Genomic DNA, 114,261 nt, shown 5'->3' on the forward strand with positions numbered 1-114,261 from the left:
AAGGACGTCGCCCAGGGCAATGCCGAGATCGTCGAGCTGACGCCGGTCGCCGGCTCCGCTGAAGGCGGCAACGCCACCTCGGGCGGCGGCGCTTCGTTCTCGGCCGAGCCGCGGCGCTGGTCGGGAGAGCTCGAATGAGCATTCTCGCCGTTCGCGTCCAGCTCGCGGGCTTCGAGACGATCGAAGCCGTTCTTGCGCGCCTCAATCCCTTTCAGGGCGAGCAGCTCCTCGAGGCGCTCGCCCGGCTTATCCAGCAGTCGGTCCGCGAACGCCTGATCGCCGGCGGTCCGGCGCCGGACGGTTCGGCCTGGGCTCCGAACCTCGAAAACCGTCGCCCGGTTCTGCACCGCTCCGGAGCGCTGGCCCGTTCGATCGACTATGCCGTCTCCGGCATGCAGGCCGTGATCGGATCCGGCCTGATCTACGCAGCGATCCACCAGTTCGGCGGCACCATCCTGCCGAAGAAGGGCGACCGTCTCTCCTTCCGGATCGGGAACCGCCAGATCTTCGCGCGCAAGGTCACGATGCCGGCGCGGCCCTATATCGGGCTCTCGGGTGAGGATCGCGCCGAGCTCGTCCAGGCTGCGGCCGCCTATCTGCGGAGCCTGTTCCCATGAACCGGCTCGCCGAACTGCTCTTGGCCGTCGCCGGCGTCATGCGCGCCGCCGAGACCGCGCCCTCGCGCAAGATGTTCGCCGATGTCCGCGTCGAACTCGACCGCTATGACCTGGCCGACCTGCTCGCCGAGAGCACGCAGACGCCCGGCTGCCGCGTCTGCTTCCTCGCGGGCAAGCCGGTGCCGCGTGCCGATGGCGGCGACGACATGGACGTCTCGGTCGCGATCGTCGTCATCGCCGGTCCGGAAGGCCGCGCCAACCCGGACTTCGCCTCTGCCGACATGGCGGCGCTCGATCTCATCACCGGCGTCAGCCAGGTGCTGAAGGCGCGGCCGTCGGTCGGCCTTGGCAAGATCGCGGATGCCAGTGTCGGCCAGAGCCTGGTCGCGGTCTCGCAGGCGACGAGCAAGAAGAAAGTCGCGATCGCCCTGGTCGAGGCGAAGTGGCGACTGCTCGAAGTCGCGACCGCACGGCCCGCAGTCCAGGGCACTCTGGAGACGGACGGCCGGCCGTGGGGGCCGACGAGCTTCTCCGTCAATGGCGGCCAGCCGCAGCCGATCCCGGGCCTGGCGGGCGAGCCATGAACCTCCGCGAGCTCGCCAAACGCTTGGCCGCCCTGGAGCGCCGCGTCGCCACCGTCATCCTGCCGGGCACCGCCCAGCGCAGCGAGGGCAGCAAGACGGTTGTGCGGTTCGACGAGAAGGGGGCGGACGGCCAACCCTTCGAGTCGCCGCTGCTCTCCCATGTCGCAAGCTCGGGCAAGAAGGGCTCGGGTGTCTCGCGCTTCTCCCGTATCGGCGACGGCGAGCCAGTCTTCGTGATCTCGCCGGGGGGAGAGCTTGGAAAGCACTCCCGCATCATGCCGGCCGGGCCGGTCGAGGATCACCCATCGCCCGGCACCGCCGAGCAGGATGGCGAGGTCCTGGAATTCGGCGACGCCAGGATCTCGGTCCGGACGGACGGGACGCTGATCCAAAAGGGCGATCAGAGCGTGCTGCTGAAGAACGACGGCAGCATGTCGCTGACCTCGAAGGGCTCGATCACGGTCTCGGGCAAGGACATCACGCTCGATGGCCCGGTTTCGATGCCGAAGGGCTTCTCGGCCCGATCGGCACAGGGCTCGGACGTCGCCGGCGTCATCGAGGGCGAGCTGCACACCACCCACGACATCACCTCTCAAACCAAGATCGCCGCGCCGGTGCTTCAAGGCGCGTTGCAAGGAGCCTGACCATGGACATCGAGAAGAAGCCCTATGCCATCACCGAATATGCCGGCTGGTATGTCGCCGGCCGGAAAGTCCCGTCGCGCCGCGACGAAGACGGAAACCTCGTTCCGCTCGTCGGGCATGTGCTTTACCTGACCGACGCCGAGGCGAAGTACGAGGAGCTTCATCGCTCGATTGTGCCGGCTGAACCCACGCCAGCCGCTCCGGTCGAGCCGACCGCTCCGGCTCCTTCAGCTGACGTTGCCGACGAGGCCGGCGGCGGCAAGCGCAGGCGGGCCTGATCGATGCGCGTCGGGCTCAACAGGCGCACAGGCGAGGTGCTGATGGGTTGGGACCATTGCGTCCAGTCTATGGCCTTCATCATCCGCACGCGCCTGGCGAGCCTGATCATGCTGCGCGAGTTCGGGTCGCTCGTGCCGGAGCTGCAGGACCGGAACGCTACGCCGCGCCGGATCATGCAGGTCTATGCCGCAATCGCCGCCGCGCTGAAGGCCTGGGAACCGGGCTTTCGCCTGCGTCAGATCCGGCTCACCCGCTTCGGGCCGGATGGGGCCTTCGGCTTCCTGATCGAAGGGATCTTCTACCCCAACGGCCATGTCGGCGATTATTCAGTATCCGAGACGAAGGAGGCGATGCTCGCGGTCAACGACAACGGCATCGTGGCGGTGGCGGCATGAAAGCCTCCTCTCCCGTCGCCATCGATCTATCCCGGCTGCCGGCGCCGAACGCGATCGCGCCGCTCGATCACCCAACCGTGCTCGCCGGCTTCGTCGAGTCCTTCCTGCGCTTCTGGGACGAGCTTCGCCTGACCCGCCCCGAATTGCCGGCCTTTACGGCCGAGCGGCTGGCGACCGACCCGGCGATCGTCCTCGGCCGTGTCCACTCCTTTCTGCGCTTGCTCGATCGCGCGGCGGTCAACGACGCCGTCCGCGCGGTGCTGGCGCCACTCGCGAAGCGCGCGGATCTCGACAACGTTGTTGCGCGCCAGGGTGTCGTTCGTCTCGAGACGGCGCCGGGCGTGATGGAGACCGACGAGCAGCTCCTTAAGCGCTACCTCCTCAGCTTCGGGCGCTCCTCCGCCGGTAGCATCGACCGCATCCTGTTCGATGCGTACACCGCCTGGCCGGCGATGTGGGACGCCAGCGTGAACGGCTGGGCGGTGCATGGTCGTCGGGGCGAAACCGATCTGGTCATCTCCGGGCCCGGAGGCGTGACGCCAACAGACAAACTCACGGCGGTGAGTGCCGCGGTGACCGCGCCAGGTTCGAAGGTCGAGGCCATCGGCATATTCGTCCTGGCTGCCGTGCCGCTTCACTACGCCGTGGCTCAAGCCATCCGGGTTCCGGTCGGCCCGGATGCCGAACTCGTGCGCCTCGAGGCCGTTGCCCGCGTCTCAGCCGCCACCGATGAGCGCCATCTGATCGGCGGCACCATCCAGCGCGATTTGATCGCCGGCGCGGCCTATGGACCCTCGATCGCCAGTGTCGCCCATACGGCGCCGCCGGCCGACGTGGTGGCGACGCGCTACCAGATCCCAGTGAGGACCGGCATCGCGATCGCTGTTGAGGTGGCGCCATGACGTTGCGCTGGTCGGAGCTGCTGCCTGATACGGTTGATCTTTACGAGCGCACCGTCATGGACGCTGCCCAGGACACGGTGCCAATCCCGATCCGGCAGATCGTGGATCCTGCCCAAACACCCGTTGCCTTCATCCCCTTTCTGGCCGTGCATAACGGCGTCAAGCTCTGGTTCGATGACTGGAGCGAGGCGCGCAAGCGCCAGATGATCGCGGATTGGGAGCTGCCTGATCTGATCGGCACCCGGCTCGGTCTGCGCCGCTATCTCGCCTATGTCGACGCCGAACTGATCTCGGCCGTGGCCCATCCCCGCCGTTTCGTCCTCGGCCGGTCGGCAGTTGGCGTTCAGCCGCTCCAGTTTCCGCCTTTCACCGCTCGCTACCTGATCAAGGTCAAGCTGAAGCGTCACATCCGCAGCGTTGTCGCTGGCCGGAGTGCCGCAGGCATTCACGCCGCCGTGCCGGTCGATCGCGAGTCGATCCGCCGCGCCAAGATCGCGGCGACCGTCGCGAAGGTTCCGGGCACCCAATACACGGCGACCTTTGCGCACCGCCGGCGGGCCACCTTCGGCGACGGCATCAGCTTCGACGCCGGCCATCATTTCGGGGACTTCGTGCCCCGCATCAGCCTCTAGGGAACCGACATGACACAGCGCGTGCTCTTCAACGATGCCGAGGTGGTCGAGGCTACTGATCTGACGGAGATCGGCGCGACGCAGATGGCGGCCGTCGACCAGCTGATCCGGGACGCGATCGGATATCCCGCTCATTGGGCGGCCTTCACCGTCAGCCAGGTCTCGGCGCAGATCGTCCGCATCAGCGCGGGTCGCTATCACACGGCTGAGAAGGTTTTCGCTTCCTCCGCCGATACCGATCTCAACCTGCAGATCCACATCCCTGTAGCCGCTTCAGACCAGCGCTGGGTTGCGCTGATCCTGCGCGGTACCGAGAAGGAACGCACGGCTCAGAGGATCTTCGAAACCTCGGCCGATGTCGAAACCTCCCAGCCGGTCGAGCAGACCGCGCCGAAGCTGCTGGAGCGCGTCGTCTCCTTCACGGTCCAGCAGGGCGCTGCCTCGCCGGCGCCGGCGTTGCGTCCGGCGATCGCGCAGACCGATGCGGTGATCGCTTGGGTGCTGCTGAAATCGACCGGCATCTTCTCGATCGAGCCCGGCGAAACCGCCAGGGTGAAAACCCTCTACGAAGTCGAAAAGCGCCTCGCCACGGTCGAGGTCGATCTGTCGAGCCTGTTCGAGCGCACCGCCTCGATCGAGACCGATATCAGCAATATCGCGGCAAGGCTGTCCGACATTCCGCGCCCGGCGCTGATGCGGCAGATTCAGCGCAATCTCGGCCAGCTCAATCAGCAGGTGGTGCTGCCCGAAGAGGCGCGCGCGTCGCGGTTCGATCCGGGCCTGACCTATGACCTTTGGGACCCGCAGCACGCCGGCTGGCTCGCTCGCGTCAAAGAAGGCATCCATTTCCCCTACGCCTCCCAGCAGATCGCGCAGCTTGCCCTAGCGAATGAGGACGATCCGTCGATCGCAATCCGCAATCGCCGGATGATCCCGGCCTTTGACGAGGTCGAGCGCATCTCGAACATCGGCCGCGACAGCTCCGTCAACATCTCGCAGCTCACGCACACTGTCGTCACCGCTGTGAAGCAGGAGGTCGCCCGCAGCCGGGTCGTGCTGGGCACATCCGAGCTCGTCTGCACCAACAGTCAGTATTGGGCGACAATGCTGGCCGGCGTGCAGATCGGGCAGATCTTCACCCTGAACGGCGAGACCTTCCTCCTGGAGGGCTCGAACGGCATGGTTCACTACTCCGGTGAGGACAAATATCGGCATCTCCGCCGCGTCATCACCGAGCAGTGGAGCGAGACCTATTGGACCTATGAGAGCGAGGAAGTCGGTCTCAACGGTTCAATCTATGCGCAGAGCTTCCTGTGTTCGCAGCCCATGGTCGCGACCTCGATCGAGCTTGATTTCGAACGTGTCGGCGCCACCGGCGATGTCTTCGTGCTGCTGGTCGAGACCGGGCCGAGCGCGGCGCCGATCTTCACCGCCGTTATCGCCAGCGCGACAAAGACACGGGACCAGCTGACGACCGGCTGGAACAAGTTCGAGATCGATTTCACGCTGCTCGATGCCGGCAAACGCTATGCCTGGGTCAGCGTCACGACCGGCAACCATGCGCTCTACGCGACCACCGGGAACAAGTTCACCGGCGGAACCCGCTTCGCCTGTACGGACGGTGTTTTTGCCCAAGGCGATCTGACCAGCGACTTCGCATTCAAGATCAACGCCGCCCGCTTCCGCCAGCCCCGCACCGTGCTGGAATTCGATCCGATCACGCTCACGGGCGGCATGACCAATATCGAGATGGTCATGAAGTCGTGGCAGCCCGGCGCGACCGCGCTGGAATGGGAATATCGGCCGACAGGCCAGACCACATGGTACACGATCGAGGACGATTATCCGGGTGGCGGCCATCCGCTCGCCGGCCTGCCCGCGCTTTGCGGCCTGCGCCTGGTGATGATCGGGACCGCCGACCTCGCCCCCATGGTCGTGCTCGACAACAAGCTGAAATGCGTGACCGGGCGCAATCGCAGCGAGATGAAGGCTGTCAGCGATCCCATCGCCTTCGGTCTCTCGACCACGTCGATCATGACGCAATACCTGGTCGATTCCTTCGATCCGGCGATCCACACCTTCACGCCAAAGATCATCGTCGGGGCGACCAGCTACACGGCGGCCGCCACGACGGTGACGGTCGATGCCGCTGATCCGAAGCGACGCTTCATCGAATCCACCTTCACGGTGCCTTCGACCACGAATGCGCGGATGGCGCCGGAGATGACGACGTCGAACGTCGTCACGGTGCCCTTCATCAACAACAGCAACATCATCGCGATCTGAGGGCGCCATGGCCACCGCATCCAAGAAGCCGAAATACCAGCCGGACGCCGAATATGACGTGCGCCTGGCGCGCGTCGTTCGCTATGGCGGGCTGAAGCTCTTGCCCCGGAACGCCTGTGTGCTGACCGGCGCTGCGCTCAACGAGATCGTCGAGCGGGAAGGCGAGGACGTGATCGATGCCGCCACATCCCGGTAACGACTATGCCATCAGCGGCAGGGACAAACTGACGCCTGACCTCTGGAACGACGTCATGGCTTCGCTCTCGCAGCGTCTCGCCGCGCGCGAGCTGCTTGAAGCGACGTTTGAGGCGCTGATCGCCGACGGTACACAGGCTGCGCTCGACCTGATCCAGGTCAATGTCGGGCCGCAGCTTGAGACACTGACCGCGCAGATCGCCGCATTGGCAGACCAGCTTGCCGAAATCATCGGCGGCGGCACCGCGGCGAATTCACTTCTTTTCGGCGGTCAGACCCCGGCCTTCTATCGTTCCCTCGCCAATGCCACCGGATCACTGCCCGTCGCGCAAATCTCCGGCCTCGATGCTGTCGTTCAGGCTTATATCGACGCCCTGAAGGGTGGCGTCGGCACGGCACTCGATACGCTGGTCGAATTCGCCGCCGCCATCGGCAATGATCCGAACCATGCCGCCACCATGATGACGGCCTTGGGGCTGCGGCTTCGGGTCGACGCAGCGCAGGGACTGACGGCGGCGCAAACGCTCCAGGCTCGGCAGAATCTGGGCATCGCCTCGGCGATCGACGGTTTCCTGACCGCGTCTGACCTCGCGGCCGCCCGTTCGGTGCTGGGCGTCCGCCCCTATGTCATTGGCGAGGAAATCTGGGGCTCGTTCACGTCACTCCCTCCGCTTTGCGTTTGGGCAAACGGTCAGAACCTGAGCCGGACGACCTATGCGAGCTTGATGCTTGCCACCGTTATCGCGGGGAACTTCGCCGGCGCGAGCGGCGCGTCGGTGGTGGCCGTAACAGTCGCCAACACGGATCTTGGGAGCGAAATTCAGATCGGAATGCCGGTCGAGTGCGCCGGCATCCAGGCTGGCACGACGATCGCAAACGTCGTTCTCGCCTCGGGGACCACCTACAACATCACGCTGTCGCTTCCGACCACGGCGATTCTCAATTCGGGTGGCGCCATATTCCCCAACGGGAACGGCAACGGGACCACGACATTCGGCGTTGCGGATTGGCGCGACCGGGCAGGCGTTGGACGCGGCAACATGGGCGGGACGGCAGCCGGGCGGCTCACTTTGGCCAATGCCGGGTTTAATTCCTCACGGCTCGGCGCCGCCGGCGGTGACGAGCGGATGCAGTCCCACGCCCACGCCAAGGGCATCCTCCCCGTCGGGCAGGTCCCCGTGACGAGCAACCCGCAGACCTATTACGCCCTTCAGGGCGACGGCTCGACCTATAATTCGAACACCGGGAGCGCGGGCGCCGGCAACAGCCAGAACGTTCAGCCCTCGCTGGTGCGCAACGTCGTGATTTTCGCAGGAGCCTGACATGTCGATCGAGATCCACCGCGCGGTGATCGATGCCCTAGGCTTCGACCTGGCGAGCGCCGTCACGGCCTTCCAGGACGCGCGCACCGCCCACGCCCAAACTATTGGCGAACCGGCCCCAACGGCGCACCCTCTTGTCGAGTTGATCACTCGCAGCGGCGGCGCGTTCGTGATCATCGAGCCGCCCGTGGTCGCGCCTCCCGAGCTTCCGCCGCTTAGCTTGACGGCCTATGCGGCCGACCGGCGTTGGCGGGCGGAACAGGCCGGCACCGTCTGGAATGGTTGGCCTATCCACACGGATGATCGGAGCCAGGGCAAGTACCTCTCGGAGCTGCAGGCGATCACGCTCGGCGTCCGGATCGATGGCGATCCGTGGAAATTTGCCGATGGCGCCTTCCGGCCTGTCTCCAACGCCGATTTTCCGGCGCTGGCTACGGCCGCGCGCGCGCATGTCCGCGGGGTCTTCGCGATCGAAGGGCAGTTGATTGCGGCGATCGAGGCCGGCACGATCACCGACCAGGCCGGGGTCGATGCAGCGTTTGCGGCTGCGCCGACGTAAATCGCGGCCACTCTTTGCCGCCAACGACAAAGGCCCCGGACGCGCGTCCGGGGCCTTTTGCGTTGGTCTCATCCGTAGCGTCGGCTCCAACCTCAGCGATGTCAAGCGCCGGATCCGGAGCAGCAAATGGCCACCACCGAATTCTTCCACGGCACGCGCGTCTTCAAGGTTGGCCAGACGCAGCGCCCCGTCGAGGTGCAGGACTACTCGACACTTGGCACTGTCATGATCGCGCCTGCTGCGGATCCCGACGTCTTCCCACTCGACACGCCGGTCACCGTCTTCACCAACGATACTGTGGCGCGCGCCGCAGCTGGCACCGGTGGCAATGTCGACGCGATCTTCGACGCGATCGACGACCAGGGCATTGTGGCTGAGCTTCAGGTGATCCGCGTTGCCGAGGGCACCTCGGAAGTGCCCCAGACGAAGCTGGAGCAGACGATCGCCAACATCGTCGGCAGCGGTGCCAATAACTCCGGCGTCCATGCCTTCAAGGAGGCTTCAAAGCCCGCAAAACTCATCTTCGTGCCGGGCTACGATAGCCAGCGCATCTCGAACGCCAAGAACCCGGTGGCGGCCGAGCTCGAAGGCATCTGCAATCGCCTCCGCGCGATCAAGATCCTCAACACGCCCGATGCGTCGAAGGAGGCGGCCGAGCTCTATCGATCGGACTTCGCGGACGATCCGCGCGCCTATCTCTTCCACCCTTCCGTGAAGGTGTTTCGAACCACCACCGTCATCGAGCCAGCCTCCGGTCGTGTCGCGGGCTTGTTCGTCAAGCGCGACAAGGAAATCGGCGGCCCCTACGAAAGCCCGTCGAACCAGAGCATGGGCGGCACCCAGGGGCCATCGCGCCCCATTCCGTATTTCGACGGCGAGCCGGACAGCGAGGCGAACTACCTCAACAAGATCCGCATCGCGACCTTGCGCGGTGGCTCAATCCTGTGGGGCAACCGCACCTGCGCCGCCGACCCGCTCGACACGTTCGTGAATGTCGTGCGCACGCAGGACATGATCGACGATACCGTCATGCGGGCCTTTTACTGGGCGATCGACCGCAACCAGTCGGTGCCGCTCACACAGGCAATTCTGCAGACGCTCGACGATTTCGGCGATGAGCTCGTCGGCAAAGGTGGCGTCCTCGGCTTCAGGCCTTGGTTCGATCGCAGCCTGAACACCAACGGCGCCCTCGGTGGCGGCATCCTGCGCATCGATTACGACCGCGAACCGGCGGCGCCGCTCGAGGATCTGCAGTTCGGCGCGCACCGCAACCTCGAATATTACGCGACCCTGGCGGACGGCATCATCAACATTTCCAGCAACATCACCGCCCGCTGACGCAGGCTCGCGACCGGAGGCCCGTTCATGTCGAAACTCTCCCTGCTCGTCGTCCGCGGCATGAATTGGTACGTCGAGGACGCCGCCGGAACGCCGCTCAACACCCATCTCGCGACGGAGAGCTCCAAGCTCCCCAACATGAGCGAGAACATGGAGAGCTTTGTCCCGGCCGCCAGCAATGGCGCGATCGAGATCCCGCTCAACCGCGAGGCTGTCGAGATCGCGCTTAAGACCAAGGGATTGCAGCCGGAGCTGCTGAAGCTGTTTTCGACGCCGTTCGGCATCAGGCGGAAGTTCACCGGCTTCGGCGCGCTGGTGAACGAGTACGCCTCGGTCGAGAGCGAGCGGCTGATCCAGGTGACCGCAACAGCCTATGGCCGCCTGGGGGCCGAGATAGACGAACATAACGGCTCGTCGGTGATGGGCACCAACTATGCCATCAAGTCGATTTCGAAATATGTGCTGACGATCGGCACCTCGGAGATCGCCCGCTTCAACATCGAACTCGGCGGCTGGACGGATCAGGAGGGCCAGCAGAGCGCGATCGCGACCATGATCGGCCTCAACGGCTGACATCATGGCAACGCCGCATGATCCTGATTTCGATCCCATCCGCCCGCCGCCGGGCTCGCCAGACCAGCTCGGCGTACCGCGCGAGCCCCCGCACTTCTGGATCGACCCCGCCGCAAACACCGCCGCAGATCTCGCCAATGGCAGGCTGACGGTGAGCTTCGGTCCAGCGCCACACGTCGCGCCGGCCGATCCATCGGCGTGGTCGAACACGGTGCCCCTCGATCACGAAATGATCGTCGATGGCAAGAAGGTGGCGGCGATCACCATCCGGCGTCCGACCGGCAACGATGTGGCCGAGCTGCTGATGGAGGACGACAACGAGGCGACGCTCCCCCTGCGGCTGCGCGCTCGTATCTGCGGACACCACCCGGCCGTCTTCGGCGCACTCTGGGCAGATGATGCGGAGCGGGTGGCCGCGGCCTGCCGCCCTTTCTTGCCCCGCGCCATTCTCGCCATCGAGGCGGAGATGGAGACGGACGCCGCCGGCTGATCGAGCGCTCGCCGCTCGGTTCGATTCCGCTGATCGCCATCGAGGTCGCGCGCGGCACCGATACGCCGCTGTCCGTCGTCCTGGACTGGCCGTTGACCAAGATCCTGTTCTGGCACGGCGAGGTCGCCGTGCTCGCCGGCACATAGGAAACCAGCCCCGTGAGCATGCGCGTCAAAATGGTCCTGGACCTGGTCGCCAACACCAAGGGCGGCGCGGCGCAGGCGAAGCGCGATCTTCAGGGCGTCAAAGGCGCTGCAAAGGGCCTCGACAGCGCCCGCGCCGGCCAGCGCATCACCCGCGATTTCCTGAACCTCTCGACCAGTTCGAAGGCCGCTACACGCGGCATGAAGGAGGCCAAGGCGGCATCCACCGCGCTCGGCACGAATTCCGGCGCCGCAAAGCTCTCGCGGGACATGGATCATCTCGCACGTCGCACTGCCCGGGCCCGCGCGGAGATCGCCCAGCTCGGCACTGCGGAGGGAAAAGCGGCAGCCCGCACGCAGGCGCAGGCTCGTGCGGCGCGGCGAAAGGCCGAGAGCGAGGGCGGCGGTACGTCGCTCTTTGCCGGCACCCGCGCCATGGTTGGCGGCTATCTCGGCGTCCAGGGCGCCCGCATGGCGGCACGTGCGACGGTCGGCCAGTCGATCTCCTTCGAAAAGGCCATGGCCGAGGTGAAGAAGAAGGTCGACGGGATGGATGACCCCGCCGCCCTGGCGACCATGGAGCAGTCCGTCTCGAAATGGGCGATCGCCTACGGTCGCGCCCGTGAGGAAGTCGCCGCATTGGTCGCCGAGGCCGGCGCCGGCGGCGTCGCACTGAAGGACATGCCAGGGTTCGTGCGCATCAACCTGGCCGCGGCGACCGCCTGGGACGTCTCGGCGGACAAGGCCGGCAACGCGCTGTCAAAAATCCGTGCGGCGACAGGCTGGGGCAATGAACAGCTTGAGCTGTTCGTCGACAAGGTCAACGCACTCTCCGACGCCGGTGCGGCGAAGGAAATGGACGTCGTCGAGATGTTCCAGCGCGCAGGCGCGGCCGCCAAGGCCGCCGGCGTCGAATTCGATACCTCGCTCGCCTTCCTCACCGCGATGAACAACGTCGCAATCGCGCCCGAGGTCGCCGCGCGCGGCTTCAACGCCCTTTCATCAAACCTGCGCACGGCGACTGAACAGCCCGCGCGGGTGGAAGACGGCCTGAAAATGCTCGGATTGACGCCCAAGGGCGTCGAGAAGGGGATGAAGACGAATGCAACCGCCACCATGATCGACGTGCTGGAGCGACTGGAAAAGCACGCAGACAAGGCGAAGGCCGCGATCAAGATCTTCGGCAAGGAATGGTGGGACGAGATCGCCCGCGCCGGCCAGGCGTTGCCCGAGATCCGCAAGAATCTCGATATAGTTCGCTCTCCGGCCAAGCATGTCGGTTCGGCGCAGAACAGCCTCAACATCGAGCTCGCGACCACCGACAAGCACCTGAAGCGGCTCTCGGCTCTCGCGTCGGAGGTCGGCGATCGTCTCGGACGCTGGGCCCTGCCGGGGATCAATGAGGGCATCGAGAAAATCATCGCTGGCATGGACGCCCTGGACAAGCGGGCGGCCGACCGGAAGCAGGCGGAGGAGCTGGAAGGCAAGGTCTCAAACAATCAGCCGCTGACGCCTGAGGAACGCGAGAAGCTCGCCAATGACCGTCACCTGGCTGCACGGGTGCGGCGCGGGGCCAATGCGACCTCGTCGAAGCGCGATTTCGAGGCGACCTCTTCACGCATGGAGGGGGCAGATGGGCCCACCGCCTTGTCCGAGCGGGCCCAGCTGCTGCGCCGCCAGCTGGAACGCCAGATCGAGACGCTTGAAACCGAGTTGAAACTGACGCCGGATGGACGCGGCGACCGAAAGAAGACCCGGCGCCTCGACAATCTGCGGAAGCAGCTGAAGGAGATCCCGACCAGCCCCTTGGACGGCCGGGCTTCGAGTACGGATCCGCGCCGGCCGGCCGACCAGGCCGAGCGCGGACAGGCCGATCGCGGCGAGGTCATGGCCTTGCGCGAGCGCGTCCTGCAGCTCGAGAGCAGGCTTTCGACCCTCGCCGAGCTGCAGCGGACGGCGACGAACCCGGCCGACCGCCGGGGCTTCGGTGCCGATGCCGAGCCGCTGGAGCGCCGCCGCAACCAGGCCGACGAGCAGTTGCGTCGCAAAGTGGCGCCCAACCTGACCGCCGCCGGCCGATTTGGCTTCGGCCCCGGTGGAGCGCCGGTCTCGGCGCAGCCCCGTGGCGCCGGCAGCGGTTCCCGCTCGTTTGGCCTGTCGGTGAAGGATTGGGCCCAGAGCCTGATCGGCGCCGGCGATGTCGATCTCGGCGGCGCCGGCATCACCATCGCCGAAAGTCTGGCCTCGGGCCTGCGTTCGGGCGGCGCATCGGCGACCAGCGCGGCCAGTGGCATCCGTGATGGCATCACAGGCGCGTTCTCTGGCGCGGACCTGACCGGGGCCGGCACGACGATGATGGCGTCACTCGAAGCCGGCATCATCGCGGGCGGTCCTCGCGCGGTCGCCGCCGCGCAGCGCGTAGCCGGGCAGGTCAAGGGCGCGCTCGCCGGCGGCGGCCGCCAGACGCTCAGCGGCTCTCTACACGATGGGGTCGAGTGATGTCAGGCGTCCCGATTCTCGCCATTGGCCCGCATATCTTCGCGAGCCTTCCGCTCTCGCTCCAGAAGATCCAGGAGCGGACCAAGATGAAATGGCCGACGATCAACCGCTTCGGCGTCGGCCCGGCCCGCCAGAACACCGGCCGTGACGAAGACGAGTTCACCGTCGAGGGACTGTATTTCAACGACGAATGGGGCGGGCATCCAGAATACCTCGCTCTGAAGGCGACACAGCGCGCCGGGCTGCCTGTGGAGTTACTCGGTGCAGCCGCCGGCGGCGGGGCCTCCGTCTTCGGCACGGTCGTCATCCTGGAAGTCGGCGCGATGCATTCGGTCATTCGTCGCTCGGGCATCGGCGCCAAGGTCGAATTCGACGTGAAGCTTGCACCCTTCGGCGGAGACCTCGCCTTCGGAGGGCTGCTCTGATGCGCGTCCAGGTCCGCAAGGATGGCATGACGCTCGATCTCGTCGTCTGGCAGGCCTTAGACCGTTTGGATCCGGGCGTCGTCGAAGCCGTGCTCGCCCTAAACCCCGGCATTGCGGACCTTGGCGCGGTGCTTCCGGTCGGCACCTTCGTCGAGCTCCCGGAGCCGCAGGCGCCCCAGCCGCGCCTGCGCGAAACCGTCGTGCTCTGGAGCTGAGCAATGGCATTCGCACTCTCCCAGCCCAACGCACTTGGCTTCACCCCGCTGATTTCGATCGAGGTGAACGGGAAGGAGGTGGCGGCCGGCTTCTACGGCCGGCTGATCAAGGCGACGCTGACGGATGAGGCGGGCCAGAAATCCGACAAGGTCACCTTCGAGCTCGACGACGCGCAGAACGCGATCATCGCGCCGCCGCCGAAAGCCACGATCCTGGTCAAGCTCGGCTTCAAGGAAACGGGGCTGGTACCGAAGGGCACTTTCGAGATGCAACCCGTCGCCTTCAAGGGCGATGCCAATACCGGCGAGACGCTGACGATCCAGGCGAGCGCGGCCGACCTGAAGCGCAAACTTAAGGGCAAGGGGCGGGAAAGCTTCGCGAACAAGACGGTCAAGGAGATCGCGGAGACAATTGCTCAGCGCAACGGCATGACCGTGGCGATCGATCCCGATCTGGCGTCGATCAAGCTCGATTTCCGGGCTCGGGTCGATGTCAGCGAAATCGACTTCCTGACCACGCTGGGCGACGAATTCGATGCGGTTGTGAAGCCTATGGGTGACAAGCTCGTCATCTCCCGCCGTGGCGCAGGCAAATCCGTTTCCGGGCTGTTGCTGCCTGCCATCGCGATCGAGAAACGGGATTGTGCCGACTGGGAAGTGACGCCGGACGGCCGTACCGAATACGCGACCGTCAAAGCGGCCTGGATCGACCAGAAGACGGGCAAGCGCCAGACGGCCGAGGCAAAAACCGGGCTGGAAGGTCCGGAGACGGTGCTGCGTTCGCCCTATCCAACAAAGGAGCAGGCCGAGAAGGCCGCGATGGCTGAGGCTCGCCGCCTGACGCGGCAGTCCGGCGACGGTTATTTCAAGCTCTATGGCCGGCCCGAAGCCCGGGCCGAGGCCGATGTGATCGCGGGGCAGAGCTTCCGGAAGGAGATCGCCGGCACCTGGCGTTCGGACTCCGTCGAGCACGTCTTCGAGGCCTCGGGCTTCATCACCACCGTCAACATCGCAGCGAAGGAGGACGGCTCGTCCGCCAAGAAGGGAGACGACTGAGAACGTGACGTGACAGGGGAGCCCAAGGGCTCCGGCGGCCCAACCTTGGCAGAGCAAGCCGCCCGACGAGTCAAGTTTACATCGCCTGCCACGGCGGCCGCGAGGCCGCGCCGCACAGGTGACGATTCAGGACTTCGACACAAATGGAATCCGTCAATCCGGTTAATCCGGTGGCCGGCTATGTCGGCGGCAAGAAGCAGCTCGCTCGCACCATCATCGGGCGCATTGGTGCCGTCGAGCACTCTATATATGCGGAGCCCTTCGTCGGCATGGGCGGCGTCTTCCTGCGCAGGCCGAGCCGCCCGAAGGTTGAGGTTATCAACGACGCTTCGCGCGATATCGCGACGTTCTTCCGCATCCTCCAGCACCACTATCAGGCGTTCATGGACGTACTGAAATGGCAGCTCACCAGCCGGGCCGAGTTCCAGCTCTTGGTCGACCAGGACCCCGATACGCTGACAGACCTGCGTCGCGCAGCCCGCTTCCTCTATCTCCAGCGCCTCAGCTTCGGCGGGAAGGTCGCCAGCCGCAGTTTCGGCATCGATACAAAGGGGCCCGCGCGCTTCGACGTGAACCGCTTGGCTCCCATGCTGGAGGCCGTCCACGAGCGTCTTAGCGGCGTCTGGATAGAGTGCCTGGGCTGGCAAGCCTTCATCGAACGCTGGGACAGGCCGGGCGCGCTGTTCTATCTCGATCCGCCTTACTGGGGGACCGAGCACTATTATGGCCGTGGACTATTCGGCAGGGAGCAGTTCGAACTGCTCAGCGCCGCTTTACAGCGCATTCAAGGCCGCTTCATCTTGTCATTGAACGACGTGCCCGAGGTGCGCGAGCTGTTCGCGTGGGCGACGATCGACACAGTCGAGCTGAGCTACCAGGCGGGGGGTGGCGGACACACCAAACCGGTGCGGGAGGTGGTGATTACGCGGACCGTGAAGGTGAAGTTCGATGGCGATTGAGTTGACGCTCGACACGATCTTGAAGGTTGCGGGCTTGGGTGGGGTTGCCGCTGGGGTCACCAACCAGCTGCTGAAATGGGGTGTCGACGCCTATACCGAGCGCACCAAGAAACAAAGCGATGCCGTCTATGCTGCGGTTCGAGCCGTGGTGGCGCTGGAGCGCTATGTTTTGCAGTCAGAAGCGCATCTTTCTGATCGCGAATTCGAACAAGAACGCGGGCGAATTGACGATGCAGGAGATTTGCCCAAGCTCGACGCCTTGCCGTTGGACATCAACTGGCGCGCTTTCGATACCGAGTTTGCTTTTGGGGTCCTGGGCTTCCCGGCAAAGATCGAAGAAGCGCAGGCCAATTGTGATCGATATGCGTGGGAGTCCAATGACTATTGGCATTCGGAGGGGGAAGCTAAACGCCTTGGCTTAGCCGCTTGGGAACTAGCTGTTGCAATTCGTCAGCGATATCGTCTTGGGGCGAACAAAGAGGTTGGGGAGACAGTTCCGCTGTTGAGAGACCGGAAAATGGAACAGGCCGCCCGGAGAGGGCGGCGGTTGGCGGAATGGTCAGATGCCCGACGTGAGCGTGGGTTTGTGCATCCCAAAGCATAAACGGGCACCATCCAGCCAGAATGGGAGGCGCTGTTCTAGGTATGCTCTGCGCGCTCGCCTTCGTCACTGTTCGCTACATTCGCGGCACTTCTTCTCAGGTAGCAAACCCCGAGCGCCCGGGAACGGAGTTTGCCGTCTGGCTGCGGCTATCGGCTCGGGTGGCGGTTGACGTGTTTGCTGCTACCTGGCCGGCCTCAGTTCGGGCGGCACTGGCAGAGTGCGCCATTCCCGAGGCGGGGAGCGAACCTTGAACTGAAATGGTGTTTGCATCGAAAACGAGACCACCAGACCTGCGTCTACACGCAAGTCCAAAGTCCAATCGGAGAGGCGCTGCAAGTTGGCGGGCGACAAGAATGCGCGGGCGTCCGCCACCTTACGCTCCAACTGTTCCACCGCCGCAAGTGCCGACCTCAAAAGACGCTCCGCGTCGAGGAGATCGTCCATTCTTGGTGATAGCTGGATCACCAGATCGAGAGCCTCTTCGGCAGTGCATGTGTTGATCAACTCCGCCGCGGCAACCGCATTGTGAGCCTCCGCTGCCGTGAGAAAACGCTCAATTATGAAGCTCAATCCATCGACAGGCACACGATTGACGGTTCTCGCCTCCATTCTGCTCGATGCTTTGCCGAAACCATCTACGATATGTATCTCTTCCAGCTTCTCGATCGGCAGCGAGCCTCCGGCTCCGAGTTTGGCGATTCGTGTCCAAGCCGATTTCGAGCCAGCCCGGAGAAGGACGCTCCGCAGACTGTCCATCGCAGCGGCGACGGGCTTCAGTGCTCGCGCACGCATTTTCAGGTTGCCAGCAAGTGGAAGTGTGGCGAGCAGATAGTCCTCTGCGCGTCGCCTTTGTCCTTCAAACTTGGATCTTGCTACGGCTGCCTCGCCGAAATGGCTCTTTGCGCACTCATGGCCGATGGCACGCAGAACGCCTTCCCCACGAAACCAAGCCAGAGAGCCTTCGTAGTATTTGGGAGCAAGGGGAGAGCAGATCGGACACGTCGCGCGCCCGACATCCGCGCGCTTGCTTTCAGGAATTACAAAGCGAAGTACTTCGTCGAATTCGGCGTCCCGAGGTGGAGACGACGGATCGTGGTGCAGCCAGAGATCGGGTCTGCCGGTTTCGATCACCCAAGCCCGAAAGTCATCAATAACTGATTGAGGCGGAAAGTTGGGGAAGGGAGAAGGGCGAGTCCTCTCGGACGGCAACGGGTCTGACTTCAGTGGCTTGCGCAGTTGCATGGCTGAACCTTCACGTTGGACCAATCCTCCCTGCTTCTGATTTTCGGTTCGTGAGTCGCGGACCGTTGACTAAGGGTAATAGCATTCCGCGACGTCATTCACGAGTCGGGCCGAGCTGGTCCCCGCTCTCCACAGGGTCGCTGGTTGTCGTGATGTCAGCAGGTAGCGTCAGGCCAACGGCGACAACGCCGATTCACAACCTGTTGCCATTTGATTGTTCGCGCGATGCCATTTGAAAGTTCGCGCTACAATTAAGGCCGCCGCTTGACTCCCCCCGCCCTGATCCCCTACCCCCATCGACGGGACACGCCGCCCCAACGCGGCGCGCCCATCTGTAAGGATGGAGACATCGATGGCGAATACTGTTCCGGCCACGCGTCCGCGCGTGCCGCATTTCTCGTCCGGCCCCTGCGCCAAGCGCCCCGGCTGGTCCCTCAAAGCCCTGTCAGACGCAGCGCTCGGCCGCTCGCACCGTGCCAAGATCGGCAAGGACAAGCTCAAGCTTGCGATCGACCTGACGCGTGAGATCCTGCAGGTGCCGGCCGATTATCGCATCGGCATCGTGCCCGCCTCCGATACCGGCGCCGTCGAGATGGCGATGTGGTCGCTGCTCGGGGCGCGCGGCGTGGACATGCTCGCCTGGGAGAGCTTTGGCGAGGGATGGGTGACCGATGTCGCCAAGCAGCTCAAGCTCAGCGATGTCCGCACCTTCACGGCGCCCTATGGCGAGCTGCCGAACCTGAAGAAGGTCGACACGAAAAACCGCGACGTCGTCTTCACCTGGAACGGCACGACCTCCGGCGTGCGCGTCGTCGACGCGAGCTGGATCGCCGATGACCGCGAAGGCCTGACGATCTGCGACGCGACCTCGGCTGCCTTCGCCCAGCGCCTCGACTGGCAAAAGCTCGATGTCACGACCTTCTCCTGGCAGAAGGTTCTGGGCGGCGAAGCGGCCCATGGCATGATCGTGCTCTCGCCGCGCGCGGTCGAACGCCTCCTGACCTACAAGCCGGCCTGGCCGCTGCCGAAGGTTTTCCGCATGACCTCCGGCGGCAAGCTCTCCGAGGGCATCTTTGTCGGCGAGACGATCAACACGCCCTCCATGCTCGCGGTCGAGGATTATCTCGATGCGCTGCACTGGGCGAAGAAGGTCGGCGGGCTGGACGGACTGGTGAAGCGCGCCGACGGCAATGCCCGCGTGCTCGCCAAATTCGTGCGCGAGAACGATTGGATCGATTTCCTCGCGGTGAAGCCGAAGACGCGCTCGAACACGAGCGTCTGCCTGAAGTTCACCGACCCGGCGGTGACGGCGCTGCCGGCCGACGCGCAGGCGGCCTTTGCCAAGCAGGTGGTGTCGATCATCGAGAAGGCGGGCGCGGGCTTCGATCTCGGGCATTATCGCGACGCCCCTCCCGGGCTGCGGATCTGGTGCGGCGCGACCGTGCAGAGCCGCGATCTCAAGGCGCTGTTGCCCTGGATCACCTATGCCTTCAACGAGGCCAAGGCCGGGTTGAAGAGGGCGGCGTAAGCGCCGCCGCGCCGACCTCGAGATCATGGTCGGGCTTGTCCCGACCATCCACGCCTTGCAACGCCGATGGCGTGCGGGACGATGGCTTTGAGGCCGAGCCGGCCGCTTTGCCCAGGCGAGGGCCTGCGCGCCCCGCGCGAAGACGTGGATGGTCGCCGCAAGGGCGGCCATGGCGACCTTCTCCATTTTAGCCCGCTCTCAGCGCGGGCAACCGAGGTATTCCCCATGACCGCGCCCAAAACGACCGCCCCCAAAGTCCTGATTTCGGACGCCCTTTCTCCCGCCGCCGTGCAGATCTTCAAGGATCGCGGCATCGACGTGACCTTCGATCCGAGCCTCGGCAAGGACAAGGACAAGCTCGCCGCGATCATCGGCGAGTATGACGGCCTCGCCATCCGCTCGGCGACCAAGGCCACCGCCAAGCTCCTGGAGCAGGCGAAAAACCTCAAGGTCATCGGCCGCGCCGGCATCGGCGTCGACAATGTCGAGATCCCGGCGGCGACGGCGCGTGGCATCATCGTGATGAACACGCCTTTCGGCAATTCGATCACCACCGCCGAGCACGCCATCGCCATGATGTTCGCACTCGCCCGGCAGATCCCCTCCGCCGATCTCTCGACCCAGGCCGGCAAGTGGGAAAAGAACCGCTTCATGGGCGTCGAGATCACCGCCAAGACGCTCGGCCTGATCGGCTGCGGCAATATCGGCTCGATCGTCGCCGAGCGCGGCATCGGCCTGAAGATGCGCGTCATCGCCTTCGACCCCTATCTCTCGCCGGAACGGGCGGTGCAGCTCGGCGTCGAAAAGGTCGAGCTCGACGACCTGCTGAAGCGCGCGGATTTCATCACCCTGCATGTGCCCATGACCGAGAAGACGAAGAACATCCTCTCGGCCGAGAATCTCGCCAAGACCAAGAAGGGCGTGCGCATCATCAACTGCGCGCGCGGCGGCCTGGTCGACGAGGCAGCACTCGCCGCACTGATCAAGTCCGGCCATGTCGCAGGCGCCGCCTTCGACGTGTTTTCGCAGGAGCCGGCCGAGACGAACCCGCTCTTCGGCCTGGAAAACGTCGTCTGCACGCCGCATCTCGGTGCCTCGACCAACGAGGCGCAGGAGAATGTCGCCCTGCAGGTCGCCGAGCAGATGTCGGACTACCTGCTCAAGGGCGCGATCACCAATGCGGTCAACTTCCCGTCGATCTCCGCCGAGGAAGCGCCGCGGATCAAGCCCTTCGTGGCGCTGGCCGAAAAGCTCGGTTCCTTCCTGGGGCAGCTCACCGAGGCCGCCGTCAAGGGCATCCGCATCGAGTATGAGGGCGCAGTCGCACAGCTCAACCTGAAAGCGATCTCCGCGGCCGCGATCACCGGCGTGCTGCGCCCCTTCCTGCCCGAGATCAACATGGTCAACGCCGCGATGATCGCCAAGGAGAAGGGCATCGTCGTCGAGGAGATGACACGCGAGGTCGCCGGCAATCTCGAAAGCGTCATCCGCATCGTCGTCGATGCCGAGGACATGCCGCGCCATGCCTCCGGCACGGTGTTCCAGGACGGCAAGCCGCGCATCGTCGAGATCCGCGACATCCAGGTCGATGCCGAGTTCGCGCCGCACATGCTCTATGTCCGCAATGCCGACAAGCCGGGCTTCATCGGCCAGTTCGGCTCGCTGCTCGGCGCGGCCGGCGTCAATGTCGCGACCTTCAGCCTCGGCCGCGACAAACCGGGCGGGGATGCCATCTGCTACGTCGCCGTCGACGAGGCAATCTCGGACGAATTGCTCGACAAGATCCACGAGATCCCGATGGTGAAGCGGGCGCGCCGGCTGAAGTTCTGAGGCCGCCGGCATCGCGCCCAAACGGCGCCGCAATCCAGATCCCCTGTGGCCCCGCCACAGGGGATTTTTCATGTCGCGATTCGCCGCTCTCGCCCTCGCCTGCCTCGTTGCCACGCCGGCGCTCGCCGACTGGGACAGGGCAAAACTCGACGGCGGCATCCAGACCATCGAACGGGAGGCCAGGGGCCGCCTCGGCGTCGCGCTGATCGACCTGAAGGACCGCAAGAGCTGGTCGCATCGCGGGCAGGAGCGCTTCCCGATGCAGAGCGTGTTCAAGCTGCCGCTTGCGATCGCGGTGCTCCAGGCGGTCGAGGCCGGCAAGCTCAGGCTCGACCAGGAGATCCGCGTGAGGCGCAACGAGCTCGCCCTCTACTGGAGCCCGCTGAAGAAGAGCTTCAAGGGCGAGGAGCAGGGCTACACGGTCACGGATCTTCTCACCCGCTCGACCGGGGCAAGCGACAACAGCGCCGCCGACGTGCTGATGAAGCGGATCGGCGGGCCGAAGGTCGTCACGACGATGCTGAACGAGGGCGGCATCGCCGGAATTTCGGTCGACCGTTATGAGCGCGAGTTCCAGCCCGAGATCGCCGGCCTGCCGGCCTTCGCCTGGGACGAGGTCATTGACGACGAAGCTTTTGAGGCCGCGATCGCGGCCATGCCGAAGGAGAAACGGCGCGCGGCGCTGGAGAGCTATATCAAAGGCGAAGCACGGGATTCTGCCACGCCCGAAGCCTCGATCGCCTTTCTCGAAGGCCTCGCCAAGGGCAACTGGCTACGCGAGCCGGCGCATGACCGGCTGCTGACCGACATTCTCTTGAAATCACCGACCGGCGCCCAGCGGGTCAGGGCCGGCCTCCCCGCTGGCGCGACCTTCGCCCATAAGACCGGCACCGGCGACACGCTCGACGGCATCAACAGCGCCACCAACGATATCGGGATCGTCGCCCTGCCCGACGGGCGGCGCTTCGCGATCGCGATCTACCTTGCCGGCGCGCAGGCCGATGCCACGGCGCGCGAAGCAGCGCATGCAGCCGTTGCGAAGCTCGCTGTCGAGAGCCTGAACTAAAGCATCGGCCCGAAAAGTGGAGTGCGGTTTTCGGGAAAGCCGATGCAAATACAGGAGGTTAGATCATCGGACTGGATAATATGATATCCGGTCCGATGATCTAAGGCTTCACGCCCTGGAGGCGCGATGTTCGGCGATCCAGATGCCGCCGAGCACCAGCGCCAGCGCCAGCCCGTGATAGAGCGCGAGATGCTCGCCCAGGATCAGCACGGCGAGCATCGGCGCGAAGACCGGCACCAGATTGACGAAGACGCCGGCCCGGCCGGGTCCGATCAACTCGACCGCGCGCAGGAAGAAGAGCTGCGAGAGCAGCGACGGCCCGATCACGACAAAGGCCAGGATCGCCCAGCCCTGGAGGGTCGGCCAGATGACGCTGCCGTTCCAGATCTCGAGCCCGAGCAGCGGCAGCGAGACGATGCCGGCGACGATCGCCATCGCCGTGAAGAAGACCAGGCCCGGCACCGCCGGACGCGAGCGGATCCCGACTGTGTAGCCGGCATAGAAGAGGCAGCCGATGATCATCCAGACATCGCCCGGCGCGAAACTGAAATTCGCGAGCGTCCCGAAATCTCCGCGGCTCGCCGTCACCACGACGCCGAGCATGGTGACCGCGACGCCGATCGCCTGCATCCAGCCGATCGGCGTGCGATAGGCGATGAAGGCTCCGATCAGCACATAGACCGGGATCGAGCCCTGCAAAATCCCGATATTGATCGCGGTCGTCGAATAGGCCGCAAGATACATCAGCGCGTTGAAGGCCGTGAAGCCAAGCGCGCCGAGCATGATGATCCGCCAGCGATGCGCCAGCAGGACCGGCGCATAGTGCTTCAGTTCGCGCCGCAGCAGCAATGGCAGGATTGCGCAGACGAAAACCCAGCGCAGCGAGGTCAGCGCCATCGGCGAGATCTGACCAACGGCAAGCCGGCTGGCCACGGCATTGCCGCCCCACATCAAGGTGGTGAGGATCAGGAGCAGATAGGCGTTGCCCCAGACACGCTGCGGCAGGGAGGTGGCTGGGGACAAGGTTGCGGCCTGTGCGGGGGCGGAATGCGCTTCAATAGCCTTGTGTCCCCGTCGCATCCTATGAGATGAGGCGCAAGGCTGCCCGTCGCCCGACGCATCCCTCCTGAGAGGCGTTTGCCACCATGCTGCATGTTTCGAGACCGCTGCGCCTGCTCGTCGTCGATGGCAACACACGGGAACAGCGCGAGAGCCATGCTGCCGGCTACGGCACGCAGCCGGGCGAAGCCTATGCCGATGTCGTGCGCTCGATCGCGCCCGAGAGCATCACGGATATCTGCCTGCCGGCCGATACCGGCGCGAACCTGCCGGACGGCGCCGGGCTTGCATCCTATGACGGCATCTTCCTCACCGGCTCCGCCCTGCACATCTACAACCTCGAACCGTCGGTCACGCGCCAGATCGAGCTGATGCGGGCGATCTACGCCAGCGGCACGCCCAGTTTCGGCTCCTGCTGGGGCATCCAGATGGGCGCGGTCGCCGCCGGCGGCACCGTCGTCGCCAACCCCAGGGGCCGCGAGATCGGCGTCGCCCGCAAGATCACCCTGACCGAGGCCGGGCGCTCGCATCCGCTGCTCGCTGGCCGTCCGCTCAGCTTCGATGCGCCCGCGATCCATCTCGACACCATCGCCCTGCCCCCGGCGGATACGACGGTCCTCGCCTCGAATGCCTACAGCGCCGTGCATGCAGCCGAGATCCGCCATGACGGCGGCACCTTCTGGGGCGTGCAGTATCATCCCGAGTTCCCGCTCGGTCAGGTCGCCTCGATCCTCGGGCGCATGGTGCCGACCCTGATCGCGGAAGGCTTCCGCAAGGACGAAGCGGCCGCGGAAAGCTGGCTTGCCGATCTCTACGCGCTTGATGCCGAGCCGACGCGGCATGACCTCGCCTGGGCTCATGGCCTGGATGAAGAGGTTCTGGACAGCGAGCGGCGCGTCACCGAGTTGCGGAATTTCATCGCAAATCGCGTCAAGCCTCACATGAGCATGCGCGCCCGGGCCTGAGAGTTCGGGGCACAACCGCATTCCGGCCCAATTCCGCCTTGGCCGCGCCGAATTCCGACGCGCCAATCCGCCGCACTGATTTGCCTCGGGGGAATGCCTGATGATGAGCCGACTTGCTGCCGCCCTGATCTTCGCGCCGAGCCTTGCAAGCGCAGCCGAGATCGAATTGCCGACACGGATCGACCGGGTCACGGTCTATCCCGACGGCGCGGTGGTGACCCGGCTCGGCAAGGCCGAATTGCTGCAGGGTGCCTCGCAGGTCGTGCTGCGTGGCCTGCCGGCGGCAGTGGATCCCGCCTCGATCCGTGTCGAGGGCAAGGGTGACGGCGCTTTCGCGATTGGCGCGGTCGATGTCCGCCCGGTTCCCGGCGATGCCAGGCAGGGTCTCGATGCGGTAATCGAGGCCAAGCTCAAGGCCCTGCGCGAGCAGAAGGAGACGCTGGACGGCCAGGTCAGCGCGATCGAGGCCAAGCGCGGGACCATCGAGCGTTTCGGCCAGACGGGCCCCGACAAGCTCGGCCCGGACGGCAAGGCCCTGCCGATCAGCGACTGGCCGGCCGTGTTCGACGCGATCGGCACCGCGCTGGTCAAGGTCAATGACGAGCTGCGCATCGCGCGCAGCCGCGTCTCCGATACGCAAGCTGAAATCGAAGCGCTGGAGCGCACAAGGCCGCAGGCCGGCCGTGGCAATGCACCGAAGCGCGATGTTGCGATCGCGGTCGAGGCCAAAACGCCGCTCGCAGCCGAGTTCACCGTCAGCTACCGCGTCACCAGCGCGAACTGGCTGCCGAGCTATGAGGCCAGGTTGGCGACCGACAGCGCCACCGCCAAGCCCGAGATCACCTTCATTCGCCGCGCCGAGCTGCGCCAGCGCACCGGCGAGGACTGGACCGACGTCGCGCTGATCCTTTCGACCACGCGCTCGGCGGGCGGAACACGCGCACCCGAGCTTGCCCCCATGCAGGTCGCCTTCCTCGATGCAGCGGTTCTCTATGAGAGCCGCACGCGCCTCGCGCCGGCCCCGATGGCGGCGGCCCGAGCCAAGGCCGAAGCTGAATTAGAGGCCGCGAAGTCGCGCAGGATGGCGGATTCGCCGAGCCCGGCCGAAATCCAGACAGCCCAGGTCGAGACCAGCACCTATCAGGCCAGCTTCATCGTGCCGGGCCGCGTCACAGTCCCCCAGGGCGCGACGTCCAAGGCCGTGGTGCTGAGCCAGGGTCAGGTCAGCCCGACGCTCTCGGCCCGCGCCACGCCCGAGCTCGAAGAGAAGGCCTATCTCGAAGCCGTCTTCCTCCACGAGGACGAGGCGCCTCTGCTTCCGGGCGTGGTCATGCTGCACCGTGACGGCGCCTATATCGGCCGCGGCCGGCTCGGGCTGGTCGCCCCCGGAGACAAGGTCGAGCTCGGCTTCGGCGCCGATGACAAGCTCAAGGTCAGCCGCGCACCCGTGCGCCGTCGCGAGAACGAGCCCACCTGGCTCGGCCAGACCCGCACGGATCTGCGCGAATTCAGGACGGTGGTGAAGAGCCTCCACGCTCAGCCGGTCAAGGTCACCGTCATGGAACGCGTGCCCTTCTCGGAGAACAGTTCGATCACGGTGGAGACCCTGTCGCAAACCACGCCGCCGACCGAGAAGCAGGTCGGCGACAAGCGCGGCGTCTCGGCCTGGACCTTCGATCTCGCCCCCGGCGCGGAGAAGGAGATCAAGCTCGCCTACCGCCTGAAATGGCCGGGCGACCGCGAGGTCACGTTCGAGTCCAGGCCAATCCAGCCGGCAGCGATGCCGCGCCCGCTGGCGCAGAACTGACTGGATGATCGGACCTGATCTCGTATCCGGTCCGATCCTCCAAGCCTCTGTGTTTGCACGGGCCGGCGCTTGAGGGTTCAGTGCCGCGCCGCCGCAGGAACGGTGCGGAAACTGATCGCCATGCGGTTATAGACGTTCATCAGGCCGATCGCGATCGTCAGGTCGGCCAGTTCCTTCTCGCTGAACTGCGCAGAAGCGGCGGCGAAATCAGCGTCGGGCACCGTTGTATCGGCAACGCGCGTCACGGTTTCGGCCCAGGCCAGGGCAGCCCGCTCCTGCTCGGAGAACAGGCTCGGCGCCTCGCGCCACGCCTGCACCAGCACCAGCTTCTCGACCGCAAGCCCGCCCTTGAGCAGATCGCGCGAATGCATGTCGATGCAGTAGGCGCAGCCATTGATCTGCGAGACCCGCAAATAGACCAGATCGATCAGGGATTTGGCGAGGCCGGACTGGCCGACATGAGCATAGACGCCGCCAAGAGCCTTCATGCCGGCAGGCGAAGCAGTGGTGTAGTCGAGACGCTGGGTCATGGGATCGCTCCTCACTGGTGATCCGGGGTGGTCAGCACCGCTTCGGTGCTGTCGACGATGAACACGGCAAGCAGGCGCGCCGGCTCGGTCTTGCTGGCATTCTCACTGATCTTGTGATGCGCGCCCGGCACCTCGAACCAGGTCTCGCCGGTCCGGTAGATTCGGGCGGGCTGGTCATCGACCTGGCTGCGGATCGCACCCGACAACACATGGGCATAGATGAAGGCCGAGCCGGCATGATGGTGCGGGGTCGAGGCCGCGCCGGGCTTGTAGGTCACCTCAACGCTGACCAGGCTCTTGCCGGGAATGTTGGGTATCGCCTGCCTGAACACCGGCTTGACCGTCTCTCCGCCCGGCCTCGGCGAATGCGCCGAGGCGATGATGGGAAGGGCGAGTGCAGCAAACAGCGCCGCACCGGCTCCAGAGGCTCGAAGGCTCATCTCCGTTCTCCGTTCATTTCGATGGCAGGAGAATGCGGGCGAGATGATGCATGAGAAAGCACCAAGATTAGCAGAAATGACTGTACCATGATCCGATGACCGCTCTGCTCCGCATCCAGATCGACCGCAGCGCCAAGGCACCGCTCGCCCTGCAGATTCACGCCGCCATTCGCGATGCAATCCGGGAGGGCCAGCTCGCCGGCGGCGCGCGCCTGCCATCCTGGCGCGATCTTGCCGCGCAGCTTGGCATCGCCCGCGGAACCGTCAGGGCCGCCTATGAAAGACTGAGCGACGAGCAGTGGATCCTGTCGCAGGGCGCCGCCGGAACGCGCGTTGCCGAAAGGATGCCGGTGCTGGCAGCAGCCGAGCAGCCGAAGGAGAAGCCGCCCTTTCCCGAGCTGTTCCGCGATTTCGAGAACGTACCACTCGCCTTCCAGATGGGCGTTCCGGCGCAGGATGCCTTCCCCTTCACCCTCTGGTCGCGGGTGATGGCGCGCGCGGCCCGGAAGGCCGCCGTCGCGCCTGTCGGTTATCCCGATCCACGCGGTCATCCGGACCTGCGCCGAGAGATCGCCGCCTACCTCGCCATCGCTCGTGGCATTCGCTGCACGCCGGCTCAGATCCTGGTCACCAACGGCTTCGCGGGATCGCTCGGTCTCATCATTCGCACCTTGCGGCTCGAGGGCCGCTCGGCCTGGTTCGAGGAACCCGGCTTTCCCCTGACGCGCAGTGCCCTTCAGCTTGCCGGCATGGCGACCATCCCGGTGCCGGTCGATGGCGAGGGCCTGTCGGTCACCGAGGGCATACGGCGCGCTCCGCAGGCGGCGCTGGCCGTCGTCACCCCGGGGCAGCAGGCTCCGCTCGGGGTGACGCTGTCGCTGGAACGCCGGCTCGCTCTGCTCGACTGGGCGCGGCACGCGGGTGCCTGGATCGTCGAGGACGATTATCTCAGCGAGTTGCAGCTCAAGGGCCGTGCCACGCCGGCGCTCGCCTCGCTCGATCAGGATGGCTGCGTCCTGCATGCGGGCAGCTTCAGCAAGACGATCAGCCCGGCGTTGCGACTCGGCTTCCTGGTGGTTCCAGCCGCCGTCGCGGAGGCCTTCGGCACGATTGCCGCCTGTCTCGCGCCGGCTCCGTCCGCCGCGGTTCAGCATGCCGTGGCCAGCTTCCTGGCCGAGGGCCATTATCTGCGCCATCTGCGCCGGATGAAGCGGCTTTACAGCGCACGGCGTGAGCTGCTGCTCCAGCAGTTGCAGGAGACCGCAGAAGGGGCTTTCGCCATCCATGCCACCGGCGGCCTGTCGGTACGGATGGAGTTGCCACCGGGCACGGACGATATCGACATCGCCTTGCGCGCCCTGCCCTTCGGGATCGCGCCGGTGCCGCTCTCGCCCTGGTATGCTGAGCCGCCCGGGCACCGCGGCCTGTTGCTGGGCATCACCAATCTCGCAGAACGACGGATTGCGGCCGATTGCGCCAGGCTGATCGAACTTGTGCGGCTCGATGGCGGTTGATCCGCGCGCAAGGGTCAGATGGTCGCAGGACCAGGCCCGATGCGTGCAACTCCGTGCGGATAGCGGCCTCTCCAGGACGCGGTCAATCTTGACCTTGCCGCAATGTTGGCCCATGAGGGCTTGCAAGGACTTGCCCCGAAACCCCGGCCTTGCGTCGGGGTTTTTCATGTGCGCGGCGCTTGCGGCAACGAGGCAGGGATACCAGTCCGATGGCGAATGTGGTGGTGGTCGGCGCCCAATGGGGTGACGAAGGCAAGGGCAAGATCGTCGACTGGCTGTCGAGCCAGGCCGATGTCGTGGTGCGCTTCCAGGGCGGTCACAATGCCGGCCATACGCTCGTCATCGACGGCGTCGTCTACAAGCTCTCGCTGCTGCCCTCGGGCATCGTGCGGCCCGGCAAGCTTTCGGTCATCGGCAATGGCGTCGTGGTCGATCCCTGGCATCTCGTCGAGGAGATCGAGCGATTGCGCGCCCAGGGCGTCGCGATCTCGCCCGAGAACCTGCGCGTCGCCGACAACGCGACCCTGATCCTGCCGCTGCACCGCGAGCTCGACCATTTCCGCGAGACCAGCAATGCCGGCCTGAAGATCGGCACGACCAAGCGCGGCATCGGCCCCGCCTATGAGGACAAGGTCGGCCGGCGCGCGATTCGCGTCATCGACCTCAAGGATCCCGCGATCCTGAAGGCCAAGATCGAGCGCCTGCTCGCCCATCACAACGCGCTGCGTCGCGGGCTCGGCATCGGCGAAGTCGATGCCTCCGAGCTGCTCGAGCAGCTGACCAAGGTCGCGCCGCAGGTCCTGCCCTATGCCGACACGGTCTGGGCGCTGCTCGATTCGGAGCGCCGCGCCGGCAAGCGCATCCTGTTCGAAGGCGCACAGGGCGCGCTGCTCGATGTCGACCACGGCACCTACCCGTTCGTGACCTCCTCCAACATCGTCGCCGGCCAGGCCGCGACCGGCTCCGGCCTCGGCCCCTCCGCGGTCGGCTATGTGCTCGGCATCGCCAAGGCCTACACGACCCGCGTCGGCGAAGGCCCCTTCCCGACCGAGCTGTTTGACGAGACCGGCGAGCTGATCGGCCAGAAGGGCAAGGAATTCGGCGTCGTCACCGGACGCAAGCGCCGCTGCGGCTGGTTCGACGCCTGCCTGGTGCGCCAGACCGTGAAGACCTCCGGCATCGACGGCATCGCGCTGACCAAGCTCGACATCCTCGACGGCTTCAAGGAGATCAAGGTCTGCATCGGCTATCGTCTCGACGGTGCCGTGCTCGAGCATCTGCCTGCCGGCCAGAGCGATCAGGCCCGCGTGGAACCGATCTATGAGACGATCGAAGGCTGGGAAGGCTCGACCGCCAATGCCCGTTCATGGGCGGACCTGCCGGCCCAGGCGATCAAATATGTCCGCCGCATCGAGGAGCTGATCGGCGCCACCGTCGCCGTGCTCTCGACCAGCCCCGAGCGCGACGACACCATCCTGGTCCACAATCCTTTCGAGGGTTGACGGGCGAGCCCAACACGGACAATTGAGGCCAATGGCCGATTTCTATCCCATCCTGGCGCGCGCGATCGCCGGGCTGCCCGACAAGTCCCCGGAAGCGCGCCGCGCGGTCTATGACCGCGCCCGGACAGCTCTGGTCGCCCAGCTGCGGAGTCTCGACCCACCGGTCGGCGAGGCCGAGATCATGCGCGAGCGCCTGGCGCTCGACGAGGCGATGTCGCGTGTCGAGGCCGATTACGACGAGGCTGAGACCCAGCGCCCCGCCACGACGACGATCCGCCCCGTTCCGGAACCGGAGCCTGAGTCTGAGCCCGCTCTGGCCGATACGGCCCATGAGGAAGTCGGGACGAGCCCCGTCATCGACCCCTTCGAAAGCCGCCCGGTCGAGACCCAGGAGCCGGTCGACACGCAGCCGGTCCGCCCGCGCGTCGCTCCCCCACGCGAGCGCCGCGTCGATCCCGGACATATCCGCACCGCCATCGTCGGCGGCGGCGTCGCGCTTGCGGTCGTCGCGATCGCGGCGGCCGCCTTCTATGTCAACAAGGTCAATCCCTCCGACACGGCAGCGCAGCGCCCTCGGACCGAGGCGCAGGTCCAGCAGTCGCAGCCGGACAGCGCCGGCAAGCTGAACGACCGGGTCGGCGATGCCGGAGCGACAGGCGCAGGACCGGCCGCACGGCCTGGTGGCGCGACGGCCTCACAGGGCAGCGAGATCGCCGTCGCCCAGCGCGCCATTCTCTACACCGAAGTACCGGAAACCCCGCAGCAGCCGAAGGCCGTCAATGGCCGGGTCGTCTGGCGGCTCGACAGCGAGAGCGCCGGGCAGGGTCGCCCGGTCGAGACGATCGTGCGCGCGAGCGTTGAGGTTCCGGATGCCGGCCTCAGCCTCGACTTCACCATCCGCCGCAACACCGACAGCGCCTTCCCGGCCTCGCATATCATTGGCCTGCGCTTCACGCGGACGGGTGATGCCACGACCGACGCGATCCGCGAGGTCGGCGTGCCGCAGCTCAAGACCGACGAGAACGAACGGGGCGCACCACTCTCCGCCATCGCGTCGGCGCTCGGCGACAATCTCTTCGTGGCCGCGCTCTCGAATGTGCCGGTGGAAATCGACCGCAATATCGAGCTGATGCAGACGCGCAGCTGGATCGACATCCCGCTGCGTTTCGCATCCGGACGGCGCGGCATCATCACCTTCGAGAAGGGTGTCTCGGGCAGCCAGACGCTTGACGATGCCTTCGGACGCTGGCGCTAGGCACTGAAGAAGAGACGCGGGCAGCGATCGGTAAAGCCCCGGAGCGGTTCCCGGATTTCCCTTCGATCACTCCGGGTAATCTGCCCGCTTCAAACTCTCTGGATTTGCGCTGAAGGACGGGAGCACACCGGGATGACGAACGCCTTTGAAAGCCCGTTCAAAGGCAGGCTTCTGTCGGAACAGGTGACCAACCCCAACATCACCGTCGGTCGGTACAGCTACTATTCCGGCTATTATCACGGGCATTCCTTTGACGATTGTGCCCGCTACCTGCGGCCCGACCTCGCCGATGTCGACAAGCTCATCATCGGCAGCTTCTGCTCGATCGGGACCGGCGCCTGCTTCATGATGGCCGGTAACCAGGGGCATCGGAACGACTGGGTCTCCAGCTTTCCCTTCTTCTATATGTCGGAAGAACCTGCCTTCGCCGGCGCGCGTGACGCCTTCCGGCCAGCTGGCGACACCGTGGTCGGCAGCGATGTCTGGATCGGTGCCGAGGCGATGATCATGCCGGGCATCCGGATCGGCCACGGCGCCGTGATCGGCAGCCGCGCCCTCGTCACCAGGGATGTCGAGCCCTACGCGATCGTCGGCGGCAACCCGGCCAGGCCGATCCGCACGCGCTTCACCGAAGCCGAAATCGCCATGCTGCTGGAGATGGCCTGGTGGGATTGGCCGCTGGAGCAGATCAGGGACAGCATGGATCTGTTCTGCTCCAACGACATCCCCGGGCTGTACCGGCGCTGGCAGGAAGCCTCAGCGTAAAGGCGCCTCCCGCCTGCCCTCTCAGCCAAACTGAAGCCGCGTTTATCGAGGGCGCATCGACTTGACGAGGGCTGTCGGCGCGGTCGCGCCGACAGCCTCGATCAAGCTCACGCCATATACTGCCCGCCATTGACCGCGAACGTCGCGCCGGTGGTGAAGGCACCGTGATCGGAGGCAAGGAAAGCGACCATCTGGGCGATCTCCTCGGGCTTGCCGAGCCGGCCGGCGGGGATACCGGCGACGACGCGCTTCAGCGCCTCCTCCGGCATGGCAGCAACCATGTCGGTGCCGATATAGCCGGGTGTGATCGCATTGACGGTGATGCCCTTGTTGGCGTTCTCCTGGGCAAGTGCCTTGACGAAGCCGATGTCCCCCGCCTTGGCCGCCGAATAGTTCACCTGGCCCATCTGGCCCTTCTGGCCGTTGATCGACGAGATCACGATGATGCGGCCAAAGCTGCGCCCGCGCATGCCCTCGATCACCGGCCTCGTCATGTTGAAGAGCGAATCGAGATTGGTGCGGATGACGGCGGACCACTGGTCCTTGGTCATCTTGTGGAAGAAGCCGTCGCGGGTGATGCCGGCATTGTTGACCAGGATGTCGACCGGCCCGTTCTCCGCCTCGACGCTGGCGATGCCGGCAGTGCAGGCATCGTAATCGCCGACATCCCACTTATAGACCGGGATGCCGGTTTCCGCCTTGAACTTGGCCGCTGCCTCGTCATTGCCGGCATAGTTGGCCGCCACCTTGTAGCCTGCGGCCTGCAGAGTCCGGCTGATCGCTCCGCCGATACCCCGCGTCCCCCCCGTGACCAACGCGACCTTCGTCATTTGGTTGTCCCCTCTTCGTTTTGGTCTTTTGAGCTATTGTTCCGCGAGCTTCAGATCGGGCGAATAGGGCCCGTCCACGTCCTTGATGATGGCCTGGCCGCAGATGACGCGCTGTTCCTGACGTCATAGGTCAGCGTCGGGGGCCCGTAGAGCTCCCAGCCCCTGCTCAGGGCCTCCGAGACCCGATGACAGAAGACGGCGTCATCGGGGCCCGTGAGATAGCGATAGAGCGTCGTCTGCTTCGCCATGGCGAGAGCTCAGCGTTCCACCGCCATGGCGACACCCATCCCGCCGCCGATGCAGAGCGTGGCGAGGCCCTTCTTGGCGTCGCGCTTGGCCATCTCATGCAGGAGCGTGACGAGGACGCGCGCGCCGGAAGCGCCGATCGGATGGCCGATCGCGATCGCGCCGCCATTGACGTTGACGATATCGGGGTTCCAGCCGAGGTCCTTGTTGACCGCGAGCGCCTGCGCCGCGAAGGCCTCGTTGGCCTCGACGAGGTCGAGATCGCCGATCTTCCAGCCGGCCTTCTCCAATGCCTTGCGCGTCGCCGGGATCGGGCCAGTGCCCATGATCGCCGGGTCGACGCCGGCAGTGGCCCAGGAGGCGATGCGGGCGAGCGGGGTGAGGCCGCGCTTGGCAGCTTCCTTGGCGGTCATCAGGACGAGAGCGGCAGCGCCGTCATTGAGGCCAGACGCGTTGCCGGCCGTCACCGTGCCCTCCTTCGAGAAGGCTGGCTTCAGCTTGGCCATGGCCTCCAGCGTCGCCCCGTGACGGGGATACTCGTCCTGGTCGACGACGATATCGCCCTTGCGGGTCGAGACGGTAAAGGGAGCGATCTCGTCCTTGAACCGGCCGGCCTTCTGCGCGACCTCGGCCTTGTTCTGCGAGCCGACGGCGAACCTGTCCTGCTCCTCGCGGCTGATCTGCCATTTGGTCGCGACGTTCTCGGCGGTGGTGCCCATATGGTAACCGTGGAAGGCGTCCCAGAGTCCGTCCTTGATCATCGTGTCGATGAACTTGGTGTCGCCCATCTTGGTGCCGTTGCGCAGATGCGCAGCATGCTGCGACATCGACATCGATTCCTGGCCACCGGCCACGATGATGTCGGCGTCGCCATTGACGATCTGCTGCAGGCCGATGGCGACCGCACGCAGGCCCGAGCCGCAGAGCTGGTTGAGGCCCCAGGAGGTTGCTTCCTGCGGGATGCCGGCCTTCATCGCCGCCTGACGAGCCGGATTCTGGCCCTGCCCCGCGGTCAGGATCTGGCCCATGATGACCTCGTCGACCTCACCGCCTTCGACCTTGGCGCGGGCGAGCGCCTCCTTGATCGCGGCAGCGCCGAGATCATGGGCCGCAGTATTGGCAAAAGCGCCGTTGAAGGCGCCGACCGCCGTGCGCGCGGCGCCGACGATTACGATGTCAGTATCGGCCATGGTGAGTTCCTCGCTGTTGTCGTAGTGGCTCGCCAGGACCGGGCCACCAGGTTCGGCTCCCACCTTCGAAGGCTGCCGCGGCCGCGTCAAGCCGGCCGAGAGAGGGAGAGCGTGGTTCGCCTCCCCGGGACCGTGCTGCATAGCAGCACTGGTTCGCCGCCCCAGCGTTCCGCTCGGTAAGATTGATTCAAAAACGTTCAAAAAACTTGCAGCATGCCGCTGACAGGTTATCGTTGCCGGGAGGATCGTTCCGCTGGACCTGAAATGTCAGGCCCGGATCAACGCGATGCAGGGTATGATGGCCAGCGAAAAAGAACCGACAGTCATCAAGAAATACGCCAATCGCAGGTTGTATCATACGGGCACGAGCTCCTACGTCACCCTTGAGGATCTGGCCGGCCTGGTCCGCGGCGGAGAGGACTTCGTGGTCTATGATGCCAAGTCCGGCGAGGACATCACGCGTTCGGTCCTGGCCCAGATCATCTTCGACGAAGAGAGCAAGGACGGGCAGAACCTGCTGCCGATCACCTTCCTGCGCCAGCTGATCCGCTTCTACGGCGACAGCATGCAGGCTTTGGTGCCGCGCTATCTCGAGTTCTCCATGGAGAATCTCACCAAGGAGCAGAATCAGTTCCGCGACATGATGGGCAAGGCCTTCACCGGCGGCGCATTTGGCGGCACCGGACTGGACGCGATCCAGGCCCAGACCCGCGCCAATATGGCGATGTTCACGGAAGCCTTCCGGCTGTTCAACCCCTTTGCCGCAGCGGCAGCCTCGGCCCAGCCCAAGGCCGATGCAGCACCAGCCGCCGGCAAGGGCGACGAGCTCGGCGACCTGAAGCGGGAACTCTCCGAGATGCGCGACCGGCTGGACAAGCTCGCCAAGACGAAGTGAGCGGGCAGCGCCCTCAGGCCCGGGCTTGCCCGGGCACGTCCTGATCAAGAGCGTCTCGGGCTGGTCGTTTGCTCGAGACTGCTCCCTCCCTCGGGTCAGCCCACCGCCCGGTGCAGCTCTGAAGGCACTGCGGGCTGCCAGAGTTCGGCTTTGCCTACGAGATGCCCCTGCAGATAGGTCACGCCCCAATCGGTGAGCATGGTCGCCTGCAACTCGTCATCGACCCATTCGGCGACAGTGTCGACCATGAGATGGCGGGCAAGGTCGATCAGCGTCCGAACATAGAAGCGGTCATCGGTCGAACGTCGCAGGTTCTGCGTGAAGGCTCCGTCCAGTTTCAGGATGTCGATCGGGAAGGCGCGCAGATGCCGCAGCGACGTGTGGCCCGCACCGAAATCGTCGATCGCGATGCGTGCGCCCTGATCTTTGATCTTGCCGAGCAGGCGGGCCAGACGGCGCGGATCCTCGATCGTCGCCGTCTCGGTGATCTCGACGATCAGCCGCCCGGCGAGGCCGCGGGATGAGCCGGTGCAGGCCAGGAAGGCGTCGAGCCATTCCGGATCGCCGAGCGAGCGCGGCGAGACGTTGATCGAGAGCGTCATGTTCGGATCGGCCGCGAGCATGTCGACGGCGAGCTCGAGCACGCGGTGATCGAAGAGCCGGACGAGCCCGCGCCGCTCGAGCAGCGGAATCAGCTCTGCCGCCGAGAAGAACAGCCCTTCAGATCCATGGCCGACCCGCAGCAGAGCTTCGTGGAAGGCAACCTCGCGCGTCCTGGCCTCCACGACGGATTGCAGCGCCAGCCGGACGCGACGCTCGTTCAGTGCCGCGATGGCCTGGATATCGAAGCCGCTGTGGTCCGGCGCCGGCTCACGCAACTCGCGCTGACGTGCGATGACGACGGTGTCGGCTGCGCCTGCCTTGGCGCCGGCAAGTGCGTTCTCCGCGGCCGAGACCAGGGTACCGGCATGCCGCGAGAGATCCGGCGCGACGGCCGCGCCGACCCGCAGACGCACCAGCGCAATGCCGCGCCCGGTCTCGATCGCGGACTGTGCGACGGCCTTGATGAAGCGCCGCGCTGCCGGCTCGATCTGGTTCTGCGGACAGCCCGCGAGCAGGATGGCGAAGCGATTGCTGGAATAGCGCAGCAGATGGTCGCGTCGACGCATCACCGAGCGCAGCCTTTCCTGGACCACGCCGATGATCTCGTCCGTGGCTTCATGGCCGAAATCATCGTTGAGACGTGCGAGCTCGTCGATCGCCGCGATCAGCACGACGACCGGGCGCTCAGCCGCAAGATGCTCCTGCAGCGATGATTCGAGACGCTCGACCAGTGCCCCGCGGTCACAGACGTCGCGGCTCTGCGAGGTAAGCTCGTCGGGTCGTACAGAGCGCTCGATGCGCAGCACGCCGCGCGCCATGGCAGGCTGGCCGTCGATGCCGACGAACCAGCGGCCGGCATCCTCGATCCACATCTTGCGGCCGCCGAGATCGGCTGCGTAGCGGGTGCGGTAGATCGCACCTTCGCCATGGTCCTGTCCGCCGGTCGAGAAGATTGCGTCGTAGCGGCTGCGGCCGCTACCCGGCTCCACCAACCCGGCGAAGGCGAGACCGCGGCTCATCGCAGCAACCGGAATCGGTCCCAGAACCTCGGCGGCGTTAGGACCCCAGTTCAGCGAATCGTTGGCGATGTCCCAGCTGTAGACCACCTCGCCGATCGAGGAGAGCAGGCTGCGCGGGTCGACGATCGTTTCTTCGCGGGTACTCAGGATCGATGGCGCAGGCATCGGTGCAGGGCCTTAGAGGCGCAGGCCGCGGGACACCTTTGGCGTCGTGCCGTCCTGGCCGAACGAGATCGGGAGATGTTTCGAAACGATGCAGGTTTCTGGCTTAACGCCCGGTTAAGGCCGGCCCCAGGATTGCAACTTTCCCTCCAGCGCAACCCTAGCGTTCCGGAGTGGCACATGCGGGATCAGCAATACGGGGCGAGAAGCCACCAGGCGCTTCCCGACGCGTCGACGATGCTGCTGCTGCAGATCGCGGCCAGCCACGCCGAAATCGGTCCGTTCGCGCGCCGGGCGCGCGAGACGCCACAGGTCGCGGCGCGGCGCTACGAAGCCCAGGCGCAGCGCGCCGGGAGGAAGCGGCAGCGCCTGGTCGCGTGAGGCCAGACCCTCTGCCGAGGAGCCGCATGATAGCGGTGTCCCGATGGATCATCCGGAAGCCGCACCGGAGACATCCATCGAGACGCGATCACAGATCGCTCCTCGGCAGAGGGCCTGGCGGGCGCCGGCGGAAACAGGACAAAGAAAAAGCCGGCCTCGCGGCCGGCTCCTAGACTCGCAAGCCTGCGACCGGGGCTCAGGCCTCGGTCTTGGCCTTCAGCACCTGGCGACCGCGATACATGCCGCTCTTCAGATCGACATGATGCGGACGGCGCAGTTCGCCGGAGTTCTTGTCTTCGATATAGGTGGGCTGCTTCAGCGCGTCGGCCGAGCGGCGCATGCCGCGCTTCGACGGCGAAGTCTTTCTCTTCGGAACGGCCATTGTACTCTCCATCGTGCCGCCGTCCGGAAGCGCAGGCCGCAGAGCCACGCCACCGCCACGACGACGGATCAATCTCGTGAGGCGATGGCCATACACGCTCGCAGGCGGGATGACTAGGCCTAATCGACATCTTTCATGCCGGAAGGCACGGCGCAGTCCCCAAGTGATCCGAGCTGCGCCGTGCGGCGCTGGATTCGCCCGCTCGCCGATTGCAGGCCGCGGCTCGGCTTGGCGGGATTGCGCAGGATCGGATTGGGCAGCGCACCGGCGAGCCGTGCAGCCTCTCCAGTGTTCAGGCGGGCGGCAGGCTTCCGGAAATGGCGTTGGGCGGCGGCTTCCGCCCCGAAGACGCCATCGCCCCACTCGGCGACGTTGAGATAGACCTCGATGATCCGCTGTTTCGGCCAGGCGAAGTCGATCGCGAGCGCGAGCGGAATCTCGAGCGCCTTGCGCAGATAGGAGCGCCCCGGCCAGAGAAAGACGTTCTTGGCCGTCTGCATGGTCAGCGTCGAAGCGCCGCGGCTCGGGCCATCCTCATCGTCGAGCACGGCGTTGAGCTCGATCCAGTCGACGCCGGAATGGCTGCAGAAGCGCTGGTCCTCGGCGGCGATGACGGCGCGGATCAGTGCAGGCGAGATTTGCGTGAGCGGCACCCATTGCCGTTCCACCGGCTGAAGGGTCAGCCAGCGCGCCAGCATCAGCGTCGAGGGGGCGGGCATGAACCGGAAGATCAGCAACCCGAGCGCCAGGACAACGGCGAGCCCGATGAGGATGCGAAAACACCACCCCAATGCACGGCCGACAATTCCTCGCCGCCGCGTTTGCTCGTGACCCGCCATGACCGCCATGCCCCCGCAACTTGACGATCCCGCCCCCATCCGGCAAGCCCCCGCCACCGTTGCGAACGCGAGATCAGCGCATGAGTTCCGCCGCAGATGACGCCCTTCCGGCCCGTCTTTCACAGACAGCCGATGCGATCGAGGCCCTGCTCGACGGTCTGCTTCAGGCCGCTCCAGGAGCGGGAGAGATCACGCGGCCCGAACGGCTGCTCGCAGCCATGCGCCATGGCGCGCTCGGCGGCGGCAAGCGCCTGCGGCCCTTCCTGACGGTCGAGACGGCGCTGCTGTTCGGGGCCAACGAAGCGCAAGCCTTGCGTGCCGGCGCAGCCGTCGAGCTGCTGCATTGCTATTCGCTCGTCCATGACGACCTGCCTTCGATGGATGATGATGATCTGCGCCGCGGACGACCGACGGTCCACAAGGCCTTCGACGAGGCGACCGCGATCCTGGCCGGGGATGCGCTGCAGACACTCGCCTTCGAGGTCCTTGCCAATCCCGCCACCCACGAGTCCGGTGCGGTCCGCGCGGCGCTGGTGCTTTGCCTCGCCCGGGCGTCCGGCCTCGGCGGCATGGTTGGCGGCCAGATGTTCGATCTCGCAGCGGAGGGGCGCTTCAACCCGGGCTCGACCGCGCTTGCCGAGAACGAGATCCGCCGGCTGCAGGCGATGAAGACGGGGGCGCTGCTGGCGGCCAGCGTCGAGATCGGTGCGCGCCTCGGCGGCGCCGAAGAGACCGCCCTTGCCGCGCTTGGGCGTTACGGCCGGGCGGTCGGCGCCACCTTCCAGGTGGCTGATGACATCCTCGACGTGGAGGCCAGCCAGGAGCAGATGGGCAAGGCCACGGCCAAGGACCAGGACAAGGGCAAGGCGACCCTGATCAACGCGCTCGGTCTCGCCGGCGCCAAGCGCGAGCGCGACCGGCTCTGCGAGGAGGCCGTCGCAGCCCTGTCGGGTTTTGGCGAGGAGGCCGCGATGCTGCGGGCTGCGGCATGGTTCGCAGCGACGCGGCAGAACTAGGGCCCGAGCTCCGAAGCGATGACATCCACGCAGTTTTGCGTGGCGCGGCAGCATGCAGCTCCGCATTCGGCATGGCCTCTGCGCCGCAGGACATGCCCACGGGCGGAGAGCAGCCGCTCGCCCGGCAGACCCGGCAATTTTGACACCCACCCCACCTGGCGCGCGCAGTGCCGCGCGCAGCCGCGTTGCCCTATAAAACCCGCGAGCGATCTCTATGCACGTTTCGCCCCTGCCTGGTTTCTCCTCGCAGTGGCCGGGTATTCGACCGCTTCACCACGAAGGCTCGCATCCACGACTGGAAATGCGAGCCAGTTGAGGGAGGATTGTGATGAGTAAGTTCAAGTTCTTTGTCAGCGCGGCCTTTGCTACCACGCTGCTCGCCGCGGCGCCGGGGGCGCGGGCCGATATCGTCATCGGCCTCATCGCGCCGCTGACGGGTCCGGTCGCAGCCTATGGCGATCAGGTGCGAAACGGCGCAGAGGCGGCGGTCGACGCCATCAACAAGAAGGGCGGCGTGCTCGGCGAGAAGCTGGTGCTCAAGCTTGCCGATGATGCCGGTGATCCCAAGCAGGGGGTTTCGGCCGCCAACCTGCTCGTTGGGGACAAGGTACGCTTCGTCGTCGGGCCGGTGACCTCGGGCGTCGCGATTCCCGCGTCCGATGTCTTTGCCGAGAACGGCGTGCTGATGGTGACGCCGACGGCTACGGCTCCGTCACTCACCACCCGTGGGCTGACCAATGTTCTGCGGACATGCGGCCGCGACGATCAGCAGGCGGAGGTCGCCGCCAATTATGTCCTGAAGAATCTTAAGGATAAGCGGATTGCGGTCATCCACGACAAGGGCACTTACGGCAAGGGCCTCGCGGATGCCTTCAAGAAGGGGATCAATGCCGGCGGCCTGAAGGAGGCGCTCTACCTGTCGCTGACACCGGCCGAAAAGGATCTCTCGGCCATCACCACGCGTCTCAAGGCCGCCAATATCGACCTGATCTATTTCGGCGGCTACCATCCGGAAGGCGGGCTCCTCGCCCGGCAGCTTCGCGACGCCGGTCTCAAGGCCACCATCATCGGCGGCGAAGGGCTTTCCAACACGGAATTCTGGGCGATCGCCGATGAAACGGCGTCGGGCGCACTCTTCACCAACGCGACAGATGCGCTGAAGAACCCCGACTCCGCGGAAGCGGTCAAGGTCCTCAAGGACAAGGGTATCCCGCCGGAAGCCTTCACGCTCAATGCCTATGCCGCAGTCGAAGTGCTGAAGGCCGGCATCGAGAAAGCCGGCAAGGCCACCAATGCGGCCGCAGTCGCGACAGCGCTGAAGTCCGGAGGGCCCATCACCACCGCCATCGGCAAGCTGGCCTATGACAAGAATGGCGATCTCAGCTCGCCGGCGTTCTCGATGTTCAAATGGGAGGCCGGCAAGATCGTCGCCGTGGAGTAACGAGCAGGTCTGGGCGCGAAGCGGGCAACCCCGTGCCTTCTTCGCGCCGCCGCCTGACTTCCTCGTTGATCCCGATGCCCCCCGCCAGCTTGACGCTCTGCGCTCGGCTTTCCCCGGGAGCGGGTCCATGCGCGCCGAACATTGCCTGCCTCGGCCCATGATTGAATTGCAGTGGAGCTGGGCGATGACAGCAGGCTCGGGCTTCGTCGGCGGCAATACGCGAGCACCCGCCTTGCGCTCGCTTCCGTCCTCCGGCAACAATGCCTCATGATTAGGACGCCATTTGCGACGCTGCTCTGCGTCACCGCACTCACAGCATGCAGCCCGACACCGGTCCGTCAGGTTATCGTGCCGGACAGCACGCCCGAGAAGCGCATCATGCGAACGGGCAGCGACCTCATGTTGCCTGACGGCACGCGCGTGACACCCGACCAGAGCGGCGGCTTCCAGCTGCCCAACGGCGATTATGTCCGGCGGGATCCACGCGGAGCATTGATACTGCCCACGGGCGCACGATGCCTCCCTGACCCAACCGGATATGTTTGCCCCTGATCAAGGGCCATCGTTGCCTGCGCGCCATCAGAGCCGATCTGCTCCATGAGCAGCGCCGTCGGGACCTAAGGCATCGGCCCGAAAAGTGGATTGCGGTTTTCGGGAAAGCCGATGCCATCACAGATGGTTGGATCATCGGACGGATACGATATCCGGTCCGATGACCTAATGACCGATGCCGAAGACAACGGCGAAGACGGGAACGGGTTGATCGAAACCTTTCAGACTGCGTGGATCCAACTCGACGAGCGGCACGCTCGAACCAACCGCGCGGGCGGCGGCGCGATCGATCAGGATCTCGGAATCCCGAGCGCTCGCGCATAGGCGCGATGCCAGATTCGTGACGTTGCCGATCGCAGCGTAATCGAGGCGGCCTTCCGAGCCGATCCGCCCGACCGTGGCCGGCCCCATGGCCAGCCCCACGCCAAAGCCAAGCTGGTGGCCCCGGGTGCGCCAGCCGACCAGATGTTTCTGCACGCTCATTTGCATGTCGCTGGCCATGGAGACGGCGCGTAGGGCCGGGTCAGGACAGGAAACCGGCGCGTTGACCAGGACCATCGCTCCGTCGCCGGAAAAGCCCATCAGCGTCGCCCCATGTACGCTGACGACCGCTTCGATGGCGCCATAGTACTCGCCGAGCACGCTCATCACGGTTTCGGGCTCAGCCTGCGCCGAGAAGGCAGTGAAGCCCCGCAAATCGCAGAAGACCACGACCACCTCGACGCGCCGCCCGTCGAGCACGCTGTCGTCACCTGTGCGGTCGACGAGTTCGGCCACTTGCGGCGCGAGAAAGCGCCGGAGCCGACTGATGCGTTCAGAGCGTTCCTGGGACACTGCCAATTCGGCGGCCATCTCATTGAACCGGGTGGCCAACCGCTCGAACTCGTCGCCCGTGCCGAGGCTGATCCGGTGGTCGAACTGCCCTGCGCCGATCTGCGCGACGCCCTCCTCCAGGAGCCGTATCGGCCCGACCATGCGCTGCGTCAGCCAATAGGCAAGCACGGCCGCGAGGACCGTTCCCGCAATGAGCAGCACCCCGGTGCGCCAAAGTGCGGCGTTGATCCGTCGGAATGCCTCAGTCACGGGCTGCTTGACGATGACGCTCCAATCGACGCCGGGGATCGGCGCCATGGCGGCCAGCACGGAGTTTCGCGCGGTATCCTGGCCGGTAATCGCCTGGCCGGGGCGCGCCAGAATGGCGGCTCGCAAGGCTTGAAGCGGTTGCGTTGCGGCTTCGTCGGCGCGCAGCACCAGACTGATATCGGGATGAGCGACAAGGCGCCCCGGCTGGTCGAGCACGAACGCCTCGCCGGTTCGCCCCACCCTTATCGCCGAGATTACATCCCAGATGAACTTGAGATTGACCTCCGCGACCGCCACCCCGACCGCCGAGCGATTGCCGGCGACCGAGACCGTCATGAAAGGCTCCGAGCCGCCATAGAACGTCACGGGCCCAAACCAGACACGCCCCGAGCGTGCTCCCGCCACCGCCGGATTCGCGGAGTGGTCCTCACCGCTCTCGACCCGGTTCAGGCCGATGCGCGACACGAACAGGCGTTCCTTGCCGGCAGCGTCGATGAGGCGGAGGCTGACCACGGCGGGGACCTGGCGCAGCAGGCGCAAGGCGTCGAGCCTGCGCCGCTCGTCGGTGTTCTCCGACCACGGCAATTGCACCATCCATCCAAGCTGATCGCGAATCCCTTCCATGAAATCCTGGATCTTCGCCGCCGCCCCTCGGGCTTCTGCATCCAGCAGGTCGTTCAGCCTGGCGCGCTGGTCGTGATAGCCGAACCAGGCTTCGCTCCCACCCGCGATCAGAAGCGGCAGGGCGACTGCCGCGAACAGGGCGAGAAAATACTTCCTGAACAGCGAGGTTCGTGGGGCGTCGGGCGAATGGGGCACCGTGCTAGCTCACGCGCCGGCTCACCGGCCGGGTCATTCGATCACCCCGTCGGCGCTGCTCAGCAGCGAGGGCGGGAAGGATAGTCTCAGCGCGCCGGCGGCCTTCAGGTTGATGAACATCTCGACCTTGGTGACCCGCTGAACCGGCAGGTCGGACGGCTTCTCGCCCTTGATGATACGGCCGGCATAGTTGCCGGCGTGACGGTGCGATTGCTCGAAATCACCGCCATAGCTCATCAGCCCGCCGGCGATCGGAAAGTCGCGGGATTGGGTCACAGCCGGCACCGCATGCTGCGCTGCGAGGACGGCAAGCCGCTGACTGCGATAGGCAAAATAGGGGTCGGAGGAGAAGACGAGGCCGCCCGCCTGCGTCTGCGACACAGCCCTGAACATGCCGTCGAACTCCTGTTCGGCGCTGGCAGTCAGGACATGAAGCTCCAGGCCAAGGCTGTCCGCCGCCGCCTGGAGATTCTTCATTTGCGAGCTCGAGGTCGGGCTCGTTGGGTTGACGGCAACAGCAAAGCTCCTCGCAGTGGGCAGCAATTCATGCATGAATTCCAGCCGCTTGCGCGAGACCTCCACGCTGAGGCTCGACACACCCGTGAGATTGCCTCCCGGCCGGGACAGGCTGTCCACGACGCCCAGCGCAATGGGGTCTCCCCCCATTTCGAAGACGATCGGTATCGTCGTCGTCGCCGATTTTGCCGCGAGCGCGACCTCGGCGCCGCCGGGTGCCACGATCACCGTCACCTGACGATTGACGAGATCCGTCGCAAGGGCGGGCAGTTGGCGATACTGGCCCTCCGCCCACCGATACTCGATCGCGAGATTGCGCCCCTCGACGAAACCGGCTTCCGCCAGGCCGTCACGAAAGGCCCGCAGGCGGCTCGCATAGGGCCCGGGGGATTCGGAGCCGAGATACCCGATGATCGGCATAGCCGACTGTTGCGCGCGAGCCGGGAGGGTCCAGGCCATCGCCGCACCGGCGAGCGCGACGAAATCGCGCCGCCTCATTCGGCCAGCGGCCCCGGCACAGACGGAGGGCATGAAACGCAACGCCGTCTCTCCTTCCAACCAACATTGCCAGTCGGCTTGAAGCGCTCGATGTTACCTCAATCACTCGGCCGCAGCATAGCCGCGCGACCGATGCTGCAAAGCCGGCTGAGCGGCATCGGGCCGCCCAACCGGACACACCGCCGCCGGATGGGATGGCGGCAAGGTCGCCCTCGCCTCCCTCCCCTCTGCGATGCCTGGGAAACTAGCCGCCGGTGCGATCCGGATGCTTGATCTTATAGACGCGGGGCGTCAGCTCCTCGATTTCCCGGCCGGCCCAATCCCGCTCGCTCGCCGTCTTGATCACGTCCCGCTGCCCCTGGCGCAGCATCTCGATATCGTTTCCGATGTCGAAGTGGAGCACCTGCCCGTTGGCGACGACCTGTCGCCCATCCACGTAAACGTCCCGGATCGCCCGGTCATTCGCAGAATAGACGATGCTGCGGATCGGATCGTAGTCAGGCTGCATATAAGGGTTCGTCATGTCGACGATCGAGAAATCGGCCTTGCAGCCGATGGCCAGACGGCCGAGATCGGGCCTGCGAATGATATCGGCTCCGACATTGGTGGCGGCACTGAAGGCATAGGATGTCGGCGCCGCGGTGAAGCTGCCCGCAACGATGCGCCCGGCGTAACAAGCCATCCGCAACTCATCCAGCATGTTGTGCGGAAAGCTGTCGGTGCCGATGCCGACCGGAACTCCCGCATCGACATAGCGGGCGAGCGTATTCAGAGCGATGCCCCGACGCGCGAAGACGACGGGGCAATGGGCGACCTGCGCGCCGCTCCGCACAAGCCGCTCGAAATCGTTGCCTTGCGGCCAATGCAGCCATGGATGATCGTTGAGGAAGATGCAGTGCCCGATCACGGTGTCGGGACCAAGCGCACCGATCTTGTCGAGCCACTCGATCGGCGTGCAGCCGGTGCGACGTACGATCTCCTGGAATTCGACAATGCTCTGCGCGGCATGGAGCTGGATCGGCTGGCCACGCTCGCGTGCGGCTTCAAGTGCACCGAGGATCTGCCCTTCGGTGCAGGTATCGATCTGCGCGGGGCCAAAATATCCACTGATCCGGCCGCTCGGATGCTTGTTCGCGTCGTCGGCCACCTTGATGGCCTCCAGCAGCAGCCTGTCGCCGCGTTCCGTATCCAGGTCATATTCGACGGAGTGGCCATTGCGCGTACGCCAGGCTCCCGAACGATGCATGGCCCAGAGAACGGCGCGAATGCCCGTGACCTCGTAATCGCCGACCCAGTCTTCGCGGGGGGCGGCGAGATCGCAGATCGTGGTCACGCCGCTCCGCAGCAGTTCCGATGTCGCCACCCGGCAGGCATGACGGGCATATTTCGGACCGATGTTGAAGACCGGCATGAACTCGTAGAGCGAGCTTTGCCCCAGGCGCTTGCTCCCCAATTCCTCGAGCATGCCCTTCCAACCCGGCTCATGGCCAGTATGGCTGTGAATGTCGACAAAGCCGGGCATGAGCATCACGCCGCGGCCGTCATGCTCGATATCCGCCGATCCGGGATAGCCCGGCCCGACATGGGTGATCTCATTGCCGGCGAAGGCGAAATCCGCATTCTGCAGATAGACATGGGAGGATGTTGAAGCGTCCCATGCGACGATCCAGTCGCAGTTTCGGATAACGGTCGTCCCGACCTCCCCTTTGCCGACCTGTCCTTTGCCGTCATTCATCCTGTGATCCCCCCTCGAATGTGTCGCGGAACGGCATTCTGCGCCGTGCCTTGCAGAAATCGCATCAGCTCACTGCGGTAAGTCATCCCGGTCCCTTGGTCTCGCATGTTCCGGGATGGCGTCCTTCGCCGGTGCCTGACGCACGCCCTGCGATTGCAGCACTCCGATGGCAGTGTTGGGAACCGGGTCCCACCGCATGACGACCGTGCTGGTCAGGACACTTGAAGTTGTTTTCCAGCACAAATAGGCTCGTTACTACACGCCGGAAAAAAGGCGGGCCCAGGGGAGTGAACAATGCCGAAAATGATCAATAAAATTGCTGCGCTCGGGATCGCCGCCGCCGCACTCGCCGTATTTGCGGGTCCGGCCTCGGCACAGGCGACGCTCGATACCGTGAAGAAGCGTGGCAAGGTCCTTTGCGGTGTTTCGCCAAGTTCCGCCGGCTACTCCTACGCTGACGACAAGGGCGTGCGTCAGGGATTCGATACGGATGTTTGTCGTGCAGTGTCGTCTGCAGTGTTCGGCGCGCCCGACAAGGTCGAATTCGTCCCGCTCAACACCAATATCCGCTTCCAGGCCCTGCAGTCCGGCGAGATCGACGTGTTGTCGCGCCAGACTACCATGACCTTCTCGCGTGACAACTCGCTCGGGCTCGATTTCGCGCCGATCGTTTTCTATGACGGCCAGGGCTTGATGGTCTCGACCAAGCTCGGTGTGAAGAGCGCGTCGGAACTCTCGCAGGCAGCGATCTGCCTGCTGCCCGGCACGACGACGCTCCAGAACCTCGAGGACTATTTCAAGCCGCGCAACATCAAGTACGAGGCCGTCGTCTTCGAGGACAACAACGAGTGGCGCAACGCCTTCTTCTCGGGCCGCTGCGACGTCATCACCACCGACCGCTCCGACCTTGCTTCGGTGCGCGCCGTTGCGAATGATCCCAAGCAGTTCGTCATCCTGCCCGAGACGATCTCGAAGGAGCCGCTCGCGCCCGTCGTTCGCCAGAACGACAGCAACTGGCGGGACATCGTCTCCTGGTCGGTCAATACGCTGATCGCGGCTGAGGAATACGGCATCACCCAGGCCAATGTCGACGAGCAGCTCAAGAGCAAGGATCCCGAAATCCAGCGCATGCTGGGCGTCAATGGCGATCTCGGCAAGATGCTGAATCTCGACAACAAATGGGCCTATAACATCATCAAGCAGAACGGCAATTACGGCGAAATCTTCGAGCGCAGCCTGGGCGAGAAGACGGCGCTTGGCCTGAGCCGTGGCCCCAACCAGCTCTGGAACAAGGGCGGCCTGCTCTATTCGCCACCGTTCCGGTGATCACAGCCACCGTGCGTTCCCTCGATTGAACTGAGACCGCCGGCAGCGCTCCGTTGCCGGCGGCCCTCCAGCCCGGGACAGCTCGATGGCTTCCTCTGCATCCAGTCCGGTGCGGCTGCTCTATGACGTGCGCGTGCGCGCCGTGCTCTATCAGGTCGTCGCCGTGGCCCTCGTCGTCGGTGTCGGGCTCTATCTGTTCGGCAATGTCTCGCGCAAGCTGGCGGAACAGAATATCGCGACCGGCTTTGCCTATCTCTCGCGGCCCGCCGGCTTCGTCATCAGTCAGTCCTTCATCAGCTATGATTCCGGCGATACTTACGCGCGTGCCCTGCTCGTCGGCATCTTCAACACGATCTGGGTGTCGATCTTCGCGGTCACCCTTTCGACGCTGCTCGGACTGGTTATCGGCATCGCCCGGCTGTCGCGCAATCCTCTGCTGTCCTTCCTGGCGCTGATCTATGTCGAGGCGCTGCGCAACGTACCACTGCTTCTGTACCTCTTCCTGTGGTACGCGCTCATCGTCGCGGTCTTCCCGCCCGTGCGCGAAGCCTGGCAGCCATTGCCCGAGGTCTTCCTGAGCAATGGCGGCCTGATTGTTCCGTCGCTGCGCTGGTCATCCGCGCATACCGGCATCCTCGCAGCGGTGATCGTCGGTATCGCGCTGGCGTTCGTCGTGGCATCCAGGCTGCGCAACCGACGCGTCGCCTCCGGACAGAACCAGACGGGATGGCCGCTCATCCTCGCCGCCCTTCTTGGCCCTCCCCTGCTGGCGATCCTGCTGCTGCAGCCTGATTTCGTGATCAATTGGCCGGAAAAGGGCCGGTTCCGCATCACGGGCGGCGTTCAGGTCACCCCGGAATTCACGGCATTGCTGGTCGGACTCGGCCTTTCCGCCTCGGCCGGAATTGCGGAGATCGTGCGCGCCGGCATCCTTTCGGTCGGGCGCGGCCAATGGGAAGCGGCGCGTGCTGTGGGATTGCATGACCGTCAGACCATGCGGCTCGTCGTGCTGCCGCAGGCGCTGCGCGTGATCGTGCCGCCGCTGACCAGTTCCTATCTGTCGACGTTCAAGAACTCGTCGCTCGCCATCGCCATCGGCTATCCCGATCTCGTGATGGTTTCCAACACCACGATGAACCAGACTGGGCAGGCGATCGAGGGCATCGCCATCTTCATGCTGGTCTATCTCAGCATGTCGATCACGATCTCCCTGTTCATGAACTGGTACAACGCCCGCGTCGCGCTGGTGGAGCGCTGAGATGGTCAGCGCCGCCGAAATGGAAACACTCAACCTGGCGCGGGCAGACCTGCCGCCACCACGCGGGCGCGAATGGACCGCCCGGTTGAAGCCCTTTCTGGGCACGCCGATCAATGCCGTCATCACCCTGGCCTGCCTGTGGCTGATCTATCGCCTGGTCACGGGAGCCTGGGGCTGGCTCGTGACGCGCGCGGTGCTCGAAGGCGGGCCCCAGGCGTGCAAGGTCGGAGCCGGGGCTTGCTGGCCGTTCCTGGCGGCGAAGCTGCGATTCATGATCTTCGGCTTCTACCCTTACGACGAACACTGGCGGCCGGCCTTTGCGGTGGTCCTGTTCCTCGGTGCCATGATCGTTTCAATGATCCCGCGCTTCTGGTCGCGGCGGCTGCTTTGGCTCTGGCTGGCCGTGCCGGTGATCTGCGGCGTGCTGATGTATGGCGGCGTGTTCGGCCTGCCTGTCGTCAGCACCACGAACTGGGGTGGCCTGCCGCTCTCCTTCATGCTGTCTTCGGTCGGCTTGGCGTTCGGTTTCCCCCTGGGTGTCGTGCTGGCGCTGGCACGCAGTTCGAAACTGCCGGCCATTCAGGTCATCGCCATTATCTTCATCGAGGTCGTCCGCGGCGTGCCGTTGGTTTCGATCCTGTTCATGGCCTCGGTGATGCTGCCGCTGTTCATGCCGGACGGGCTCACGGTCGACAAGCTGCTGCGGGCACAGGTCGCGATCATCATCTTCGCCGGAGCCTATATCGCGGAAACCGTCAGGGGCGGACTGCAAGCGGTCTCGAAAGGCCAGCACGAAGCGGCTGCAGCGCTCGGGCTCGGCTACTGGCTGTCGATGCGCAAGATCATCCTGCCGCAGGCGCTGAAGATCGTGATCCCGCCGCTCGTCAATATCTTCATCGGCTTCTTCCAGGACACCACGCTGGTCACCATCATCGGCCTCCTCGACTTTCTCGATACGGTTCGTGCATCGCTGCGGGACCCGAACTGGCAGGGTATCGCCGTAATCGAGGGATATGTGTTTGCCGCTCTGGTCTATGCCCTGTTCAGCTATGGCATGGGGTCCTATAGCCGGTTCCTTGAGCGTCGACTCAAGACCGATCACGATCGCAGTCCGGCCCACTGACCGGACTGCGTCGCTCCTCCTGCGACAAGAGTCTTGCTGGGCATCATGCTGACCTATCCCGATACCTTCTATGCCCGCACCGCCGCCACGACGAACAAGAGGGCCCCGCTGCAGAGCCGCATCGAGGTCGATACCTGCATCATTGGCGGCGGGCTCGCCGGGCTCACCTGCGCCTATGAATTGGCCCGGGCCGGACGCTCGGTCGCGGTGCTGGAAGCCGAGGCGGTCGGCTGGGGCGCATCGGGGCGCAATGGCGGCTTCGTCAGCCCCGGCTATGCCCGCAGCCATTCTTCGATCGCAAGCGCCATTGGTGAGGCCAAGGCGAACGAACTCCATGGCCTCTCGATCGAGGGCATGCGCATCGTCTCCGACAACATTCGCGACCTCGCCATCGCCGGTGCCGATCCCCGGCCGGGCAGGATCAGCGTCGTGCGCTATGACAGCGGCGACAGTCTCGCTCGGGCTCGCGACCAGTTGGCGCGGGATCACGGCTACACCGTCGACTTCTGGCCGACCGCGCAGGTTCGCGAGGTGCTTCGTTCGCCGAAGTACCACCAGGCCCTGTTTGATCCCCATTCCTTCCACATCCATCCGCTGAACTACGTACGCGCCCTGGCGGACGCCATCGAAACGCTGGGAGGGCGAATCATCGAGGGATCGCGCGTTGTCTCGGCCGAGCTCTCCGGTCCCGAGAAACGCCTGGTCACCGCATCGGGAGAGCTGCGCGCCCGGCAGGTCGTGATCGCCTGCGGCGGCTATACCGACAACCTCGTGCCGAAGCTGCGCTCGAGCCAGTTACCGATCGCGACCTATGTGCTGACGACCGAGGCAGCGCCGGAGCTGATCGCCAAGGCCATCGGGACGCGCGCTGCGATCAGCGATGACCGTCGTGCCGGGGATTATTATCGCATCGTCGAGGATGGCCAGCGCCTGCTCTGGGGCGGCCGCATCACCACCCGCACCAGCGAGCCGCGCGATCTCGCCGCCCTGTTGCGCCGGACCATGATCTCGACCTATCCCGAGCTCGAAGCACTGAAGGTCGAGATCGCATGGTCGGGCCTGATGTCCTATGCGCGGCATCTGATGCCGCAGATTGGCCAGCTCGGCCCGAATGTCTGGCACTGCCTCGGCTTTGGCGGACATGGGCTCAACACCACCGCGATCGGCGGTCGCGTCATTGCCGAGGCCATTCTCGGAACCAGCGATCGCCATCGTCTGTTCGCGCCCTTCGGCCTCGTCTGGAACGGTGGCATATTCGGCACCGTCGCTGTCCAGGCGACCTATTGGCGCTATCAGATGATGGATTGGCTGCGCGAGCGTTGAGCGCAAGCGGTCGCAGCTCCGGCGCGCCCCTGATCGCAAAATCAGCCCCGCGTGACCGAGAGCGACCGTTTTGGCGCGGACAAGCGCTGAGCTCGCAAGGATTGCAGTGTCCGAGCACAGATTCAGGCTCGGTCGCCCCCGAGGAATGAGCCGATAGAAGCAGCCATGCTCCGCTTCTTTACGGCCTCCTCTCCACGTCATACGCTCCAGACGCCGGGGAGCCGTACATGACCTTTTTGCAAGCGGGCGTGGGGTACAGCATTCGTCGTTCGAGACGGGGCTGTTTACTATCATCCCGCATGCGTTGGACGGCGATCGCCGGCGCGATCATCGCCGCGGCGCTTGCGGGCGCCTGCGCCTCACGGCCCGAAACGGGGTTCCTGGCCCCAGTTGCAGTAGCAGATGCAGGGTCGACCTCGCACACGATCCTGGTCGCCACCACACGCCAGCGCGACGATCGGCCCGGCACGCTCTTCAACGGCGAGCGCGCGATGCCGCTCGATTTCGCCAAGATCGAGGTGTCCGTTCCGCCAACGCACACACCCGGCGAGATCGAATGGGCCTCGACGGCTCCTGGCGATCCGAGGACCAATTTCGTCGTGCGCCAGGCCGGTTATCTCGACGGAGAGCAGGCCTTCGTCAGGTCCCTCAATGCCCAGCTCGCCCTGCGCCCGCGCGGCAGCCGCAACGTCGTGCTCTTCATCCATGGCTACAACACCATGTTCGCGGAAGGGCTCTACCGCTTCGCCCAGGTGGTGCACGATTCCCAGGCGCCTGCCGTGCCGGTGCTGTTCACCTGGGCATCGCGCGGGGCGTTGACGCAATACGTCTATGACTCGAACAGCGCGACGGCGGCACGCGACAACCTGGAACGGACGATCCGACTGCTCCTGGCCAGCAATGCCGAGAAGGTCAGTATCCTGGCCCACTCGATGGGCAACTGGGTCACTGTCGAAGCCCTGCGCCAGATCAAGATTTCTGGCGAACTCTCCGGCGCCGGGAAGATCGGTATGGTCATTCTTGCCGCGCCCGATATCGACATCGACGTCTTCAAGACTCAGATGCGGCGCTTTGGAAAACCCAAGAGGCCGTTCTTCATCGTGCTCTCCAAGGATGACAAGGCGCTTGGTGCCTCGAGCTTCATTGCCGGCGGCCAGGGCCGCGTCGGAGATGCCCAAAACGCAGAGGAATTGGCGGAGCTTGGCGCCGTTGTCGTCGACATGACCGAGGTGAAGGCCAATGATTCAAGCAATCACGGCAAGTTCGCGCAATTGGCGGAGATCGCGCCCCAACTGAAGAGCACCCTGGAGCGCGGCGTTGGAAGGCAGACACACGCGACCGAAAATGCGCGGGAGGCCCTGGGCGACTCGCTCGAAGCGATCGTCTCGGTGCCACTCAAGATTCTTGGCGCACCGATCAAGATCATCACGGGGCGATGAGCCACGCCGCGCCGGACTATCGGCACCGCCGCGGGATCAGGACGTCAGGATACGAGTGCACATAACGTCCGTTCGGAGACGAGCTGCGCGCTGCGGCTCAGCGGCGCTATCGATGGGCAGCGAGCCGTCGATCTGATATCGCCTGCGGCGCCCGCCCTCGCGAACCTCGTTCCCGATGATGACCTCCCGCACCGCGACCCTCACCGGCTTTGGCGCCGTCCTGCTCTGGTCGACACTGGCGCTGTTCACCGCCATGTCGGGTCGCATACCGCCGTTCCAGCTCGTCGGCATGACATTTGCCATCGGCAGCGTGCTGATCCTCTGCATCACCGCCGCACGCGGGCAACTGCGCCGGGCTCGGCCGACCTGGGGCTCGTTCGCGCTTGGCCTCTACGGTCCCTTCGGCGACACCGCTCTCTACTATGCCGCGGTCAAGACCGCGCCGCCGGCCGAGGCCAACCTGATCCACTATCTCTGGCCGTTGCTGATCGTGCTTTTTGCTGCGCTGCTGCCGGGCGGCGGCCTGAAGCTGCGGCATCTGATCGGGGCCTTGATCGGGCTCGCCGCGACTGCGCTGCTGATCTCGGGTGGGCTCAGTGCGGGCGGCGAGCTCTCGCTCGGACACGGGCTCGCTGCGCTTGGCGCCTTCGTCTGGGCAAGCTACTCGGTTCTGTCACGCCGATTTGCCGAGGTGCCGTCCGAAAGCCTTGGCGTCACCCTGCTTGGCTGCGCTGCAGCCGCTTTTGCGTGCCACGCAGCCTTCGAGACGACGCTCTGGTCGCTAACAACAGTTGAATGGGCGGGCGCGCTCGGGCTCGGCCTCGGCTCGATCGGGCTGGCCTTCATCTGTTGGGATATCGGCATGAAGCGCGGCGACGTCGCCTTCCTCGGTGTCGCTTCCTATGCCGCACCGGTGCTCTCCACCCTCATCCTCGTGATCACGGGCTATGCGGCCGCGAGCTGGCTGCTCGCGGCGTCCTGCGCTCTGATCGTGGCCGGGGCGCTGGTTGCGAGTTCGCGCAAGGCCTGAAAGCGCTCAGTTCCGCCGGAGCAACCGCTCGAGATAGTCGAGTTCTTCGAGCGGCCGGGACGGATCTCCGAGTCGGCGGCGCAGTTCTTCGAGGATACGCCGCGCCCGCTGCGTCGCACTTTCATCGGCCCCGGGCACGCGCACGCGGCCATCGGCCCAGTCGCGCTGACGCTGCGGTCGTCCGAGCGGATCGTCACGGCCGCGCTGCTGCGCCGAAGGCCGGCCGGCCGGCTGACCGTCCGGCTCGCCGAAAGCGCCTTCCGTGCCGTCGCCGTCACCGGGCTGCCCCTGCATTTGCTGGGCGAGGTTCTGCCCGCCACGGCGCAAGGCATCGAGCGCCTTGCCCTGCGATTCGAGCGCGCCCTCGCCCTGCCCCTGGCCGAGCTGGCCTTCCGCCTCGCGCATGGCGTCCTCTGCCTCGCCGAGTTCGCCGGACTCCGGCGCGCCCATGCCGCGCATCCGCCGCTGCAGGTCCTGCAGGCGCTCGCGCAGAGCCTGCTGGCGCTGCGACAGCCCCTGACCCTGACCCTGACCCTGCTGGCCCTCGGCACCCTGCTGTCCGTCCTCGCTCTCGCCGTCTTCGCCTTCTTGCCCGGGCTGCTGCTGGCCGCGCTGCCCGCGCTGGCCCTGTTGACCCTGCTGCCGTTGTCCCTGGCCAGGGCGTGCCTGCTGCTGGCCAGGCCGACGGCCCTGCTGGGCCCGGTTCTGACGCTGCTGTTCCTGCTGATAAGTCTCATCGCGCAGGTTCTGCTGGTCGCGGGTCATCCGATCGAGATCGCCGAGCGCCTGGTTCATCTCGCGCTGCCTCGGGTCCTGCTGGCCCGGCCGCGCCATCTGGAGATTGTTGAGGAGGTTATTCAGCTCCTCCATCAGCCGCTGAGCCTCGGCCATGTCGCCGCGTCGGGAAAGCTCCTCGATCCGGTTCAGCATGTTCTGCAGGTCGCGCGGCGTCACCGAGCGGAAATTCTCCGGCAGTTGCGCCTGGTTCTGATCGCCATTCTGCTGCTGCCGCTGCATCTGCTGGGCGAGCTCGCGCATGAACTTGTCGAGTGCCCGCCGCATATCCTCGGTCAGCTTGCGGATCTCCTCCTCGGTTGCCCCGCGCTCCAGAGCCTGCTGCAGTCGCTCCTGGGCAGCGCGCAGATCGCGCTCCGCATCGGAGAGATCGCCATCCTCGAGCTGGAGCGCCATGCCCCACATCAGGTCGGCGACATCGCGCAACTGGTCGTCATTGGTCGCGCGCCGCAGCCTTTCGCCGATCATGCGCATGCCGAGATAGACGCCGGCCTCCTTCATGAAGCGATCAGGCTCGATCAGCAGCGCGTCCATGGCGAGCTGAACGCGCTTGCGCGCATCGACATCCATGACGAGCTTGCGCCGCTGCTCGACCAGGGCCTTGGCGAGAGGCTTGGTGAAGGTGCGCTGCGGCAAGACGACCTCGATCGTCTCGCTGCGGCCCTCCTGCCCGGCCTCATCGCGCGCAACGAGCACCATCTTGACCTTGGCGCCGGCCCAGGGATGAGCAGAGAAATCGACGGTGTTCTTCAGCTCTTCCTCGCCGGACGGGGATGATGGAACGCTGAGCGCCTGCTTCGGAGGCTCAACCAGCGAACGCCCGCCAGATGGGGCCCCGGCCCGCGAGACGACGACTTCAGCCGAGGCAATGCCATAATCATCCTTGGCGCGGAATGTCAGGCCCAGCCCGCCTTGTACCCCGCTGACCGGTTTCGGCGGCTCGACGAAGCTGATCTGAGGCGGCTGGTCGGCAACCGCGGTCAGGGTCAGCGTCGCCTGCGGCGCGCCACTACCGGTGATCCTCAGCGTGCCATTGCCGGTCAACATGTAGCGTTTTTCCAGCACGGCAACCGAGCCCGCCTCGACCGGCTTACCCTCCTTCGCTTGCGACGGCGGCAGCACATCGAGCCGGCCCGTGGTCACGACATCCATGCCGCTCTTGCCGGCAATGCGAATCACCACGGTCGATTTTTCCGGCGCCGTGAAGGCGGTGTCGTGCAGCCGGGCGAAATCGATCAGGATTGGCGGCAGGCGCGTATAGGCGGGCGGATCGATCCAGGCGTCGATCCGGGCGGCTGCAACCGGGGCGGACGGACCGCGCCAGTCGAAGGCAGCCGAGATGCGAGGCCCGGCCTCGTGGCCAGCGACGAAGAAGGCGGTAACGGCGGCCAGCAGCGGCACAGCGCGAATGGCAAGCCGGTCACGCATGGCCATGCGTGGCCGCGGCGGAGCCACCCGCAGGCCCGCAACCTGCGCGCCCTGCCGTTCGACGTGGAGTTTCCATAGTGCCTGCGAAACCGGATCGCTCGAACCGACGGCGAGACTGTCCTCCAGTGCCGAGGCCGGGCGATGCGCCCCTTGCAGCGACTGGTCGAGCCGCGCCAGCGCATCGCGCCGCGACGGCAAGGGCGTGCGAGCAACATGCAAGATGCTGGCAGCCAACCCAGCGAAGAAGAGCGCGACGCCGGTGGCGCGGCCCTGCCAGGGCAGGTGCGTCCACAACCCGAGCCAGGACAGCGCCAGGAACGTGAGGATAATCGCTGCGGGCAACCAGAGCCGGGGCCAGAGGCGCTCCCAGGCAAGCGAGGCGCGGGACACCGCAGCCAACCTGCCGAGGCGCTGGCGGATGCTCCCGATCGGATCAAGCGCCGTGCGGCGCTGCGCCTCTTTCATGCCGTCGCTCCGAGCCGCCCCCGCTCCGCGTGAACCCCAATAGATAACACCACGCTAACACGTGAATATGGCAAGGCCAGAGCGCAGCCTCGCCACACACAGGCCGCTCCGCGTTTCGTGAACCGCAGGCTCAGGCCAGCCAGGGCGGTGCACGATCCGTGCCGATCAGGTCTTCATAGCTCTGGCGCGGGCGCGTCACGGCAAATTCGGTGCCTTTGACCAGCACTTCGGCGACCAGCGGACGCTGATTATAGGTCGAAGACATGCTGGCGCCATAGGCACCCGCTGTCATGAAGGCGATCAGGTCGTGCTGCTTCAGCTCCGGCAGCAGGCGATCGGTGGTGAAGGTATCGCCCGATTCACAGATCGGTCCGACGACATCATAGGCAAGCTTGCGCATATCGGCGGCAGGCTCGGCCACAGGCCAGATCTCGTGATACGCCTCGTACATCGCGGGCCGCAGCAGGTCGTTCATCGCCGCATCGACGACCAGGAACTGCTTGGTGGGCCGCGAATTGAGGTGCAAAACCTGCGTCAGCAGGATGCCGGCATTGCCGACGATCAGGCGGCCTGGCTCGAACCCGAGCTCGACATCGAGCCCCTTGGTGACACGTCCGACCATGGCCGCGTAATCCTCGATCAGGCTCGGACCGTGATCGAAATCCTTCGGGATCTCATAGGGAATTCCAAGCCCCCCGCCGAGATCGAGCCGGTCGACCCGGTGCCCTTCCGCCCGCAGACTGCCAACCAGACCGACCATCTTGGCATAGGCCGCCTCGAAAGCCTCGGTCTCGCGGATCTGGCTGCCGATATGGACCGCCAGCCCCATCATCCGGACGCCCGGCATATTGGCGGCGCGTGCGTAGAGCCGGCTCGCCTCCTCGAAAGAAACGCCGAACTTGTTGGCGGCCGAGCCGGTGGTGATCTTCGCGTGGCCGCCGGCGCCGATATCAGGATTGACGCGGAAGACAGCCTCCTGGCGCTTGCCGAGCCTTGCCGCCACTTTCGACAACAGTTCGAGTTCGCTCTCCGACTCGATGTTGATCTGGAAGATGCCGGCCCCAACAGCGAAGGCAAGTTCGCTCTCGCTCTTGCCGACGCCGGAAAAGACGATCTTCTCGGGAGCGAAACCGGCGGCAAGCGCCTTGCGCACTTCGCCTTCCGAGACGGTATCGGCCCCCGCACCAAGTGCGGCCAGCGTCTTCAGGACGCCGAGATTGCCGTTCGCCTTGACCGCATAGAAGACGTGCGGCGCCGGAGCCGCGGGATCAATGCCGCGCATCGCACTCTCAAACAGCCTGTAGTGCCGCTCGATCGTCGCCGAGGAATAGACGTAGACGGGCGTCCCGACCTCGGCAGCAATCCGGCGCAGATCGACATCCTCGGCGAAGAGCGCGCCGTCGCGATAGGCAAAGTGATGCATCGGAATCTCAGAGCAGAGGGTCGAGCACGAAGCTCTTGTTGGGAATCGGGATCGTGCGACTTGATTTCGGTGGCTTGGCGATCGGTGAGGTCGTGGTCTCCGGCACACGGTTCTCGACCGCGCCGATGTCCTCGTCAGGCAGGTCGATGGCATTGGTTGCGTTCGGCGGCGCTTCGAGCGGTCCCTTGCGGCCGCAGGCAGTCAAAGCGAGACCTAGCAGGCCGGCGACCATGATGGCGCGGCCGAGTTTCAGGCGGGGATGCGGCACGAACGGGAATCCTCGGGCAATATGTGGCGGGGACTGTAGCGAAAGGCGCGCGTGCTTGCGAGCCTTTGCAGCGACGGAGCGTCATTCCCAGGGCAGAATGCAGGGCCGCCCCGGAAATCGCCTGCGGTCATGCCCAGGTCGAGCCCGGGCATCTCCCACGAATTGTCACTGCTGCTCCTTGGCGAGCTGCTTCAGCCAGCGCTTGGCCTGACGACGGACATTGGCCGGCGCCGTGCCGCCATAGCTGACACGGCTCTTCACCGACTGCTCGACGCCGAGCACGGCGAAGACAGCCTCGGTGATCTGCGGCTCGACGTCCTGCATCTCGGCCAGCGTCAGCTTCTCCAGCCCGATGCCTCTGGCAGAAGCGACGCCGACCAGCTTGCCAGTGACGTGATGCGCATCCCGGAACGGCATCTTCAGAACCTGGACCAGCCAGTCGGCAAGGTCGGTCGCGGTGGCGTAGCCGAGGCCCGCCGCCTTCTTCATCACCTTCAGGTTGGGCTCCATGTCGCGGACCATCCCCGACGTGGCGGCAAGGCACAGCGAGAGCGACTGCAGCGCATCGAAAGTGCCTTCCTTGTCCTCCTGCATATCTTTGGAATAGGTGAGCGGCAGCCCCTTCATCATCGTCAGCAGCGCCTGAAGATGCCCGAAGACGCGTCCCGCCTTGCCGCGCACCAGCTCGGCAGCGTCGGGATTGCGCTTCTGCGGCATGATCGAGGAGCCGGTCGAGAATTTGTCCGAGAGCTTGACGAAGCCGAACTGGGGCGTCGCCCACAGCACGATCTCCTCGGCGAAACGCGAGAGATGCATGGCGCAGATCGAGGCCGCCGCGAGTGTCTCCAGCACGAAATCGCGATCCGAGACCGAATCCAGTGAATTGGCGGTCGGCCTGGCGAAGCCGAGCGCCTTGGCCGTGTGGAAGCGATCGATCGGGAAGGATGTGCCGGCAAGCGCCGCAGCGCCGAGCGGGCATTCGTTGAGGCGCTCGCGCGCATCATGGACACGACCGCGGTCGCGCGCCAGCATCTCGACATAGGCGAGCATGTGATGCCCGAATGTCACCGGCTGCGCCGACTGCAGATGCGTGAAGCCCGGCATCACCGCGCCGGCATGGGCCTCGGCCTTCTCGGCAAGGGCCAGTTGCAGGTCGGCGATCTGCCGATCGAGCGTTTCAAGCGTATCGCGCACCCACAGACGCATATCGGTCGCGACCTGATCGTTGCGCGAGCGAGCCGTGTGCAGACGGCCCGCCGCAGCGCCGATCCGCTCCTTGAGATTGCTCTCGACATTCATGTGAATGTCTTCGAGCGCGCGGGAGAACGTGAAAGTCCCGGATTCGATCTCGGCCTCGATCGCTTTGAGCCCTGCGCTGATCACGTTCACATCATCGCGGGTCAGGATGCCGGTCTCGCCCAGCATCGCCGCATGCGCCAACGAGCCCCGGATATCCTGGCGCCACAGGCGCTGGTCGAAGTCGATGGAGGCATTGATCTCCTCCATGATGGCGTCCGGCCCCGTGGCGAAACGCCCTCCCCACATGCGATTGCTCACGACGCTCTTTCCTGCTTTTTGGACGCGCAATGACGTCTCGTTCGAAAACACTTGCCGCCTTCGGCGCTCTCGCCTTGATTGCGTTCGGCGGCGTCGCGGCCTTCTACTCTGTCCAGGGCCGAGCCGGCAATTCGGGATCATGTTCGGCGGCGGCAGCGACGGCTGAAAAATTGCGCCCGTTGGCACGCGGCGAACTTGCAGCCGTGGAGGTTGCAAGGGCATCGCAGCCCCTGCCGAATCTTGCCTTCAACGGCCCCGACGGTCAGCCGACCACCTTGTCAGCCTTCAAGGGGCGGACCGTCCTGGTCAATCTCTGGGCGACATGGTGCCTGCCCTGCCTGCATGAGATGCCGTCGCTGGACGCGCTGCAGGGCAAGCTCGGCGGCCAGGACTTCGCGGTGGTCGCGATCAATATCGACACCCGGAACCTCGAGAAGCCGAAAACCTGGCTTGCCGAGCGCAAGATCGACCAGCTCGGCTATTACGCCGATCCGGAGGCCAAGGTCTTCCAGGATCTGCGCTCGGCCAAGAAGATCGAGGGCATGCCGGTCAGCTTCCTGGTCGACCCGTCGGGCTGTGAACTCGCGATGCTCCAGGGCCCTGCCGACTGGGCGAGCCAGGACGCGCTCTCCTTCATCCGCACCGCGCTCGGACGCTGAGCCGCCGCGGTTTGCCTGATCGCGCGCTCTGCTCCATATCGTTGCGGCATGAGCTACACGATCGGCCTCGCGACCACCTTCCACGATCCTGCGATCGCGATCGTTGGCCCCGATGGCGAGGTGCTTTTCGCCGAGGCGACCGAGCGCTACCTGCAATATAAGCGCGCACCGAATTGCGAGCCCGATTCCGCGCCGCGGATGGAAGGCCTGCTTAAGCGCTACATCCCGGCAGGCGCCCCGGTACAAATCGCGACGAGCTGGAGCGGGGAGTTCACCGGCTTCCTCGAGCAGATGAGCCGGACCGGCGCCTTCACGATCGATGAACTGCTCAAGCTCTCCCCCGAGCTCAACCGCTCGCTGGTGCCGGAACGCTCCGAGCGGGCCTTGATCGCCTCGCTGCATCTCGGCCAGCAGCGCGCCGGCCTCGGCACGCTGCTCGGGCTCGACCGCGCCTTCGGCAAGGCGAACGTCACCGGGATCAAGCGCTATGGCCACCATCTCGGTCATGCGGCCTATGCCTGCTGGTCGTCGCCCTTCCGCGATGCCACCTGCCTCGTCGTCGACGGCATGGGCGAGACAGGGGCCTCGGCCATCCTCGCGTTGCGCGATGGCGAGATCAGCGAGGTGAAGCGTCACCGCGGCCGCGAGTCGATCGGCTTCTATTTCGGCCTCGTCACCGACCTGGCCGGCTTCGACCAGGCGAAGGGCGAGGAATGGAAGATCATGGGGCTCGCGCCCTATGGCAAGCAGGATGCCGAGCTGCTGGCGCTGCTGCGCCGCCTTTACCGGATCGACGAGAACAAGCTTTCCTTCGCGGATGCCGCGACCATACGCGCGGTCTCCGCCGAGATCCTGGCGCAGCGGCCCACTGAGGCGCTCGACCAGGGCTGGGCCGACCTTGCCCGCTGCGGTCAGGATGTCTTCGCCGAGATGATGGCGGCTCTGCTTGCGGAAGCCGCCGCATTGGTGCCGTGCGAGAATCTGGTTCTGTCAGGCGGCTGCGCGCTCAACTCCTCGTTCAACGGCAAGATCGTCGGCCGCCACGGCTTCAGCCAGGTGTTCGTACCCTCCGCTCCCGCCGATGACGGCAACGCCATTGGGGCGGCCTGGCTGGCCCATGCCGAGGCGCATCCAGGCTGGCGCGCGCCGAAGGGCCCGATGACGCCCTATCTCGGCTCGCGCGTCTCGACCGAGCCGCTGGAGCGCATGGCGGCCTGGGAGCCTCGCCTGAAGCGTCTCGCACCGAAAGAGGTCGCCCCGGTGACGGCCCGACTGCTTGCCGAAGGCAAGCTTGTCGGCTGGGTCCAGGGCAAGGCCGAGTTCGGCCCACGTGCACTCGGGAACCGCTCGATCCTTGCCGATCCGCGCCCGGCCAACGCCAAGGATCTGCTCAACGCCAAGGTCAAGTATCGCGAGGCCTTCCGCCCCTTCGCGCCGTCGATTCTCGCCGATCACGGCGAAGACTGGTTCGAGGACTACCAGGACTCGCCCTATATGGAGCGCACGCTGGTCTGGAAGCCGCCCGTACGCGGACGCGTTCCCGCTGTGGTCCATGAGGATGCGACAGGCCGGCTCCAGAGCGTCACGGCCGAGCGCAACGAGCGCTATCACGCGCTGATCTCAGCCTTCCATGCCATCACCGGCGTGCCGGTGATCCTCAACACCTCGTTCAACATCATGGGCAAGCCCATCCTGCACACGGCAGAGGATGCGATCCTGATGTTCTATACCAGCGGCCTCGATGCGCTGGTCGTCGAGGACTGGCTTCTGGTGAAGTGATCGCCTGAGCTGATCGATCTCATCAGCAACTTGCGCTGGCGGCGCAGCACCGCCGGCCGCAGGATCTCTCCACCGCGTCTGGAGAATGCCATGCTGCAGCTTCGCCCGAACTGTGAATGCTGCGACCGCGACCTGCCGCCCCAGGCGCGCGACGCGATGATCTGCACCTTCGAATGCACCTTCTGCGCCGACTGCACGGAGGCGCGCTTCAAAGGCGCCTGCCCGAATTGCGGCGGCGAACTGGTGCGCAGGCCGGTCAGGCCCGCCGACAAGCTGAAGAAATACCCGCCCTCGCAGGAACGGATCCGCAAGCCCCACCCGGAATGCGCAGCGGCCTGAAGGCTACGACGCCACTCCGCGGATGCGTCGGACGAGCCTCAGCTCGCCTGCTTGACGCTGATGCCCTTTTCTTCGAAGAGCGCTTGCAGCTCGCCGGCCTGGAACATCTCGCGGGTGATATCGCAACCGCCGATGAACTCGCCCTTGACGTAAAGCTGCGGGATCGTCGGCCAGTTGGAATAGGCCTTGATGCCCTCGCGGATCTCCTGGTCTTCCAGCACGTTCACGCCCTTGTAGGGCACGCCGAGATAACCGAGGATCTGGGCGACCTGCCCGGAGAAGCCGCACATCGGGAACTGGGGCGTGCCCTTCATGAAGAGCACGACGTCGCTGGATTTCACTTCGGCGTCGATACGGGCGTTGACGTCGCTCATCGGTCTTTTCTCCTGAGGCGGGGTCAAGGCCCGCTGGTCATCTCTGCTAATTCTGGGGAACCGTCGTCGTCAGCGCAAGGGCATGCAGCACGCCGCCCATGCGGCCTTGCAGCGCGGCATAGACCATCTGGTGCTGCTGAACCCGGCTCTTGCCCTTGAAGGCGGCCGAGGTCACGGTCGCCGCGTAATGGTCGCCATCCCCGGCGAGATCCTTGATCTCGATAACCGCGTCCGGCAGCGCCGCCTTGATCATCGCCTCGATATCCTGCGCGTCCATCGCCATGATCGTGTCTCCTTACGCGCCCTTGGCCGACATATAGGTCGGGAACCAGTCCTCATGGGCCTTGTCGAGCGCGGTCAGCGCCAGCGGCGCCTCGCCCGGCAGCGCAAGGGCGTTTCCGCCGGTCCGGCCGATGAGAGCGGCAGGCACGCCGGCCGCCCTGGCCTCGGTCAGGAGCCCCTCGACGGCGCCCGACGGCACAGTGACGAGATACCGCGCCTGATCTTCACCAAACAGGACGGCATGGGCCAGCCCCACGGGAAGCTGCGTCACGGTCGCGCCGACGCCGCCGGCAAGCGCCATCTCGGTCAGGGCAACCGCGAGGCCGCCATCCGACAGATCATGGCAGGCGCTGACGCGGCCGGCCGTGATCAGCGCGCGCACGAATTCGCCATTGCGGCGCTCGATCGCGAGATCGACCGGCGGCGGCGCGCCTTCTTCCCGGCCGCAGATGGTCGCGAGATAGGCCGACTGGCCGAGCCAGCCGGAGGTCTCGCCGATCAGGATGATGCTCTCGCCTTCGGCCTTGAAGCCGACAGTCGCATGCTTCGTCACATCGGCCAGAACACCGACGCCGCCGATCGTCGGGGTCGGCAGGATCGAGACGCCATTGGTCTCGTTGTAGAGAGAGACGTTGCCGGAGACGACCGGGAAGTCGAGCACCTTGCAGGCCTCGCCGATACCCTTGATGCAGCCGACGAGCTGACCCATCACCTCGGGTCGCTCGGGATTGCCGAAATTCAGGTTGTCGGTGATGGCGAGCGGCGTCGCACCGACGGCGGTGAGGTTGCGCCAGGCTTCGGCGACCGCCTGCTTGCCGCCCTCGAACGGGTCTGCCTCGCAATAGCGCGGCGTCACGTCGGCGGTCATGGCAAGGCCCTTCGGCCCCTCCTCGATGCGGACGATGCCGGCATCTCCGCCGGGCGTGACCACCGAGTTTCCGAGGATCAGCGTGTCGTACTGCTCATAGACCCAACGCTTCGAGCAGAGTTCCGGCGAGCCGACGAGCTTCAGCAGAGCATCCGCGTTCGACATGGGCGGCTTCACCGAAGCCGCCTCGATGATCGCCAGCTTCGGGGTCTCGATCCAGGGCCGGTCATATTCGGGAGCCTCGTCGCCGAGTTCCTTGATCGGCAGGTCGGCCATGGTCTCGCCCTGGTGCTTCACGACGAAGCGCAAGGTGTCGGTGGTCTTGCCGACCACGGCGAAATCGAGCCCCCATTTCCTGAAGATCGCCTCGGCCGGCTCCTCGTGACCCGGCTTGATCACCATGAGCATGCGCTCCTGGCTCTCCGAGAGCATCATCTCATAGGCGCTCATCTGCTCTTCGCGGCAGGGCACCGCGTCGAGATCGAGCTCGACGCCGAGATCGCCCTTGGCGCCCATCTCGACGGCCGAGCAGGTCAGCCCGGCCGCGCCCATGTCCTGGATGGCGTCGACATGCCCGGCCGCCATGATCTCGAGGCAGGCTTCCAGCAGCAGCTTCTCGGCGAATGGGTCGCCGACCTGCACCGTCGGGCGGCGTTCCTCGCCGCCATCGCCGAAGGCGGCCGACGCCATGGTCGCGCCATGGATGCCGTCGCGACCGGTCTTGGAGCCGAGATAGACGATCGCCTTACCGACACCCGACGCCTTGGCGTAGAAAATCTCGTCGGTCTTGGCGAGGCCGACCGCCATGGCATTGACCAGGATGTTGCCGTCATAGCGCGTGTGGAAGCCGACCGCGCCGCCGACCGTCGGAACGCCGAAGGAATTGCCGTAGCCGCCGATGCCGGCAACGACGCCCGAGACAAGGTGACGGGTCTTGGGATGCGAGGGATCGCCGAAGCGCAACGCATTCAAGGCTGCGATCGGGCGCGCGCCCATGGTGAAGACGTCGCGCAGGATGCCACCGACACCGGTCGTCGCGCCCTGATAGGGCTCAATGAACGAAGGGTGATTGTGGCTCTCCATCTTGAAGACCACCGCGAGCCCATCGCCGATATCGATGACGCCAGCATTCTCGCCCGGGCCCTGGATCACCCAGGGCGCCTTGGTCGGCAGAGTCTTCAGATGGATCTTCGAGGATTTATAGGAGCAATGCTCGTTCCACATCGCTGAGACGATGCCGAGCTCCGTGATCGTCGGTTCGCGACCGATCAGGTGGAGGAAACGCTGATATTCGTCCGGCTTGAGGCCGTGCTCGGCCACGAGTTGCGGAGTGATCTTGATCTCGTTGGGAATCACGGCTCGCCTGGTCCCTGATCGCGGACGCCCGGCCCGCCTCTGATGCGCGGGGCATAACCTGCTTGCCCGCCGGAGACAACGCATTCCCGCCGATCAATGCCATGCAGGCGTACATTCAAGCCTGTTCCGCCCGTGACGGCACCGACTGGTGCCCCGAACTGAGATCAGCCCGGCGCGTCCGATACGGCGAGCGCCTGAAGCGCATCGCGCAATCCGTCCGGGATCGGAGCCGGCTTCTGACCGGCGCGCGCGACATAGACATGGGTGAAGCGGCCCTGCGCCGCCGCCTGCTCGCCACCGCGCCGGAAAATGCCGATCCGATATGTCACCGAACTACGGCCTAGTTTCTCGACCGCAATTCCAGCCTCGATCGTCTCGGGGAAGGCGACGCTTTCGAAATAGGTGCAGGCCGTTTCGACCACGAGGCCGACAATCTCGCTTCCGGCAAGATCGAGATGCCCCTGCTCAATCAGCCACGCATTCACCGCCGTGTCGAACCAGGAGTAATAGATCACGTTATTGACGTGACCATAGGCGTCGTTATCGGCCCAACGCGTCGGAATCGCGCGAAACAGTCTGAAATCTGAGCGGCCAAGCCGCACCGCGCGTCCGCTCATCGACTGCTGCTCCCGTCATTGCCCCGGCTTCTCGCCTGTCCCGATCTCGGGCACGCCGAGCGCATCCGCCAACCTCGCCTTGGCCGAGCCCGGCCGGAGCGGCTTCTGCTGGCTTTCATGCGGCGCCCAGCCGGAAAGCCAGACGATCTCGAACGTAGCGCGCAACCGGCTGTCGGGATCGGCGAAGCGCTCGGCATAGAGCGCAGCAGCGCGCAGCAGCGTGTCGCGACGGAGCGGCGCCTTGCGCCGGTCGGCCAGCGCATTGGCCCAGCCCATCGCACGCAAATCGCGCAGCAGGCCGAACAGGTCGCGATAGCGCACTGTGACGAGCTCGCTGTCGACCACTGGAAGTGCGAACCCGGCGCGCTGCAGCAGGCTGCCCATGTCGCGCAGATCGGCGAAGGGTGCGACACGCGGGCTCACGCCGCCGGTCGTCTCGGCTTCCGCGGCAAGCAGGACTTCGCGCAATTCCTGAAGCGTGCGACCGCCCAGCAGGCAGCCGATGAAGAGGCCATCGGGCCTGAGCGCTCGCCTGATCTGGATCAGCGCGCCTGGCAGGTCGTTGACGCCGTGCAGAGCGAGCAGCGAGGCGGCAAGGTCGATCGAAGCCGCGGCGAGCGGCAAACGCTCGAGATCGCCGACGACATCGCCTCTCGCCCCCTCGGTCTCCGCCATTCGCCAGAGCGCCTCGGCCTTGGTGCGCAGCACGGGTGCTGCAACCGGCAGCGGCGTGCCGAGATCGGCCGCCAATGCGAAGCGGCGCAGCACCGCAGCGAGCCTCTCGTCGAGATCCTCGCTGGCGCGGGCCAGCAGGAAATCGGGATAGCCGCCCGCCACCGCCCGTGCCTGGCGGCGGCGAACGAGATCACGATCGAAAACCAGGGGACCCTCAGCCATACCCGCGCTCCAGCGCTATTGCGGCCTCACGCCATTCCTTCCAGCTCGATGATCAGCCCCTCGATCATGGTGAGGCCGATCTGCCAGAAAGCAGGATCGCGTGCATCGAGACCAAACGGCTTCAGAAGCTCGGAGTGGTGCTTGGTTCCGCCCGCCGAGAGCAAGGCGAAATAGCGCTCCTGAAAGCCCCCGGCCGAGTTCTGATAGACCCCGTAAAGCGAGTTCACCAGGCAATCCCCGAAGGCATAGGCGTAGACATAGAAGGGCGAATGAATGAAATGCGGGATATAGGCCCAGAACGGCTCATAGCCCGGTCCGAGCGTGATCGCCGGCCCAAGACTTTCCGCCTGCACGCTCATCCAGAGTTCGCAAAGCTGGTCCGCCGTCAGCTCGCCTGCCTTGCGCGCCTCATGCACCTTGCGTTCGAAGGAGTAGAACGCAATCTGGCGCACGACCGTATTGATCATGTCCTCGACCTTGGCGGCCAGCATCGCCTTGCGCTGCTTCGGATCGGTGGTTCCGTCGAGCAGCTTGCGGAACGTGAGCATCTCCCCGAAGACGCTTGCCGTCTCCGCCAGGGTCAGTGGCGTCGGCGCCATCAACGCCCCATTCGGCGCTGCCAGAACCTGATGCACGCCATGCCCGAGCTCATGGGCGAGTGTCATCACGTCGCGCGGCTTGCCCTGGTAGTTCAGCAGCACATAGGGGTGGACCGACGGCACGGTGGGGTGCGCGAAGGCCCCTGGCGCCTTGCCCGGCCGGGCCGGCGCATCGATCCAGCCTTCATCAAAGAAGCGCCGGGCAATGCCGGCCATCTCAGGTGAAAAGGCGCCATAGGCGTCGAGAACGGTGTCGCGCGCCTCGGTCCAGGGAATCGTGCGCTGCTCGACCTTCGGCAACGGCGCGTTGCGGTCCCAGTAATCGAGAGCCTCGCGGCCAAACCAGCGTGCCTTCAGCTTGTAGTAGCGGTGCGACAGGCGCGGATAGGCCTCGCGCACGGCTGCAACCAGAGCATCAACCACCTCGCGCTCGACCCGATTCGCCAGGTGCCGCGAATCGGCGACATCCTCGAATTTGCGCCAGCGGTCGGAGATTTCCTTGTCCTTGGCGAGGGTGTTGGTGATCAGCGAGAATGTGCGCAAATTGCCGCGCAGCACTGCGCCCAGCGCTTCGGCGGCGGCTTTGCGCACTGCGCCATCGGCATCCTGCAGCTTGTTCAGGGTGAGCTCGAGCGTCAGCTCCTCGCCATTCACCGTGAAGCGCAGCGAGGCGACAGTCTCGTCGAAGAGCCGGTTCCAGGCACCACGCCCGGTCACCGACTTCTCGTGGAACAGTTCCTCGATCCGGTCTTCAAGCTGGTGCGGCTTGTCCTTGGCGAGATCCTCGATCCAGGGTTGCCAATGGCTCAGCGGCGGTTCGGCCGCGACCTTCGCCAGCAGCGCCTCGTCGAGGCGGTTGAGCTCGAGCCCGAAGAACAGCAGCTCGGTCGAGGCGGTCGTCATCCGGTCCTGGGCGTCACCATAGAACTTGGCGCGTTTCGGATCGGTGGTGTCGCCGGAGTAGACGAGGCCGGCATAAGACATGATCTTGCCGAGCAGGTCTTCCAGCTGCTCATAGGCACGCACGGCCTCCGCGAGTGTCGCGCTCGCATCGTCACCGGCGGCGAGTTCGGCCAGCTTGCCGCGATAGAGTGCGGCGAAGCGCTGCGAGTCAGCCAGCGCGCGGTCGAGATCGGCGCTGAATTCGGGCGAATCCATCGACGGGTAGAGATGGCTGAGATCCCATTCCGGCAGCTTGCCCAGCGCCTTCGCGGTCTTGGCGGCGCTGCTCGCCGCGCTTCTTGCGACGTTGGCGGAGATCGTCCCGTCGAAAGCAATCGTCATGTCAAAGGCACCTCGCTGGCAAAACCATCCATACCCATATGCGCGGACAAGGCCGCGCGATCAACGCCGCCGCCGGCCGGCGGCGCTTAAGAGCGGCTTAACCGTTCTGGATGACAGTGCCCCGAAACGGAACACTGATTCTGCAGCGACCGGCATCGAGGTTTCATGACAACCACCGTTCTCGTCGTTGATGACGACCCCGTTCAGCGCCGACTGCTCGACGCCATGCTCAAGCGCTTCGGCTACGACGTCGTCGTGACCGAGAGCGGCGACGAGGCGCTTGCCCTGCTCGGCAATGGCGAGACCGGGGCCTTCGACGCGGTGGTCCTCGACCTGGTCATGCCCAATCTCGACGGCATGGGCGTGCTCTCCCGCCTGCGTGAGCGCGGCATCGACACCCCGGTCATCGTGCAGACCGCCAATGGCTCGATCGAAACCGTGGTCTCGGCCATGCGCGCCGGGGCCGTCGACTTCGTGGTCAAGCCGGTCGGCGCAGAGCGGCTGCAGATATCGATCAAGAACGCGCTGAAGCTCGGCGCGCTCGAACATGAACTGCGCTATCTCAAGCGCCGCGCCTCAGGGCAGCTCGGCTTCCGCGACCTCGCCACCAAGAGCCCGGATATGGGCCGCGTCATCGGACTGGCCGAACGCGCCGCGAAATCGAACATCCCGATCCTCATCGAGGGCGAATCCGGCGTCGGCAAGGAGGTGCTGGCGCGCGCGATCCAGGGCTCCAGCGACCGCAAGGGCAAGCCCTTCGTCACGGTGAACTGCGGCGCAATCCCGCATAACCTCGTCGAATCCATCCTGTTCGGCCACGAAAAGGGCGCCTTCACCGGTGCCACCGAACGCCATATCGGCAAGTTCGTCGAAGCCAATGGCGGCACGCTCTTCCTCGACGAAGTCGGCGAATTGCCGCTCGACGCCCAGGTCAAGCTCCTGCGTGCGATCCAGGAGGGCGAGGTCGACCCCGTCGGCGGTAAGAAATCGGTGCGCGTCGACATCCGGATCATCTCGGCCACCAACAAGAGCCTGCTGGATCAGGTGAAGCGCGGCGAATTCCGCGAGGATCTCTACTACCGCCTCAATGTCTTCCCGATCACGCTGCCGCCACTGCGGCAACGCTGGGAGGACATCGCCGATCTGGCCCGCGGCTTCCTCGTCCGCTTCGCTGCCGAAGAGGGCAAGAAACTGCGGGCGATCTCGCCCGAGGCTCTCAACCTGATCAATGGCTATGACTGGCCGGGCAATGTCCGTCAGCTCGAGAATGCGATGTTCCGGGCGGTCGTGCTCGCGGATGGCGATGAGCTGACCGTCGCCGAATTCCCCCAGATCGCGGCGCAGATGGAAGGCTTTGAAGTCCATATCCCGGCCGCGCCGACCGCAACCGCCCGCCCCGAGCCGCGCGACGAGGCGCCGCGCATCATTCAGGTGCCGGTGCGCGATCCCAATGCGCTCGATTTGGTCGCGGGCTCCGACATCCGAAGGCTCGAAGAGCTCGAGCGCGAGATCATCAAATTCGCCCTGGCGCATTATCGCGGACACATGTCCGAGGTCTCGCGCAAGCTCGGCATCGGTCGCTCGACGCTCTATCGCAAACTCAAGGATTACGGGCTGATCGAGGGCGATGAGGCATCCGCGAACTCGGATGCGGCATAGGCGTTGTAGAGCTGAAAGATGCCCGCTGTTGCACCCCCGCATCTTGTCGAAACAGGCCGAGTCACGCAGGTATCGCGGATATCGGGCAGAGCTATAAGGAATTGGACCATGCGTCGTCGCCACTGGGCGAGCTTTGCCTCCGCATCGGTCCTGGCCATGGCCCTCGGCACCGGATATGCGCTTGCGCAGGGCACTCCTGAGCCTGAACTCGGCATTCCCCTGCCCGAGCAGCCGGCACTGCTGATCCTGAACAGCGACAAGCCACCCGAGAGCCTGACGCCGCCGGTCTTGCCAGAGGTTGTCGTCACGATCGAGACCGCCCCCAAGCCCGGGGACGCCGAGCGGGAGATGGTGACGGGCACTGTTGCCCCCTCGGCCCAGCCACAGGGCGGGCTTGCTCCGCTCGAGGTGCCCCCGACGCCTGCCACGACGCCCGGCGTCGACCTCGACGAGCCTGTAGTGCTCGACATCCCGGCCATTGATCTGCCGCCTTCCGATCCAGCGCTTGCCCCCGCCGCCAGGCCTGCGCCGCTGCGCTCCGCCGAGCCCGTGATTGCGCCGCCGGACCTGCCCAAGGTCGTGGTCGAGCTACCCCCCGGACCGGCGCTCGCCGCCGAGATCACCGAGCGCGCGCCGGAAGCGCTGGCATTGCCGCGCCTCGCGGAACGCGAGCGCAGCGAAATCCTCGCCGCCTATCAGGCTTTCGAGAACCGTCCCTTCTGGATCGACGGCAAGGGCTGGAGCGCCGCTGCCAAGCTGCTCGTGGCACAGTTGAGCCGCGCAGGCGAAGATGGCCTGCGGCCGACCGACTATCCGCTGCCCGTTTTCGAGGCCAGCGACAAGGGCAGCCTCGCCGAGGCCGATGTCCGGCTTTCCGCGCTCGCCGTGCTCTATGCCCGCGATGCGCGCGGCGCCCGCATCGACCCGCGCCGGCTTTCCAAGCTGCTCACGCCGACACTGTACTTGCCTTCCGCCACCGAGGTTCTCTCCGAGATCGCGGCCGTTCCCGACCCGGGCAAGGTGCTGGCGGCCTACAACCCTCCGCATGAGGGCTATCGCCGGCTGAAGGCCAAGCTCGCCGAACTGCGCCACCACCAGGACGATACGCCCATGGTGCGCATTCCAGCCGGCCCTCCGCTCAAGCTCGGCATGCGCGACGAGCGCGTACACCTGATCCGCGCCCGCCTCGGCCTCGGCCCGTCCGATGAGGCTGTGTTCGATCGCTCGACCGCCACCGCGGTCGCCGAATTCCAGAAGCAGGCCGGCCTGCGCGCCAACGGCATTCTCAGCGCCCAGACGATCGCGGCGCTCGGCACACCGGCGACCAACCGCGCCCAGCAGGACATCGTCGCGCAAATGGAGCGCTGGCGCTGGCTGCCCGCCGATCTGGGCCAGACCCATATCATGGTCAATGTGCCGGAATTCCAGATGCGGGTGATCCGCGACGGCAAGGTGGTGCACCACGCCCGGACCATCGTCGGCAAGCCCGAATCGGCGACGCCGATCTTCTCGCATCGGATGGACCATGTCGTGGTCAACCCATCCTGGTTCGTGCCGCCATCGATCCTGAAGAAGGAATTCCTGCCCGGCCTCGCCGCCGATCCGGACTATGCCGCCAAGCGCGGCTATGTCGTGACCCGTCGCGGCAACAACATCTCGGTGCGCCAGCCGCCGGGCGAGCGCAACGCGCTGGGCTGGATCAAGTTCATGTTCCCGAACGACCATGCGGTCTATCTGCATGACACGCCGAACCGCCGGCTCTTCGCCACGGATCGCCGGGCCTACAGCCATGGCTGCGTGCGCGTCGACAATCCCTTCCTTCTCGCCGACCAGGTGCTCGGCCCGGAATGGACGACAGAGCGCCTGAAACGGCTGATCGGCTCTGGCGAGCGCACAATCCGGCTGCCGCAGCCGCTGCAGATCCACCTCGTCTACAACACCCATGTAGTCCAGCCCGACGGCAAGCTGGTGACCTTCGACGACATCTACGGCTTCCACCGCATGGTGCGGCAGGCTCTGGAGCAGCGGGGCTGAGATCGTGGCGAAATGTGGGATCGGGCACCTTTTCGCCACGATCCACAGCTAGCCAGCTTAGGTGGAGAGAATCGTAGCGTACAGGTTACCCCCTTGTTAACCTGCTGTTAACGCATCTCCGCAACTGTTCGTTGACGTTTGCCGAGCTCCTTGCCGGCGCATCGAGACGGGTCGAGTAGCTTGAGCAGATCCTCAGCCACCATGCCGAGACGGCTTCTGCTGCGCGTGACGCCGGGTTTCCGTGGCGGACTGACTTTTGCCATTGCATTGGCGGCCCTCGTCTGCGGCATCCGCGGCACGCAGAACGCCGTAGCCAATGGCGACACGCGCACGATCTCCATCCGGCACATGCACACCAAGGAGGAGATCACCGTTACCTTCAAGCGTGACGGACGTTATGTCGCCGAAGCCCTGGAGAAGCTGAACTGGGCTCTGCGCGACTGGCGCATCGACGAACCCATCAAGATGGACCCGCGGCTGTTCGACGTCGCCTGGGAGGTTCAGCGCACCGTCGGCTCCGAACAGCCCTTCCACGTCGTCTCAGCCTATCGCTCGCCCGGCACCAATTCGATGTTGCGCCGGCGCTCGCGCGGCGTCGCCAAGCACAGCCAGCACACGCTCGGCAAGGCGATGGACTTCTACCTGCCGGATACCCCGACAGCCAGGATTCGCGAGGCCGGCATGCGGCTGCAACGCGGCGGCGTCGGCTTCTATCCGGGCGCGCATACGCCATTCGTCCATCTCGATGCCGGCTCGGTCCGCTCCTGGCCGCGCATGACGCGCGACCAGCTGGTGCGCCTCTTCCCGGACGAGAAGACCGTGCATCTGCCGGCCGATGGCCAGCCGCTTGCCGGATACGAACTGGCCAAGGCCGATGTCCTGGCGCGCGGCGGTGCCGTGGCTGGTTATGCCGCTGCCGATCTCGATGAAGGCGCGGTGATCTCATCCGGGCGCAAGAGCCTGTGGGCCGCCCTCTTCGGTGGCGATGACGAGGAAGCGGATGCGCGGCCTCAGCGCGGGCGTGCTGCGGCGCCGAAGCCGCAACCCGTCGTCATGGCCTATGCCCGCCAGAATTACGCCGACAGCAGCTCGGAGGATGGCGGCACGCGCTTCGGCGCATCGCTCGTCGCCGCCCCGGCGCCGGAGCCGGCTCCGCGTGTAACCCGCCCAAGCCGTCAGGCACCGATCCCGGCCGAGCCGCCGGTTCAGGTCGCAGCGCTCGCACCGGCGCCTGCGCCCGAAGAGATCAGGCCGAAGCTGATCGACGCACCACTCCCGATCGCACGCCCGGGAGGCCTCACGCCACCGGCAGCGCAGCAGGGCGCCGTCCAGGTCGCGGCCCTGCCGCAGCAAGGCGGAGCGCTTGCCTTCGCACCTCAGCTCGCACCCGGCGGTCGCCCCGGCGAGGAGCAGAAACTGATCCTCGCCTCGCTGCCGCCGCGCCGACCCGGCGAAATAACGACACTGGTCGAAACGATCGTCGCCGGCAAACCGACGGCGGCGCCGCTGCCGCCGTCGCGCCCGGTCGCCTTCGCCAACCTCGCCACGGCCTCGTTGCGCGGCAGCGATGCCGACCCGGCGCCGGCCGTCCAGCAGGAAGGCAAGCTGGTCACGATCACTCATCCGATGCCGCCGAGCCGGCCGCAACTCGGCAGCACGGTGATTGCCCGGACCGAGCGGAACAACGGTGGCAGCCCTGCCCCCACGCCGATCGTTGCGCAATATGACGCCGACCGTTCGAATCTGGACTCGCTCTTCGCCGCTGTCAGCCGTCCCGCGCCCGAGGGTCGCAAGGTGACGGTTGCGACCGCGCGCGCCAAGGCCGCCTCCGCCCCGCCACCTGGCTGGGTCCAGGGCCCCGGCCCCGCCGCCTCGCTCGGCTTCAGCCATGCCGATCCGAGCGACGCCAAGACCGGCAGCTTCAGCGGCCCTGCGGTCAAACCGCTGCCGACGAACTTCGTCCAGAACTGAGCAGGCAGTACCGGGTGCTCACTCCCGGTCGATTGGCCAGGCCTTGAACACGGCCAGCTCCTCGCAGGCGCGCGCCTGCGCAGCAAGAGCCGGCCAGCGGCTCTCCTCGACATATTCCGGGATCACGAAGCGGCAGAACCCCCAGGCGATGGCAGCGGCGATATCGGCAGGCTCGAGCTCCGGCCCCGAGCCCAGTTCACCGCGCCGGGCCGCCTGATCCAGCAGATCCAGCGCGGTGTGCAACTGCGTCACGATGCGCTCCTGCCAGGGCGCGTAGCGCTGGGCTTCCGGACGCTTGCGCTCATATTCCACCGAGACGGCCTTGTCCGCCGCGACGATGCCAATGCCGGTCAGGCTGAGATCACGGACCCGCGCGACGTCTTCGATCGGTCGCAGGGAACGGCCGGCGACATCCTCGAAATGCTGAATGATCAGCAGCGACTCGCTGATCACCGTGCCATCGTCGCAAACCAGCGAGGGGGCCTTGATCATTGGATTGATCGCTCGGAACGCATCCATATGACGGAACACGGAGACGGAGCGATGCTCGAATTCGACCCCGAGCAGGGTTCCGGTAATGGCGGCGCGCCGCACATAGGGACTGTCCAGCATTCCAACGAGCAGCATCGCAATCTCCGTTTTTGAGCGCGTGCAGACTGGCCGCTCATTCAGGGAATGCAACGCCAAATCATGTGATGCCGAAGATCACGCCAATTGATGTGCAGGCAGCCTGGCTTCCGACGCAACGGCATCATCGGAAACAGCCTCCGCGCCGAACGACAATCCGCGTGCCTTGGCCGCCATCTGGCAGCGATCCCAGCTCGGCTCGCCTCCGAAACGCTCGACCAGGAGATCGATCAGAACGCGCACCTTGCCGGGAACATAGGCGCCCGGCGGGCGCACGACGAAAAGTCCCTGCTCCTTCATCGGATAGTCCAACAACAGGTGCTCGAGGGCGCCTCTGCTGATCGCGTCCGTGAGCATGAAGGTCGGCAGCACGGCAAGGCCGAGTCCAGCCTCCGCCCATTCCGCCAGGGTCTCCCCGCTGTCCGAGCGCATCCGACCGGTCGGCCTGACCGAAACCCAGCGTTTGCTCATCCGGAAGGTCCAATCCGTCGTCGCAGTACCCGTATAGATGAGACAGTCATGCTCGGTGAGATCGAGCGGCGAGACGGGGCGCCCCCTGCGTTCGAGATAGCCCGGGCTCGCGACCACGGCTCCGTAGACCGGTGCGATGCGCCGCGCCACCAGACTGGAATCCTTGAGGGTGCCGATCCGGATCGCTGCATCGAAACGTTCTCCGATCAGATCGACATAGCGGTCGCTGGCCTCGACATCGAATTCAAGCTTGGGGTGGCGATGCGCCAGTTCGGCTAGGACCGGCGCGACATGGCTCACTCCGAAGGTCAGCGGCATCGACAGACGCAGTCGCCCGGCAACGCCACCCGTCTGCTGCGCCACCGATTCACGCGCCTCCGCGAGGTCCGCAAGGATGCGCTCGCCGCGTGCCTTGAACTCGATCCCGGCCTCCGTGGGGCTGATGCCGCGGGTCGTGCGGCTGAGCAGCCGGGTCCCGAGATCGGCTTCGAGCCGTGCGATGCGGCGGCTGACAATCGACTTCGACAGACCGAGCACCTTGCTCGCGCGCCCGAATCCGCCGGTCTCGACCACGGCAATGAAGCTACGGATGTCATCGAGCTCCGACATGAGAGTGTTCCCCTGAGAGCAACAGTATGGTTCCCACTATGGGCGTTCTGGTGCGTGAAGTGAACCGCTATGTTGCAATGCATCGAAGCCATTCCCTCCGTTTCAGGATCGCAACCATGTCCAACCTTCTCGTTCTCAACAGCAGCGCCCTGGGCTCGGCCTCCGTTTCAAAGCAGCTCGTCCAGGATACCGTCACCCGCCTCGCCGCCCAGAACCCTGGCCTGAAGGTCGTCGAACGCGACATCGGCCTGGCCCCGGTTCCGCATCTGACGCTTGATTCCGCAACCGCCATTCGCGGCGGCGAGCCGGCCAACCCGGCCCAGGTGGAAGCCCGTACGCTGTCCGATGCGCTCGTCGAGGAATTGAAGGCGGCCGATATCATCGTGGTCGGCGCGCCGATGTACAATTTCGGCATCTCGTCGACGCTGAAGGCCTGGTTCGACTATGTGCTGCGCGCCGGTGTGACCTTCCGCTACACCGAGTCCGGCCCGGAAGGCCTGATGACCGGCAAGCGCGCGATCGTGGTCGAGAGCCGTGGCGGTCTCTATAGCAGCGGCCCCGCCCAGATCATGGACTCGCAGGAGCCGCATCTGCGCACGCTGTTCGGTTTCATGGGCATCACCGACGTCACCTTCATTCGCGTCGAGAAACTCGCTTTCGGTCCCGAGGCACGTGAGCAGGCGATCAATGCCGCCCAGGCCGAACTGAAGCTGGTTGCCTGAGCCTCACATTTCGCCAGGACAGGACAGGGCCGGCGTCAGGAAATTGACGCCGGCCCTGTCTATGCAGGGTCAACTCCGCCACGCCGGCTGGGTTGAGCAACTGCAGCGCCGAGCTGAGGGAATAAGACGCGCTCTCACTCGTTTCTCTCGATATGAGCAGCCTCCCCCCTCCTCCTCCCGTCATGATCGCGCCGGCTCAGCCGTCCCGACATGCCGGTGCCCCCGTCGCTCCCACCAGCGCGCCCGGAACATTGGTCCGTTTCGCCGCCATAGCCCTCGCCTCGGCTGCGGCATCGTCGATCTGGTTCGGAGCCCCATTGGCAGCGGATGCCAGGATCGTGCTGATCGTCTTCTCCCTGGCCACCATCGGCTGGACGATGACGGCGATCGACGACATGCTAATCGCCCTTGCGGCCGCAGCGACCCTGGTCGCGACCCGCACGGTGCCGACCGAACAGCTCTATCTCGCACTTGGCAGCGAGTTGATCTGGCTCCTGATCGGTTCCTTCGTGATTGCGGCCGCACTGCGCGCTTCCGGCCTGGCCGAACGCCTGGCACTGTCGGCGCTGCGGCCCTTCTCGCGCGTATCCTCGCTCTTCTTCGCCGTGACCTTCGTCATCATTGCCACCGCCTTCCTCGTTCCCTCGACATCCGGACGCGCCGCATTGCTGTTGCCGGTCTATCTGGCGCTGGCCGAGGCGATCGATGACCGCCGTATCAACCGGGCATTGGCGCTGCTGTTTCCCTCCGTCATCCTGCTATCGGCAGGCGGATCGCTGATCGGAGCAGGCGCGCATCTGATCGCGGTCGAGATGATGACAAGGGCAGGCCGTCCGGGGCTGGACTATCTCGGCTGGATCGTCCTCGGCCTGCCTTTCGCGGTGCTGTGCAGCCTCGCCGCCACGATCGCCATTCTCACGCTGTTCCTGTCTCGCGCCGAGCGCAGCCGCTCACTGGAGCGACGCTCGCCTGAGCGAACGCCTTTAACCCGACCACAAATCTATGTGCTCGCGGTCGCTGTCACAGTCATGATCGGCTGGAGCACGCAGGGCTGGCACGGCATCGACATCGCGATCGTGACATTGTTCGGTGCTGTCGCAGTCACTCTGCAACCGCTCGCGCCGGTCTCGATGAAACAGGCCGTGCAGGCGACCGAATGGCAGCTCATCCTGTTTCTCGCGGCGACGACACTGATGGGTGGCGCGCTGATCGAAACAGGAGCGGCGGGCGCGATCGTCAAGGGTCTGCTCGATCTCCTGCCCGGTGAAGCGCTGACGACACCATGGCTATTGGTTGGGGTGATCTGTGCCATCGCGCTGCTCTCGCACCTCGTCATCACCTCACGCTCGGCCCGCGCCGCGGTGCTCATCCCGATGCTCGCCTTGCCTTTCGCTGCAGAGGGGTACGAGGTCCGCGCACTGGCTTTCGTCATCGTGATGGGAACCGGCTTCTGCCAGAGCTTGCCTGTCAGCGCCAAGCCGGTTGCACTCTTTGCCGGCCTCGACCGGCCGACCTATCAGCCACGCGACCTGGCGCTGCTATCGGCGGTGCTGCTACCGGTAATCTTCGGCCTGCTCCTGGGTTTCTCAACGTACATCTGGCCGCTGATGGGCCTGCCGCTGCTGCGTTGAATGGCCCTTCTCGGGCAGCCGCAGAAATTATTGAGCCGGCATGGAATAAGCGCGCACAGGCTTCGTTTGGCACAGGGAGGCACAAGCCTCCCCGTGTTCGAGGAGCCCAACATGACCCTCAAGATCCTGATCGCCCCCTCCGGTTTCAAGGAAAGCCTGGATGCAAGCGCTGTCGCAGCGGCCATCGCGCTTGGCGTGAAGACTGGAATGCCCGACGCCGAAACCCTGCTTGCCCCCCTCGTCGACGGAGGAGAAGGTTTCACCAAGGCGCTCGTCGCCGCGACCGGAGGTCGTCTCCATCACCTCACCGTCACGGGCCCCGTCGGCGAGCCGGTCGAGGCCTTCTTCGGCTTCCTCGGGCGTTCCGGCCCGAGGACGGCCGTTGTCGAGATGGCCGCCGCCGCCGGGCTCGCACTTGTTCCTCGTGATCGGCGCAATCCGATGCTGACCACCAGCTATGGTGTCGGCGAACTGATCCAGGCCGCGCTCGATGCCGGCGCAGAACGCATTCTGGTCGGCTGCGGCGACAGTGGCATCAATGACGGCGGCGCCGGAATGGCAAACGCCCTCGGCATCAGGCTGCTCGACGCCTCGGGCCAGCCGATCGGCCGGGGCGGTGGCGCACTTGCCGATCTGGCCCAGATCGACCTGAGCGGCCGGGATCCCCGCCTTGCGACCACCCAGATCGATGCGGCGGTCAACTGGCACAATGTCCTGCTCGGCCGCAACGGAGTCGCCCGGGTCTTTGCTCCACAGAAGGGCGCAACGCCGGAGCAGGTGGTCGCGCTCGAGCAGGCGCTGCATGTCTATGCGGCTCAACTCCAGGCTGCGACGGGCGACGACACGAGCACAGCGCCCGGTTGTGGCGCCTCGGGCGGGCTGGGCGCCGGTCTCCAGGCGCTCCTAGGCGCAAGGCTGCATCCACGGTACAACATCGTCATGCAATATCTGGCTTTTGATGACTTGCTGGCTCAGGCTGACCTCGTCATTACGGCTGAAGGCTGTCTCGACGAGCAGACGCCGTTCGGCAAGATTCCCGCCGAAGTTGCTCGCCGGGCCAAGAAGCGTGGCATCCCGGTCATCGCGCTCGCCGGAACTATCGGCCGCGGTCGTGTCCGCATCAATTTCGAGCATGGGATCGATGCCTTCGCGAGCATCCTGAAGCGTCCCTGCACACTGGAAGAAGCCATTGCCGAAACCGAGAAGCTGCTGCGCCGTGCGGCCGAAGACGCGATCCGGATGGTCGGGGTCGGAATCAGGCTGCAGCACGAAGGGCACGCCGCGTGAGCAGCCTGCGTCGCCCCCGAGCCAGAGCGCTCGCGCTCGGCCTCGCGCTGGCTCTGTCGCCGCTGCCCGGCCCCGGCAGTGCGCCATGGCAGGCGCCTGCGGCGCTTGCCGATGACGATGGCGGGGACGGTGGCGGTGGAGCCGGCGGCGGCGCAGGAGGTGGCAACGCAGGCGGGGGCGGCGGCGGTGACGGTGTCGACCCCGCGCGTTATCGCGGCACCGGGACCAGCCCCTTCAACCTGCTCAGGTTCTTCGGCATTGAAGGCCGAGCGCCGCAGCGTCCGCGTCGGACGGGGCCGCCCACGCCACAAGCGTCTGCGCGCGAGCTCGTCGCGAGCGGACTCGTCCAAGCCGATCTCGATAGGCTTCGCCGTGACGGCTTTCGGATCATGGTACAGCGGCAGCTCGCCTTGCTGCCCGGCCTGTCGGCCCGGCTGCGCGTTCCGCGGGGCCTCTCAACAGCGCGTGCGCTGCAGCGGGTGCGCTCGCTCGCCCCTTCGGCGTTGGTCGACCTCAACCATCTCTATCGCAGTCTCGCGGCCCCCTGTCCCGAAGCACGCTGCTTCTCCCTGACGACGCCGGACGCGCGGATCGAGGGCACCTGCCGCGCCCATGGCACGATCGGCATGGTCGACACTGCAATCGATCCCGACCACCCGTTCCTGTCGAACAGCGGCATTGTGACCGAGGTGGTACGAGCCCCGGATTACCAGCCGGCTCGCGACACGCACGGCACCGATATTGCGATCCTGCTGACCCGGAACGGACCGGGCACGGCCGGGGCGCGAGTGATCGCGGTCAATGCCTTCCATCGGCGTACGGGTGGCGCCAGCGCCGACAGCCTCGACCTTGTGACAGCGCTCGACCGTCTGGCGGAACGGTCCGTGCCCGTCGTCAATCTCAGCCTAGCCGGCCCGGCCAACGCATTGCTCGACCATGCCGGCCGGGTGATGCAGCAGCGCGGCACAGTCCTTGTCGCCGCTGCCGGGAATGACGGGCCGGGCACCGAGCCGCGCTATCCCGCGGCCTATCCATGGGCGGTCGCGGTGACGGCCATCGACCGCGACCGCCAGGTCTTCGCCCGTGCGAATCGCGGCGCACACATCGCCTTCGCGGCTCCTGGCGTGCGTATCCAGATGCCCGACAAGGCCTTGCGCCCTGGCCAGCTGCGTTCGGGAACCTCCTACGCCGCGCCACTGGTCTCCGTCGCCTTTTCCCAGCGCCGCTCCACCGATCAGGACGCGACACCACAGATGCTCGTGGCGGCGCTTTCCAGCGAGGCGACCGATCTCGGGGAGCCGGGCCGCGACCCTGTCTTTGGCTGGGGTCTGCTCGAATGCCGGCCGCAGCCGTAGCTCGATGCGCGATCTTGCCTGCTGATCCTGAAGACAAGGATACGACTTTGGACATCGTCCAACTCCATATGACGGCCTCCACCGGACCGAAGGCCGCGCCGGCAGGCGCCGGGCCGCCCCTCTCGGCCTTCGCCAGCGAGCTTGTCGCCCTGCTGCCGAGGCTGCGCCGCTTCGCGCTTTCCCTGACCCGCTCGGCAAGCGAGGCTGACGATCTCGCCCAGGCAACTTGCGAGCGGGCCCTCAAGGCGCAGGCGCTCTGGCAGCCCGGTACCCGGCTCGATGCCTGGCTGTTCAGGATTGCGCGCAATCTGTGGATCGACTCGCTCCGCAAGCGCCGCAGCGAGGGACAAAGCGAGGCTCTCGAGGACCATCTAGATCTCGCCGGGGAAGACGGCCGACATGTCGGCGACGTCGCCTTGACCGTCGATTCCGTTCAACAGGCGCTGGGAGCCATGCCGTCCGCCCATCGCGAACTGCTGATGATGGTCTGTGTCGACGGAAAGAGCTACCGCGAAGCCTCGCAGCAGCTCTCGATCCCGCTCGGCACGGTGATGAGCCGGCTCTCGCGAGCCCGCCAGGGCCTCGCGGCGAAACTTGGAATGGACAAGACATCATGACGAGCGCGGTTTCGGACGAAATGTTGCTGGCCCTGGCCGACGGCGAACTCGAGAAGGCCACGGCCGATGCGCTGCATGCGCGGGTCATGGCCGAGCCAGAACTCGCCGAGCGCTTTGCCCTGTTCGTGGAAAGCCGGGCGCTGCTGGAGGACGCCGGCAGCTCCGATCAGGCCGTGCCGCCGCACCTGCTCGCAGCGATCCGCGCCGCCGACGGAGCCAGGCCCGGTCGGCATGGCCTGGCAGTGATCGAGGGCGGCGCCACACTCGCAGCGCCCGCCCCGGCCGTCTCCCCGCGCTCCCTCCCGCGCCGCACCGGCTGGCAACTGCCTCTGGCAGCCTGCCTCGCGCTGCTCATCGGCGGGATCGCCGGTTATCGGATCGGTTCGGAAACGCCTGGCAACCCGGGCCCCAGCGGCGTCGCCCTGTTCCAATCGGCCCGCGCCGCTCTCGACGCGGCGCTCGGCAGCTCGGCAAGCGGCAGCACCACATCATGGTCGCACGGCGCTGCCGGAGGAAGCATCACGCTGGTCTCGTCACATCGATTGGGCGACGGCACGCTCTGCCGCGAATATACGCTCGCCGGCGCCGCGCAGGGCGACGATCGCTGGAAGGGCATCGATTGCCGCATCAAAGGCCGCTGGCGCACCGAGCTTGTCATAGCCGCTCCCTCGTCAGAGGACGGGTATCGTCCTGCCAGCGGCGACAGCGCAGCGGACGCTTTCCTGCAAGACCGCAACGCGGAAGGCCCCCTCGCCCCGGCTGCAGAAGCAGAACTCCTGAAGGCGCTGGCTCAGCCGAAACGCTGATCCTACCGGCGCTTTGCCCTCCGAAAAACCATGATCCCTGCCCTTTGATCGCAACTCCCTGTCGTCCCGACCATGGAGAATGGAATGGCACCTATCCCTCAACCCATCGCCCCCATCTCTCCCTTCCGTTCAACACCGGGACCGACAGACCGTGACCGATTCAATCGACAGCCATGTCGACCGAGCCATCGCCTGGGCGACGGCTCGCCTCGGCGATCCTGACTACGCCTTCCGCTGATTTGCCACTCGCGTGCACGTGATCCGCGTTTGGAGATGGTCTGCCCCTGCCGGCCATGCCATGGAAGAAGCGCAAGCCCGAACTGACGCTGTCCGGCAGGGCGAGGACGAGTTGCCGACGATCCGCAGGCAAACCGCCTCGCTTCGAGTGGAAAGCGAACAGCCGTTCACAATCAGGGCCTAGTCAGGTTGCAGCGCGTCAGTCCCTGTTGGATCGTCCGCTCCATGATGTAGCACGGCCTCGTTGACGTTCGGATGGCCAGGGAAGACCAAGGACCGATGGATACGACACCCCGCGAGCGGCTCGTCATCGTCGAAGATGACCCCGTCACCCGCGCGGTCATCGCGGGATATTTCATCGACCAGGGGTTTCACGTCCAGGAGGCGGAGACCATCTCCCAGGCCAGGCGAACGATCCAGCGCTTTAAGCCGGAACTGATCTTCATCGATGTCGTCTTGCCCGATGGAGACGGGTTCGAGCTGGCAAAGGAGCTTCAATCGGTTTCCGACGCTGGAATCATCTTCGTGACGCGTCGCGATGCCGACATCGATCGGATCGTCGGTCTCGAGCTTGCCGGTGACCACTATGTCAACAAGCCCGTCGACCTGCGTGATCTTCTCGCCAGAACCCGCTCCCTGCTGCGGCGCCGCAAAATCGAGCGGGACGTGGCCCGGCGCAGCACCACGGCGACTTTTGGCCCCTTCATCATGGATTTTCTGCGGCGTGAGCTCGCGACCATCAATGGCGATCCCATTCGCCTGACGCGAGGCGAGTTCGACTTGCTTGCGGCTCTCGTCGAAAGCGATGGCCGCCCCTTGAGTCGCGACTATCTGATCGAGGTCGTCAGCAACCGCTATACCGATGTCGACGCCCGAAGTGTGGATGCCTTGGTCGCGCGTCTGCGGAGGAAGCTGGGACATGGTGGCAAGCCGGGCATGATCGCGACCGTCAGCGGGATCGGCTACAAGCTCGGCGTGCCAGTCGAACGCAACACCTGACGGGCGGCTTCGACTGCCGTCCTGTCCCCAAACCCGTCCAGGGTCTCCAGCGCTTCGCTACGGTCGCGGTCGAGCGCTTCGATGGCAAGGATAAGCTCCTCGCGATCGGCGGCCATTGCGTCGCGCTCCAGCGCGCTGGCTTGTGCGAAGACACGCCCGAGGCCGACGGCTCCGGCTGAACTCGCGAGCTGGTGAGCCAATCGGCTGAGCTCAGCCCGGTCGACAGCCCGGAGTGCCGCCCGCATCCCCTTCAGGATTGTCTCGGATACCGTCGCGAAGAGCGCAACGAGTTGTCGCGTGCGCTCGCTCCCGATCAGTCGACTCTGGGTCTGGAAGAAGCTTGCGTCGACCGGCTGGTCCACTGAGAGGGACACGACCGGACCTTGGCGGCTGCTCCCGCGCCCTATGACCTGCAGCAGCGCTAGGGAAGTGATGGGCTTGGACAGGATCGCCGTCAGCCCCGCTGCTCGCATCCGCCGCATCGTCTCCGGGGAGACATCGGCCGTCAGCGCGACGATCCGGGGTTGCGTGATGTTCGGCAGCTCGCGGACCGCAAGCGCGGTTTCAATTCCGTCGATTCCGCTCATGTGCATATCGAGCAAGACAATGTCGAAGGCGCGATTGCGCAGCGTTGCCAGGGCAGCTTCGCCGGAGGCCACGGCCTGCACCTTATGGCCGGCCTTGCCGACCATGACCCGGGCGACCTCTCGCGTCACAGGATCATCGTCAACCACGAGCACGCGTTGCAGCTGCGCCGTAGCCATAGGCCCGGACCGGGCGGCGGCCTTGGCCGCAACCATGGGCAAACGGACAATGAAGGTGCTGCCTTGCCCGCGACCGCTGACGACGGAAATCGTACCGCCCATCAGTTCGCTCAGCTTGCTGCAAATCGCCAACCCCAACCCGACCCCGCCATTGCGCCGCCCCGTGTCCGGGTCGACCTGCACAAAGTCGTGGAAGATGTGACGCTGCATCGCCGGGTCGATGCCTATGCCCGTGTCGCGGACCGTGAGCGTCAATTCTGAATTTTCCGCAGATGGCCCAGGCTGGAGCTCAGCGCCGAATTCGATCTCGCCACGCTCCGTGAAACTGATCGCATTGCGCAAGAGATTGATCAGGATCCGGTGGATCTTGCCGGGATCGCCGTGCAACTGCAGGCCGCCGGATGGGAGCAGACGCAGTGTCAGGACAAGTCCCTTCTGCTCGGCGAGGGGGCGCATCAGAGCCGCGGCAGCGTTCAGGAGTGCGCCCAGCTCGAAATTGCGCAGATCCAGGCTTTCGGTTCCTGCCTCCAGGCGTGACAAGTCAAGCGTAGCATTGGCCAGATCGACCAGGGCCTCGCCCGAGGTAGCCGCCATGGCGACGAGGCGGCGATCGCGTTGGCTCAAGCGACCACGGTCGAGAAGCTCCAGAACCCCGAGTACGCCCGAGAGCGGTGTGCGGATATCGTGGCCGACGACCGCCAGAAACCGGGACTTTGCCCGCGTCGCCTCTTCTGCCGCCCGTTGTCCCGCCGAGGCCAGCTCGAGAGCGGCTTCCAGGGCCGCTGTACGCTCCGTGACCTTGTCCTCCAGAACCGCGCGGCTTTCCTCGAGATGCTGAGCCATCAGGTTGAACTGCTCGCCGAGCTGTTGCAATTCATCGCCGGTGTTGATGCTGATCCGCTCGTGCAATTCGCCTCGGCCAATCCGCGCGGCGCCGTCACCGAGCGCCTTGATCGGGGCGACGAGTTTCCGGCTCAAGACGATGCCGGCCAGCACGGCAGCGGACAGTGCGAGGACCAGAAGCACCAGCGAGCGCAGGAGCGACGCCTTGATCGATGCGAAGGCTTCACTCTCTGGCAGGTCGATCACCACCTTCCAGTCGAGGTCCGGGACCGCAGACATCACGGAGAGCACTGTCCGGCCTTCGATATCCGTCATCGAAAGTCCGGCGCCAGTCGCTCCGGCCGCCTCATGCGCACTCACCAGGCCGGCAAGATTGGTGTTCCTGAGTACGAAGCGCAGATCGGGATGCGCGATCAACCGCCCGGAACCCGTGACGATATACGCGCGGCCGGTCTCACCGACCTTCAGCCGGGACACCAGATCACGGATGAAGACGAGGTTGACCGTCGCCTGTGCAACCCAATGCGGAGCAGATGCAGCTCGCTTGAGCAGCGTCATATAAGGTTCGGAGCCGCGCCGGAATTGGACATCGCTGGAATAGCTGCCCTGCGCCAGGGCGCTCTGGAAACCCTGATCAGTTGACCAGTTGATGTCCCCACCGGTTTGGTCGCGGCTGACGCGCGAAAGCGAGAGCTGCTCGCGTCCCGCCGGATCGATCTGGCGCAATTCGAGAATGGCCGGAACCTGCCGCAGCAGCCGCAGGCCGTCGAGGCGCCGTTCCTCAGGCGGAGTGTTGCTCGCGCCGCTTTGGGAGATCCAGTCCAGGTGTTGCATGATCTCCGCCACGAAGGCGCCGATCCGCTGCGCTGCGGCCTGGGCCTGCTCCTGCTGGACGCGCACCACCAGCGCCCTCTGATCCGAGAAGGCGAAGAAGGTTGCGATTGCCGTGTTGAGCCCAAGCGCGAGGCAGATCGCGACTCCGACGAAAACCGCATACTTGCGGGTGAGAGCGCCTCGCGGCCGGGAGGTCCCGCCCTGCGTCACGAAACGATCCGTGTCGCGCGAATCCGGAGCGAAAGCGGCACGCTCAATCCCAGGGATGCGGCGGCCATTTCGTTGATGACCAGTTCGAAGCTGCGCGAGAACTGCACCGGCAACTCGGCGACGTTCGCACCGCGCAAGATAAGGTCGCTATAGGATGCGATCAGGTCGCTCGCCTCGTCCCGCCCCCCCGTATAGGACATCAGCCCGCCTTGGCGCGTGAAGGTGTCAAACGGATAGATGGCAGGCAGTCGATGCCGGGCGCTGGCCTTGGCACATTGCGCGGCGTAGCGGAACGTGAAGCTGTCGGGCAGGAACACCAGGCCGCCACCACTGCCCTGTCCTGCGAAGTCCGCGATCGCACCCTCGATGCCGACCGCATCCATCACCGCCACCGGTCCGAGGGACAGCCGCACATGGGCAGCCCCCGCCCGCAGGCGTGCGAGATAGGTTTCACCTGCTGCAGGGGTCGTGCGCGGATTGAATACCACGCCGATCCGGCGTGTCTCGGGCGCAATCTCGGTCAGCAATTCCAGCCATTTATCCGCCATGACGGGGTCGTTGTTGCTGAAACCCGTGGCATTACCCTCCGGCCGCTCCAGAGAACGCACGAAGCCGCTCCCCACCGGATCGGAGGCCGTGCCGAACAGCACCGGCGTCGTCCGGGTCAAGGCGAGGACGGCAGCGGTTTCGGCACTGGAGCTGACAATGATGATATCGGGATTTTCCCGGACCAGCTCCGCCGCCGCTCGCGAAAGCTCGGCCTCGCTCGAGCCCGAAAATCGCGTGCCCAAGCGCAGGTTCTGGCCCTCGACCCAGCCCCGCTCGGCAAGGCGTTGTCGGATCTCCTGCAACCTCGCCTGGACGATCGGGGTGTCCAGCGGGAGGCTGATCATGACCGCGACATGCTTGAGACGTTCGGTCGAGTGCACAGGCTGCGCAAACGCAGTGACTCCGCACGACGCCAAACCGGCCAGAAAGGAACGACGACGCATGCGGGCAAGTCGGGGCAATGTGGAGGGCAAGGGCAGTTTCGCACGCACCGCCGAGGGCGTCGAGAGCGAGCGCCACCGTTTTCGACCGTGCGAATCCGTGGCTTGACGCCCCTCACCGCTTCGCTCGCGCTGCACGAGCGCTTCGGCTTCGTTCAGGTGGGCCTCCTGCCCGGCGTCGCCTATCGCGATGGAAAAGGGTCGGACAGCGTCATGATGCAGAGATCGCTCGGTGCCGGCACGACCTTGCCGGCTGTGCCTGCGCAGCCGGAATCGTGAACATCCGGGAGCCAAACCGGCTGTGGTGTCCAGCCGTTCTCCCGAGCATGGAGGTCCGGCGGCACGGCATTTCGATAGAGTAGCGCTAGCGAATGGACGATATGGTCGACGCGCTGAAGACGGAGGAGGATCGATCCGGGCCCGCGAGACCTCAAGGCCCTCCTACGAAGGCGGGTCATCGCAGCGTCATTTGAGCCGGCGAGATTACGCTGGCTGGGCATGAGCGGGTGACGCAGGCTTTGTCGTGCAGTCGTCGCGCGTGGCTTCCGTCTTGGCTTTTGCCGAGGTCATCGCAGGTCCCGGCAAAACCATGGCCTGCTTGGGCGCCTGCGCTCCTCGTTTCGCAAGACAACTGTCAAAGGTTCGCACGTCATGACCCCTGACCTGGATCGGATCAAAGCTGAGATCGCCGATAGCTTCGACGAGGAGCTGGAGATGCAGCTTGAGGAGGACCGGATCGACGAATTCGTCGCCGAGAATCTGGCTCCCGGAGGTCCGACACTGGACCGGAGGATCTATTTTCGCGAGCTATTCAACCTGCAGCACGAACTCGTGCGGCTTCAGGACTGGATTCAGTACAAGAAGCTCAAGGTTGTCGTGCTCTTCGAAGGACGAGACTCGGCTGGCAAGGGCGGCGCGATCAAGCGCGTGACGCAGCGTCTCAATCCGCGGATCTGCCGCGTCGTCGCGTTGCCCGCACCGACCGAGCGCGAACGCCATCAATGGTATTTTCAGCGCTATGTGCCGCACCTCCCGACAGCCGGTGAAATGGTGCTGTTCGACCGCAGTTGGTACAATCGCGCCGGCGTCGAGCGTGTCATGGGTTTCTGCACGCCCGACGAATTGGAGGAGTTCTTCCGCTCGGTTCCGGATTTCGAGCACATGCTCGTCCGCTCCGGCGTCATCCTGATCAAATACTGGTTCTCGATTACTGACGAGGAACAGGAGTTCCGCTTCCAGATGCGGATCGCCGATCCGCTCAAGCAATGGAAGCTCTCCCCGATGGATATGGAGAGTCGCATCCACTGGGAGGACTATACCCGAGCCAAGGAAGAGATGTTCGACCGCACTCATACGCGGCACGCGCCCTGGTGGGTTGTCCAGGCCGTCGACAAGAAGAGGGCGCGCCTCAACTGTATCGCGCATCTGCTCTCGCAGATCCCCTATGAGAGCGTGCCCAAGCAGGACATCACACTGCCCGACCGCGTTCGCCATCCCGATTACATCCGGAATGCCGTGCCGCCAGAGCTTCAGGTACCTGAGAAGTATTGAGCTGCTCCAAGGCTCCGGTGAGCGATACCCAAGCGGTCCTAGCTGAAGGCCCGCCGTCCGTACGGCAGAACCGGAATTTTTCAGCTTCAAGCGGTCCAGGAAAGCGGAGTGAGGACACTTCACAATAGACCTGAGTGAGCCGCGATCGTAGCGCAGCAACCCGCTGCCGCGACGGCTCGACACTCAGTGGCTTCCACTGGTCGCAACGTGTCGGCGTAATCGGTGCCGGGCATGCTTCGTCGAGGAAACGGGACAAAGCCCGCATGAGACGACCGCATACAAAAAAGTCGAAGCGGGCAGCGACCCCGGCATCACGAATGCCAGGCTCGTCCTGTCTTGTCCGCTTCGAGCTTCAGTGGAGGACCGCCGGGCGCGCGCCCGGCACGGTATGGAGGCAATGTGCAAGTTAGGGATACTTGCACAGGGAAAGGTCAGGCGCTCTCGCCCACGGCCTGAAGGTAGAGCTCGAGGATGGCTTCCTCTTCCTGGCGCTCGTTCAGGTCGCGCTTGCGCAGCGCGACGACCTTGCGCAGCACCTTGACGTCATAGCCATTGCCCTTGGCCTCGGCATAGACCTCCTTGATATCGTCGGCGATCGTCTTCTTCTCTTCCTCGAGGCGCTCGATGCGCTGCACGATGCTCTTGAGCTGATCGCCCTGAACCGGATCGTCCATTCCAAAACCCTTCTCTATAGATTTGGCCGCAGGGGTTCGCCCGGATCGGGGGCCGGCGTCAAGCACGAACCGTCCTTTGTCACAAAGTGCTCAACAGTCCTGCTGTCGCATCAGGCGATCGCGGCAGCATTCAGCGCCGCGACGCAAGGCGGCACGATGCGGGCAAGGCGCAGCCCCCATTCCCGCGCAGCCTCCGGCGTCGCGATCAGGTCCTGCCGGACCTCGATCAACGCGTCAGGCAAGCCACGACGGGTGGCATGTCGGTCGATCGTGTCTCCCGGCAGGCCGCCGCGGTAAGGCTCATTGTCCCCGACGACGAGATCACTCTCGGCCTGGAAGGCAGCGATCAGCGGCTGGGCCAGCTCCCCTGCCCGATCCCACAGCACGCCGACATGCCAGGGACGCGCCACCGTTTTCCAATAGGGCGTGAAGGAATGAACCGAGACGATCGCCGGCGGGTGGCCGGCAGCGATCGCCATCTCGACGGCCTGGTCGATCGCAGCATCATAGGGGGCATAATAGCGGGCGATGCGCGCTGCGATGCCTGGCTCGTCGATGCGGGCATTGCCGGGCACGATTGCGCCATCAGACAGGCGCATGACCAGGGTCGGATCGTCGAGCCCGCGATTGGGATCGATCAGCAGCCGCGAGAAGCTGGTCAAAATCGCCGGCGCGCCGGTCGCGCGCGCCATGGCGCGCACCGTCCCGGCTGCACCGATATCGTATGCAATATGGCGCTCGAGCTGTTCGGGCGGCAACCCGAGCGACGCAAGCTCCGGCGGGATCGCGTTGGAGGCGTGATCGCAGAGCAGCAGCATACCCGTCGCGGGATCGCCGGGAATGATCTCGACCTCGCCTGGGGCGAGCATTATGGCGGGATCCGCCATCGGGAAATCGGACCGCATCGGCGCTCCAAAAAGTATGATTAGATCGGCAAATGCCTGATGACGTCCGCCGACCAGCGACATAGAAGAGCATACAACGAAAGTCGACCAAATCGACGTGACAGCGGGTGGAAGGCGGGGTGGACTTGCAGCAAGTGAGGAACGATTCGGCTGAAGCCCTGCGCATTGCGAGGATGATTTTCGATGCCGCCGTCGACCGCGCCCGCCCGTCCGGCTGCCTTCCCGCTCACCTGCCCGAACCACCCAGGAACGGCCGCCTGATCCTGCTCGCCGCCGGCAAGGCCGCAGGCAGCATGACCGCACTCGCAGAGGCACATTATCTCGACTCCGGCCTGTCTCCCGAGCGCCTGATCGGCCACGCCGTCGCCCGCCACGGCTACGAGACCGCAACGCGCCAGATTCCGATGGTCGCGGCCGGCCACCCGGTGCCGGATGACGGCAGCATTCGCAGCGCCGAACGCGCACTCGAACTCGCCCGCTCGGCAAGTGCGGATGATCTGGTGCTGGTGCTTCTCTCCGGCGGCGGCTCGGCCAACTGGGTGGCACCCGCAGGTGACCTGACGCTGGCGGAGAAGCAGGCGGTCAACAAGGCACTGTTGCGTTCCGGCGCGCCGATCGGCGAGATGAACATCGTCCGCAAGCGGCTCTCGCGCATCAAGGGCGGCCGCCTCGCGCTGGCCGCCGCCCCGGCCAGGCTCGTGACGCTCGCAATCTCGGACGTGCCCGGCGATGAGCCGACCGTGATCGCCTCGGGCCCGACGGTTCCTGATCCGAGCAGCATGGCCGATGCGCGCGCCATCGTCGCGCGTTATGGGCTCGACCTGCCGCCAGCGGCACGCGTGCTGCTCGGCGAGGACGCCAGCGAGACCCCCAAGCCTGGCGACCCCGCCTTCGCCAATAACGTATTCCAGATCATCGCCCGGCCGCAGGACGCGATCGCGGCGGCAGTCACAAACGCACGGGATGCGGGCTACGAGCCCATCGATCTCGGCGCCAATCTCGAAGGCGAGGCGCGCGAGGTTGCGGTCGTCCACGCCGCGCTTGCATTGCGCCTCAAGGCAGAGGGGCGACGTGCCGCGATCATCTCCGGTGGTGAACTCACAGTGACCCTGCGCGGCAAGGGCCGTGGCGGCCCGAACCAGGAATATGCGTTGGCTCTTGCCATCGCGCTTGGCGGGGAGCCCGGCATCGTCGCGCTGTCCGGCGACACCGACGGCACCGATGGCGGCGGCGGCGAGGCGACCGACCCCGCTGGCGCGGTGATCGATTCGACGACATTGGTGCGAGCGGCGGAGCGCGGCCTCGTTCCTGCCCAATCGCTGGCCGACAACGATTCAACCGGCTTCTTCGAGGCCATTGGCGACCTGCTGCGGACGGGACCGACCTTGACCAATGTGAATGATTGCCGCGTCATCCTGATCGATCCCTAGACGACCATGACGAGCCGATTCGACCGATCTCTCTTGCGCCTCGGCCTGCTGCTGGCCGGCCTTCTCGGAAGCGCGGCGCCCGCGCTCGCCGATCTGCGGATGTGCAACACCACCGGCAGTCGCGTCGGTGTCGCCATCGGCTATCGCGATGCGCAGGGCTGGGTGACCGAAGGCTGGTGGAACATCGCGCCGCGCGGCTGCGAGACCCTGCTGCGCGGCACGCTCGCGGCAAGGTTCTACTATGTGCACGCCATCGACTACGACAAGGGTGGCGAATGGACCGGCAAATCGATCATGTGCACGCGCAACAAGGAATTTACGATCCGCGGCATCGAGGACTGCCTCGCCCGCGGATATGACCGGTCCGGCTTCTTCGAGGTCGATACCGGCGAGCAGAAGAGCTGGACCATCCAGCTGACCGATTCCACCCCCGGCGCAACGCCGCCGCGACCATGAGGACATAAGAATGAGGCGCGAACGCCGGATCAAGATCATCGCTACCCTGGGTCCGGCTTCCGCCAGCGAGGAGATGTGCGCCAAACTGTTCGAAGCCGGCGTCGACGTCTTCCGGATCAATATGAGCCACACCCAGCGCGAGACGCTGCCGGAGCGGATCGCCATGCTGCGTGGCCTGGAGGCGAAATTCCATCGCCCCGTCGGCATTCTCGCCGATCTGCAGGGGCCCAAGCTGCGCGTTGGCCAGTTCGGTGGCGACGGTGGCGTGATGCTGGAAAAGGACGCGCGTTTCGTCCTCGATTCCGACCCCACCCTCGGCGACGTGAAGCGCGTCTACCTGCCCCATCCCGAGATCCTGAGTGCGCTGGAGCCCGGCCACACCCTCATCCTCGACGACGGCAAGATCCGTCTCGTCGTTGAGAAGGCGAACCTCAAACAGGCGGTGACCCGCGTTACGGTCGCTGGCAGGCTTTCATCGCGCAAGGGCGTCAGCCTGCCCGACACCACGATTCCGGTCTCGGCGATGACGGACAAGGACCGCTCCGATGCCGAGGCCGCGGCCGAGGCAGGCGTCGACTGGATCGCGCTCTCTTTCGTCCAGCGCCCCGAGGATATGGCCGACCTGCGCAAGATCGTGCGCGGGCGGGCGCTCGCACTCGCCAAGATCGAAAAGCCGCAAGCCTTGCTCCGGTTGGAGGAGATCATCGAGGCGTCTGACGCGATCATGGTCGCGCGTGGCGATCTCGGCGTCGAGATGCCGCTGGAAAAGGTGCCGGGTACGCAGAAGCGTATCACCCGCATGGCACGACGCATGGGCAAGCCCGTCGTCGTCGCAACCCAGATGCTGGAAAGCATGATCACCGCTCCGGTGCCGACCCGCGCCGAGGTCTCCGACGTCGCGACCGCCGTCTTCGAGGGGGCCGACGCCGTGATGCTCTCGGCTGAGAGCGCGGCCGGCCAATATCCGATCGAGGCGGTGGCGATGATGAACCGCATCGCCGAGGAGGTGGAGAGTGAATCGATCTACCGCTCGATCCTCGAATCGCAGCGCGCCGAGCCCGAGGCCACGGGCGCGGATGCCATCGCCAAGGCGGCCCACGAGATCGCCGACACGCTGAATCTCAAGGCCATCACCGCCTGGACCTCCTCTGGCTCGACCGCCTTCCGCATCGCCCGCGAGCGTCCGAACTCGACCGTCATCGCGCTGACGCCCAATCGCGGGACGGCGCGGCGACTGACCCTGGTCTGGGGGGTGCACGCGGTCGTGACCAAGGACGCCAGCGACATCGACGATATGGCCTTCCGCGCTTGCAAATTCGCGGTCCGCGAAGGCTATGCCGCGGTCGGAGACCGCATCATCGTGGTCGCCGGCGTCCCCTTCGGCACGCCGGGCGCGACCAACATGGTGCGCATCGCCTTCATCGCGAAGGAACACGTCGCCAAGGCCTGATGCCCTTAGATCATCGGACCGGATATCGTATCCAGTCCGATGATCTAACCCTTTGTGTTGCATCGGCTTTCCCGAAAACCGCAATCCACTTTTCGGGCCGATGCTTTAGCGCGCGAATGCGAGGCTCGAGCGCGGTCCGGCCAACTGGTCGATCGCCTCGACGATGATCTCGGGCGCCGCGTGATGCGGCATATGGCCGACGCCCGGCAGCAGCACGAAGCGCCCCAGCGGCGCCTCGCGTGCGATCGCTGCGGAATGAATCACCGGAGACACGATCGCATCGCTGTCCCCGGTGATCGCCACCACCGGAATCCTGAGATCGCGATAGCGCGGAGCCTGTGCGCTGACGAAGGCATGGGTCGCCGCGACATCCCGCGCATTCGCCTCGAAGGTCGAAGGGCGCAGCAGCAGCCGGATTTCGCCTGCCGCAACGTAGCCGGGCGTGACCGGTCGCGGCGCAAAGACGCTCTCGACACCGGAACGCAAAAGGGCATCGGACGCCGGCACGCCGATCAACCGGCTGAAGACCGGGCCGACCACAGGCCACGAGGCCGCGTGATAATACCAGGCAATGCCGCCCGGCCATGGATGGGTCACGCCGCCAAGCAGGACAAGTCCATGCAATCGCTCCGGATGATCCAGTGCGATCCGCGTCGCAAGCGCTCCGGCCAGCGAATGCGCGACCAGGACGAAGGGCTCCGACAGGATCTGGTCGAGAGCCTTCATGATGACTGTCGCCTGCTGACCGGGATCAGCCATGGCATTCTCGTCGATCCGATCGCTCCAGCCATGGCCCGGCCGATCGAGCGCGATCACCCGGTAATGGCCAAGCTCGGGTCCGAGCGTCGCCAGCAGGTCCGCATGATCGGACGAGGCTCCGTGGACGAGAACGACGGTGCCGCGCATCTCGCCCGCCGGCTTGCGCTCGACATAGTGCAGCCTGCCTCCTGGAAGCGTCAGGAAGCTGCCCTGGGGTGGATGCTGCCGTTCTGCTTCGACACCAAGCCACGCCGTCCTGGCGAGCAGGCCGGCAACAAGAAGGGCAGGAAGAATGAGCAGGGCGCGCGCGAGCATGGTCTGCTTACGTCGCCACGTTCGCTTTGGTTTCACTGGGGAACCGCAACGGCCTACGCGTCTCGGCCGTCGACTTCGGTCTTCAGCGAATCGACTGCGTCCTTGATGGCCTCGAATTGCGGATAGATCTCCTGCGCCCGCCGATAGGCGATCAGGGCACGTTTGTCGTCCCCTTGCTGCCGCAGGATGGTGCCGAGCCCCATCATCGCTCCGTAATGACGCGGCTCGCGCTTCAGCGCCTCTCCGATGTCGATCATCGAGCGCATCGAATCGCCCGCGAGGAAGAGGGCATTGGCGCGCTGATTCCAGCCTTCAGCCCAGTCCGGCTCGAGACTGACGACGCGGTCGAGCAATTCAATTGCGAGATCGAGTTCCTTGGCCCGCATTGCCTCCTGTGCCCGCGCCATCAGGAGATCGGCCGTATCCGAGCCCGAGCGCGCCCAGCGCCGCTGGATCAGATTGGCGATGCCCTTGGCCTCCTCCGGGCTCTTGGCGGCAGCAAGCCGCTCGAACAGCCGATCCAGCGTCGCAGCCGGGCTGCGCGAGGCACCGGGAGCCGGTGCCGCCGGATTATCCGTCGTGTCCGAATGCGGCACGGTGCCAGGCTGCGCTGGCGCGCTGTCCTGCCCCAGGGCAGCGCTCAGCCCGAACGGCCAGGCTGTCGCCAAGGCAAGCGCAAGAGCAGCGGAAGGCAGACGAGGAATGCTCATGCCCAGAAGATTAGGCGCTCGCGCGGTCGCGTCAAATCACGACGTGGCGAGAGGCTCATGCCAAAAAAGGTGGGCGCGCCGAGCGCGCCCACCTTCAAATCTGGAGTCAGCATCAAAACGTCGCGGCAGCGAAAGCCGCGCGCCAACTCAGCCCTGGCGCGCCTTGAAGCGCTTCTGGACCTTGTTGATGATGTAGACGCGGCCCTTGCGGCGAACCAGCTGGTTGTCGCGATGACGGGCGCGCAGCGACTTGAGCGAATTGCGGATCTTCATCGTCTCTACTCCGTCGATCCGCCTTTCGGACGAATCGGTCAAAAATTCACAGCTGCGACGCGGATCGGCGGGCGATCCTCATCGACCACTCGAACGGCGCGGCTGATGCGATGCCGGCTGTATACGGATTTTTCCGGCGTTCGCAAGGGTCCAGCGTGCAAAAACCACCGAATACCCTCAGGCGATCGCTGCCAGATAGCGCCGGAAGGAGCGCGCCAGCGCCGCTTTTGCGTCGCCGGCGATGACTCTTCCCTCGAAGGCACCAAAGATCCGAGCGAAGGAAAAGGGCTCGAGAACCGCGGCGATCCGCCGGATCGTCGCCGCATTGACCGGAATCATGTTGGGATAGGAATAGAGCACGCTGACATAGCGACGGTCTTGCGCGACCTGCAGCACGTCGCCGCAATAGAGCGCGCCCTCCCCCTTCGCATGGTGCAGCACGGTCGCCCCGGCGAAATGGCCGCCGCAGCGCAACAGCGTCAATGTCGGACCAAGCTTGAGCGTCTCACCGTCCCAGAAACGGATGGCGGGATCCGGCTCCGTCACCCATTGCCGATCGTCCGCGTGGAGATAGACTGGCACGTCGAGCGCGGCCGCCCATTCCGCCATCGCGGTGTAGTAATGCGGGTGCGAGATCGCGATACCGATTACCGGCCCCCGCGCGCGGATCGCCTCGACCGCCTCGGGCGTCACGAGCCCGATGCAGTCCCATAGCAAGTTGCCCTCATCCGCCTCGACCAGCAGCGCCCGCTGATCGATCGCGAAGGCCGGGGCGATGCGCAGGCCAAGCACGCCATGGTCCTCGCTGCAGACGACGGAATGACCGGACGCGAGCTCGCCCTGCGTCAACCATTCCTGGCCGCCCCAGCGCACGTATTGGCGCTCATCACAGCAGATCGGGCAAGCGTCGGGCGGAGTGTCCCCATCGGGAAAGCGGGCGCCGCATTGGCGGCAGATGAAGCGCGGCATGGGCCTGTCTCCGGCTTGAACGAAGGCCGGCATCGAACGCCTCGGCGTTCGGCGCCGTTAAACTATCTTCATATGAAGATACTAGTTCATCAATCTATCTTCATGTCAAGATACCCTGCTTGAGGGAGAGTGCTTTGGCCGACGCTGACGAGACCCAGGATCATGTCGACCGCCTGCGCGCGCAGTGGCAGCGCGAATTGCCTGATCTCGATACCGGCGCCATGACCGTGCTTGGTCGGGCCTACCGGCTCTCCAACCTCGTGCGCCCAAGCATCGAGGCGACCTTCGCCGAATTTGGATTGGATCGCGGCGAATTCGATATCGTCTCCTCGCTCCGGCGCGCGGGCGCGCCGTTCCGCCTGACGCCGACCGAACTCTACACCAGCCTGATGATCGCCTCGGGCAGTCTCAGCCACCGCCTCGCTCGCCTCGAAAGGGCGGGCCTCGTCAGGCGTGTGCCGTCCGACACCGACGGAAGGAGCCTTGCCGTCGAGCTGACTGAGAGCGGACGCGCGAAGGTCGAGGCGGCTTTCCGCGCCGACATGGCAAGCGAAGCGACCTTCCTGACCCATCTCTCACCGGAAGAACGCGAGGCCCTTGCCGCGTTGCTGCGTAAACTCAACCGAGCCATCGAGGACAATCTCGGGACGACGCAGGGGCACGGCTAGTTTCCACTGGCCCTAAAGCCTTGTTGTCACCCGATTAACTTGTCACTCTGAGCCCCGGCGGACCGAGACATAGGGGAACCGAAGCACAGACCGATCCAGAACGAAGGGAGGACCACATGAAGCGCGTGACGTGTTTCACGCTTGTCGCTGCGGCTGGACTATTGGCATTTGCCACCGGCTCGGCCCAGGCCCAGACGTCCGAAATGACCTTCTTTGTCACCAGTGCCGGATCCGGGAAGGGTGCCGATCTCGGCGGCCTCGCAGGCGCCGACGCGATCTGCCAGCGTCTTGCCCAGGCAGCGGGTGCAGGCAGCAAGACCTGGCGGGCTTATCTCTCCACGCAGGCAACTGGCGGCACCGCAGCCGTCAACGCGCGCGACCGCATCGGCGCAGGGCCCTGGCGCAACGCCAAGGGAGCTGTGATAGCCACCAGCGTCGCCGACCTGCATGGCGGCGCGGCCGGCTTGACCAAACAGACCGCGCTCAACGAGAAGGGCGAGCCGGTCAATGGTCGCGGCGATACACCGAACCAGCACGACATGCTCACAGGCTCCCAGGCCGACGGCACCGCCTTCGGCCCCGGCGAGGACCGGACCTGCGGCAATTACACCAAGAGCGGTGCGGAGGGCGCCGTCATGCTCGGCCATCACGACCGCAGCGGCCTGGACGAATCCCCACCGGCGAAATCGTGGAACACCTCGCATGCTTCGCGGGGAGGCTGCAGCCAGGAGGCTCTGCGCGGCACCGGCGGAGCTGGCCTGTTCTACTGCTTCGCGACGAATTGAGCCGAACGATCCGCATCGACACATGGCCTGAAGGAAAAACGGCCACCCAATCGGGTGGCCGTTCGTCTGCGATGATCGCAGGTGAGCGTCCTCAGGCGGTCGAGAGCTTGAGCCCGATCAGCCCGGCAACAATGAGACTGACGCTGGCGATCCGAAAGAAGGTGACGGCCTCTCCCATGACGAAAATGCCGACAAGGAAAGCTCCGACCGCACCGATTCCCGTCCAGATCGCATAGGCCGTGCCCAGCGGCAGCGACTTCATCGCCACGGCCAGCAGACCAAAGCTGATGATCATGGTCGCGATCGTGATCACGCTCGGACCGAGCTTGGTGAAGCCCTCGGACTGTTTCATGGTCGACGCCCACACGACTTCGAAGACGCCTGCGAAAAGCAGATAGATCCAGGCCATTGCTGATACTCCGTCTCGTGCAGCCTCAATGGCTCGGGTGAAGGGCATCGTTGAGATACATGCAGGTGAGCATGGTGAAGATATAGGCCTGCAGGATTGCCATCAGCACCTCCAGACCGGTGAGGGCGACCGTCATGATCAGCGGCAGCACCGCTCCAAGGATGCCAACCGCACCGAGACCGGTCATGCCGACGACGAAGCCGGCAAAGACCTTGAGCGCGATATGGCCCGCCAGCATGACTGCGAACAGGCGGATCGAATGGCTGATCGGTCGCGAGATATAGGAGACGACCTCGATCAGGACGATGATCGGCGCAAGGACGATGGGAACGCCCGACGGCAGGAACAGCCGCAGGAACCCGAAGCCATGTTTCACGAGGCCATAGATCGTCACCGTGCAGAACACGAGCATGGCAAGCGCGAAGGTCACGGAGATATGGCTCGTCACGGTGAACGCGAACGGCAACATCCCGATCAGATTGGCGATCAGGATGAAGATGAAGAGCGAGAAGACCAGCGGGAAGAAGCGCATGCCGTGCTCGCCTGCGATGCCTCTGAGCGTGTTCCGCACGAACTCGTAGAGAATTTCGCTGAGCGCCTGGGCACGGCCGGGGACGAGCGCGCGGGAGCGGGTCGAGAGCAGCAGAAAGCCGCTGGCGACGGCAACGATCGCGATCATGAAGGCGGATGAATTGGTGAAGCTGATCTCCTGCCCGGCGATCTCCCCAAGGCTGAACAGCGTCTTGATCTCGAATTGCTCAATGGGGCCGGCCACGGCGAACCTCGTGCGTCATGTGGGTTGAAACGGAAATGGCCCCGCGCTGCGTCAGCGGGCGCCAGGCCATGCAGGCCAGCGCCTCGATCGGGGGTGGGGCTCGGGATGAATCCGGACGGCGCGCGTGGACCTGCCAGCGAGCGGAGCGGTTCGTCAGTTCTTTGGAAGAAGGCAGCTTCTGGGAAGAAGGCCCGGCCAGCTGATCAATCAGCAGCCTGCGGCCATGCCTGGGGCATGTCGGTTCCATTATCTCTCCCGAGACAATGGGGCCGTCCCCAGCGTTACAGATGGCACAGGTCGTCCAGTGCGGGCCGGTCTCTAGAGCGAAGTGAATTTCACGTCAACCGGACGGGCCGGTCTTCACACCGACAACGGACTGAAAGCTGTCGCGAGCGGACCGCGCGCTTCCATGGCAGGAATCGCTCTGAAACTGTTCAATTTCGTGGGAGGAGCCGGAATTTGCGCCCTGCCCTGCCAAAGCCTATCGGTTCCGGCGGCCTGACGCTGCGTTTCGCGTATCCGGCTGGCACAGCCCGTGGAGACAACGCCCGAGATGGACATTTTCGATCGACTGAAGTCCGCAGCAAAAGCCGACTGGACGAGCTATGTCGACCACGCCTTCGTCCGGCAAATGGCGGCCGGCACCCTGCCGCAGGCCGCATTCCGCACATATCTGGTGCAGGACTATCTTTTCCTGATCCAGTTCGCCCGCGCCTATGCGCTCGCAATCTACAAGGGCCGCACGCTGTCCGACATGCGGGCGGCCAAGGCCGGCTTGGCAGCCATCCTCGACGTCGAGATGGACCTGCATATTCGCCTCTGCGGCCGTTGGGGGCTCACCCCCGCGGAGATCGAAGCAGCGCCGGAGCATGCCGCAACGATTGCCTATACTCGGTTCGTGCTCGACTGCGGCGTCTCGGGCGACCTGCTCGACCTGCACGTCGCACTCGCCCCTTGCGCAATCGGCTATGCCGAGATTGGGCGAAACCTTACTCCCGCGGGCGCCGACGCGCTCGGGGACCATCCCTATCGCGACTGGATCGGAGAATATGCCGGAGATGCCTATCAGGAGATCGCCATGGCAGCCCGGCGCCATCTCGACGATCTCGCCGCGCGGGCGATGACGGAACGGCGCTTTGCCGAACTCACGACCCTCTTTGCCAAGGCCTCCCGGCTCGAGGCGGATTTCTGGCAAATGGCGCTGAACGACGGCACCGCATAGCCGGGATCATCCACGGATCCGCGCCGACCACCTGCACCTGGCCGGCGTGACGCTCGGCACGCCCGGCATGCAGCGCGGGCCGGGATCGCTCTCGACATGACGGCTGAGACCGGTCGGGTATGGTAGCGTTTCGCAATGATCGGCCCGCGAAATGCCTCCGAGGATCAGCCACGTGTCTCAGACCAATGACGCTTACGTACCGCCAGCCCATGGCGATTGGGAAACCATTCCGCCGGCCGAAGCGGGCTTCGACGCCGCAAAGCTGCAGGCCGCCATCGACTTCGCCAAGGCGCAGGAGAGCACCTGGCCGCGCAGCTTCTACTATCCCGACGGGCGCTATGTCGGCCTCGTCGAATGGAACGAGTCGGGACCCTGGAGCGAGATCGTCGGCCCGGTCAGGGAACGCGGCGGTCCTGCCGGCCTGATCCTCCGCGGCGGCCGCCTGGTCGCCGAGTGGGGCGACACCGCCCGCGCCGACATGACCTTCTCGATCGCGAAGAGCTACATTGCCGTGCTGGCTGGACTTGCCGTCGCCGACGGACTGATTCGCGATGTCGACGAGCCGGTAGGCAAAACCGTCGACGGTCCCTGGTTCGAGGGCGCGCAGAATGCGGCCATCACCTGGCGCCATCTCCTGCAGCAATCGAGCGAATGGCAGGGGGAAATCTTCGGCAAGTCGGACCAGGTCGACCACAACCGGCAGATCGGACCGGGCGCCGACAACAGCCGCAAGGGCGAGCGGCGCGCGCTCAAGCCACCTGGCAGTCACTACGAATACAATGACGTACGGGTCAACTTGCTGGCCTATTGCCTGCTGCAGCGCTTCCGCAAGCCGCTGCCCGAGGTCCTGCGCGAGCGCATCATGGACCCGATCGGGGCCTCGCAAGGCTGGGAGTGGCAGGGCTACCGCAATTCCTCGGTCGAGATCGACGGCCGGAGCGTGCAGTCCGTGCCCGGCGGCGGCCATTGGGGCGGCGGCCTCTTCATCAGCGCGCGCGACCACGCCCGGCTGGGCCTGCTCGTAGGGCGCGGTGGCGCCTGGGCTGGCCGTGAACTGCTGTCGCCGGCCTGGGTCAACGACATGCTGTCGCCTTCGCCCACGCTCGAGAATTACGGCTATCTCTGGTGGCTCAACCGCGGGGCAGCGGCCCGACCGAATGTTCCCGCCACGGCCGTCTTCGCGCTTGGCGCCGGCGTCAACGCAATCTGGCTCAATCCCACGCAGGATCTCGTCGCGGTGCTCCGCTGGATCGACAAATCCGCCCTCGACGGCTTCGTCGATCGCATGCTCGCAGCGGCTCGCTAGGCGGGTTTGCCGACAGCTGGTCGCCCTGACCGGGCCTGTGGACGGCGGGGGCAGCAGGTCCCCGTCTGAGCCCGGCAGAGACCGGTTCAAAGCACGGGCGGCAGTGATTCGCGCCGTCCGCCCTCAAGGGATGGGCGGAGCGCCCCTGCCGCGCATCAGACGGCATTCGGACATCGCGGCTGCACTTGTCATTGAGGCACCAAACGCAAAAACCCGGATACCGCTCTTCAAAGCGATATCCGGGTTTTGTGAAATGGTGGGCGCGACAGGGATCGAACCTGTGACCCCTACGATGTCAACGTAGTGCTCTCCCGCTGAGCTACGCGCCCGTCATGCCATGACGATAATCTGTCCTGGCAGTCGGAACAGGTTCGGCCTTGCGGCGTGTCCCTGTTGCGAGGTTGAGCGGGCTATAGCCGCTCATTTCGCGCCTTGCAAGACGCTTGATTGCAAAAAGCGCTCAGGCTGCGAGCAACTTCTCGACCTCGTTCACCAGCTCGCGCAGATGGAAGGGCTTGGACAGCACTTTTGCGTCCTTCGGCGTCTGGGAATCGGGGTTGAGCGCAACCGCAGCAAAACCTGTGATGAACATCACCTTGATGTCGGGATCGAGTTCGGTAGCGCGCCGCGCCAGCTCGATACCGTCCATCTCCGGCATGACGATGTCGGTCAGGAGTAGCTCGAAGGGCTCTTCACGCAGGCGGTTATAGGCCGAAAGCCCGTTGTCGAACGACGCCACGTCATAGCCCGCATTCTGCAGGGCCTTGACCAGAAAGCGGCGCATGTCGTTGTCGTCTTCAGCGAGAAGTATCTTGGTCATGGGCCTGCTTCGTCCGTCCCGTTCGGCCTATCGATAGAGGCCGCCCACCCCGGACAACCCCTTGTCTGTTTCGTCTCGCCCGATTCGGCATTCCGAGCCAACGCCGCGAAGCGTTATCGCCTGCCCGGAGCGCGTGGAACACTATCGCAGTATAACGCGCCAACATGGTAAACAACGCGTGAACGCGATGTTCGATTCAGCGCCGAATCCGAGATCGCTTCATCCGCCCGGCAATGTGTGCTTCAGTTGTCCCGCATGACCATCTCGTCCGGTAATTTCTCCGCTGAAGCCGCCGACATCGTCGTCGAGATCGAGCGCCCCTTCAGCCTTTATCAGCCGCCGCTCCAGGTCGTGCCGGTGGTGGTCGACGTGCCGCATGCCGGGCGTCGCTACCCTCCCGGCTTCGTGGAGCGAGCACGATTGCCGCTGCGCTCGCTGCGCCGTTCCGAGGATGCCTATGTCGACCGGCTCTTCGCGCAGACGGTCGCCCTTGGTGCGCCGCTGCTTGTCGCCGAGTTTCCGCGTGCTTTTCTCGATGTGAACCGCGAGCCCTATGAGCTCGACCCGCGCATGTTCGACGGCCGCCTGCCCGCCTTCGCCAATACCCGCTCGATGCGGGTCGCGGGGGGGCTGGGCACAATTCCACGCATCGTCGGAGACGCGCACGAGATTTATTTTGGCAAGATTCCGGTGGAGGAAGCACTCGCCAGGATCGACGGCCTCTATCGACCCTACCATGCCGGGCTGCGCAGTCTGGTCCAGCGCACGCAAGGCGCATTCGGCACCTGCATTCTGGTCGACGCCCATTCGATGCCCTCGACCGGGCTCGACCGCGACGGGCTCGCCAAGTCGGATGTGATTCTCGGTGACCGCTTCGGCACCAGCGCCGCCGGCTACATCATCGACATCGCCGAGGAAGCCTTTCGTCGGCGCGGGCTCAGCGTCACGCGCAACCGCCCCTATGCCGGCGGCTTCATCACCGAGCATTATGGCGCGCCGGCCTCAGGCGTGCATGCCCTGCAGATCGAGATCAACCGGTCCCTCTACATGAACGAAGCGACCCTGGAGCCGCATACCGGTTTTGCAGAGTTGGAGCAGGCGATCGGCACCGCCATGGCGGAGTGCTTCGCGCATTGGAGCGGCTGGCTCGATGATTGGCGCGAAGCTGCGGAATAGCCTGTTCGTTCAGAGGCTTGCGATGACGGCTTGGGCGCAGCGCAGAAAAAAGGGCCGCGCACTTTCGTGGCGGCCCAAGTCTAGGGAGGAAACGCCCAAGGAGGGCAAACGAAGGCTTGAGGTGATCGCCCCTTCGCAGTGCACAATATGACTGTGCAGCGCAAAAAAGCAAGCGCCTTTGTCGAAGATCTTGTGAGCCATGCGCCGCACGCAATCCAAAGTTGCTGATTTTCCGCCAGATTCCTTGTTTTCCGACGACGAGCGCCGCTAGAAGAACCGAGCGAGCAGGCTGGATCCTGCATTTTTGCTGCGCAGCATAGCGCAGCTCCGGAGAGCAAAGATGAGTGCGGTTGATTTCGGCGCCTTCGTAGCGGAACTCGCGACCCAATCCGGCCAGGCGATCCTGCCCTTCTTCCGCGCCAAGCATGCGACCGAGGACAAGTCCTGCGGCGGCGTGTTCGATCCCGTCACCGAGGCCGACCGCGCCGGCGAGAACGTGATGCGCCACCTGATCAAGCGCAATTTCCCCGAGCATGGCGTGCTCGGAGAGGAGTTCGGCACGGAGAACGGTGAGGCCGAATATGTCTGGGTGCTCGACCCGATCGACGGCACCCGAGCCTTCATCTCCGGCATCCCGGTCTGGGGCACGCTGATCGGCCTCACCCGCGAGGGCGTTCCGGTTTACGGCATGATGCACCAACCCTTCACCGGCGAGCGCTATTCCGGCGACGGCCGACAGGCACGCTATGAGGGTCCGGGCGGGCCACGGGTGCTGCGCACGCGCCAGAACGGCGAGCTGGCCACCGCGACGGTAATGACCACCAGCCCAAAACTGTTTCAAGGCGCCGAGCAGGAAGCCTATCTGCGTGTCGAAAGCGCGGTGCGCCTCGCCCGTTACGGCTGCGATTGCTACGCCTATTGCATGCTGGCCTCGGGCCATGTCGATCTCGTTATCGAGAGCGGGCTGAAACCCTATGACATCGTCGCTCTGATCCCGATCGTCGAAGGCGCCGGCGGAATCGTCACCTCATGGGATGGCGGCAGTGCCGCCAAGGGCGGACGCATCATCGCCGCCGCCAACAAGACCCTTCATCAGGCCGCCCTCGCCCTGCTCGCCGGCTGAGCCGGCCCCGGCGATCACTTCGCCGGGAACGAAAGCATCGAAGGCAGCCCAGAACTGCGCGCGGACGGCATCCGTTTCCATCAGGATCTCGTGGCGCGCTGTCGGCAATATCAATGCCGAACCGGTCTTCAGCCGCGCCGCGAAGCGTTCGATCGCAGGCGTCGAGACCACCGGGTCGCGCCCGGCTGCGATCACCAGCGTCGGCACCCTGACCTCTAGGGGCGCCGAGGGAGCCGCCAGCCGGTTCATCAACCGAAACGCGGTTCTGACCCAGCCGACAGTCGGGTCGCCGATGCTGAGATGGCGCGCCGCAGCTGAGAGCGCGGCGTTCCGGGCATAGCGGACGGGGTCGTTCGTCAGCCGGTTGCCCTGGAATGGCTTCGTCGCGATCGCTGTGTCACCGCCGCCAGGCACGAAGGCGCTGCCGAGGCCGAGCCAGTACAGCACGCTTGCGAGATAACTCGCCGCCCGTGGCCGCTCGACCATGGAGAGGCCGAGCATGGGCGCGAGTGCAACCAGTCGCGAGACCGGCAATGCGTTGCGCCGGGCAGCGTCGAGGCACAGCGCCGCCCCCATCGAATGCGCCAGCACGAAATACGGCGGCGGCAGCCGGGCCTGCATTTCCGCCATGGCAAGGGCGAGGTCGGTCTCGTAATGCCGCAGGCGGCCGACATGCCCCTTGCGTTCACGCGACACGAAACGTTGCGAACCGCCCTGGCCGCGCCAATCGAAGGCAAGAACATGGAAACCACGGCGGCGCAGCTCGGCGATCGTCTCGCTGTAGCGTTCGATGAACTCCGCGCGCCCCTGGATGACCACGACAGTACCGCGCACCCGCTTTACTGTCGGGTGCCAGCTCGCAAAGCGGAGCCTCGCCCCATCGCGCGCCAGTGCAAGCCAGACCTTGCCATGCCCGGGAACCGGGTAATCGGGGAGGGAAAAGAGCTCGGCCTCGGCCATCAGGCGCTCCGAATCGCGGCGACAGTCCCGGGCGGATGCTCTCGGTTATGCCCGCTGGGGGCAGCTCTTGAAAAGCGGAAATCGCACCCCAATTCCTGGTCACGCAGGCCGATACCGGCTGCGTGAACCTGAACGGGGCCTGTGCTCAAGACGAGGCAGGCTCGACCAAACGTCGCTTCTTCTGGAGGACATCATGCGTCACTTCGATCTTTCCCCGCTTTATCGCTCGACCGTCGGCTTCGACCGTCTGTTCAACCTGCTCGACCAGGCGACCAGCGCTGAAACCGCGCCGACCTACCCCCCCTACAATATCGAGCGCACCGCCGAGAACGCCTACCGCATCTCCATCGCGGTCGCCGGCTTCTCCGACAGCGACCTTGCCATCGAAAGCAAGGAAAACACCCTGACCGTACGCGGTGAGAAGCAGGTTTCCGAGACCGTCGAGAAGCGCGAAGTCCTGCATCAGGGCATCGCGGCCCGCGCCTTCGAGCGCCGCTTCCAGCTCGCCGACTATGTCCAGGTGACCGGCGCGAGCCTCGAGAACGGCCTGCTCCATATCGATCTCGTCCGCGAGATTCCCGAGGCGAAGAAGCCGCGCCAGATCGCCATCGGCGGCAAACCCGCCAAGGTGCTCGAGGCCAAGGTTTCCAAGGCCGCGTAACACGCCCAGCCCAGGGCTGGCAGACAGAGGGCGCCCCCGGTTTCCGGGGGCGCCCTTTTCATGCCTGGAATTGGCGATCGTCTCTCAATCGAGAGGCGCAACCGGAACGGCAGGCGTCGCCGGGCGCGGTGCGGAGGGCGCCGGATCTTCGATCTGGACCGGAGGCAGCTCGACCGGCGCAGCCTTGGTCTCCGGCAATTCAGCCTTCGCAAGCGGCGGCTTGTGCTCGGGCGCCTCCGTTCCGCGAACATCGTTGGGGTTCACCAGCTTGGGCTTCTCTTCACCCGATGACGCGGTCGGGGCCGGCGTCGGTGCGACCGGTGCTGCCGGAGCGGAGGGGGCCTCGGTTGCAGGTGCGCTCGCCTGGGCAGGGGCCTGCTCGACAGGCTTTGCCTGCTCAGCTGGCGGGGTTGGCACGGGCAGCGGCGGCGGAATAATGGTTGCGGGCGCAGTGGCCGCAGCGGGAGGTGCAGGTCCCTTCTCCGGTTCGGGAACCGTCGCGGGCGCGGCAGGAGACGGCGGGACAACCTGCGAAGGCGCGTTCGCTTCCGCCGGAGCCTTGAGCGAATCGGGGCGCTCCGGCGGGAGGGGCAGCAACCGCGGTTGGGCCGGAGCATGCTCACGCGGATCGACGCGGGCGACATCCGGGGCGGGTCCCCTCACCCGCTCAGGAGTCTGCAGGCTCATCCGCCGGACCAGATCGCCGCTGAAGCGATCGAAGACCAGCCGTACGCGCCGGCCATTCGCCATGCGCCCATCGACCACAAAATCGGACTCGGTGCGCGTGGTGCGGTCGACCTGGGCGAGCCTGTGCTCGCGGATGGCTATCTCGGCGATGCTCCGTGAAGACAGCGGCGCGGGCGGCGGCGCGTAGCGATAGCCATAGCCGTAACCATAGCTGCCACGCGGCACATACTCGTAGCCATAGTCATAATAATACTGCGCGGCGGCTCCACCGGCCGAGCCCGCCAGCGCGCCGGCAACAGCCAAGCCAATCAGCGCGGCACGCGAGCGCGCGGTCGAAACAGAAGCCATATCTCCATCCTTGTTAACGGACCGAACGGGGGCTTCAGTCTTCCTTAGGGATTACGGCACCCATGCGGCGTCAATCGGGGGATATTTCAGCGAGACGGCGCGTTCAGCAGCGTGATCAGCTGTTCTACATCCTCGGCGCATGTCGCAAAGGACATCACGAAACGGCCGATGACCTCGCCCGATGCAAGTGCTGCGTCGTTGGGAAGTGCGGTGTCGGACCAGGCGTGATAGCCGACGCCGGCCGCCTTCAGGCGCTCCTGCGTTGCAGCATCGAGGACGAGAAAGGCCGTATTCGCCTCGCAGGGCCAGGCCAAGCGCACCGCGCCGCTTCTCGTAACCGCCTCGGACAGCCGGGACGCCATCGCGTTGGCATGGCGCGCCAGCGCCAGCCAATGGCCGCCGGCCAGGAGGCCCTCGAATTGCGCGCCGATCAGCCGCCCCTTGGACAGGGTATGGCCGGCCCGCTTGCGCCGCCATTTCATTTCGTCAGCCAAGGCCTGATCGAAGAAGACCACCGCTTCGGCCGCCCAGGCGCCATTCTTGGTGCCGCCAAAGGACAGGACGTCGACGCCCGCCTTCCAGGTGATCTCGGCCGGCGAGCAGCCCAGCGTGACCAGCGCATTGGCAAAACGGGCGCCGTCCATATGCAGTTTCAGGGCCCGGGGCTCGGCCGCCTGCTTCAGGGCCCGCACCTCGTCGGGGCGATAGATCAACCCGCATTCGGTTGCCTGCGTAATCGAGACCGCCTGCGGCTGCACCTGATGCAGCGCGCCCTCGCGCATGCGTGCCAAGACCTTGGTCACGGACTCAGGCGTGATCTTGTTGCCGGTACCGGGCAGGCCGATGAGCTTGGCGCCGTCGCCGAAGAATTCCGGCGCACCGCACTCGTCATCGGCGACGTGGCTTTCCTGATGGGTCAGGACTGCGCCCCAGGGACGCGTCAGGCAGGCCAGCGCCAGGGCGTTCGCAGCCGTGCCGCTGGTTACCAGGAAAACCGAGACCTCATGCTCGAACAGCTCGGCAAAGAGCCGTTCGACGCGCTGGGTCCAGACATCGGTGCCATAGGCCGCAGCCGCGCCGTCATTGGCGGCTGCGATCGCGGCCATCACCGGGGCGCTCGCACCCGCCGTATTGTCGCTGATGAAGTTCATGAACGAGGGTTAGCGAGGCGGGCGCTCCCTGCCAAGCGCAAGGCCGGAATGACGCCTTGCACGCTGCGACTGAGCCCGGACCGGCCGCCGCCGGCATAAGCCTTTCGAACAAGAAGCGTGCGACCCAACTGCGCCTTTCATCCCGGAAATGTCGCCGTTGAAAGGCATATCGCAACAATATTTCCAAATCGCCCAAAATTCACGCTTGTGCCGACATTAGAATTCTGGCAAATTCGTCTCAATAGGACAGTGTTGCTGTCCCATTTTTCACCGCGCTGACATGAGGCTGCGAGCCTGGTGTCGGACGATCGCAACGGAGCGGAGCAATGACGAGGGGCACGGCCATGACCGCCACAGCCAACCGTAAACGCGCCGCCCGTAAAACGGCGGCGTAAACAGGCGCGACAGGGCTCTGGGAAGCCCGAGGCGCCTGCGGAGGACGCGGGCGCGGGATTAAAAAAGCGCAAGCCCCCTCTGACAGACGAACCTGGCCGGACTGGCTCCATCCTTGCTGCCTTGAAGGCCAGCAGGGGCCGGTGCGGACGGCGATGTAGACTGATGCGGGTCTCTCGGCGGTAGCGCGAGGGGTATGGCAAGCGGGGTTTGACGATGAGCGGAACCAGCAAGTCGGGTGTCTTCAGCAGCAAAGCTGTGACGACCATGACGGCCACCGAGCCGGTCCTGACGGTGCGCGATCCGGCCATGCCCGAGCGCCAGGGCCTCTACGATCCGTCCTTCGAGAAGGATTCCTGCGGCGTCGGCTTCATCGCCGACATGAAGAACCGCAAGACCCATGCGATCGTCGAGCAGGGCCTGCAGATCCTGCACAATATCGATCATCGCGGCGCCGTCGGCGCCGACCCCAAGCTCGGCGACGGGTGCGGCATCCTCACCCAGATTCCGCATCGCTTCTTCCAGGAAGAATGCGCGAAGCTCGGCATTTCCCTGCCCGAGCCCGGCCACTACGCCATCGGCCAGTTCTTCATGCCACAGGATGCCGGCGACCGCGCCGTCTGCGAGGAGATCGTCGCACAGACGGTCGAGGAGGAAGGCCTGGTCTTCCTCGGCTGGCGCGATGTGCCGGTCGATAACAGCGACCTCGGCGAGGCGGTGAAGGAAACCGAGCCGACCCATCGCCAGCTTTTCGTAGGCCGCCCGGCCGAGATCACCGACGAGGACGATTTCGAGCGCAAGGTCTATGTCCTGCGCAAGTCGGTTTCCAACAAGGTCTACAAGCGCCAGGACCGCGCCACCGCGACCTATTACCCGGTCTCGATGTCGGCCCGCACCATCGTCTACAAGGGCATGGTGCTCGTCACGCAGCTCGGCTCCTATTTCAAGGACCTGACCGACCCGCGCTTCGAGAGCGCGATTGCGCTCGTCCACCAGCGCTTCGCCACCAATACCTTCCCGTCCTGGCGCCTTGCCCACCCCTACCGGATGGTGGCCCATAACGGCGAGATCAACACGCTGCGCGGCAACGTCAACTGGATGGCCGCTCGTCAGGCCTCGGTCGATTCCGAGCTGTTCGGCGCAGATATCTCGAAGCTCTGGCCGATTTCTTATGAGGGCCAGTCCGATACGGCCTGCTTCGACAACGCCCTCGAATTCCTGGTTCAGGGCGGCTACTCGCTCGCCCATGCCATGATGATGCTCGTGCCCGAAGCCTGGGCCGGCAACCCGCTCATGGATGAGGAGCGCCGCGCGTTCTACGAATATCACGCCGCCTTGATGGAACCCTGGGACGGCCCTGCCGCCATCGCCTTCACCGACGGCAAGCAGATCGGCGCAACGCTTGACCGCAACGGCCTGCGGCCCGCGCGCTATCTCGTCACCGATGACGGTCTCGTCGTGCTCGCTTCGGAATACGGCGTGCTGCCGATCCCGGAAGAGAAGATCGTGCAGAAGTGGCGTCTCCAGCCCGGCAAGATGCTGCTCATTGATCTCGATCAAGGCCGCATCATCGGCGATGACGAGATCAAGACCTCGCTCTGCCTTGCCAATCCCTACAAGGACTGGCTGAAGCGCACCCAGATCGTGCTGGAGGAACTGCCGCCGGTCGAGGCACGCGCCTCGCGCACCGATGTCGCCCTGCTCGATCGTCAGCAGGCCTTCGGCTACACCCAGGAGGACACCAAGATCCTGATGGCGCCCATGGCCGTGACCGGCCAGGAAGCCGTCGGCTCGATGGGCACCGACACGCCGATCTCGGCTCTCTCCTCGAAGTCGAAGCTGCTCTACACCTATTTCAAGCAGAACTTCGCCCAGGTCACGAACCCGCCGATCGACCCGATCCGCGAAGAGCTGGTGATGAGCCTGCTCTCCTTCATCGGGCCGCGGCCGAACATCCTCGACCTGGAAGGCACATCGCGCCGCAAGCGCCTCGAGGTGCGCCAGCCGATCCTGACCAATGACGATCTTGAGAAGATCCGCTGCATCGGTCACTACGAGGACCGTTTCGACACCAAGACGATCGACATCACCTATCCCGCGCGCGAAGGCGCAGCCGGCATGGAAGGCGCGATCGCACGGCTCTGCGAACGGGCCGAGGCGGCCGTGCATGGCGGCTACAACATCATCATCCTCTCCGACCGGCAGGTGGGACCGGACCGCATCCCGATCCCCGCTCTGCTGGCGACGGCCGCTGTCCATCATCACCTGATCCGCAAGGGCCTGCGCACCTCGGTCGGTCTCGTTGTGGAATCCGGCGAACCGCGCGAAATCCATCACTTCGCCTGTCTTGCCGGCTTCGGCGCCGAGGCGATCAACCCCTATCTCGCCTTCGAGACACTCGAGGCGCTCTACGAGGCCGGCGAGTTCCCGCCGGAGGTCGACCGCTACGAGGTCGTCAAGCGCTTCATCAAGTCGGTAGGCAAGGGCCTGCTCAAGGTCATGTCCAAGATGGGCATCTCGACCTATCAGTCCTATTGCGGCGCGCAGATCTTCGACGCGATCGGCCTGAAGACCGAGACGATCAACAAGTACTTTGCCGGCACCGTATCCTCGATCGAGGGCGTCGGCCTGCCCGAGCTCGCGGAAGAGACCGTGCGCCGTCATCGCGATGCCTTCGGCGACTCGCCGGTCTACCGCGATGCGCTCGACATCGGCGGCGAATACGCCTTCCGGATCCGCGGCGAGGACCATGCCTGGACGCCGGAGAACATCTCGCTGCTCCAGCACGCGGTGCGGGGCAATGCGCAGGACAAGTACAAGGCCTATGCCGAGCTGGTGAACGACCAGAGCCAGCGCTTCTCCACGATCCGCGGGCTGTTTCAGATCAAGGATGCCGACGCCCTCGGCACCAAGCCGATCCCGCTCGACCAGGTCGAGTCGGCGGCCTCGATCGTGCGTCGCTTCTCGACCGGCGCCATGTCCTTCGGGTCGATCAGCCATGAGGCGCACTCGACGCTCGCCATCGCCATGAACACGATCGGCGGCAAGTCGAACACCGGCGAAGGCGGCGAGGAGCCGGAGCGCTTCGTCAAGCTGCCCGACGGCCGCTCGATGCGCTCGGCGATCAAGCAGGTCGCCTCCGGCCGCTTCGGCGTCACGGTCGAGTACCTCGCCAATTCCGACATGATGCAGATCAAGATCTCGCAGGGCGCCAAGCCCGGCGAGGGCGGCCAGCTGCCCGGCCACAAGGTCGACGCACGCATCGCCAAGGTCCGGCATTCGACGCCGGGTGTCGGCCTGATCTCGCCACCGCCACATCACGACATCTACTCGATCGAGGATCTGGCCCAGCTGATCTTCGACCTGAAGAACGTCAACCCGGCAGCCGACGTCTCGGTCAAGCTCGTCTCGGAGCTCGGCGTCGGCACGGTTGCGGCAGGCGTCGCCAAGGCGCGCGCCGACCACATCACCATCTCGGGCTACGAGGGCGGCACCGGCGCCTCGCCGCTGACCTCGATCAAGCATGCCGGATCGCCCTGGGAGATCGGCCTCGCCGAAACCCATCAGGTCCTGGTGCTGAACAAGCTGCGCGGGCGTATCGCGCTGCAAGTCGATGGCGGCCTGCGCACCGGCCGCGACATCATCATCGGCGCCCTGCTCGGCGCCGACGAGTTCGGCTTTGCAACCGCTCCGCTGATCGCGGCCGGCTGCATCATGATGCGCAAGTGCCACCTCAACACCTGCCCGGTCGGCGTCGCGACGCAGGATCCGGTGCTGCGCAAGCGTTTCAAGGGCGCGCCCGAACACGTCATCAACTTCTTCTTCTTCCTCGCCGAGGACGTGCGCGAGATCATGGCGAGCCTCGGGGTCGCCAGGTTCGACGATCTCGTCGGCCGCTCGGACTGGCTCGACAAGAAGCAGGCGATCGACCATTGGAAGGCAAAAGGCCTCGATTTCACCCGGATTTTCCACAAGCCGGAGGTGAAGGGCGAGGTCGCCATCCGCCATGTCGAGCGCCAGAAGCATCCGATCGACGCAGTGCTCGACCGGACGCTGCTCGCCGAGGCGGCATCCGCCCTCGACAAGGGCGAGGCTGTGGTCATCACGAGCCCGATCCGCAACGTCGACCGCTCGACCGGCGCGATGCTCTCGGGCGAGGTCGCCAAGCGCTATGGCTATGCCGGCCTGCCGGCGGACACGATCACGGTGAAGCTCACCGGCACTGCCGGCCAGAGCTTCGGCGCCTGGGTCGCCAATGGCGTCACGCTCGATCTCACGGGCCAGGCCAATGACTATGTCGGCAAGGGTCTCTCGGGCGGCAAGCTGATCATCCGGCCGTCGCCGGATGCGCAAACCATCGCCGAGAATTCGATCATCGTCGGCAACACCGTGCTCTACGGCGCGATCTCGGGCGAATGCTACTTCCGCGGAGTCGCCGGCGAGCGCTTCGCCGTGCGCAATTCCGGCGCGATCGCGGTGGTCGAGGGCACCGGCGATCATGGCTGCGAATACATGACCGGCGGCGTCGTCGTCGTGCTCGGCCAGACCGGCCGGAACTTCGCGGCCGGCATGTCCGGCGGCGTCGCCTATGTGCTCGACGAGGATAAGAGCTTCGCCAAGCGCTGCAACCTCTCCATGGTCGATCTCGAGCCGGTCACCGAGGAGGAGGAGCTGATGCAGCGGATCCACCACCATGGCGGCGAC

At 65.4% G+C, this 114,261-nt stretch carries 103 protein-coding genes, 1 tRNA gene and 2 pseudogenes (2 of these 106 only partly in view); 66 read left to right on the top strand and 40 right to left on the bottom strand.

Annotation, left to right across the window (positions count from 1 at the left end):
* The 21 genes from AB4099_RS05495 to AB4099_RS05595 form a co-directional block, all read left to right on the top strand.
* On the top strand, positions 1 to 138 hold the end of the coding sequence (locus AB4099_RS05495) for a phage protein Gp36 family protein (protein ID WP_441477308.1). Its footprint begins 291 nt before the window's first position; the window shows 138 of its 429 coding nt (coding positions 292–429); the start codon falls outside the window, past its left edge; its stop codon occupies positions 136 to 138.
* Positions 135 to 617: a phage virion morphogenesis protein gene (locus AB4099_RS05500; RefSeq protein WP_441477309.1), complete on the top strand. Its 483-nt coding sequence runs from the start codon at positions 135 to 137 to the stop codon at positions 615 to 617. The genes AB4099_RS05495 and AB4099_RS05500 overlap by 4 nt, the downstream gene beginning before the upstream one ends.
* Positions 614 to 1,201: a hypothetical protein gene (locus AB4099_RS05505; protein WP_441477310.1), complete on the top strand. Its 588-nt coding sequence runs from the start codon at positions 614 to 616 to the stop codon at positions 1,199 to 1,201. The genes AB4099_RS05500 and AB4099_RS05505 overlap by 4 nt, the downstream gene beginning before the upstream one ends.
* Positions 1,198 to 1,845, top strand: coding sequence for a hypothetical protein (locus tag AB4099_RS05510; RefSeq protein WP_441477311.1), 648 nt, complete (start codon positions 1,198 to 1,200; stop codon positions 1,843 to 1,845). Before AB4099_RS05505 ends, AB4099_RS05510 begins: the two co-directional genes overlap by 4 nt.
* Positions 1,846 to 1,847: 2 nt before the next feature.
* Entirely contained in the window at positions 1,848 to 2,123 is a 276-nt protein-coding gene (locus tag AB4099_RS05515) for a hypothetical protein (protein WP_441477312.1), read from the top strand.
* Between the two features lie 3 nt (positions 2,124 to 2,126).
* Positions 2,127 to 2,519, top strand: coding sequence for a GPW/gp25 family protein (locus AB4099_RS05520; RefSeq protein ID WP_441477313.1), 393 nt, complete (start codon positions 2,127 to 2,129; stop codon positions 2,517 to 2,519).
* Positions 2,516 to 3,421 (top strand): baseplate J/gp47 family protein, encoded by a 906-nt coding sequence (locus tag AB4099_RS05525; protein ID WP_441477314.1) that lies wholly within the window; start codon positions 2,516 to 2,518, stop codon positions 3,419 to 3,421. The genes AB4099_RS05520 and AB4099_RS05525 overlap by 4 nt, the downstream gene beginning before the upstream one ends.
* A complete protein-coding gene (locus AB4099_RS05530; RefSeq protein ID WP_441477315.1) occupies positions 3,418 to 4,053 on the top strand; it encodes a phage tail protein I in 636 nt (211 codons plus the stop codon). Before AB4099_RS05525 ends, AB4099_RS05530 begins: the two co-directional genes overlap by 4 nt.
* Before the next feature lie 9 nt (positions 4,054 to 4,062).
* Entirely contained in the window at positions 4,063 to 6,339 is a 2,277-nt protein-coding gene (locus AB4099_RS05535; protein ID WP_441477316.1) for a hypothetical protein, read from the top strand.
* Positions 6,340 to 6,346: 7 nt separating this feature from the next.
* Complete coding sequence (locus AB4099_RS05540; RefSeq protein ID WP_441477317.1) at positions 6,347 to 6,535, top strand: hypothetical protein; 189 nt, start codon at positions 6,347 to 6,349, stop codon at positions 6,533 to 6,535.
* The gene (locus tag AB4099_RS05545; RefSeq protein ID WP_441477318.1) at positions 6,516 to 7,856 is read left to right on the top strand and encodes a hypothetical protein; all 1,341 of its coding nucleotides are present in this window, start codon (positions 6,516 to 6,518) and stop codon (positions 7,854 to 7,856) included. The genes AB4099_RS05540 and AB4099_RS05545 overlap by 20 nt, the downstream gene beginning before the upstream one ends.
* A gap of 1 nt (position 7,857) precedes the next feature.
* Positions 7,858 to 8,415 (top strand): DUF4376 domain-containing protein, encoded by a 558-nt coding sequence (locus AB4099_RS05550; RefSeq protein ID WP_441477319.1) that lies wholly within the window; start codon positions 7,858 to 7,860, stop codon positions 8,413 to 8,415.
* Between the two features lie 126 nt (positions 8,416 to 8,541).
* On the top strand, positions 8,542 to 9,753 hold the full coding sequence (locus AB4099_RS05555; RefSeq protein ID WP_441477320.1) for a phage tail sheath C-terminal domain-containing protein: 1,212 nt from the start codon (positions 8,542 to 8,544) through the stop codon (positions 9,751 to 9,753).
* Positions 9,754 to 9,780: 27 nt separating this feature from the next.
* A complete protein-coding gene (locus AB4099_RS05560) occupies positions 9,781 to 10,326 on the top strand; it encodes a phage major tail tube protein (RefSeq protein ID WP_441477321.1) in 546 nt (181 codons plus the stop codon).
* A gap of 4 nt (positions 10,327 to 10,330) precedes the next feature.
* Complete coding sequence (locus AB4099_RS05565) at positions 10,331 to 10,816, top strand: phage tail assembly protein (RefSeq protein WP_441477322.1); 486 nt, start codon at positions 10,331 to 10,333, stop codon at positions 10,814 to 10,816.
* A gap of 164 nt (positions 10,817 to 10,980) precedes the next feature.
* Positions 10,981 to 13,458, top strand: a complete 2,478-nt coding sequence (locus tag AB4099_RS05570) for a phage tail tape measure protein (protein ID WP_441477675.1) — start codon at positions 10,981 to 10,983, stop codon at positions 13,456 to 13,458.
* A complete protein-coding gene (locus tag AB4099_RS05575; RefSeq protein WP_441477323.1) occupies positions 13,458 to 13,883 on the top strand; it encodes a phage tail protein in 426 nt (141 codons plus the stop codon). Before AB4099_RS05570 ends, AB4099_RS05575 begins: the two co-directional genes overlap by 1 nt.
* Complete coding sequence (locus AB4099_RS05580; protein ID WP_441477324.1) at positions 13,883 to 14,098, top strand: tail protein X; 216 nt, start codon at positions 13,883 to 13,885, stop codon at positions 14,096 to 14,098. Before AB4099_RS05575 ends, AB4099_RS05580 begins: the two co-directional genes overlap by 1 nt.
* Positions 14,099 to 14,101: 3 nt before the next feature.
* The gene (locus tag AB4099_RS05585) at positions 14,102 to 15,154 is read left to right on the top strand and encodes a phage late control D family protein (RefSeq protein WP_441477325.1); all 1,053 of its coding nucleotides are present in this window, start codon (positions 14,102 to 14,104) and stop codon (positions 15,152 to 15,154) included.
* Between the two features lie 143 nt (positions 15,155 to 15,297).
* On the top strand, positions 15,298 to 16,113 hold the full coding sequence (locus AB4099_RS05590; protein WP_441477326.1) for a DNA adenine methylase: 816 nt from the start codon (positions 15,298 to 15,300) through the stop codon (positions 16,111 to 16,113).
* Positions 16,103 to 16,717, top strand: a complete 615-nt coding sequence (locus AB4099_RS05595) for a hypothetical protein (protein WP_441477327.1) — start codon at positions 16,103 to 16,105, stop codon at positions 16,715 to 16,717. Before AB4099_RS05590 ends, AB4099_RS05595 begins: the two co-directional genes overlap by 11 nt.
* Before the next feature lie 180 nt (positions 16,718 to 16,897).
* Here AB4099_RS05595 and AB4099_RS05600 read toward each other — a convergent pair whose 3' ends face one another.
* A complete protein-coding gene (locus AB4099_RS05600; protein ID WP_441477328.1) occupies positions 16,898 to 17,959 on the bottom strand; it encodes a hypothetical protein in 1,062 nt (353 codons plus the stop codon).
* 352 nt (positions 17,960 to 18,311) lie between these two features.
* Here AB4099_RS05600 and AB4099_RS05605 point away from each other — a divergent pair, with 352 nt between their 5' ends.
* The 3 genes from AB4099_RS05605 to bla all read left to right on the top strand — a co-directional run bounded on the left by AB4099_RS05605 (position 18,312) and on the right by bla (position 22,383).
* Complete coding sequence (locus AB4099_RS05605; RefSeq protein ID WP_441477329.1) at positions 18,312 to 19,487, top strand: phosphoserine transaminase; 1,176 nt, start codon at positions 18,312 to 18,314, stop codon at positions 19,485 to 19,487.
* Between the two features lie 225 nt (positions 19,488 to 19,712).
* A complete protein-coding gene (serA, locus tag AB4099_RS05610; protein ID WP_113517107.1) occupies positions 19,713 to 21,317 on the top strand; it encodes a phosphoglycerate dehydrogenase in 1,605 nt (534 codons plus the stop codon).
* A 70-nt stretch (positions 21,318 to 21,387) separates the two neighbouring features.
* Positions 21,388 to 22,383, top strand: a complete 996-nt coding sequence (bla, locus tag AB4099_RS05615) for a class A beta-lactamase (RefSeq protein ID WP_441477330.1) — start codon at positions 21,388 to 21,390, stop codon at positions 22,381 to 22,383.
* Positions 22,384 to 22,491: 108 nt separating this feature from the next.
* Here the strand turns inward: bla and AB4099_RS05620 are convergent, their stop codons facing one another.
* Positions 22,492 to 23,406 carry a DMT family transporter gene (locus AB4099_RS05620; RefSeq protein WP_441477331.1) on the bottom strand — a complete coding sequence of 305 codons (915 nt, stop codon included), beginning with the start codon at positions 23,404 to 23,406 and terminating at the stop codon, positions 22,492 to 22,494.
* A 122-nt stretch (positions 23,407 to 23,528) separates the two neighbouring features.
* Between AB4099_RS05620 and AB4099_RS05625 the strand changes: the two genes are divergently transcribed.
* Together AB4099_RS05625 and AB4099_RS05630 are read left to right on the top strand one after the other, a co-directional pair.
* Positions 23,529 to 24,407, top strand: coding sequence for a type 1 glutamine amidotransferase (locus tag AB4099_RS05625; RefSeq protein ID WP_441477332.1), 879 nt, complete (start codon positions 23,529 to 23,531; stop codon positions 24,405 to 24,407).
* A gap of 100 nt (positions 24,408 to 24,507) precedes the next feature.
* The gene (locus AB4099_RS05630) at positions 24,508 to 26,214 is read left to right on the top strand and encodes a mucoidy inhibitor MuiA family protein (RefSeq protein WP_441477333.1); all 1,707 of its coding nucleotides are present in this window, start codon (positions 24,508 to 24,510) and stop codon (positions 26,212 to 26,214) included.
* 77 nt (positions 26,215 to 26,291) lie between these two features.
* On the opposite strand, the gene AB4099_RS05635 is transcribed toward AB4099_RS05630, so the two are convergent.
* Both AB4099_RS05635 and AB4099_RS05640 read right to left on the bottom strand, forming a co-directional pair.
* Positions 26,292 to 26,744: a carboxymuconolactone decarboxylase family protein gene (locus AB4099_RS05635; protein ID WP_113517097.1), complete on the bottom strand. Its 453-nt coding sequence runs from the start codon at positions 26,742 to 26,744 to the stop codon at positions 26,292 to 26,294.
* A gap of 11 nt (positions 26,745 to 26,755) precedes the next feature.
* Entirely contained in the window at positions 26,756 to 27,184 is a 429-nt protein-coding gene (locus tag AB4099_RS05640) for a cupin domain-containing protein (protein WP_113517096.1), read from the bottom strand.
* Positions 27,185 to 27,279: 95 nt separating this feature from the next.
* Between AB4099_RS05640 and pdxR the strand changes: the two genes are divergently transcribed.
* From pdxR to catB, 4 genes are all read left to right on the top strand, one after another.
* The gene (pdxR, locus tag AB4099_RS05645) at positions 27,280 to 28,698 is read left to right on the top strand and encodes a MocR-like pyridoxine biosynthesis transcription factor PdxR (RefSeq protein ID WP_441477334.1); all 1,419 of its coding nucleotides are present in this window, start codon (positions 27,280 to 27,282) and stop codon (positions 28,696 to 28,698) included.
* A 209-nt stretch (positions 28,699 to 28,907) separates the two neighbouring features.
* Positions 28,908 to 30,200, top strand: a complete 1,293-nt coding sequence (locus AB4099_RS05650; protein WP_113517094.1) for an adenylosuccinate synthase — start codon at positions 28,908 to 28,910, stop codon at positions 30,198 to 30,200.
* A gap of 31 nt (positions 30,201 to 30,231) precedes the next feature.
* Positions 30,232 to 31,455, top strand: coding sequence for a histidine kinase (locus AB4099_RS05655; RefSeq protein WP_441477335.1), 1,224 nt, complete (start codon positions 30,232 to 30,234; stop codon positions 31,453 to 31,455).
* 132 nt (positions 31,456 to 31,587) lie between these two features.
* Positions 31,588 to 32,220 carry a type B chloramphenicol O-acetyltransferase gene (catB, locus tag AB4099_RS05660; RefSeq protein WP_441477336.1) on the top strand — a complete coding sequence of 211 codons (633 nt, stop codon included), beginning with the start codon at positions 31,588 to 31,590 and terminating at the stop codon, positions 32,218 to 32,220.
* A gap of 107 nt (positions 32,221 to 32,327) precedes the next feature.
* Here catB and phbB read toward each other — a convergent pair whose 3' ends face one another.
* From phbB to AB4099_RS05675, 3 genes and pseudogenes are all read right to left on the bottom strand, one after another.
* The gene (gene phbB, locus AB4099_RS05665; RefSeq protein WP_113517091.1) at positions 32,328 to 33,050 is read right to left on the bottom strand and encodes an acetoacetyl-CoA reductase; all 723 of its coding nucleotides are present in this window, start codon (positions 33,048 to 33,050) and stop codon (positions 32,328 to 32,330) included.
* A 33-nt stretch (positions 33,051 to 33,083) separates the two neighbouring features.
* Positions 33,084 to 33,298 (bottom strand): annotated as a pseudogene (locus AB4099_RS05670) (DUF1737 domain-containing protein).
* A gap of 9 nt (positions 33,299 to 33,307) precedes the next feature.
* The gene (locus AB4099_RS05675; protein WP_441477337.1) at positions 33,308 to 34,486 is read right to left on the bottom strand and encodes an acetyl-CoA C-acetyltransferase; all 1,179 of its coding nucleotides are present in this window, start codon (positions 34,484 to 34,486) and stop codon (positions 33,308 to 33,310) included.
* 298 nt (positions 34,487 to 34,784) lie between these two features.
* On the opposite strand from AB4099_RS05675, the gene phaR reads away from it, so the two are divergent.
* On the top strand, positions 34,785 to 35,381 hold the full coding sequence (gene phaR, locus AB4099_RS05680) for a polyhydroxyalkanoate synthesis repressor PhaR (RefSeq protein ID WP_113517105.1): 597 nt from the start codon (positions 34,785 to 34,787) through the stop codon (positions 35,379 to 35,381).
* A gap of 95 nt (positions 35,382 to 35,476) precedes the next feature.
* Here phaR and AB4099_RS05685 read toward each other — a convergent pair whose 3' ends face one another.
* Entirely contained in the window at positions 35,477 to 37,168 is a 1,692-nt protein-coding gene (locus AB4099_RS05685; protein WP_441477338.1) for an EAL domain-containing protein, read from the bottom strand.
* A 177-nt stretch (positions 37,169 to 37,345) separates the two neighbouring features.
* Here AB4099_RS05685 and AB4099_RS05690 point away from each other — a divergent pair, with 177 nt between their 5' ends.
* The gene (locus tag AB4099_RS05690) at positions 37,346 to 37,546 is read left to right on the top strand and encodes a hypothetical protein (protein ID WP_162768306.1); all 201 of its coding nucleotides are present in this window, start codon (positions 37,346 to 37,348) and stop codon (positions 37,544 to 37,546) included.
* Positions 37,547 to 37,742: 196 nt separating this feature from the next.
* On the opposite strand, the gene rpmF is transcribed toward AB4099_RS05690, so the two are convergent.
* Entirely contained in the window at positions 37,743 to 37,928 is a 186-nt protein-coding gene (rpmF, locus tag AB4099_RS05695) for a 50S ribosomal protein L32 (protein WP_043233137.1), read from the bottom strand.
* A 119-nt stretch (positions 37,929 to 38,047) separates the two neighbouring features.
* Entirely contained in the window at positions 38,048 to 38,767 is a 720-nt protein-coding gene (gene mtgA, locus AB4099_RS05700) for a monofunctional biosynthetic peptidoglycan transglycosylase (RefSeq protein ID WP_441477339.1), read from the bottom strand.
* Positions 38,768 to 38,847: 80 nt separating this feature from the next.
* Here mtgA and AB4099_RS05705 point away from each other — a divergent pair, with 80 nt between their 5' ends.
* Positions 38,848 to 39,783, top strand: coding sequence for a polyprenyl synthetase family protein (locus tag AB4099_RS05705; protein ID WP_113518599.1), 936 nt, complete (start codon positions 38,848 to 38,850; stop codon positions 39,781 to 39,783).
* 328 nt (positions 39,784 to 40,111) lie between these two features.
* Positions 40,112 to 41,224 carry a branched-chain amino acid ABC transporter substrate-binding protein gene (locus tag AB4099_RS05710; protein WP_441477340.1) on the top strand — a complete coding sequence of 371 codons (1,113 nt, stop codon included), beginning with the start codon at positions 40,112 to 40,114 and terminating at the stop codon, positions 41,222 to 41,224.
* A gap of 717 nt (positions 41,225 to 41,941) precedes the next feature.
* On the opposite strand, the gene AB4099_RS05715 is transcribed toward AB4099_RS05710, so the two are convergent.
* From AB4099_RS05715 to AB4099_RS05725, 3 genes are all read right to left on the bottom strand, one after another.
* Positions 41,942 to 43,678 (bottom strand): adenylate/guanylate cyclase domain-containing protein, encoded by a 1,737-nt coding sequence (locus AB4099_RS05715; RefSeq protein ID WP_441477341.1) that lies wholly within the window; start codon positions 43,676 to 43,678, stop codon positions 41,942 to 41,944.
* A 33-nt stretch (positions 43,679 to 43,711) separates the two neighbouring features.
* A complete protein-coding gene (locus AB4099_RS05720; RefSeq protein WP_113518602.1) occupies positions 43,712 to 44,692 on the bottom strand; it encodes an ABC transporter substrate-binding protein in 981 nt (326 codons plus the stop codon).
* A 244-nt stretch (positions 44,693 to 44,936) separates the two neighbouring features.
* The gene (locus AB4099_RS05725) at positions 44,937 to 46,427 is read right to left on the bottom strand and encodes an amidohydrolase family protein (RefSeq protein WP_441477342.1); all 1,491 of its coding nucleotides are present in this window, start codon (positions 46,425 to 46,427) and stop codon (positions 44,937 to 44,939) included.
* 303 nt (positions 46,428 to 46,730) lie between these two features.
* On the opposite strand from AB4099_RS05725, the gene AB4099_RS05730 reads away from it, so the two are divergent.
* The 6 genes from AB4099_RS05730 (at position 46,731) to yddG (ending at position 53,926) form a co-directional block, all read left to right on the top strand.
* The gene (locus tag AB4099_RS05730) at positions 46,731 to 47,753 is read left to right on the top strand and encodes an amino acid ABC transporter substrate-binding protein (RefSeq protein WP_113518621.1); all 1,023 of its coding nucleotides are present in this window, start codon (positions 46,731 to 46,733) and stop codon (positions 47,751 to 47,753) included.
* Between the two features lie 85 nt (positions 47,754 to 47,838).
* Positions 47,839 to 49,011, top strand: coding sequence for an amino acid ABC transporter permease (locus AB4099_RS05735; protein ID WP_441477343.1), 1,173 nt, complete (start codon positions 47,839 to 47,841; stop codon positions 49,009 to 49,011).
* 1 nt (position 49,012) lies between these two features.
* Positions 49,013 to 50,134: an amino acid ABC transporter permease gene (locus AB4099_RS05740; RefSeq protein WP_441477344.1), complete on the top strand. Its 1,122-nt coding sequence runs from the start codon at positions 49,013 to 49,015 to the stop codon at positions 50,132 to 50,134.
* A 48-nt stretch (positions 50,135 to 50,182) separates the two neighbouring features.
* Positions 50,183 to 51,457 (top strand): NAD(P)/FAD-dependent oxidoreductase, encoded by a 1,275-nt coding sequence (locus tag AB4099_RS05745; RefSeq protein WP_441477676.1) that lies wholly within the window; start codon positions 50,183 to 50,185, stop codon positions 51,455 to 51,457.
* Between the two features lie 227 nt (positions 51,458 to 51,684).
* Positions 51,685 to 52,896 carry an alpha/beta hydrolase gene (locus AB4099_RS05750; RefSeq protein ID WP_441477345.1) on the top strand — a complete coding sequence of 404 codons (1,212 nt, stop codon included), beginning with the start codon at positions 51,685 to 51,687 and terminating at the stop codon, positions 52,894 to 52,896.
* A 175-nt stretch (positions 52,897 to 53,071) separates the two neighbouring features.
* Positions 53,072 to 53,926 carry an aromatic amino acid exporter YddG gene (yddG, locus tag AB4099_RS05755; RefSeq protein ID WP_441477346.1) on the top strand — a complete coding sequence of 285 codons (855 nt, stop codon included), beginning with the start codon at positions 53,072 to 53,074 and terminating at the stop codon, positions 53,924 to 53,926.
* A 6-nt stretch (positions 53,927 to 53,932) separates the two neighbouring features.
* Here yddG and AB4099_RS05760 read toward each other — a convergent pair whose 3' ends face one another.
* The 4 genes from AB4099_RS05760 to argH form a co-directional block, all read right to left on the bottom strand.
* Positions 53,933 to 56,614 (bottom strand): TIGR02302 family protein, encoded by a 2,682-nt coding sequence (locus tag AB4099_RS05760; protein WP_441477347.1) that lies wholly within the window; start codon positions 56,612 to 56,614, stop codon positions 53,933 to 53,935.
* A gap of 130 nt (positions 56,615 to 56,744) precedes the next feature.
* Complete coding sequence (lysA, locus tag AB4099_RS05765) at positions 56,745 to 58,037, bottom strand: diaminopimelate decarboxylase (RefSeq protein ID WP_441477348.1); 1,293 nt, start codon at positions 58,035 to 58,037, stop codon at positions 56,745 to 56,747.
* Between the two features lie 7 nt (positions 58,038 to 58,044).
* Positions 58,045 to 58,305 (bottom strand): LPS translocon maturation chaperone LptM, encoded by a 261-nt coding sequence (gene lptM / locus AB4099_RS05770; protein WP_441477349.1) that lies wholly within the window; start codon positions 58,303 to 58,305, stop codon positions 58,045 to 58,047.
* Positions 58,306 to 58,470: 165 nt separating this feature from the next.
* Positions 58,471 to 59,862, bottom strand: coding sequence for an argininosuccinate lyase (argH, locus tag AB4099_RS05775; protein ID WP_441477350.1), 1,392 nt, complete (start codon positions 59,860 to 59,862; stop codon positions 58,471 to 58,473).
* Positions 59,863 to 59,891: 29 nt separating this feature from the next.
* Here argH and tlpA point away from each other — a divergent pair, with 29 nt between their 5' ends.
* The 3 genes from tlpA (at position 59,892) to AB4099_RS05790 (ending at position 62,639) form a co-directional block, all read left to right on the top strand.
* Positions 59,892 to 60,521 (top strand): thiol:disulfide interchange protein TlpA, encoded by a 630-nt coding sequence (tlpA, locus tag AB4099_RS05780; protein ID WP_441477351.1) that lies wholly within the window; start codon positions 59,892 to 59,894, stop codon positions 60,519 to 60,521.
* A gap of 48 nt (positions 60,522 to 60,569) precedes the next feature.
* Positions 60,570 to 62,300 (top strand): carbamoyltransferase family protein, encoded by a 1,731-nt coding sequence (locus tag AB4099_RS05785; protein ID WP_441477352.1) that lies wholly within the window; start codon positions 60,570 to 60,572, stop codon positions 62,298 to 62,300.
* A 90-nt stretch (positions 62,301 to 62,390) separates the two neighbouring features.
* Complete coding sequence (locus AB4099_RS05790; RefSeq protein ID WP_441477353.1) at positions 62,391 to 62,639, top strand: DUF1272 domain-containing protein; 249 nt, start codon at positions 62,391 to 62,393, stop codon at positions 62,637 to 62,639.
* Positions 62,640 to 62,677: 38 nt separating this feature from the next.
* Here AB4099_RS05790 and grxD read toward each other — a convergent pair whose 3' ends face one another.
* From grxD to AB4099_RS05820, 6 genes are all read right to left on the bottom strand, one after another.
* Positions 62,678 to 63,013, bottom strand: coding sequence for a Grx4 family monothiol glutaredoxin (gene grxD / locus AB4099_RS05795; protein WP_441477354.1), 336 nt, complete (start codon positions 63,011 to 63,013; stop codon positions 62,678 to 62,680).
* A 46-nt stretch (positions 63,014 to 63,059) separates the two neighbouring features.
* Complete coding sequence (locus AB4099_RS05800) at positions 63,060 to 63,296, bottom strand: BolA family protein (RefSeq protein ID WP_441477355.1); 237 nt, start codon at positions 63,294 to 63,296, stop codon at positions 63,060 to 63,062.
* Between the two features lie 12 nt (positions 63,297 to 63,308).
* Positions 63,309 to 65,519, bottom strand: coding sequence for a phosphoribosylformylglycinamidine synthase subunit PurL (gene purL, locus AB4099_RS05805; protein ID WP_441477356.1), 2,211 nt, complete (start codon positions 65,517 to 65,519; stop codon positions 63,309 to 63,311).
* A 164-nt stretch (positions 65,520 to 65,683) separates the two neighbouring features.
* Positions 65,684 to 66,136: an acyl-CoA thioesterase gene (locus tag AB4099_RS05810; protein ID WP_441477357.1), complete on the bottom strand. Its 453-nt coding sequence runs from the start codon at positions 66,134 to 66,136 to the stop codon at positions 65,684 to 65,686.
* A 15-nt stretch (positions 66,137 to 66,151) separates the two neighbouring features.
* The gene (locus AB4099_RS05815; RefSeq protein ID WP_441477358.1) at positions 66,152 to 67,033 is read right to left on the bottom strand and encodes a methyltransferase domain-containing protein; all 882 of its coding nucleotides are present in this window, start codon (positions 67,031 to 67,033) and stop codon (positions 66,152 to 66,154) included.
* A gap of 26 nt (positions 67,034 to 67,059) precedes the next feature.
* On the bottom strand, positions 67,060 to 68,916 hold the full coding sequence (locus AB4099_RS05820) for a M3 family oligoendopeptidase (RefSeq protein WP_441477359.1): 1,857 nt from the start codon (positions 68,914 to 68,916) through the stop codon (positions 67,060 to 67,062).
* A gap of 165 nt (positions 68,917 to 69,081) precedes the next feature.
* On the opposite strand from AB4099_RS05820, the gene AB4099_RS05825 reads away from it, so the two are divergent.
* From AB4099_RS05825 to AB4099_RS05835, 3 genes are all read left to right on the top strand, one after another.
* Complete coding sequence (locus AB4099_RS05825; RefSeq protein WP_441477360.1) at positions 69,082 to 70,575, top strand: sigma-54-dependent transcriptional regulator; 1,494 nt, start codon at positions 69,082 to 69,084, stop codon at positions 70,573 to 70,575.
* Positions 70,576 to 70,683: 108 nt separating this feature from the next.
* Positions 70,684 to 72,609, top strand: coding sequence for a L,D-transpeptidase family protein (locus tag AB4099_RS05830; RefSeq protein ID WP_441477361.1), 1,926 nt, complete (start codon positions 70,684 to 70,686; stop codon positions 72,607 to 72,609).
* A 201-nt stretch (positions 72,610 to 72,810) separates the two neighbouring features.
* Entirely contained in the window at positions 72,811 to 74,580 is a 1,770-nt protein-coding gene (locus AB4099_RS05835; protein WP_441477362.1) for a peptidoglycan L,D-endopeptidase MepK, read from the top strand.
* An 18-nt stretch (positions 74,581 to 74,598) separates the two neighbouring features.
* Here AB4099_RS05835 and AB4099_RS05840 read toward each other — a convergent pair whose 3' ends face one another.
* Positions 74,599 to 75,207 (bottom strand): glutathione S-transferase family protein, encoded by a 609-nt coding sequence (locus AB4099_RS05840; RefSeq protein ID WP_113519343.1) that lies wholly within the window; start codon positions 75,205 to 75,207, stop codon positions 74,599 to 74,601.
* Positions 75,208 to 75,285: 78 nt separating this feature from the next.
* Complete coding sequence (locus tag AB4099_RS05845) at positions 75,286 to 76,287, bottom strand: LysR family transcriptional regulator (protein ID WP_441477363.1); 1,002 nt, start codon at positions 76,285 to 76,287, stop codon at positions 75,286 to 75,288.
* 116 nt (positions 76,288 to 76,403) lie between these two features.
* Here AB4099_RS05845 and AB4099_RS05850 point away from each other — a divergent pair, with 116 nt between their 5' ends.
* From AB4099_RS05850 to AB4099_RS05880, 7 genes are all read left to right on the top strand, one after another.
* Entirely contained in the window at positions 76,404 to 77,009 is a 606-nt protein-coding gene (locus AB4099_RS05850; protein WP_441477364.1) for an FMN-dependent NADH-azoreductase, read from the top strand.
* Between the two features lie 317 nt (positions 77,010 to 77,326).
* On the top strand, positions 77,327 to 78,640 hold the full coding sequence (locus AB4099_RS05855) for an SLC13 family permease (RefSeq protein ID WP_441477365.1): 1,314 nt from the start codon (positions 77,327 to 77,329) through the stop codon (positions 78,638 to 78,640).
* Positions 78,641 to 78,751: 111 nt separating this feature from the next.
* Positions 78,752 to 79,927 (top strand): glycerate kinase family protein, encoded by a 1,176-nt coding sequence (locus AB4099_RS05860; protein ID WP_441477366.1) that lies wholly within the window; start codon positions 78,752 to 78,754, stop codon positions 79,925 to 79,927.
* The gene (locus AB4099_RS05865) at positions 79,924 to 81,282 is read left to right on the top strand and encodes a S8 family serine peptidase (RefSeq protein WP_441477367.1); all 1,359 of its coding nucleotides are present in this window, start codon (positions 79,924 to 79,926) and stop codon (positions 81,280 to 81,282) included. Before AB4099_RS05860 ends, AB4099_RS05865 begins: the two co-directional genes overlap by 4 nt.
* 47 nt (positions 81,283 to 81,329) lie before the next feature.
* Positions 81,330 to 81,899 carry an RNA polymerase sigma factor gene (locus AB4099_RS05870; RefSeq protein WP_441477368.1) on the top strand — a complete coding sequence of 190 codons (570 nt, stop codon included), beginning with the start codon at positions 81,330 to 81,332 and terminating at the stop codon, positions 81,897 to 81,899.
* The gene (locus tag AB4099_RS05875; RefSeq protein ID WP_113511084.1) at positions 81,896 to 82,705 is read left to right on the top strand and encodes an anti-sigma factor family protein; all 810 of its coding nucleotides are present in this window, start codon (positions 81,896 to 81,898) and stop codon (positions 82,703 to 82,705) included. Before AB4099_RS05870 ends, AB4099_RS05875 begins: the two co-directional genes overlap by 4 nt.
* Positions 82,706 to 83,221: 516 nt before the next feature.
* Positions 83,222 to 83,941: a response regulator gene (locus tag AB4099_RS05880; protein WP_441477369.1), complete on the top strand. Its 720-nt coding sequence runs from the start codon at positions 83,222 to 83,224 to the stop codon at positions 83,939 to 83,941.
* Here AB4099_RS05880 and AB4099_RS05885 read toward each other — a convergent pair.
* Together AB4099_RS05885 and AB4099_RS05890 are read right to left on the bottom strand one after the other, a co-directional pair.
* Positions 83,905 to 86,592, bottom strand: a complete 2,688-nt coding sequence (locus AB4099_RS05885; protein WP_441477370.1) for an ATP-binding protein — start codon at positions 86,590 to 86,592, stop codon at positions 83,905 to 83,907. The two genes, AB4099_RS05880 and AB4099_RS05885, sit on opposite strands and share 37 nt — an antisense overlap.
* Complete coding sequence (locus AB4099_RS05890; RefSeq protein WP_441477677.1) at positions 86,589 to 87,584, bottom strand: ABC transporter substrate-binding protein; 996 nt, start codon at positions 87,582 to 87,584, stop codon at positions 86,589 to 86,591. The genes AB4099_RS05885 and AB4099_RS05890 overlap by 4 nt, the downstream gene beginning before the upstream one ends.
* Positions 87,585 to 87,701: 117 nt before the next feature.
* Here AB4099_RS05890 and AB4099_RS05895 point away from each other — a divergent pair.
* Positions 87,702 to 87,860: pseudogene (locus tag AB4099_RS05895) on the top strand (N-acetyltransferase family protein); the annotation flags it as partial.
* Positions 87,861 to 88,232: 372 nt separating this feature from the next.
* On the top strand, positions 88,233 to 89,132 hold the full coding sequence (ppk2, locus tag AB4099_RS05900) for a polyphosphate kinase 2 (RefSeq protein ID WP_113511080.1): 900 nt from the start codon (positions 88,233 to 88,235) through the stop codon (positions 89,130 to 89,132).
* A 431-nt stretch (positions 89,133 to 89,563) separates the two neighbouring features.
* Here the strand turns inward: ppk2 and AB4099_RS05905 are convergent, their stop codons facing one another.
* Both AB4099_RS05905 and AB4099_RS05910 read right to left on the bottom strand, forming a co-directional pair.
* Complete coding sequence (locus tag AB4099_RS05905; RefSeq protein WP_043233170.1) at positions 89,564 to 89,806, bottom strand: DUF2312 domain-containing protein; 243 nt, start codon at positions 89,804 to 89,806, stop codon at positions 89,564 to 89,566.
* A gap of 110 nt (positions 89,807 to 89,916) precedes the next feature.
* Positions 89,917 to 90,711, bottom strand: coding sequence for an N-formylglutamate amidohydrolase (locus tag AB4099_RS05910; RefSeq protein ID WP_441477371.1), 795 nt, complete (start codon positions 90,709 to 90,711; stop codon positions 89,917 to 89,919).
* A gap of 173 nt (positions 90,712 to 90,884) precedes the next feature.
* Here AB4099_RS05910 and AB4099_RS05915 point away from each other — a divergent pair, with 173 nt between their 5' ends.
* The 3 genes from AB4099_RS05915 to pyk are packed head-to-tail and all read left to right on the top strand — an operon-like array spanning position 90,885 to position 94,047.
* Entirely contained in the window at positions 90,885 to 92,141 is a 1,257-nt protein-coding gene (locus tag AB4099_RS05915; protein ID WP_441477678.1) for a glycerate kinase type-2 family protein, read from the top strand.
* Between the two features lie 6 nt (positions 92,142 to 92,147).
* The gene (locus AB4099_RS05920) at positions 92,148 to 92,597 is read left to right on the top strand and encodes a DUF1036 domain-containing protein (protein ID WP_113511078.1); all 450 of its coding nucleotides are present in this window, start codon (positions 92,148 to 92,150) and stop codon (positions 92,595 to 92,597) included.
* 10 nt (positions 92,598 to 92,607) lie between these two features.
* Complete coding sequence (pyk, locus tag AB4099_RS05925) at positions 92,608 to 94,047, top strand: pyruvate kinase (RefSeq protein ID WP_441477372.1); 1,440 nt, start codon at positions 92,608 to 92,610, stop codon at positions 94,045 to 94,047.
* A 105-nt stretch (positions 94,048 to 94,152) separates the two neighbouring features.
* Here pyk and AB4099_RS05930 read toward each other — a convergent pair whose 3' ends face one another.
* The 4 genes from AB4099_RS05930 to AB4099_RS05945 all read right to left on the bottom strand — a co-directional run bounded on the left by AB4099_RS05930 (position 94,153) and on the right by AB4099_RS05945 (position 97,073).
* A complete protein-coding gene (locus tag AB4099_RS05930) occupies positions 94,153 to 95,121 on the bottom strand; it encodes an alpha/beta fold hydrolase (protein WP_113511076.1) in 969 nt (322 codons plus the stop codon).
* Positions 95,122 to 95,174: 53 nt separating this feature from the next.
* Positions 95,175 to 95,831, bottom strand: a complete 657-nt coding sequence (locus AB4099_RS05935) for a tetratricopeptide repeat protein (RefSeq protein ID WP_113511075.1) — start codon at positions 95,829 to 95,831, stop codon at positions 95,175 to 95,177.
* A gap of 147 nt (positions 95,832 to 95,978) precedes the next feature.
* Complete coding sequence (gene ykgO / locus AB4099_RS05940) at positions 95,979 to 96,104, bottom strand: type B 50S ribosomal protein L36 (protein WP_038363015.1); 126 nt, start codon at positions 96,102 to 96,104, stop codon at positions 95,979 to 95,981.
* Positions 96,105 to 96,281: 177 nt separating this feature from the next.
* On the bottom strand, positions 96,282 to 97,073 hold the full coding sequence (locus tag AB4099_RS05945; RefSeq protein WP_113511074.1) for an MBL fold metallo-hydrolase: 792 nt from the start codon (positions 97,071 to 97,073) through the stop codon (positions 96,282 to 96,284).
* A 134-nt stretch (positions 97,074 to 97,207) separates the two neighbouring features.
* On the opposite strand from AB4099_RS05945, the gene AB4099_RS05950 reads away from it, so the two are divergent.
* Together AB4099_RS05950 and AB4099_RS05955 are read left to right on the top strand one after the other, a co-directional pair.
* Positions 97,208 to 97,741, top strand: coding sequence for a MarR family winged helix-turn-helix transcriptional regulator (locus AB4099_RS05950; protein WP_441477373.1), 534 nt, complete (start codon positions 97,208 to 97,210; stop codon positions 97,739 to 97,741).
* Between the two features lie 116 nt (positions 97,742 to 97,857).
* Entirely contained in the window at positions 97,858 to 98,526 is a 669-nt protein-coding gene (locus tag AB4099_RS05955) for a hypothetical protein (RefSeq protein WP_441477374.1), read from the top strand.
* Positions 98,527 to 98,617: 91 nt separating this feature from the next.
* Here AB4099_RS05955 and sugE read toward each other — a convergent pair whose 3' ends face one another.
* A complete protein-coding gene (sugE, locus tag AB4099_RS05960; protein WP_113511072.1) occupies positions 98,618 to 98,935 on the bottom strand; it encodes a quaternary ammonium compound efflux SMR transporter SugE in 318 nt (105 codons plus the stop codon).
* 25 nt (positions 98,936 to 98,960) lie between these two features.
* Positions 98,961 to 99,710, bottom strand: a complete 750-nt coding sequence (locus AB4099_RS05965; RefSeq protein WP_441477375.1) for a F0F1 ATP synthase subunit A — start codon at positions 99,708 to 99,710, stop codon at positions 98,961 to 98,963.
* Positions 99,711 to 100,263: 553 nt separating this feature from the next.
* Between AB4099_RS05965 and tenA the strand changes: the two genes are divergently transcribed.
* On the top strand, positions 100,264 to 100,932 hold the full coding sequence (gene tenA / locus AB4099_RS05970; RefSeq protein ID WP_441477376.1) for a thiaminase II: 669 nt from the start codon (positions 100,264 to 100,266) through the stop codon (positions 100,930 to 100,932).
* Between the two features lie 172 nt (positions 100,933 to 101,104).
* On the top strand, positions 101,105 to 102,238 hold the full coding sequence (locus AB4099_RS05975) for a serine hydrolase domain-containing protein (RefSeq protein WP_441477377.1): 1,134 nt from the start codon (positions 101,105 to 101,107) through the stop codon (positions 102,236 to 102,238).
* Between the two features lie 254 nt (positions 102,239 to 102,492).
* Here AB4099_RS05975 and AB4099_RS05980 read toward each other — a convergent pair.
* Together AB4099_RS05980 and cpdR are read right to left on the bottom strand one after the other, a co-directional pair.
* A tRNA-Val gene (locus AB4099_RS05980) sits at positions 102,493 to 102,567 on the bottom strand.
* A 131-nt stretch (positions 102,568 to 102,698) separates the two neighbouring features.
* A complete protein-coding gene (cpdR, locus tag AB4099_RS05985; protein ID WP_038363805.1) occupies positions 102,699 to 103,058 on the bottom strand; it encodes a cell cycle two-component system response regulator CpdR in 360 nt (119 codons plus the stop codon).
* A 255-nt stretch (positions 103,059 to 103,313) separates the two neighbouring features.
* Here cpdR and AB4099_RS05990 point away from each other — a divergent pair, with 255 nt between their 5' ends.
* Together AB4099_RS05990 and hisN are read left to right on the top strand one after the other, a co-directional pair.
* Positions 103,314 to 104,234, top strand: a complete 921-nt coding sequence (locus AB4099_RS05990) for an N-formylglutamate amidohydrolase (RefSeq protein WP_441477378.1) — start codon at positions 103,314 to 103,316, stop codon at positions 104,232 to 104,234.
* A 340-nt stretch (positions 104,235 to 104,574) separates the two neighbouring features.
* Entirely contained in the window at positions 104,575 to 105,357 is a 783-nt protein-coding gene (gene hisN / locus AB4099_RS05995; RefSeq protein WP_113511066.1) for a histidinol-phosphatase, read from the top strand.
* Here the strand turns inward: hisN and AB4099_RS06000 are convergent.
* Positions 105,262 to 106,317: an alpha/beta hydrolase gene (locus AB4099_RS06000; protein WP_441477379.1), complete on the bottom strand. Its 1,056-nt coding sequence runs from the start codon at positions 106,315 to 106,317 to the stop codon at positions 105,262 to 105,264. The genes hisN and AB4099_RS06000 overlap by 96 nt on opposite strands.
* Before the next feature lie 193 nt (positions 106,318 to 106,510).
* On the opposite strand from AB4099_RS06000, the gene AB4099_RS06005 reads away from it, so the two are divergent.
* Positions 106,511 to 106,978: an Hsp20 family protein gene (locus tag AB4099_RS06005; protein WP_113511064.1), complete on the top strand. Its 468-nt coding sequence runs from the start codon at positions 106,511 to 106,513 to the stop codon at positions 106,976 to 106,978.
* 84 nt (positions 106,979 to 107,062) lie between these two features.
* On the opposite strand, the gene AB4099_RS06010 is transcribed toward AB4099_RS06005, so the two are convergent.
* Together AB4099_RS06010 and AB4099_RS06015 are read right to left on the bottom strand one after the other, a co-directional pair.
* A complete protein-coding gene (locus tag AB4099_RS06010) occupies positions 107,063 to 108,013 on the bottom strand; it encodes a hypothetical protein (RefSeq protein ID WP_441477380.1) in 951 nt (316 codons plus the stop codon).
* Positions 108,014 to 108,099: 86 nt separating this feature from the next.
* Positions 108,100 to 109,164, bottom strand: a complete 1,065-nt coding sequence (locus AB4099_RS06015; protein WP_441477381.1) for a threonine aldolase family protein — start codon at positions 109,162 to 109,164, stop codon at positions 108,100 to 108,102.
* A gap of 660 nt (positions 109,165 to 109,824) precedes the next feature.
* Here AB4099_RS06015 and gltB point away from each other — a divergent pair.
* Positions 109,825 to 114,261 carry the 5' portion of a glutamate synthase large subunit gene (gene gltB / locus AB4099_RS06020; protein WP_441477679.1) on the top strand. It continues 237 nt past the right edge of the window, so only the first 4,437 of its 4,674 coding nucleotides appear in the window; the start codon lies at positions 109,825 to 109,827; its stop codon lies beyond the right edge, outside the window.

This window comes from Allobosea sp. 2KB_26 (genome assembly GCF_052115715.1).
GTDB lineage: Bacteria > Pseudomonadota > Alphaproteobacteria > Rhizobiales > Beijerinckiaceae > Allobosea.

Coding starts and splice junctions, on each gene's coding strand:
- AB4099_RS05500 (WP_441477309.1), top strand. CDS start 135: ATGAGCATTCTCGCCGTTCGCGTCCAGCTCGCGGGCTTCGAGACGATC.
- AB4099_RS05505 (WP_441477310.1), top strand. CDS start 614: ATGAACCGGCTCGCCGAACTGCTCTTGGCCGTCGCCGGCGTCATGCGC.
- AB4099_RS05510 (WP_441477311.1), top strand. CDS start 1,198: ATGAACCTCCGCGAGCTCGCCAAACGCTTGGCCGCCCTGGAGCGCCGC.
- AB4099_RS05515 (WP_441477312.1), top strand. CDS start 1,848: ATGGACATCGAGAAGAAGCCCTATGCCATCACCGAATATGCCGGCTGG.
- AB4099_RS05520 (WP_441477313.1), top strand. CDS start 2,127: ATGCGCGTCGGGCTCAACAGGCGCACAGGCGAGGTGCTGATGGGTTGG.
- AB4099_RS05525 (WP_441477314.1), top strand. CDS start 2,516: ATGAAAGCCTCCTCTCCCGTCGCCATCGATCTATCCCGGCTGCCGGCG.
- AB4099_RS05530 (WP_441477315.1), top strand. CDS start 3,418: ATGACGTTGCGCTGGTCGGAGCTGCTGCCTGATACGGTTGATCTTTAC.
- AB4099_RS05535 (WP_441477316.1), top strand. CDS start 4,063: ATGACACAGCGCGTGCTCTTCAACGATGCCGAGGTGGTCGAGGCTACT.
- AB4099_RS05540 (WP_441477317.1), top strand. CDS start 6,347: ATGGCCACCGCATCCAAGAAGCCGAAATACCAGCCGGACGCCGAATAT.
- AB4099_RS05545 (WP_441477318.1), top strand. CDS start 6,516: ATGCCGCCACATCCCGGTAACGACTATGCCATCAGCGGCAGGGACAAA.
- AB4099_RS05550 (WP_441477319.1), top strand. CDS start 7,858: ATGTCGATCGAGATCCACCGCGCGGTGATCGATGCCCTAGGCTTCGAC.
- AB4099_RS05555 (WP_441477320.1), top strand. CDS start 8,542: ATGGCCACCACCGAATTCTTCCACGGCACGCGCGTCTTCAAGGTTGGC.
- AB4099_RS05560 (WP_441477321.1), top strand. CDS start 9,781: ATGTCGAAACTCTCCCTGCTCGTCGTCCGCGGCATGAATTGGTACGTC.
- AB4099_RS05565 (WP_441477322.1), top strand. CDS start 10,331: ATGGCAACGCCGCATGATCCTGATTTCGATCCCATCCGCCCGCCGCCG.
- AB4099_RS05570 (WP_441477675.1), top strand. CDS start 10,981: ATGCGCGTCAAAATGGTCCTGGACCTGGTCGCCAACACCAAGGGCGGC.
- AB4099_RS05575 (WP_441477323.1), top strand. CDS start 13,458: ATGTCAGGCGTCCCGATTCTCGCCATTGGCCCGCATATCTTCGCGAGC.
- AB4099_RS05580 (WP_441477324.1), top strand. CDS start 13,883: ATGCGCGTCCAGGTCCGCAAGGATGGCATGACGCTCGATCTCGTCGTC.
- AB4099_RS05585 (WP_441477325.1), top strand. CDS start 14,102: ATGGCATTCGCACTCTCCCAGCCCAACGCACTTGGCTTCACCCCGCTG.
- AB4099_RS05590 (WP_441477326.1), top strand. CDS start 15,298: ATGGAATCCGTCAATCCGGTTAATCCGGTGGCCGGCTATGTCGGCGGC.
- AB4099_RS05595 (WP_441477327.1), top strand. CDS start 16,103: ATGGCGATTGAGTTGACGCTCGACACGATCTTGAAGGTTGCGGGCTTG.
- AB4099_RS05600 (WP_441477328.1), bottom strand. CDS start 17,959: ATGCAACTGCGCAAGCCACTGAAGTCAGACCCGTTGCCGTCCGAGAGG.
- AB4099_RS05605 (WP_441477329.1), top strand. CDS start 18,312: ATGGCGAATACTGTTCCGGCCACGCGTCCGCGCGTGCCGCATTTCTCG.
- serA (WP_113517107.1), top strand. CDS start 19,713: ATGACCGCGCCCAAAACGACCGCCCCCAAAGTCCTGATTTCGGACGCC.
- bla (WP_441477330.1), top strand. CDS start 21,388: ATGTCGCGATTCGCCGCTCTCGCCCTCGCCTGCCTCGTTGCCACGCCG.
- AB4099_RS05625 (WP_441477332.1), top strand. CDS start 23,529: ATGCTGCATGTTTCGAGACCGCTGCGCCTGCTCGTCGTCGATGGCAAC.
- AB4099_RS05630 (WP_441477333.1), top strand. CDS start 24,508: ATGATGAGCCGACTTGCTGCCGCCCTGATCTTCGCGCCGAGCCTTGCA.
- AB4099_RS05635 (WP_113517097.1), bottom strand. CDS start 26,744: ATGACCCAGCGTCTCGACTACACCACTGCTTCGCCTGCCGGCATGAAG.
- AB4099_RS05640 (WP_113517096.1), bottom strand. CDS start 27,184: ATGAGCCTTCGAGCCTCTGGAGCCGGTGCGGCGCTGTTTGCTGCACTC.
- pdxR (WP_441477334.1), top strand. CDS start 27,280: ATGACCGCTCTGCTCCGCATCCAGATCGACCGCAGCGCCAAGGCACCG.
- AB4099_RS05650 (WP_113517094.1), top strand. CDS start 28,908: ATGGCGAATGTGGTGGTGGTCGGCGCCCAATGGGGTGACGAAGGCAAG.
- AB4099_RS05655 (WP_441477335.1), top strand. CDS start 30,232: ATGGCCGATTTCTATCCCATCCTGGCGCGCGCGATCGCCGGGCTGCCC.
- catB (WP_441477336.1), top strand. CDS start 31,588: ATGACGAACGCCTTTGAAAGCCCGTTCAAAGGCAGGCTTCTGTCGGAA.
- phbB (WP_113517091.1), bottom strand. CDS start 33,050: ATGACGAAGGTCGCGTTGGTCACGGGGGGGACGCGGGGTATCGGCGGA.
- AB4099_RS05675 (WP_441477337.1), bottom strand. CDS start 34,486: ATGGCCGATACTGACATCGTAATCGTCGGCGCCGCGCGCACGGCGGTC.
- phaR (WP_113517105.1), top strand. CDS start 34,785: ATGGCCAGCGAAAAAGAACCGACAGTCATCAAGAAATACGCCAATCGC.
- AB4099_RS05685 (WP_441477338.1), bottom strand. CDS start 37,168: ATGCCTGCGCCATCGATCCTGAGTACCCGCGAAGAAACGATCGTCGAC.
- AB4099_RS05690 (WP_162768306.1), top strand. CDS start 37,346: ATGCGGGATCAGCAATACGGGGCGAGAAGCCACCAGGCGCTTCCCGAC.
- rpmF (WP_043233137.1), bottom strand. CDS start 37,928: ATGGCCGTTCCGAAGAGAAAGACTTCGCCGTCGAAGCGCGGCATGCGC.
- mtgA (WP_441477339.1), bottom strand. CDS start 38,767: ATGGCGGGTCACGAGCAAACGCGGCGGCGAGGAATTGTCGGCCGTGCA.
- AB4099_RS05705 (WP_113518599.1), top strand. CDS start 38,848: ATGAGTTCCGCCGCAGATGACGCCCTTCCGGCCCGTCTTTCACAGACA.
- AB4099_RS05710 (WP_441477340.1), top strand. CDS start 40,112: ATGAGTAAGTTCAAGTTCTTTGTCAGCGCGGCCTTTGCTACCACGCTG.
- AB4099_RS05720 (WP_113518602.1), bottom strand. CDS start 44,692: ATGAGGCGGCGCGATTTCGTCGCGCTCGCCGGTGCGGCGATGGCCTGG.
- AB4099_RS05725 (WP_441477342.1), bottom strand. CDS start 46,427: ATGAATGACGGCAAAGGACAGGTCGGCAAAGGGGAGGTCGGGACGACC.
- AB4099_RS05730 (WP_113518621.1), top strand. CDS start 46,731: ATGATCAATAAAATTGCTGCGCTCGGGATCGCCGCCGCCGCACTCGCC.
- AB4099_RS05735 (WP_441477343.1), top strand. CDS start 47,839: ATGGCTTCCTCTGCATCCAGTCCGGTGCGGCTGCTCTATGACGTGCGC.
- AB4099_RS05740 (WP_441477344.1), top strand. CDS start 49,013: ATGGTCAGCGCCGCCGAAATGGAAACACTCAACCTGGCGCGGGCAGAC.
- AB4099_RS05750 (WP_441477345.1), top strand. CDS start 51,685: ATGACCTTTTTGCAAGCGGGCGTGGGGTACAGCATTCGTCGTTCGAGA.
- yddG (WP_441477346.1), top strand. CDS start 53,072: ATGATGACCTCCCGCACCGCGACCCTCACCGGCTTTGGCGCCGTCCTG.
- AB4099_RS05760 (WP_441477347.1), bottom strand. CDS start 56,614: ATGAAAGAGGCGCAGCGCCGCACGGCGCTTGATCCGATCGGGAGCATC.
- lysA (WP_441477348.1), bottom strand. CDS start 58,037: ATGCATCACTTTGCCTATCGCGACGGCGCGCTCTTCGCCGAGGATGTC.
- tlpA (WP_441477351.1), top strand. CDS start 59,892: ATGACGTCTCGTTCGAAAACACTTGCCGCCTTCGGCGCTCTCGCCTTG.
- AB4099_RS05785 (WP_441477352.1), top strand. CDS start 60,570: ATGAGCTACACGATCGGCCTCGCGACCACCTTCCACGATCCTGCGATC.
- AB4099_RS05790 (WP_441477353.1), top strand. CDS start 62,391: ATGCTGCAGCTTCGCCCGAACTGTGAATGCTGCGACCGCGACCTGCCG.
- grxD (WP_441477354.1), bottom strand. CDS start 63,013: ATGAGCGACGTCAACGCCCGTATCGACGCCGAAGTGAAATCCAGCGAC.
- AB4099_RS05800 (WP_441477355.1), bottom strand. CDS start 63,296: ATGGCGATGGACGCGCAGGATATCGAGGCGATGATCAAGGCGGCGCTG.
- AB4099_RS05810 (WP_441477357.1), bottom strand. CDS start 66,136: ATGAGCGGACGCGCGGTGCGGCTTGGCCGCTCAGATTTCAGACTGTTT.
- AB4099_RS05815 (WP_441477358.1), bottom strand. CDS start 67,033: ATGGCTGAGGGTCCCCTGGTTTTCGATCGTGATCTCGTTCGCCGCCGC.
- AB4099_RS05820 (WP_441477359.1), bottom strand. CDS start 68,916: ATGACGATTGCTTTCGACGGGACGATCTCCGCCAACGTCGCAAGAAGC.
- AB4099_RS05825 (WP_441477360.1), top strand. CDS start 69,082: ATGACAACCACCGTTCTCGTCGTTGATGACGACCCCGTTCAGCGCCGA.
- AB4099_RS05830 (WP_441477361.1), top strand. CDS start 70,684: ATGCGTCGTCGCCACTGGGCGAGCTTTGCCTCCGCATCGGTCCTGGCC.
- AB4099_RS05835 (WP_441477362.1), top strand. CDS start 72,811: ATGCCGAGACGGCTTCTGCTGCGCGTGACGCCGGGTTTCCGTGGCGGA.
- AB4099_RS05840 (WP_113519343.1), bottom strand. CDS start 75,207: ATGCTGCTCGTTGGAATGCTGGACAGTCCCTATGTGCGGCGCGCCGCC.
- AB4099_RS05845 (WP_441477363.1), bottom strand. CDS start 76,287: ATGTCGGAGCTCGATGACATCCGTAGCTTCATTGCCGTGGTCGAGACC.
- AB4099_RS05850 (WP_441477364.1), top strand. CDS start 76,404: ATGTCCAACCTTCTCGTTCTCAACAGCAGCGCCCTGGGCTCGGCCTCC.
- AB4099_RS05860 (WP_441477366.1), top strand. CDS start 78,752: ATGACCCTCAAGATCCTGATCGCCCCCTCCGGTTTCAAGGAAAGCCTG.
- AB4099_RS05875 (WP_113511084.1), top strand. CDS start 81,896: ATGACGAGCGCGGTTTCGGACGAAATGTTGCTGGCCCTGGCCGACGGC.
- AB4099_RS05880 (WP_441477369.1), top strand. CDS start 83,222: ATGGATACGACACCCCGCGAGCGGCTCGTCATCGTCGAAGATGACCCC.
- AB4099_RS05890 (WP_441477677.1), bottom strand. CDS start 87,584: ATGCGTCGTCGTTCCTTTCTGGCCGGTTTGGCGTCGTGCGGAGTCACT.
- ppk2 (WP_113511080.1), top strand. CDS start 88,233: ATGACCCCTGACCTGGATCGGATCAAAGCTGAGATCGCCGATAGCTTC.
- AB4099_RS05905 (WP_043233170.1), bottom strand. CDS start 89,806: ATGGACGATCCGGTTCAGGGCGATCAGCTCAAGAGCATCGTGCAGCGC.
- AB4099_RS05910 (WP_441477371.1), bottom strand. CDS start 90,711: ATGCGGTCCGATTTCCCGATGGCGGATCCCGCCATAATGCTCGCCCCA.
- AB4099_RS05915 (WP_441477678.1), top strand. CDS start 90,885: ATGATTTTCGATGCCGCCGTCGACCGCGCCCGCCCGTCCGGCTGCCTT.
- AB4099_RS05920 (WP_113511078.1), top strand. CDS start 92,148: ATGACGAGCCGATTCGACCGATCTCTCTTGCGCCTCGGCCTGCTGCTG.
- pyk (WP_441477372.1), top strand. CDS start 92,608: ATGAGGCGCGAACGCCGGATCAAGATCATCGCTACCCTGGGTCCGGCT.
- AB4099_RS05930 (WP_113511076.1), bottom strand. CDS start 95,121: ATGCTCGCGCGCGCCCTGCTCATTCTTCCTGCCCTTCTTGTTGCCGGC.
- AB4099_RS05935 (WP_113511075.1), bottom strand. CDS start 95,831: ATGAGCATTCCTCGTCTGCCTTCCGCTGCTCTTGCGCTTGCCTTGGCG.
- ykgO (WP_038363015.1), bottom strand. CDS start 96,104: ATGAAGATCCGCAATTCGCTCAAGTCGCTGCGCGCCCGTCATCGCGAC.
- AB4099_RS05945 (WP_113511074.1), bottom strand. CDS start 97,073: ATGCCGCGCTTCATCTGCCGCCAATGCGGCGCCCGCTTTCCCGATGGG.
- AB4099_RS05955 (WP_441477374.1), top strand. CDS start 97,858: ATGAAGCGCGTGACGTGTTTCACGCTTGTCGCTGCGGCTGGACTATTG.
- sugE (WP_113511072.1), bottom strand. CDS start 98,935: ATGGCCTGGATCTATCTGCTTTTCGCAGGCGTCTTCGAAGTCGTGTGG.
- tenA (WP_441477376.1), top strand. CDS start 100,264: ATGGACATTTTCGATCGACTGAAGTCCGCAGCAAAAGCCGACTGGACG.
- cpdR (WP_038363805.1), bottom strand. CDS start 103,058: ATGACCAAGATACTTCTCGCTGAAGACGACAACGACATGCGCCGCTTT.
- AB4099_RS05990 (WP_441477378.1), top strand. CDS start 103,314: ATGACCATCTCGTCCGGTAATTTCTCCGCTGAAGCCGCCGACATCGTC.
- hisN (WP_113511066.1), top strand. CDS start 104,575: ATGAGTGCGGTTGATTTCGGCGCCTTCGTAGCGGAACTCGCGACCCAA.
- AB4099_RS06000 (WP_441477379.1), bottom strand. CDS start 106,317: ATGGCCGAGGCCGAGCTCTTTTCCCTCCCCGATTACCCGGTTCCCGGG.
- AB4099_RS06005 (WP_113511064.1), top strand. CDS start 106,511: ATGCGTCACTTCGATCTTTCCCCGCTTTATCGCTCGACCGTCGGCTTC.
- AB4099_RS06010 (WP_441477380.1), bottom strand. CDS start 108,013: ATGGCTTCTGTTTCGACCGCGCGCTCGCGTGCCGCGCTGATTGGCTTG.
- AB4099_RS06015 (WP_441477381.1), bottom strand. CDS start 109,164: ATGAACTTCATCAGCGACAATACGGCGGGTGCGAGCGCCCCGGTGATG.